The 114904-nt window shown below is 74.3% G+C and carries 97 protein-coding genes, 10 tRNA genes, 1 other RNA gene and 1 riboswitch (1 of these 109 cut by a window edge); of the genes, 57 read left to right on the top strand and 51 right to left on the bottom strand.

Features of this window, described 5'->3' with window-relative positions:
- Positions 1-284 carry the start of a hypothetical protein gene (locus IE106_RS15735; protein WP_189534355.1) on the bottom strand. The gene continues 430 nt to the left of window position 1, outside the view, so 284 of the gene's 714 nt are visible here — the first part of the coding sequence; it begins with the start codon at positions 282-284; its stop codon lies beyond the left edge, outside the window.
- Between the two features lie 154 nt (positions 285-438).
- Positions 439-2100: a protein kinase domain-containing protein gene (locus IE106_RS15730; protein ID WP_189534353.1), complete on the bottom strand. Its 1662-nt coding sequence runs from the start codon at positions 2098-2100 to the stop codon at positions 439-441.
- 312 nt (positions 2101-2412) lie between these two features.
- Here IE106_RS15730 and IE106_RS15725 point away from each other — a divergent pair, with 312 nt between their 5' ends.
- Entirely contained in the window at positions 2413-4152 is a 1740-nt protein-coding gene (locus IE106_RS15725) for a protein kinase domain-containing protein (RefSeq protein WP_189534350.1), read from the top strand.
- 17 nt (positions 4153-4169) lie between these two features.
- Here the strand turns inward: IE106_RS15725 and IE106_RS15720 are convergent, their stop codons facing one another.
- Complete coding sequence (locus tag IE106_RS15720) at positions 4170-5168, bottom strand: phosphotransferase (protein ID WP_229840539.1); 999 nt, start codon at positions 5166-5168, stop codon at positions 4170-4172.
- A gap of 591 nt (positions 5169-5759) precedes the next feature.
- Between IE106_RS15720 and pdhA the strand changes: the two genes are divergently transcribed.
- The 5 genes from pdhA to IE106_RS15695 all read left to right on the top strand — a co-directional run bounded on the left by pdhA (position 5760) and on the right by IE106_RS15695 (position 11499).
- A complete protein-coding gene (gene pdhA / locus IE106_RS15715) occupies positions 5760-6962 on the top strand; it encodes a pyruvate dehydrogenase (acetyl-transferring) E1 component subunit alpha (protein WP_189534347.1) in 1203 nt (400 codons plus the stop codon).
- A gap of 2 nt (positions 6963-6964) precedes the next feature.
- Positions 6965-7945 carry an alpha-ketoacid dehydrogenase subunit beta gene (locus tag IE106_RS15710; protein ID WP_189534345.1) on the top strand — a complete coding sequence of 327 codons (981 nt, stop codon included), beginning with the start codon at positions 6965-6967 and terminating at the stop codon, positions 7943-7945.
- Between the two features lie 29 nt (positions 7946-7974).
- Entirely contained in the window at positions 7975-9387 is a 1413-nt protein-coding gene (locus IE106_RS15705) for a dihydrolipoamide acetyltransferase family protein (protein ID WP_189535044.1), read from the top strand.
- 148 nt (positions 9388-9535) lie between these two features.
- The gene (locus IE106_RS15700) at positions 9536-10189 is read left to right on the top strand and encodes a GntR family transcriptional regulator (RefSeq protein ID WP_189534343.1); all 654 of its coding nucleotides are present in this window, start codon (positions 9536-9538) and stop codon (positions 10187-10189) included.
- Positions 10186-11499: an MFS transporter gene (locus IE106_RS15695; protein ID WP_189534340.1), complete on the top strand. Its 1314-nt coding sequence runs from the start codon at positions 10186-10188 to the stop codon at positions 11497-11499. Before IE106_RS15700 ends, IE106_RS15695 begins: the two co-directional genes overlap by 4 nt.
- A gap of 65 nt (positions 11500-11564) precedes the next feature.
- Here the strand turns inward: IE106_RS15695 and IE106_RS15690 are convergent, their stop codons facing one another.
- Positions 11565-12389, bottom strand: coding sequence for a maleylpyruvate isomerase family mycothiol-dependent enzyme (locus IE106_RS15690; protein ID WP_189534338.1), 825 nt, complete (start codon positions 12387-12389; stop codon positions 11565-11567).
- Positions 12390-12587: 198 nt separating this feature from the next.
- Between IE106_RS15690 and IE106_RS15685 the strand changes: the two genes are divergently transcribed.
- Positions 12588-13397: a carbon-nitrogen family hydrolase gene (locus tag IE106_RS15685; protein ID WP_189534336.1), complete on the top strand. Its 810-nt coding sequence runs from the start codon at positions 12588-12590 to the stop codon at positions 13395-13397.
- A 147-nt stretch (positions 13398-13544) separates the two neighbouring features.
- Entirely contained in the window at positions 13545-15371 is a 1827-nt protein-coding gene (locus tag IE106_RS15680) for an NHL domain-containing thioredoxin family protein (RefSeq protein WP_189534333.1), read from the top strand.
- 235 nt (positions 15372-15606) lie between these two features.
- On the opposite strand, the gene IE106_RS15675 is transcribed toward IE106_RS15680, so the two are convergent.
- Both IE106_RS15675 and IE106_RS15670 read right to left on the bottom strand, forming a co-directional pair.
- Positions 15607-15840 carry a hypothetical protein gene (locus IE106_RS15675; protein WP_189534331.1) on the bottom strand — a complete coding sequence of 78 codons (234 nt, stop codon included), beginning with the start codon at positions 15838-15840 and terminating at the stop codon, positions 15607-15609.
- Between the two features lie 80 nt (positions 15841-15920).
- On the bottom strand, positions 15921-17216 hold the full coding sequence (locus tag IE106_RS15670; RefSeq protein WP_189534329.1) for a M18 family aminopeptidase: 1296 nt from the start codon (positions 17214-17216) through the stop codon (positions 15921-15923).
- Between the two features lie 106 nt (positions 17217-17322).
- Here IE106_RS15670 and IE106_RS15665 point away from each other — a divergent pair, with 106 nt between their 5' ends.
- On the top strand, positions 17323-17832 hold the full coding sequence (locus IE106_RS15665) for a DUF6083 domain-containing protein (protein WP_229840483.1): 510 nt from the start codon (positions 17323-17325) through the stop codon (positions 17830-17832).
- A 97-nt stretch (positions 17833-17929) separates the two neighbouring features.
- Here IE106_RS15665 and IE106_RS15660 read toward each other — a convergent pair whose 3' ends face one another.
- Both IE106_RS15660 and IE106_RS15655 read right to left on the bottom strand, forming a co-directional pair.
- Positions 17930-19759: an acyl-CoA dehydrogenase gene (locus IE106_RS15660; RefSeq protein ID WP_189534327.1), complete on the bottom strand. Its 1830-nt coding sequence runs from the start codon at positions 19757-19759 to the stop codon at positions 17930-17932.
- 125 nt (positions 19760-19884) lie between these two features.
- Positions 19885-20079 carry a hypothetical protein gene (locus tag IE106_RS15655; protein ID WP_189534326.1) on the bottom strand — a complete coding sequence of 65 codons (195 nt, stop codon included), beginning with the start codon at positions 20077-20079 and terminating at the stop codon, positions 19885-19887.
- A 114-nt stretch (positions 20080-20193) separates the two neighbouring features.
- Between IE106_RS15655 and IE106_RS15650 the strand changes: the two genes are divergently transcribed.
- Complete coding sequence (locus tag IE106_RS15650) at positions 20194-21051, top strand: helix-turn-helix domain-containing protein (protein WP_189534324.1); 858 nt, start codon at positions 20194-20196, stop codon at positions 21049-21051.
- A gap of 1 nt (position 21052) precedes the next feature.
- A complete protein-coding gene (locus tag IE106_RS15645; RefSeq protein ID WP_373295946.1) occupies positions 21053-21232 on the top strand; it encodes a DUF397 domain-containing protein in 180 nt (59 codons plus the stop codon).
- Positions 21233-21235: 3 nt separating this feature from the next.
- On the opposite strand, the gene IE106_RS15640 is transcribed toward IE106_RS15645, so the two are convergent.
- Complete coding sequence (locus IE106_RS15640) at positions 21236-21898, bottom strand: SMI1/KNR4 family protein (RefSeq protein WP_189534319.1); 663 nt, start codon at positions 21896-21898, stop codon at positions 21236-21238.
- A gap of 39 nt (positions 21899-21937) precedes the next feature.
- On the opposite strand from IE106_RS15640, the gene IE106_RS15635 reads away from it, so the two are divergent.
- The 6 genes from IE106_RS15635 (at position 21938) to IE106_RS15610 (ending at position 25612) form a co-directional block, all read left to right on the top strand.
- Positions 21938-22264 carry a hypothetical protein gene (locus tag IE106_RS15635; RefSeq protein WP_189534317.1) on the top strand — a complete coding sequence of 109 codons (327 nt, stop codon included), beginning with the start codon at positions 21938-21940 and terminating at the stop codon, positions 22262-22264.
- A 70-nt stretch (positions 22265-22334) separates the two neighbouring features.
- Positions 22335-22787, top strand: coding sequence for an SseB family protein (locus IE106_RS15630; protein ID WP_189534315.1), 453 nt, complete (start codon positions 22335-22337; stop codon positions 22785-22787).
- 87 nt (positions 22788-22874) lie between these two features.
- Positions 22875-23090: a hypothetical protein gene (locus IE106_RS15625; protein ID WP_189534313.1), complete on the top strand. Its 216-nt coding sequence runs from the start codon at positions 22875-22877 to the stop codon at positions 23088-23090.
- A 71-nt stretch (positions 23091-23161) separates the two neighbouring features.
- The gene (locus IE106_RS15620; protein ID WP_189534311.1) at positions 23162-23566 is read left to right on the top strand and encodes a hypothetical protein; all 405 of its coding nucleotides are present in this window, start codon (positions 23162-23164) and stop codon (positions 23564-23566) included.
- A 110-nt stretch (positions 23567-23676) separates the two neighbouring features.
- Positions 23677-24477, top strand: a complete 801-nt coding sequence (locus tag IE106_RS15615; RefSeq protein WP_189534309.1) for a pirin family protein — start codon at positions 23677-23679, stop codon at positions 24475-24477.
- A gap of 76 nt (positions 24478-24553) precedes the next feature.
- Positions 24554-25612: an AI-2E family transporter gene (locus tag IE106_RS15610; RefSeq protein WP_189534307.1), complete on the top strand. Its 1059-nt coding sequence runs from the start codon at positions 24554-24556 to the stop codon at positions 25610-25612.
- Here IE106_RS15610 and IE106_RS15605 read toward each other — a convergent pair.
- A complete protein-coding gene (locus tag IE106_RS15605; RefSeq protein WP_189534305.1) occupies positions 25582-27678 on the bottom strand; it encodes a SpoIIE family protein phosphatase in 2097 nt (698 codons plus the stop codon). The two genes, IE106_RS15610 and IE106_RS15605, sit on opposite strands and share 31 nt — an antisense overlap.
- 128 nt (positions 27679-27806) lie before the next feature.
- On the opposite strand from IE106_RS15605, the gene aspS reads away from it, so the two are divergent.
- Positions 27807-29573, top strand: coding sequence for an aspartate--tRNA ligase (gene aspS, locus IE106_RS15600; protein WP_189534303.1), 1767 nt, complete (start codon positions 27807-27809; stop codon positions 29571-29573).
- Positions 29574-29911: 338 nt separating this feature from the next.
- Positions 29912-30691, top strand: coding sequence for a L,D-transpeptidase family protein (locus tag IE106_RS15595; protein WP_189534301.1), 780 nt, complete (start codon positions 29912-29914; stop codon positions 30689-30691).
- Here the strand turns inward: IE106_RS15595 and IE106_RS15590 are convergent, their stop codons facing one another.
- From IE106_RS15590 to IE106_RS15580, 3 genes are all read right to left on the bottom strand, one after another.
- Positions 30692-31693, bottom strand: a complete 1002-nt coding sequence (locus tag IE106_RS15590; protein WP_229840481.1) for a DMT family transporter — start codon at positions 31691-31693, stop codon at positions 30692-30694. It abuts the gene before it with no gap.
- Positions 31694-31951: 258 nt separating this feature from the next.
- Complete coding sequence (metG, locus tag IE106_RS15585; protein ID WP_189534298.1) at positions 31952-33571, bottom strand: methionine--tRNA ligase; 1620 nt, start codon at positions 33569-33571, stop codon at positions 31952-31954.
- Positions 33572-33831: 260 nt separating this feature from the next.
- Positions 33832-35601, bottom strand: a complete 1770-nt coding sequence (locus tag IE106_RS15580) for a VWA domain-containing protein (RefSeq protein WP_189534296.1) — start codon at positions 35599-35601, stop codon at positions 33832-33834.
- Positions 35602-35870: 269 nt separating this feature from the next.
- On the opposite strand from IE106_RS15580, the gene IE106_RS15575 reads away from it, so the two are divergent.
- Positions 35871-37931, top strand: a complete 2061-nt coding sequence (locus IE106_RS15575; RefSeq protein ID WP_189534294.1) for a PhoX family protein — start codon at positions 35871-35873, stop codon at positions 37929-37931.
- Between the two features lie 128 nt (positions 37932-38059).
- Here IE106_RS15575 and IE106_RS15570 read toward each other — a convergent pair whose 3' ends face one another.
- Both IE106_RS15570 and IE106_RS15565 read right to left on the bottom strand, forming a co-directional pair.
- On the bottom strand, positions 38060-39061 hold the full coding sequence (locus IE106_RS15570; RefSeq protein WP_189535038.1) for a hypothetical protein: 1002 nt from the start codon (positions 39059-39061) through the stop codon (positions 38060-38062).
- 134 nt (positions 39062-39195) lie between these two features.
- Entirely contained in the window at positions 39196-40680 is a 1485-nt protein-coding gene (locus tag IE106_RS15565) for an APC family permease (protein WP_189534292.1), read from the bottom strand.
- Between the two features lie 203 nt (positions 40681-40883).
- Between IE106_RS15565 and IE106_RS15560 the strand changes: the two genes are divergently transcribed.
- From IE106_RS15560 to IE106_RS15535, 6 genes are all read left to right on the top strand, one after another.
- Complete coding sequence (locus tag IE106_RS15560) at positions 40884-41300, top strand: hypothetical protein (RefSeq protein WP_189534290.1); 417 nt, start codon at positions 40884-40886, stop codon at positions 41298-41300.
- A gap of 193 nt (positions 41301-41493) precedes the next feature.
- Positions 41494-42585 (top strand): MerR family transcriptional regulator, encoded by a 1092-nt coding sequence (locus tag IE106_RS15555; RefSeq protein ID WP_189534288.1) that lies wholly within the window; start codon positions 41494-41496, stop codon positions 42583-42585.
- Positions 42586-42679: 94 nt separating this feature from the next.
- Positions 42680-43987 carry a precorrin-6y C5,15-methyltransferase (decarboxylating) subunit CbiE gene (gene cbiE / locus IE106_RS15550; protein ID WP_268255302.1) on the top strand — a complete coding sequence of 436 codons (1308 nt, stop codon included), beginning with the start codon at positions 42680-42682 and terminating at the stop codon, positions 43985-43987.
- The gene (cobM, locus tag IE106_RS15545; RefSeq protein ID WP_189534286.1) at positions 43984-44736 is read left to right on the top strand and encodes a precorrin-4 C(11)-methyltransferase; all 753 of its coding nucleotides are present in this window, start codon (positions 43984-43986) and stop codon (positions 44734-44736) included. Before cbiE ends, cobM begins: the two co-directional genes overlap by 4 nt.
- Before the next feature lie 208 nt (positions 44737-44944).
- On the top strand, positions 44945-46246 hold the full coding sequence (locus IE106_RS15540; protein WP_189534284.1) for an LPXTG cell wall anchor domain-containing protein: 1302 nt from the start codon (positions 44945-44947) through the stop codon (positions 46244-46246).
- Positions 46247-46506: 260 nt separating this feature from the next.
- Complete coding sequence (locus IE106_RS15535; RefSeq protein ID WP_189534282.1) at positions 46507-46995, top strand: TIR domain-containing protein; 489 nt, start codon at positions 46507-46509, stop codon at positions 46993-46995.
- 129 nt (positions 46996-47124) lie between these two features.
- On the opposite strand, the gene IE106_RS15530 is transcribed toward IE106_RS15535, so the two are convergent.
- From IE106_RS15530 to IE106_RS15510, 5 genes are all read right to left on the bottom strand, one after another.
- On the bottom strand, positions 47125-47766 hold the full coding sequence (locus IE106_RS15530; protein WP_189534280.1) for a response regulator: 642 nt from the start codon (positions 47764-47766) through the stop codon (positions 47125-47127).
- The gene (locus IE106_RS15525) at positions 47759-49069 is read right to left on the bottom strand and encodes a sensor histidine kinase (RefSeq protein ID WP_189534278.1); all 1311 of its coding nucleotides are present in this window, start codon (positions 49067-49069) and stop codon (positions 47759-47761) included. Before IE106_RS15525 ends, IE106_RS15530 begins: the two co-directional genes overlap by 8 nt.
- A gap of 7 nt (positions 49070-49076) precedes the next feature.
- Positions 49077-49874, bottom strand: coding sequence for an ABC transporter permease (locus IE106_RS15520; RefSeq protein WP_189534276.1), 798 nt, complete (start codon positions 49872-49874; stop codon positions 49077-49079).
- Positions 49871-50773, bottom strand: coding sequence for an ABC transporter ATP-binding protein (locus IE106_RS15515; protein ID WP_189534274.1), 903 nt, complete (start codon positions 50771-50773; stop codon positions 49871-49873). The genes IE106_RS15520 and IE106_RS15515 overlap by 4 nt, the downstream gene beginning before the upstream one ends.
- 102 nt (positions 50774-50875) lie before the next feature.
- Positions 50876-51304, bottom strand: a complete 429-nt coding sequence (locus IE106_RS15510) for a hypothetical protein (RefSeq protein ID WP_189534272.1) — start codon at positions 51302-51304, stop codon at positions 50876-50878.
- A 241-nt stretch (positions 51305-51545) separates the two neighbouring features.
- On the opposite strand from IE106_RS15510, the gene IE106_RS15505 reads away from it, so the two are divergent.
- Positions 51546-52028, top strand: coding sequence for an MSMEG_6728 family protein (locus IE106_RS15505; RefSeq protein ID WP_189534271.1), 483 nt, complete (start codon positions 51546-51548; stop codon positions 52026-52028).
- A gap of 161 nt (positions 52029-52189) precedes the next feature.
- Here IE106_RS15505 and IE106_RS15500 read toward each other — a convergent pair.
- A tRNA-Ser gene (locus IE106_RS15500) sits at positions 52190-52277 on the bottom strand.
- Positions 52278-52349: 72 nt separating this feature from the next.
- Here IE106_RS15500 and ffs point away from each other — a divergent pair.
- The 6 genes from ffs to IE106_RS15470 all read left to right on the top strand — a co-directional run bounded on the left by ffs (position 52350) and on the right by IE106_RS15470 (position 60947).
- Positions 52350-52448, top strand: an RNA gene (gene ffs / locus IE106_RS15495) — signal recognition particle sRNA small type.
- 56 nt (positions 52449-52504) lie between these two features.
- A complete protein-coding gene (locus tag IE106_RS15490) occupies positions 52505-54778 on the top strand; it encodes a DNA polymerase III subunit gamma and tau (RefSeq protein WP_189534268.1) in 2274 nt (757 codons plus the stop codon).
- Between the two features lie 61 nt (positions 54779-54839).
- A complete protein-coding gene (gene purD / locus IE106_RS15485; RefSeq protein WP_189534266.1) occupies positions 54840-56093 on the top strand; it encodes a phosphoribosylamine--glycine ligase in 1254 nt (417 codons plus the stop codon).
- 311 nt (positions 56094-56404) lie between these two features.
- On the top strand, positions 56405-58297 hold the full coding sequence (locus IE106_RS15480; RefSeq protein ID WP_189535035.1) for a M48 family metalloprotease: 1893 nt from the start codon (positions 56405-56407) through the stop codon (positions 58295-58297).
- 199 nt (positions 58298-58496) lie between these two features.
- On the top strand, positions 58497-59960 hold the full coding sequence (locus IE106_RS15475; protein WP_189534263.1) for a N,N-dimethylformamidase beta subunit family domain-containing protein: 1464 nt from the start codon (positions 58497-58499) through the stop codon (positions 59958-59960).
- A gap of 84 nt (positions 59961-60044) precedes the next feature.
- On the top strand, positions 60045-60947 hold the full coding sequence (locus IE106_RS15470; RefSeq protein WP_189534261.1) for a phosphoribosylaminoimidazolesuccinocarboxamide synthase: 903 nt from the start codon (positions 60045-60047) through the stop codon (positions 60945-60947).
- Positions 60948-61061: 114 nt separating this feature from the next.
- Here IE106_RS15470 and IE106_RS15465 read toward each other — a convergent pair.
- The 8 genes from IE106_RS15465 to IE106_RS15430 all read right to left on the bottom strand — a co-directional run bounded on the left by IE106_RS15465 (position 61062) and on the right by IE106_RS15430 (position 66031).
- Positions 61062-61137, bottom strand: a tRNA-Gly gene (locus IE106_RS15465).
- 22 nt (positions 61138-61159) lie between these two features.
- Entirely contained in the window at positions 61160-61768 is a 609-nt protein-coding gene (locus IE106_RS15460; RefSeq protein WP_189534259.1) for a response regulator transcription factor, read from the bottom strand.
- The gene (locus tag IE106_RS30715) at positions 61765-63087 is read right to left on the bottom strand and encodes a sensor histidine kinase (protein WP_189534256.1); all 1323 of its coding nucleotides are present in this window, start codon (positions 63085-63087) and stop codon (positions 61765-61767) included. Before IE106_RS30715 ends, IE106_RS15460 begins: the two co-directional genes overlap by 4 nt.
- 21 nt (positions 63088-63108) lie before the next feature.
- A complete protein-coding gene (locus IE106_RS15450) occupies positions 63109-63909 on the bottom strand; it encodes an ABC transporter permease (RefSeq protein ID WP_189534254.1) in 801 nt (266 codons plus the stop codon).
- A gap of 1 nt (position 63910) precedes the next feature.
- A complete protein-coding gene (locus tag IE106_RS15445) occupies positions 63911-64876 on the bottom strand; it encodes an ABC transporter ATP-binding protein (protein ID WP_189534252.1) in 966 nt (321 codons plus the stop codon).
- A gap of 137 nt (positions 64877-65013) precedes the next feature.
- A tRNA-Gly gene (locus tag IE106_RS15440) sits at positions 65014-65086 on the bottom strand.
- Positions 65087-65162: 76 nt separating this feature from the next.
- Positions 65163-65237: transfer RNA gene (locus IE106_RS15435), tRNA-Gly, on the bottom strand.
- 467 nt (positions 65238-65704) lie between these two features.
- Positions 65705-66031, bottom strand: coding sequence for a histone-like nucleoid-structuring protein Lsr2 (locus IE106_RS15430; protein ID WP_189534250.1), 327 nt, complete (start codon positions 66029-66031; stop codon positions 65705-65707).
- Between the two features lie 393 nt (positions 66032-66424).
- Between IE106_RS15430 and purS the strand changes: the two genes are divergently transcribed.
- The 7 genes from purS (at position 66425) to purM (ending at position 74323) form a co-directional block, all read left to right on the top strand.
- A complete protein-coding gene (gene purS, locus IE106_RS15425; protein WP_023587565.1) occupies positions 66425-66673 on the top strand; it encodes a phosphoribosylformylglycinamidine synthase subunit PurS in 249 nt (82 codons plus the stop codon).
- A complete protein-coding gene (gene purQ, locus IE106_RS15420; protein ID WP_189534248.1) occupies positions 66670-67350 on the top strand; it encodes a phosphoribosylformylglycinamidine synthase subunit PurQ in 681 nt (226 codons plus the stop codon). Before purS ends, purQ begins: the two co-directional genes overlap by 4 nt.
- Positions 67350-69599, top strand: a complete 2250-nt coding sequence (purL, locus tag IE106_RS15415) for a phosphoribosylformylglycinamidine synthase subunit PurL (RefSeq protein WP_189534246.1) — start codon at positions 67350-67352, stop codon at positions 69597-69599. The genes purQ and purL overlap by 1 nt, the downstream gene beginning before the upstream one ends.
- 251 nt (positions 69600-69850) lie before the next feature.
- Entirely contained in the window at positions 69851-70651 is an 801-nt protein-coding gene (locus tag IE106_RS15410) for a maleylpyruvate isomerase family mycothiol-dependent enzyme (RefSeq protein WP_189534244.1), read from the top strand.
- 71 nt (positions 70652-70722) lie between these two features.
- Positions 70723-71520 carry an META domain-containing protein gene (locus IE106_RS15405; protein WP_189534242.1) on the top strand — a complete coding sequence of 266 codons (798 nt, stop codon included), beginning with the start codon at positions 70723-70725 and terminating at the stop codon, positions 71518-71520.
- Between the two features lie 153 nt (positions 71521-71673).
- A complete protein-coding gene (gene purF / locus IE106_RS15400; RefSeq protein WP_189534240.1) occupies positions 71674-73200 on the top strand; it encodes an amidophosphoribosyltransferase in 1527 nt (508 codons plus the stop codon).
- Positions 73201-73243: 43 nt separating this feature from the next.
- On the top strand, positions 73244-74323 hold the full coding sequence (gene purM, locus IE106_RS15395; protein WP_189534238.1) for a phosphoribosylformylglycinamidine cyclo-ligase: 1080 nt from the start codon (positions 73244-73246) through the stop codon (positions 74321-74323).
- A 57-nt stretch (positions 74324-74380) separates the two neighbouring features.
- Here the strand turns inward: purM and IE106_RS15390 are convergent, their stop codons facing one another.
- On the bottom strand, positions 74381-74632 hold the full coding sequence (locus tag IE106_RS15390) for a DUF3073 domain-containing protein (RefSeq protein ID WP_189534236.1): 252 nt from the start codon (positions 74630-74632) through the stop codon (positions 74381-74383).
- 400 nt (positions 74633-75032) lie between these two features.
- On the bottom strand, positions 75033-76115 hold the full coding sequence (locus IE106_RS15385) for a Leu/Phe/Val dehydrogenase (RefSeq protein WP_189534234.1): 1083 nt from the start codon (positions 76113-76115) through the stop codon (positions 75033-75035).
- 154 nt (positions 76116-76269) lie between these two features.
- Here IE106_RS15385 and IE106_RS15380 point away from each other — a divergent pair, with 154 nt between their 5' ends.
- Together IE106_RS15380 and bldC are read left to right on the top strand one after the other, a co-directional pair.
- Positions 76270-77127, top strand: coding sequence for a DUF8083 family protein (locus IE106_RS15380; protein ID WP_189534232.1), 858 nt, complete (start codon positions 76270-76272; stop codon positions 77125-77127).
- 519 nt (positions 77128-77646) lie between these two features.
- Entirely contained in the window at positions 77647-77853 is a 207-nt protein-coding gene (gene bldC, locus IE106_RS15375) for a developmental transcriptional regulator BldC (RefSeq protein ID WP_003949541.1), read from the top strand.
- Between the two features lie 274 nt (positions 77854-78127).
- On the opposite strand, the gene IE106_RS15370 is transcribed toward bldC, so the two are convergent.
- The 3 genes from IE106_RS15370 to hrpA all read right to left on the bottom strand — a co-directional run bounded on the left by IE106_RS15370 (position 78128) and on the right by hrpA (position 82673).
- Positions 78128-78352, bottom strand: a complete 225-nt coding sequence (locus IE106_RS15370) for a DUF6274 family protein (RefSeq protein ID WP_189534229.1) — start codon at positions 78350-78352, stop codon at positions 78128-78130.
- Between the two features lie 178 nt (positions 78353-78530).
- Positions 78531-78605 (bottom strand) — tRNA-Asp (locus IE106_RS15365).
- A gap of 108 nt (positions 78606-78713) precedes the next feature.
- Positions 78714-82673 (bottom strand): ATP-dependent RNA helicase HrpA, encoded by a 3960-nt coding sequence (hrpA, locus tag IE106_RS15360; RefSeq protein WP_189534227.1) that lies wholly within the window; start codon positions 82671-82673, stop codon positions 78714-78716.
- Between the two features lie 107 nt (positions 82674-82780).
- Between hrpA and IE106_RS15355 the strand changes: the two genes are divergently transcribed.
- The 3 genes from IE106_RS15355 to IE106_RS15345 are packed head-to-tail and all read left to right on the top strand — an operon-like array spanning position 82781 to position 84891.
- Entirely contained in the window at positions 82781-83278 is a 498-nt protein-coding gene (locus tag IE106_RS15355; RefSeq protein ID WP_189534225.1) for a hypothetical protein, read from the top strand.
- 60 nt (positions 83279-83338) lie between these two features.
- Positions 83339-84070, top strand: coding sequence for a DsbA family protein (locus tag IE106_RS15350; RefSeq protein WP_189534223.1), 732 nt, complete (start codon positions 83339-83341; stop codon positions 84068-84070).
- Positions 84067-84891 (top strand): cytochrome c biogenesis CcdA family protein, encoded by an 825-nt coding sequence (locus IE106_RS15345; protein ID WP_189534221.1) that lies wholly within the window; start codon positions 84067-84069, stop codon positions 84889-84891. Before IE106_RS15350 ends, IE106_RS15345 begins: the two co-directional genes overlap by 4 nt.
- A 4-nt stretch (positions 84892-84895) precedes the next feature.
- On the opposite strand, the gene IE106_RS15340 is transcribed toward IE106_RS15345, so the two are convergent.
- From IE106_RS15340 to IE106_RS15305, 8 genes are all read right to left on the bottom strand, one after another.
- Entirely contained in the window at positions 84896-85060 is a 165-nt protein-coding gene (locus tag IE106_RS15340; RefSeq protein WP_189534219.1) for a hypothetical protein, read from the bottom strand.
- Positions 85061-85168: 108 nt separating this feature from the next.
- The gene (locus IE106_RS15335; protein ID WP_229840479.1) at positions 85169-85498 is read right to left on the bottom strand and encodes a WGxxGxxG family protein; all 330 of its coding nucleotides are present in this window, start codon (positions 85496-85498) and stop codon (positions 85169-85171) included.
- Complete coding sequence (locus IE106_RS15330) at positions 85495-86397, bottom strand: PRC and DUF2382 domain-containing protein (RefSeq protein WP_189534217.1); 903 nt, start codon at positions 86395-86397, stop codon at positions 85495-85497. The genes IE106_RS15335 and IE106_RS15330 overlap by 4 nt, the downstream gene beginning before the upstream one ends.
- 263 nt (positions 86398-86660) lie before the next feature.
- Positions 86661-87236 carry an RICIN domain-containing protein gene (locus IE106_RS15325; RefSeq protein ID WP_189534215.1) on the bottom strand — a complete coding sequence of 192 codons (576 nt, stop codon included), beginning with the start codon at positions 87234-87236 and terminating at the stop codon, positions 86661-86663.
- A 366-nt stretch (positions 87237-87602) separates the two neighbouring features.
- Positions 87603-87676, bottom strand: a tRNA-Phe gene (locus IE106_RS15320).
- A 22-nt stretch (positions 87677-87698) separates the two neighbouring features.
- A tRNA-Asp gene (locus IE106_RS15315) sits at positions 87699-87773 on the bottom strand.
- A gap of 39 nt (positions 87774-87812) precedes the next feature.
- Positions 87813-87885, bottom strand: a tRNA-Glu gene (locus IE106_RS15310).
- 81 nt (positions 87886-87966) lie between these two features.
- The gene (locus tag IE106_RS15305) at positions 87967-89703 is read right to left on the bottom strand and encodes a metallophosphoesterase family protein (protein WP_189534213.1); all 1737 of its coding nucleotides are present in this window, start codon (positions 89701-89703) and stop codon (positions 87967-87969) included.
- Positions 89704-89781: 78 nt separating this feature from the next.
- On the opposite strand from IE106_RS15305, the gene IE106_RS15300 reads away from it, so the two are divergent.
- The 6 genes from IE106_RS15300 to IE106_RS15275 all read left to right on the top strand — a co-directional run bounded on the left by IE106_RS15300 (position 89782) and on the right by IE106_RS15275 (position 94414).
- Positions 89782-90132 carry a metallopeptidase family protein gene (locus IE106_RS15300; protein WP_189534212.1) on the top strand — a complete coding sequence of 117 codons (351 nt, stop codon included), beginning with the start codon at positions 89782-89784 and terminating at the stop codon, positions 90130-90132.
- Positions 90133-90293: 161 nt separating this feature from the next.
- Positions 90294-90962 carry a hypothetical protein gene (locus tag IE106_RS15295; RefSeq protein ID WP_189535112.1) on the top strand — a complete coding sequence of 223 codons (669 nt, stop codon included), beginning with the start codon at positions 90294-90296 and terminating at the stop codon, positions 90960-90962.
- A 206-nt stretch (positions 90963-91168) separates the two neighbouring features.
- The gene (locus tag IE106_RS15290) at positions 91169-93346 is read left to right on the top strand and encodes a DEAD/DEAH box helicase (RefSeq protein ID WP_189534210.1); all 2178 of its coding nucleotides are present in this window, start codon (positions 91169-91171) and stop codon (positions 93344-93346) included.
- A gap of 154 nt (positions 93347-93500) precedes the next feature.
- Positions 93501-93573: transfer RNA gene (locus tag IE106_RS15285), tRNA-Lys, on the top strand.
- A gap of 282 nt (positions 93574-93855) precedes the next feature.
- On the top strand, positions 93856-94212 hold the full coding sequence (locus IE106_RS15280) for a PRC-barrel domain-containing protein (RefSeq protein WP_189534207.1): 357 nt from the start codon (positions 93856-93858) through the stop codon (positions 94210-94212).
- Positions 94213-94243: 31 nt separating this feature from the next.
- Complete coding sequence (locus tag IE106_RS15275) at positions 94244-94414, top strand: hypothetical protein (RefSeq protein WP_189534206.1); 171 nt, start codon at positions 94244-94246, stop codon at positions 94412-94414.
- Positions 94415-94509: 95 nt separating this feature from the next.
- On the opposite strand, the gene IE106_RS15270 is transcribed toward IE106_RS15275, so the two are convergent.
- On the bottom strand, positions 94510-94986 hold the full coding sequence (locus tag IE106_RS15270; protein ID WP_189535031.1) for a DUF5994 family protein: 477 nt from the start codon (positions 94984-94986) through the stop codon (positions 94510-94512).
- Positions 94987-95257: 271 nt separating this feature from the next.
- Here IE106_RS15270 and IE106_RS15265 point away from each other — a divergent pair.
- Both IE106_RS15265 and IE106_RS15260 read left to right on the top strand, forming a co-directional pair.
- Positions 95258-95331 (top strand) — tRNA-Met (locus IE106_RS15265).
- A 368-nt stretch (positions 95332-95699) separates the two neighbouring features.
- Positions 95700-95835, top strand: a riboswitch (cyclic di-AMP (ydaO/yuaA leader).
- A gap of 12 nt (positions 95836-95847) precedes the next feature.
- Positions 95848-96939: a M23 family metallopeptidase gene (locus IE106_RS15260; RefSeq protein ID WP_189534204.1), complete on the top strand. Its 1092-nt coding sequence runs from the start codon at positions 95848-95850 to the stop codon at positions 96937-96939.
- A gap of 274 nt (positions 96940-97213) precedes the next feature.
- Here IE106_RS15260 and IE106_RS15255 read toward each other — a convergent pair whose 3' ends face one another.
- From IE106_RS15255 to IE106_RS15240, 4 genes are all read right to left on the bottom strand, one after another.
- Entirely contained in the window at positions 97214-98566 is a 1353-nt protein-coding gene (locus IE106_RS15255) for a PrsW family intramembrane metalloprotease (protein ID WP_189534202.1), read from the bottom strand.
- Positions 98567-98632: 66 nt separating this feature from the next.
- A complete protein-coding gene (trmB, locus tag IE106_RS15250) occupies positions 98633-99478 on the bottom strand; it encodes a tRNA (guanosine(46)-N7)-methyltransferase TrmB (RefSeq protein WP_189535028.1) in 846 nt (281 codons plus the stop codon).
- 104 nt (positions 99479-99582) lie between these two features.
- Positions 99583-100794, bottom strand: coding sequence for an L-2-hydroxyglutarate dehydrogenase (lhgD, locus tag IE106_RS15245; protein ID WP_229840478.1), 1212 nt, complete (start codon positions 100792-100794; stop codon positions 99583-99585).
- Positions 100795-100942: 148 nt separating this feature from the next.
- A complete protein-coding gene (locus IE106_RS15240) occupies positions 100943-102487 on the bottom strand; it encodes an NsdA family TPR-like regulatory protein (protein WP_189534200.1) in 1545 nt (514 codons plus the stop codon).
- Positions 102488-103204: 717 nt separating this feature from the next.
- Here IE106_RS15240 and IE106_RS15235 point away from each other — a divergent pair.
- A complete protein-coding gene (locus IE106_RS15235) occupies positions 103205-105319 on the top strand; it encodes an asparagine synthase-related protein (protein ID WP_189534198.1) in 2115 nt (704 codons plus the stop codon).
- Between the two features lie 55 nt (positions 105320-105374).
- On the opposite strand, the gene IE106_RS15230 is transcribed toward IE106_RS15235, so the two are convergent.
- The 3 genes from IE106_RS15230 to IE106_RS15220 form a co-directional block, all read right to left on the bottom strand.
- Positions 105375-105911: a hypothetical protein gene (locus IE106_RS15230; protein WP_229840477.1), complete on the bottom strand. Its 537-nt coding sequence runs from the start codon at positions 105909-105911 to the stop codon at positions 105375-105377.
- 8 nt (positions 105912-105919) lie between these two features.
- On the bottom strand, positions 105920-107980 hold the full coding sequence (locus IE106_RS15225; protein ID WP_373295945.1) for a sigma-70 family RNA polymerase sigma factor: 2061 nt from the start codon (positions 107978-107980) through the stop codon (positions 105920-105922).
- A gap of 156 nt (positions 107981-108136) precedes the next feature.
- A complete protein-coding gene (locus IE106_RS15220) occupies positions 108137-108913 on the bottom strand; it encodes a TetR/AcrR family transcriptional regulator (RefSeq protein ID WP_189534196.1) in 777 nt (258 codons plus the stop codon).
- Between the two features lie 347 nt (positions 108914-109260).
- Between IE106_RS15220 and IE106_RS15215 the strand changes: the two genes are divergently transcribed.
- Both IE106_RS15215 and IE106_RS15210 read left to right on the top strand, forming a co-directional pair.
- A complete protein-coding gene (locus IE106_RS15215; RefSeq protein ID WP_189534194.1) occupies positions 109261-110796 on the top strand; it encodes an NAD(P)/FAD-dependent oxidoreductase in 1536 nt (511 codons plus the stop codon).
- Positions 110797-110903: 107 nt separating this feature from the next.
- Positions 110904-112637 (top strand): ATP-binding SpoIIE family protein phosphatase, encoded by a 1734-nt coding sequence (locus tag IE106_RS15210; protein WP_189534192.1) that lies wholly within the window; start codon positions 110904-110906, stop codon positions 112635-112637.
- Positions 112638-112647: 10 nt separating this feature from the next.
- Here the strand turns inward: IE106_RS15210 and IE106_RS15205 are convergent, their stop codons facing one another.
- A complete protein-coding gene (locus IE106_RS15205; RefSeq protein ID WP_189534190.1) occupies positions 112648-113925 on the bottom strand; it encodes an MFS transporter in 1278 nt (425 codons plus the stop codon).
- 141 nt (positions 113926-114066) lie between these two features.
- On the opposite strand from IE106_RS15205, the gene IE106_RS15200 reads away from it, so the two are divergent.
- Positions 114067-114621, top strand: a complete 555-nt coding sequence (locus IE106_RS15200) for a MarR family winged helix-turn-helix transcriptional regulator (RefSeq protein WP_189534188.1) — start codon at positions 114067-114069, stop codon at positions 114619-114621.
- The last annotated feature ends 283 nt before the right edge of the window (positions 114622-114904 follow it).

Genomic DNA, 114904 nt, shown 5'->3' with positions numbered 1-114904 from the left:
GGGGGCGTGGAGCCGGGCGGCGAGCCCGGCGTGGAGCCGGGCGGGGTGTCCGGCGGCGTGGGGGTCCCCGGGCCGGGCGGGTCACCCGGGCCGGGAGCGGTGGGCCCCGGAGCCGTCCCCGTGGCGGGGCCGGGGGAGGTCGGCCCGGTCGGCCCGTCCGTCGCGCTCGCCCGCGGTGGCGACGCGCCGCCGTCCGCGTGGGCGACGGGGGTCAGCCCGCCCGCGGCGCACAGGAGGAGGGAGCCCAGCGCGACCGCCCATCCGGTGTGAGGACGTGGAGTCATCGGGCGACTCCCTTTCGCGCGGCGTTGCTCGTTCCCGCCCACGATCACACACGGCGTCGTGGCGGGGCCTCCCGAAACGGCCGAATGGCCCAGTGCGCGCGGGCGAACACCGGGTGAACGGCGGGAAGACGCCACGGCGGCTCCCCGCCGCCGGCTACTGCTGGCCGCGTCCTGTGGAGACCTCCAGGGTGAAGGTGGCCTCGTCCGTGCTGATCTCGGTGTCCTTCGGCGGGTACTGGGTGAGGACGGTGCCGTCGCCGTAGACGTTCTCGTTGACCGCGACCTCCTTGGTGATCTTCCAGCCGGCCGCCTGGATGCACTCCTTGACCGAGGTGATGTTCTTGTACCGGAAGTCCGGGACCTTGAACTTCTCCGGGTCGTCGCCCTCGCCGGGCTCCGTGCAGTCCTTGGTGTCGACGCGCTTGCTGAGGTCGGGGCCCTTGTAGTCGCCGCCCTCGGTGCCGGAGCCGGTGCCCGCGCTCGACTGCGTGGTGCCCGTCACCGTCGTGTTCGGGGTGTCCTCCTTGTCGAGGGCGACCGCGGTGATCACACCGCCGACGGCTATCAGCGCGACCAGGACCGCGCCCACGAGCAGCGGCGTGTTCCGCCGGCCGCCCCCGCCGCCCCCGCCACCGGCCGGCGCCGGCTGGTACGGGGCCGGCGTCTGGTAGACGGGCGGCGGGGTCGGGGCCGGGTGCTGGTGCGGGTAGCCGTACGCCGCCGGGGCCGGGGTCGGCGCGGGAGCCGGCGTCGGCGGGCCGTACGGGCTCGGCGTCGGCGCCTGGTACGGCGTCCGGACGCCCTGCGGCGGCGGGCCCGCGTGCGACTGGTCCAGCGGCGGGAACACCGCCGAGCCGACGCCCGAACCGCTGTTCGCCGGGGCGCCCGGGACGATCATCGGCGCGCCGGTCTGACCGGCGGACAGCACGCGCAGGCACTCGTCGCGCATGGCGGCGGCGCTGGGGAACCGCTCGTTCGGGTTCTTCTTCAGGGCCCGCGCGACCAGCGCGTCCATCGCCGGCGTGATCGACCGGTTGAAGGAGGACGGCGGGACCGGCTCCTCCTGCACGTGCGCGTACGCGATGGCGAGCGGCGAGTCCGCGTCGAACGGCAGCCGCCCGGTCAGCAGCTGGAACAGCATGATGCCGACCGAGTACAGGTCGGAGCGGGCGTCGACGCCGCGGCCGAGGGCCTGCTCGGGCGACAGGTACTGGGGCGTGCCGACGACCATGCCGGTCTGCGTCATCGACGTGACGCCCGACTGCATGGCGCGGGCGATGCCGAAGTCCATGACCTTGACCACACCGCGCTTGGTCGTCATCACGTTGCCCGGCTTGATGTCGCGGTGGACCAGGCCCATCTCGTGGCTGGTCTCCAGCGCGGCGAGCACGTCCGCGGTCACCTTCAGGGCCTTGTCGGCGGGCATCGCGCCGTACTGTCGGACGTCCTCCGCCAGCACCGATCCGAGCGGCTGGCCCTCCACGTACTCCATGACGATGTACGGCATGACGCCGCCGTCGCCCATCGAGGGGTCGCTGAAGGTGACCGTGTCCTCACCGGTGTCGAAGACCGACACGATGTTGGTGTGCTGGAGCTTCGCGACGGCCTGCGCCTCGCGCCGGAACCGCTCGCGGAACGACTGCTCCCGGCCGAGTTCCGTGTGGAGGGTCTTGATCGCGACCTGCCGGTCCAGGGCGCTGTCGTACGCCAGGTACACCGAGGCCATGCCGCCTTCGCCGAGCAGGTCGCGCAGCTGGTACCGGCCGTTCGCCACCGACCCGCCCGCATAGCGGCCGTGTGCGCCGTCCTGGCTCATCGTGCTTCCCCCTACGCGCGCGCGTGCCCGCGGTGATCCCGGATTTACGGGCCAAGTCTGCCCCAGGCCACCGACACGTCAAGCCGGGTGCCCGTTCCGTGACCGTACGCACGGGAAGCGTCTCGTAAGCGTTACGTGAACCGCATCGAATTTGCACAGGTGTACGCGGAACCGATTGGATGGCCGGTCCATCCCGAACCGGCGCGTCGCGTGGAGGCTGTAGCGTGACGTGGCGAAGTACCCCTGGAAAGACGGCGGCACACCGCTCGCGGGCACAGCGCGCGGACAGCAACGGAAATGACGGCGAGGACGATGGCACCCGGATCCGAAGCAGGTGGCGGCGGAGTGTCGGATGACGGAGCGTCGGGGCGCGCGGACGCCGTCGAGTTCGGTGCCGGCGGCCTGGTGGGCGACGGCCGTTACCGACTGACCCACCGCCTGGGACGTGGCGGCATGGCCGAGGTGTTCGCGGCGGAGGACGTACGGCTGGGCCGGACCGTCGCCGTGAAGCTCCTGCGGGCCGACCTGGCGGAGGACCCGGTCTCCAAGGCCCGCTTCACGCGCGAGGCGCAGTCCGTCGCGGGTCTGAACCACCACGCGATCGTGGCGGTGTACGACTCCGGCGAGGACGAGGTGAACGGCCAGGCCGTGCCGTACATCGTCATGGAGCTGGTCGAGGGCCGCACCATCCGGGAGCTGCTGGTCAGCGCGGAGGCCCCGCCGCCCGAGCAGGCCCTGATCATCGTGTCGGGCGTGCTGGAGGCGCTGGCCTACTCGCACCAGCACGGCATCGTGCACCGCGACATCAAGCCGGCGAACGTCATCATCACCCACGGCGGCGCCGTCAAGGTCATGGACTTCGGCATCGCCCGCGCCCTGCACGGGGCGTCCACGACGATGACGCAGACCGGCATGGTCATGGGCACGCCCCAGTACCTGTCGCCGGAGCAGGCGCTCGGCAAGGCCGTCGACCACCGCTCCGACCTGTACGCCACGGGCTGCCTGCTGTACGAACTGCTCGCGCTGCGGCCCCCCTTCGTCGGCGAGACGCCGCTGTCCGTCGTGTACCAGCACGTCCAGGACACGCCGGTGCCGCCCTCCCAGGTGTCCGACGTGGCCCCTCCGGAGCTGGACGGGCTGGCGATGCGGGCGCTGGCGAAGGACCCGGACGACCGGTTCCAGAGCGCCGAGGAGATGCGGGGGCTGATCCAGTACGGGCTGCGCATGCTCCAGGAGCAGGGCGGCCACACCGGCACGTGGAACACCGGCCTGGTCGGCCCGCACGACGGCGGCCACACCCCGCACGGCGGCGTCGCGGCGACCGCCGTGATGGGCGTGCCGGCGGGGCTGGGCACGGGGCCGTCGACGCCGGCCCGCCCCGGCCGGCCGGTGCCGGTGCACGGCGACACCTCGCAGGGCCCGATCCTGCCGCCGCGGAACCCCGACGACGGCGCCTACGCGGCCGCCTACGACAACGGGCGCGGCGGGGGCGGCCGCGGCAAGGTGCTGCTGTTCGTGGCGTTCGCGCTGATCGCGATCGTCGCGGGCGTCGTGTACGCGGTGAGGGCGAGCGAGACGCCGACCGGCACGGACGTCAAGCCGTCCGTCAGCCCGACGCCGTCCGTCTCGCGCAGCGCCACCCCCTCGCCGTCCGCCTCGGAGTCCCAGGAGGAGACGCGGCAGCCCGGCACGTCGACCGGCGGGGGCGGTGACTGGAACCCCCCGTCGCGGCCCCAGTGGACGCCGTCGTACAGCCAGGACCCGGTGCCGTCCACGAGCGGCGACACCGGCGACACGGGGGCGACGGACGGCTCCACCGACCAGGGCACGACCGGCGACACGACGGGCGGCGGCACGACCGAGGGCACCGACGAGGGCACCAGCGAGGGCGGCACCACCGACGGCACGACCAACCAGGGCACGACCGACGGGACGACCGGTTCGACCGACACCGGCGGCGGGGGCGACAGCACCGGGACGACCACCTCCGGCCAGCAGGGCGGCACGTCGGCGGGCACCACGACGACCGGCGGCACCACCCCCGGGAACTGAGGCGCCCGCCACCGCCCTCAGTCCGCGAACGCGTCGCACACCGCGTCGTACTCGCGGGTCCACCACACCGCCAGGGCCGACACCGCGGGGAACTGCGGGTCGGCCCTGCTGTCGTGCAGCTGGTAGCGCCACCGCAGTATCCAGAAGTCGTTGAGCCGCTCCCACCACACGCGGTGCACCGCGGCGGCCAGTTCCGCCGCGTCGACCCCGGCGGCCCGCCGGTACGCGCGCGCGTAGGCCCGGACCTTCGCCAGGTCCAGGCGGCCCGCCGGCTGGACGTAGAAGATCATCGCGGCCCGGACCGCCTCCTCGGCGCGTGGCTGGACGCCCAGCCGGTCCCAGTCGACGATCGCGGCCGGCTCGGCACCCCGGTACAGCAGGTTCAGGGGGTGGAAGTCCCCGTGCACCCAGCCGCCCGCCGCGGGCGCCGCCGCGGCCGGGCGCCGGTGCGCGTGCGCGGCCAGCAGGCGGCGGCGCTCCACCAGCCGGTGCTCGGCCAGCTCGTCGAAGGCGGCCCGGCGCCGCCGCGCCCTGGCCAGCGCCAGCAGCTCGTCGATCAGCCGGAACGTGTCCTCCGGGTCGGCGCTGCCGTACTCGCGCGCCGCCGGGTGCACCCCGGCCACGCCCAGGACGCGCTCCAGGCACGTGTGGACGAAGCCGAGCAGGGTGCCCAGCCGCCGGGAGCCGGCGGCCGTGAGCTGGGCGCCGTCGCGGTGGCGCCCGTCGACCCAGGGGTGCAGGGCGTAGCAGTGGCCGCCGAGCTGGGCGACCGTGAGGCCCTCGGCGTCCGGCAGCGCGGGCGCGACCGGGACGCCCAGGGCGTGCAGCCGCTCGGTCGCGCGGTGCTGGCGGGTGATGGTGGCGTGGCCGGAGGTGGGGGCGTCCAGGTGCTGTTTGAGGAAGAACGTGCCGCGTGTGGTGGTGAGGCGGTAGCCGCGGTTGAGGAGGCCCTGGGTGACCGGTACGCACGAGAGCGGCTCGCCGCACCGGGGGTGGCGGCGCAGCAGCGCGGACACCGGCGGGAGCGGCGGGGCGGACGGCGCCGGCGAGGCGTCGCGGGCGGCCGCGGCGGAGGGGGCCGTCGAGCCCGGGCGGGCCTGCGGGGCGGTGCGGCCGGGGCGCGGCCGGGGGACGTGCGGGACGTCGGGGGCGGCGAGCGGAGCCGTTACAGATGAGCGCGGCACTTGTCAGATGTTAGATCACTATGAGATGACCCGCGTCACATCACGCCCCGGTGAACTCTTCCCGAGGCCGGGGTGCGCGGGATAACGTGCCGGTGTTCCGGCGGCCTGCGAGGCTGTTACCAGTGTGTTATCCGAGCCGTGTCAGCGGTGTGACCAGGCGTTGTCCCCGTGTTTCTCGATTTACTTGGAAATCCAAGCAAAATCGCAGGTCAGAGGGGTTTCGCAGGAGTGCTGCGCACTGGGTAACGTGCCTATCACAGGGCACTCGCCGGGACACCTGTCACGCCTGTATCCGGCCGAGGGCACCCACCCCGTGCATCGCGTACGGACCAGGCGAGCCGCTTCCCCGAGCTCCACAGGAGCCGGGGGACCCCAGGCCACCCGGCGGACCCCGGGAGCCCGGACAGACGGAGGAGCACGCACGTGACCGTGGACAGCACTGCCGCGCGCCAGCCGCGACGCAGCAGCGGCACCAGCACCAGCGGCACCAAAGCCGCTGCAGGCGGTGCCGCCAAGCGCGCCGCGCGCGCGAAGAAGCCGCGGAGTTCCGACTCCGAGCCGCCGCTCGTACAGCTGCTGACGCCCGAGGGTGAGCGCGTCCAGCACCCCGACTACGACGTCGACCTGACCCCCGAGGAGCTGCGCGGCCTGTACCGCGACATGGTGATGACCCGCCGTTTCGACGGTGAGGCCACCGCGCTCCAGCGCCAGGGCGAGCTGGGCCTGTGGGCCTCGCTGCTCGGCCAGGAGGCGGCGCAGATCGGTTCGGGCCGGGCCCTGCGCGACGACGACTACGTCTTCCCGACCTACCGCGAGCACGCCGTCGCCTGGTGCCGCGGGGTCGACCCGACGAACCTGCTCGGCATGTTCCGCGGGGTGAACAACGGCGGCTGGGACCCCAACAGCAACAATTTCCACCTGTACACGATCGTCCTCGGCTCGCAGACCCTGCACGCCACCGGCTACGCCATGGGCGTCGCCAAGGACGGCGCGGACTCCGCCGTGATCGCCTACTTCGGCGACGGCGCCTCCAGCCAGGGCGACGTCAACGAGTCGTTCGTCTTCTCCGCGGTCTACAACGCCCCGGTCGTGTTCTTCTGCCAGAACAACCAGTGGGCGATCTCCGAGCCCACCGAGAAGCAGACCCGCGTCCCGCTCTACCAGCGCGCGCAGGGCTTCGGCTTCCCCGGCGTCCGCGTGGACGGCAACGACGTCCTCGCCTGCCTGGCCGTGACCCGCTGGGCGCTGGAGCGTGCCCGCCGCGGCGAGGGCCCGACGCTCATCGAGGCGTTCACCTACCGCATGGCCGCCCACACGACCTCCGACGACCCGACCCGCTACCGCCACGACGAGGAGCGGGCCGCCTGGGAGGCGAAGGACCCGATCCTGCGCCTGCGCCGCCACCTGGAGGCTCAGGGCCACGCCGACGCGGCCTGGTTCGAGGAGCTGGAGGCGGAGAGCGAGGCCCTCGGCAAGCACGTCCGCGAGGTCGTCCGCGCCATGCCCGTGCCGGAGCACATGGCGATGTTCGACAACGTGTACGCGGACGGGCACGCGCTCGTCGACGAGGAGCGCGCGGAGTTCGCCGCCTACCAGGCGTCCTTCGCGAACGGAGAGGGCGAGTGACCATGGCTGTACAGAAGATCCCCCTCGCGAAGGCGCTCAACGAGTCGCTGCGCAAGGCCCTGGAGACCGACCCCAAGGTCGTCGTCATGGGCCTGGACGTCGGCAAGCTCGGCGGCGTCTTCCGGATCACCGACGGTCTGCAGAAGGACTTCGGCGAGGAGCGGGTCATCGACACCCCGCTCGCCGAGTCCGGCATCGTGGGCACCGCGATCGGCCTCGCGCTGCGCGGCTACCGGCCGGTGGTGGAGATCCAGTTCGACGGCTTCGTCTTCCCGGCGTACGACCAGATCGTCACGCAGCTCGCGAAGATGCGGGCCCGCTCGCTCGGCGCGGTGAAGGTGCCGGTGGTCATCCGCATCCCGTACGGCGGCGGCATCGGTGCCGTCGAGCACCACTCCGAGTCGCCCGAGTCGCTCTTCGCGCACGTCGCGGGCCTCAAGGTCGTCACCCCGGCGACCCCGTCGGACGGCTACTGGATGCTCCAGCAGGCGATCCAGAGCGACGACCCGGTGATCTTCTTCGAGCCGAAGCGGCGCTACTGGGACAAGGGCGAGGTCGACACCGAGGCCATCCCCGGCGAGCTGCACCAGGCCCGCGTCGCCCGGGAGGGCACGGACCTCACCCTCGTCGCCTACGGCCCGATGGTGAAGACCTGCCTGGAGGCGGCTGCGGCCGCCGCCGAGGAGGGCCGGTCGATCGAGGTCGTGGACCTGCGCTCGATCTCCCCGATCGACTTCGACACCCTCCAGGCGTCGGTCGAGAAGACCCGCCGCCTGGTCGTCGTGCACGAGGCGCCGGTGTTCTTCGGTTCGGGCGCGGAGATCGCCGCCCGGATCACCGAGCGGTGCTTCTACCACCTGGAGGCCCCGGTGCTGCGGGTGGGCGGGTACCACGCGCCGTACCCGCCGGCCAGGCTGGAGGAGGAGTACCTGCCGGGTCTGGACCGGGTGCTCGACGCCGTCGACCGCGCGCTCGCGTACTAGGAGGAACACCCGTGATCCGCGAGTTCAAGATGCCGGACGTCGGTGAGGGTCTCACCGAGGCCGAGATCCTCAAGTGGTACGTCCAGCCCGGCGACACCGTCACGGACGGCCAGGTCGTCTGCGAGGTCGAGACGGCGAAGGCGGCCGTGGAGCTGCCCTGCCCGTTCGACGGGGTGGTGCACGAGCTGCGCTTCCCCGAGGGCACGACGGTCGACGTCGGCGAGGTCATCATCTCGGTGAACGTGGGCGGCGACGAGCCGGCCGCCGCCGAGACCCCCGCCGCCGCGCCCGCACCGGCCGCCGCGCCGGAGCCCGAGGCCGAGCCCGAGCCGCAGGGCCGCCAGCCGGTCCTCGTCGGGTACGGCGTGGCCGCGTCGTCCACGAAGCGGCGCCCGCGCAAGCAGGCGACGGCCACCGCCGCCGCCCCGGCCGCCCTCGCGGCGGTCCAGGGCGAGCTGAACGGCCGGGCCCCCGCCCCGGTGGCCCCCGTGCCGCAGGCCCGCCCGCTGGCCAAGCCGCCCGTGCGGAAGCTGGCCAAGGACTTGGGCGTGGACTTGGCGACGGTGGTCCCGACCGGTCCGGACGGGATCGTCACGCGCGAGGACGTGCACAAGGCGGCCGCCCCCGCGCAGGCCCCCGCGGCCGTACCCGCGCAGCCCCGGCCGCAGGCCCCCGCGGCGGCCCCGCAGCAGCAGCCCGCGCCGGCCGCCGCCCCGGTGGCCGAGCCGGTCGCCGCCGGCGTGCGGGAGACCCGCGTCCCGATCAAGGGCGTGCGCAAGGCCACGGCGCAGGCCATGGTCGGGTCGGCGTTCACCGCGCCGCACGTCACCGAGTTCGTCACGGTCGACGTGACCCGCACCATGCGGCTCGTCGAGGAGCTGAAGACGGACCGGGACATGGCGGGGCTGCGGGTGAACCCGCTGCTGCTGGTCGCCAGGGCCCTGCTCGTCGCGATCCGGCGCCACCCGGAGATCAACGCCTCCTGGGACGAGGCGGCCCAGGAGATCGTGGTCAAGCACTACGTCAACCTGGGCATCGCCGCCGCCACCCCGCGCGGCCTGATCGTGCCGAACATCAAGGACGCCCACGCCAAGACCCTCCCGGAGCTGGCGACGGCGCTCGGCGAGCTGGTCGCCACCGCCCGCGAGGGCAGGACGACCCCGGCGGCCATGCAGGGCGGCACGGTGACGATCACCAACGTCGGCGTCTTCGGCGTCGACACCGGCACGCCGATCCTCAACCCCGGCGAGTCGGCGATCCTCGCGGTCGGCGCGATCAAGCTCCAGCCGTGGGTGCACAAGGGCAAGGTCAAGCCGCGGCACGTCACGACGCTGGCGCTCTCCTTCGACCACCGGCTCGTCGACGGCGAGCTGGGCTCGAAGGTGCTGGCCGACGTGGCGGCCGTCCTGGAGCAGCCCAAGCGCCTGATCACCTGGGCGTGACGACCACCCGGCGGGAGCGGACCCGGGTCCGCTCCCGCCGCACGAAGGGCCCGGACGCCGGTCGCGTCCGGGCCCTTCGGCCCGCCGGGGCCCGTCCACATGCTGGACAAGCCCCTTGATGTAGCCTACTTGTATCTATCCTGTGCGCATGCCATCCGCCGCGCCCCCCTCCCCGCCTGCCGCCGAACGGGTCTACGCCCACGTCAAGGAGGCGGTGCTCGACCGCCGCTTCGAGGGCGGAACCCTGCTCACCGAAGGGGAGTTGGCGGAAGCCGTCGGAGTCTCCCGCACCCCGGTGCGCGAGGCGCTGCTGAAACTGGAGATGGAAGGGCTGCTCAAGCTCTACCCCAAGAAGGGCGCCCTGGTCCTGGCCGTCTCCGCGCAGGAGATCTCGGACGTCGTGGAGACCCGGCTGCTGGTCGAGGAGTTCGCGGTCCGCAGGGCCGTACCGCTGCCCGCCCCGCTCCTGGCACGCCTGGAGGAACTGCTCGACGAACAGCGCCGGCGCGCCGACGAGGGCGACCTCCGCGCGGTCGCCGTGTCGGACCGCTGCTTCCACGCGGAGATCGTCCGCCACGCCGGCAACCAGATCCTGTCGAAGCTGTACGACCAGCTGAGGGACCGTCAACTGCGCATGGGGGTCGCCGTCATGGAGGCGCACCCCGACCGCGTCGCGAAGAACATCGCCGAGCACGCCGAGATCCTGGCGGCACTGCGCGACGGCGACGCGGAGGGCGCGGCGCGCTGCGTCCGCTCCCACGTCAGCCGGGTGAAGGTGCTGGTCCGGGGTGAGGACCGGTGACCTCGCCCACCTCCTCGTCCGCCTTCTCCCTCCCCGCCGATCCGCCCGGTGGCCGCCGGGCGGCCCTCGTGTGGGGCGTCGGTGTCTGCGTGTACCTCGTCGCGGTCGTCTTCCGCACCTCGCTGGGCGTGGCCGGACTCGACGCGGCCGACCGCTTCCACGTCAACGCCTCGGCGCTGTCGGCGTTCTCCATCCTCCAACTGCTGGTCTACGCCGGCATGCAGATACCCGTCGGCCTGCTGGTCGACCGGCTGGGCACGCGGAAGGTCCTGACGCTGGGCATCGTGCTGTTCACCGCCGGCCAGCTGGGCTTCGCGCTGTCCCCGTCGTACGGGACGGCACTGGCGGCCCGGGCGCTGCTGGGGTGCGGCGACGCGATGACGTTCATCTCCGTGCTGCGACTGGGCAGCCGCTGGTTCCCGGCGCGGCGCGGACCGCTGATCGTGCAGGTCGCCGGGTTGTTCGGGGTCGTCGGCAACCTCCTGTCGACGATGGTGCTGGCGCGGACGCTGGACGAACTGGGCTGGACGGCGACCTTCGCGGGCAGCTCGGTGGCCGGACTGGTCGTACTGGTGCTGGTCCTCGCGTTCCTGAAGGACCATCCGGAGGGCTTCGAACCGGAGCCGGTGCCGCACGCGGGGGTCGCGTACGTACGGCACCAGACAGCCCGCGCCTGGCGGGAACCGGGCACGCGCCTCGGGATGTGGGTGCACTTCACGACGCAGTTCCCCGCCATGGTGTTCCTGCTGCTGTGGGGCATGCCGTTCCTGGTGGAGGCGCAGGGCCTGTCGCGGGGGCGGGCCGGCGAACTGCTGACGGTGGTGGTGCTCTCCAACATGGTGGTGGGCCTGGTGTACGGCCAGCTGATCGCCCGTCACCACGCGGCCCGCGCGCCCCTGGCACTGGGCACCATAGGCGCGACGGCCCTCGTGTGGGCGGCCGTCGTGACGTACCCCGGCGACCGGGCGCCGATGTGGCTGCTGGTCTCGCTGTGCGCCGTCCTGGGCGCGTGCGGACCCGCCTCGATGATCGGCTTCGACTTCGCGCGGCCCGCCAACCCGCCGGAGCGGCAGGGCACGGCCTCGGGGATCGTCAACATCGGCGGGTTCACCGCGTCGATGACGACGCTGCTGGCGGTCGGCGTCCTCCTGGACGCGACCGGGGGCAGCTACCGGGTGGCGTTCTCGTCGGTGTTCGTCCTCCAGGCGCTGGGCATCACCCAGATCCTCCGCCTCCGGGCCCGCACCGCCCGGCTGGAACGCGAACGGCTGGTCGCCAGCCGCGTGGAGGCGGTCCACGTCCCGGTGTGACCGCACGGCGCACGCGGGCGCCCGCCCCACGGCGGCGCCCCGGCGCGACCGCGCCCGGGGAAGCGCTACGGCGTGACGGCGAAGTGGGCGAGGATGGCGCCGGCCAGGTCCTCGTCGCCCTCCACCTTCACCCGGTCGGCGACCGCGGCGGGCCGCACCCGGCCGCAGGCCAGGCGCACGTACGTCTCCCAGTCCATCGCGAGCGTCACGGCCGGCCCCAGCGACGGGGCCCCGTCGATCGTGCCGCGCCCCTCGGCGTCCACGCGGACCGTCCGCAGGAACTCCACGGGACCGCTCACGTCGAAGACGACCGCCGTGTTCGGCGGGGCGCCCGCGTCCTTCGCGACCACCTTCGGCAGCACGGTGAGCAGGTTGTCCCGCGTGACGTACGCGCCGGGGGAGTCGAGGTTGCCGGGCTTGTCGAGCGCCGTGCGCAGGTCCTGCTCGTGCACCCACACGTCGAAGGCGCGCATCCGGTACGCCGTCTCGAGGCTCTGCTCGGCGCCCAGCGGGGCACGCACCAGCGTGTCGGGGGAGCGGCTCTCGTTGCGCAGCATGCGGGCGCGGCGGATGAGGACGTACTCCAGCTCGGCCGTCATCTCCGGCGCCGTGTGGTGCCGCCGCACGTCGACCTGCATCTCCATGTAGCGCGCGAAGTCACTGCGCACGTGGTACAGGTCGCGGGGCAGGGAGTGAATCGGCCGCGGGTCGCCCAGCATCTCGCACTCCAGGCCGATGACGTGGGAGACGATGTCCCGGACCGACCAGCCGGGGCACGGGGTGGCGCGGTTCCACTCGCCCTCGACGAGCGGCTGCACCAGCTCGGCTATGGCTTCGACGGAGTGGGTCCAGGCGTCGGCGTAGTTCTGGAGGCTGGGATGGACGGTCACGGGACCCCTCGTGCGGCTTGGTACGCGGGCTGGGTGCAGTGGCATCTGCCGGGGAGCCCCGGGGGGTCCCCCTGGACGCAGTCCTCGGGGGAGAACCCCCAGGAAGAAACAGTACGCTCCCCGCGAGCCCCTCGGCAGTGCTTTCGTGTGACGATCGTAGGCCCGTATTGACGGCTTCAACGCCAGGACGGTGGTAGTGTGCGCGCCTCTCTGATCCAGATTGCGGTCAACCCGGACGAAACGGTGGACGCGCGCCGACGGCGCGCCGCCGCGCTCGTGCGCGACGAATCGGCGTCGGACCTGGTGGTCCTGCCCGAGCTGTGGCCGGTCGGCGCCTTCGCCTACGAGGCGTTCGCGACGGACGCGGAGCCGCTGCGCGGGCCGACGTACGAGGCGATGGCGGCCGCGGCGGCGGACGCCCGGGTGTGGCTGCACGCCGGTTCCTTCGTCGAACGCGACGGGGACGCCCTGTACAACACGGCGCTGATCTTCTCCCCCGACGGGGAGCTCGCCCGGACCTACCGCAAGATCCACCGGTTCGGCTTCGACCAGGGCGAGGCGGTGCTGATGTCGGCGGGCGGCGAACTGGCCGTCGCGCCGTGCCCGGAGCTGCCGTTCGGGCTGGCGACCTGTTACGACCTGCGGTTCCCCGAGCTGTTCCGGGGGCTGGTGGACGCGGGCGCGGCGGCGTTCGTCGTCCCGGCGGGGTGGCCCGCCCGGCGCCGCGAGCACTGGTCGCTGCTGGCGCGGGCGCGGGCGGTGGAGAACCAGGCGTACGTGCTGGCGTGCGGGACGGCCGGGACGCACGCGGGGGTCGAGCAGGCAGGGCACAGCGTGGTCGTCGACCCGTGGGGCGAGGTGCTCGGCGAGGCGGGGCGCGGGGAGGAGGTCCTGGTGGTGGACCTCGACCCGGCCCGCGTCGCGACGACCCGGGAGCAGTTCCCCGCCCTGAAGGACCGCGTGCTGGGGATCACGGCCCCGGTCCGCCCGGGGACCGGCGGCCGGTAGGGGGCGCCGCGGCGCGCGGGGCGCGGGAGGGCCGGGCCCCGCGCCCGGCCCCTCCCCGCCCGGCCCCTCTCCGCCCCCCTTTCCCGCCCCTCCCGGCGGAACGGCTCCCGCGGCGGCGGGGCGCGGCGGGGATGGCACCCTTGAAGGATGAACGAAAGCGTTTCCGCGTCTCGGCGCGTTCGGGTACGGGCTCCTGAATTGGTGGGCGAGGGGGGCTGGCTCAATACGGGCGGAGTCTCGTACAGCCTCGCTGACCTGCGGGGACGTATCGTCATTCTCGATTTTTGGACCTTCTGCTGTGTGAACTGCCTGCACGTCCTCGACGAGCTGCGGGAGCTGGAGGAGAAGCACCGGGACACCGTCGTGATCGTCGGCGTGCACTCGCCGAAGTTCGTGCACGAGGCCGACCACCAGGCCGTCGTCGACGCCGTCGAGCGGTACGGGGTCGAGCACCCCGTGCTGGACGACCCGAAGCTGGTGACCTGGAAGCAGTACGCCGTGCGGGCCTGGCCGACGCTGGTCGTGATCGACCCGGAGGGGTACGTCGTCGCCCAGCACGCGGGCGAGGGCCACGCCAAGGCCATCGAGACCCTGGTCGAGGAGCTGGAGGCCGAGCACGAGGCGAAGGGCACGCTGCGGCGCGGCGACGGGCCGTACGTGCCGCCGGAGCCGGTCGCCACGCACCTGCGCTTCCCCGGCAAGGCCCTCCTCCTGGACTCCGGCGGCTTCCTGGTCTCCGACACGACCCGCCACCGGCTGGTCGAGCTGGCCGCGGACGGCGAGACCGTGGTGCGCCGGTACGGGGACGGGACGCGCGGCCTGGCCGACGGGCCGGCCCGGGCGGCGCGGTTCAGCGAGCCGCAGGGGATGTGCGCGCTGCCGGACGGGCGGATCGTCGTCGCGGACACGGTGAACCACGCGCTGCGCGCCCTGGACCCGGTGACCGGCGAGGTGTCGACGCTCGCGGGGACCGGCGCCCAGTGGATGCAGGGCTCCCCGACCTCGGGTCCGGCCCGTGAGGTCGCCCTGTCGTCGCCGTGGGACGTGGCGTGGTGGCGGGGCCGCGTGTGGATCGCGATGGCCGGTGTCCACCAGCTGTGGGCGTACGACCCGGAGGCGGGGACCGTGGAGGTCGCCGCCGGCACGACCAACGAGGGGCTCGTCGACGGGCCGGCCGGCGAGGCGTGGTTCGCGCAGCCGTCCGGGCTCGCCGCGACCGAGGACCGGCTGTGGGTCGCGGACTCCGAGACGAGCGCCGTGCGTTGGGTCGATCCCGAGGGCGTGGTCCACACGGCCGTCGGCACCGGCCTGTTCGACTTCGGGCACCGGGACGGCGCCGCGGACCAGGCGCTGCTCCAGCACCCGCTGGGCGTCACCGCGCTGCCGGACGGCTCGGTCGCGGTCTGCGACACGTACAACCACGCGCTGCGCCGCTACGACCCGGTGTCCGGTGAGGTGACGACCCTCGCGACGGACCTGCGCGAGCCGAGCGACGCGGTCCTGGTCGGCGACGACCTGGTGGTGGTGGAGTCGGCGCGGCACCGGCTGACCCGGCTGCGGCTTCCGGAGGAGGCCGTGCAGGTCGCGGCGGTGGCGCACCGCACGCAGCGGGAGGCGACGGCGATCGCGCCGGGCACGCTGCGGCTGGACGTGGTGTTCCGCGCGCCGACCGGGCAGAAGCTGGACGAGCGGTACGGGCCGTCGACGCGGCTGCTGGTCTCGTCGACGCCGCCGGAGCTGCTGGCGGACGGGGCGGGCAGCGGCACCGACCTGTTCCGCGAGCTGAAGCTGGACCCGTCGGTGACCGGGGGCGTCCTGCACGTCTCGGCGATGGCCGCGTCCTGCGACGACGACCCGGAGAACGAGTACCCGGCCTGCCACGTCCACCAGCAGGACTGGGGCGTCCCGGTGCGGGTCGAGGAGGGCGGCGCGGCGCGTCTCCCCCTCATCCTGGCGGGTCTCGACGAGGCGTAGTCCCAGTGGTCCCGGGTTCCCGGCGCGGCCCGCGCGGCCGTGCCGGGGGCGTTCGGCGGGCCGGGTTCCGGTGGCGGGAGGGGCGGCCCGCCCCCACCGTGCCGATCGCCGTCAGGGCCCGTCACTACGGGCCCTGACGGCGATCGGCGCGGTGGGTCGTCCTCCGGCGGGACCGTGCTGACACGGTGTCACCCCGCCTCTTTCGCGGAGGTATCCGCCGGCTTCACGGGGCCGCTCAGAGGGTGCGGCCGTCGTCGCGGAGCGGGTCGGGCTCCACGACCGGGGCCACGGGTGACACCACCGCCCTGCGCCGGCGCGCGATGCTGGTGTACGCGGCGATGCCGATCAGGCCGACCGCCATCATGATCAGTCCGGCTACGTCCAGGTTGAATCCGCTGATCTCCCAGTCGGTCGCGAACGTGAGGATCGCGCCTCCCGCGATGAGCAGCAGGCATCCGCCCAGGCCCATGGTGTGCCTCCTCGGTGATAACTCGTACCGGAGTGTTGCGGGTACCCGCTGCGGGCCCCGCAACGCCTCCGGTCACGGGGTCACTTGAGGAAGGCGGCCAGGGAACCGGCCAGGAGGTACGGGTCGTCGGCGCCGCACAGCTCGCGCGCGCTGTGCATGGAGAGGCAGGCGACGCCGATGTCGACGGTGCGGATGCCGTGCCGGGCGGCGGTGATGGGGCCGATCGTCGTGCCGCAGGGCAGGTCGTTGTTGGAGACGAACGTCTGCCACGGCACGCCGGCCTCCTCGCACGCTGCGGCGAACACGGCGCGGCCGCCGCCGTCCGTGGCGTACCGCTGGTTGACGTTCACCTTGAGGATGGGGCCGCCGTTGGGGCGCGGGTGGTGCGTGGGGTCGTGCCGCTCCGCGTAGTTGGGGTGGACGGCGTGGCCCACGTCGGAGGAGAGGCAGATGGTGCCGGCGAAGGCGCGGGCGCGGTCCTCGTAGGTGCCGCCGCGCGCGTAGACGGATCGTTCCAGCACCGTGCCGAGGAGCGGGCCCTGCGCGCCGGTGTCGGACTCGGAGCCGTTCTCCTCGTGGTCGAACGCGGCCATGACGGGGAGGTGGGCGGGCGGGTCGCCGGCGGTGGCGACGGCGGCGAGCGCGGCGGTGGCGGCGTGCACGGACAGCAGGTTGTCCAGGCGCGGCGCGGCGAGCAGTTCCCGGTCGCGGCCCAGGTAGGCGGGGGCTTCCACGGAGTGGACCATCAGGTCCCAGCCGGCGACGTCCTCCGCGTCGAGGCCGGCCTCGTCGGCGAGGAAGCGGATCAGGTCACCTTCGCGGACGTCGTCGCCGAGGCCCCAGATGGGCTGCATGTGGCGCTGCCGGTCCAGCTTCAGGCCCTCGTTGGCCTGCCGGTCCAGGTGGATGGCCAGCTGGGGGACGCGCAGCAGCGGCCGGTCGACGTTGACCAGGCGGTGGCTGCCGTCGCGGAGGGAGAGCCGGCCGGCGAGGCCGAGGTCCCGGTCGAGCCACGAGTTCAGCAGGGGCCCGCCGTAGATCTCGACGGCGACCTGCCGCCAGCCGTGCGCGCCGCTGTCGGGCCGCGGCTTGACGCGCAGGTTCGGCGAGTCGGTGTGCGCGCCCACGATCCGGAACGGGGTGTGGGGGGCGGCGCCCTCCGGCACGTACCACGCGACGATCGCGCCGCCCCGGATCACGTACTTGCCGCCGGTCGTGCCGTCCCACGCGGCGGTCTCCTCGACCTGGCGAAAGCCGGCCTTCTCCAGCCGCTCGGCGGCGGTCGCCACGGCGTGGTACGGGGACGGCGAGGCCGTGAGGAACGTCATGAGGTCGTCGGTGTGGCCGCGGTCGAAGCGGGGCGGAGAGCTGCTCATGAGCACACCATACGGTCGGCCGCCCGGCCGGGCGCAGGGTTCGGGACGCGGCGTTGTCAGTGGTGGCTGCGAGTATCGACGGGGACGACACACCGTTGACCGACGCGTGACCGGAGGTGCACTGGTGGAGACGACGACGGCTTCGGCCGCTCCGTTCGGGGGCGTGCCCGCCCGCCCGGCGGCGGCGCCCTTCTGCGCGGCCTGCGAGGCGCCCGGCGCCCAGTGGAGCGTGCCGCTGATGATGCCGCTGTGCCCGGCCTGCACGAGGGCGGGCACGGGTTCGGCGGACCGCGATCCGGTACGGCTGGGGGACGTGCTGCCGGTGACCGAGGCGGCCCTGCGCGCGTCCGGGCGGGGGCCGGGGCGGGCCCCGTCGCCGCGCGCGGGTTCGCCCATGACGTGCCGGCACTGCGGGGGCCGGGCGCGCTGGCACCGCACGGCGGGCGACCGGTGGGTGGCGATCGAGCCGGGGGTGCGCCCGGTGGCGGTGGTGCCGCGCGGCAGGCGCTGGTACATAGCGGGGGACGGCACGGCGGTGCACCTGCACGGCGCCGCCCCGGTGGACACGTGCCGGGTGAGCCACTTCGACGTGTGTCCGGGGCGGCTGCGGGGCTGAGGCCCGGCGCCGGAGGGGGGCGGACACGCGGACGGCCCGCCTCCCCGGACCGGACCGTCCGGGGAGGCGGGCCGTCAGGCCACGCGGGGGGCGCCGGTCAGAAGGCGGCCTCGTCCAGCTCCATCAGGGAGTTGTCGACGCCTTCGGCGATCAGGCGCTCGGTGGTGACGCCCGGCAGGACGTTGGCCGCGAAGAACTTCGCCGCCGCGATCTTGCCCTGGTAGAAGGGGACGTCCTTGGCGGAGGCGCCGGCGGCCAGCTTCTCGGCGGCGACGGCGGCGCCGCGCAGCAGCAGGTAGCCGACGACGACGTCACCGGAGGCCATGAGCAGGCGGGTGGTGTTCAGGCCGACCTTGTAGATGTTCTTGACGTCCTCGCCGGTCGCGGTGAGGTCGGTGAGCATCTTGCCGACGATGCCCTCCAGGTCGACGGCCGCCTTGGCGAGCGACTCGCGGGCGCCGGCCAGGTCGTCGCCGCCGGTGCCCAGCGCGAGGAACTTCTTGATCTCCTCGGAGAGGGCGTTCAGCGAGGCGCCCTGGTCGCGGACGATCTTCCGGAAGAAGAAGTCCTGGCCCTGGATGGCCGTGGTGCCCTCGTAGAGGGTGTCGATCTTGGCGTCGCGGATGTACTGCTCGATCGGGTACTCCTGGAGGTACCCGGAGCCGCCGAAGGTCTGGAGCGACTGGGCGAGCTGCTCGTAGGACTTCTCGGAGCCGTAGCCCTTCACGATCGGCAGCAGCAGGTCGTTCAGGCCGTGCAGGGCCTTGGCGTCCTCGCCGGCCGCCTCCTTGGCCTGGATCTCGTCCTGGACCGCGGCGGTGTACATGACGAGGGCGCGCATGCCCTCCGCGTACGCCTTCTGCGTCATGAGCGAGCGGCGCACGTCGGGGTGGTGCGTGATGGTGACCTTCGGCGCGGTCTTGTCCATGAAGTTCGCCAGGTCGGGGCCCTGGACGCGCTCCTTGGCGTACTCCAGCGCGTTGAGGTAGCCCGTCGACAGGGTGGCGATGGCCTTCGTGCCGACCATCATGCGGGCGAACTCGATGATGCGGAACATCTGGCGGATGCCGTCGTGCTTGTCGCCGATCAGCCAGCCCTTGGCGGGGTGCCGGTCACCGAAGGTCATCTCGCACGTGTTGGACGCCTTGAGGCCCATCTTGTGCTCGACGTTCGTCGCGTAGACGCCGTTGCGCTCGCCCAGCTCGCCGGTCTCCCAGTCGAAGTGGTACTTCGGGACGAGGAACAGCGACAGGCCCTTGGTGCCCGGACCGGCACCCTCGGGGCGGGCGAGGACGTAGTGGAGGATGTTCTCCGACATGTCGTGCTCACCGGACGTGATGAAGCGCTTCACGCCCTCGATGTGCCACGAGCCGTCCTCCTGCTGGACCGCCTTGGTGCGGCCGGCGCCCACGTCCGAGCCCGCGTCCGGCTCGGTCAGCACCATGGTGGAGCCCCACTGGCGCTCGACCGCGATCTCGGCGATCTTCTTCTGGGCCTCGTTGCCCTCCTCGAAGAGGACGCCGGCGAAGGCCGGGCCCGAGGAGTACATCCAGACAGCCGGGTTCGAGCCGAGGATCAGCTCCGCGTAGGCCCAGATGAGCGAGCGGGGGGAGGTCGTGCCGCCGATCTCCTCCGGCAGGCCCAGCCGCCAGTACTCGGAGTCCATGAACGCCTTGTAGGACTTCTTGAACGACGCAGGGATCGGCGCGGTGTTCGTCTCCGGGTCGAAGACCGGCGGGTTGCGGTCCGCGTCGGCGAAGGACTCGGCGAACTCGTTCTCCGCGAGCCGGCACAGCTCGTCCAGGACGCTCTTGGCGGTCTCGACGTCCATCTCCTCGAACGGACCGGTGCCGTACACCTTGTCGCGGCCGAGGACCTCGAAGAGGTTGAACTCGATGTCGCGGAGATTCGACTTGTAGTGCCCCATGGCGACGGCTCCGTAAGGGATCGGGAGGCAGGTTCCTCGTGCATCTACCAGCTGGTAGCTACGATGATGCTACCCGTGGGTAATAAGGGCAACCCCTGCCGCCCGAACTGTGACGAGCTTCGCGCCTACACCCGGCGCAGGACGGCGACGAGCGCCCGCGCGGTGGCCAGGTTGCAGTTGCCCAGCGTGATGAGCGGCGGGCTGCCGTAGTCCCGTCCGAGCGACGGCAGCTTGATGTCGTGCGACCCGAGCAGGATCCGCAGCTCGTTCACGAGGCCGCGGGCCTCCTTGTCCTGCTCCAGGTCGTGGTCGATGGCCATGGGGCTCACCCTTTCCGTGCGTGGTGTGACGAACCGGTCACACGGTGCCGCGATCACCCCTACCGTCGGAAGGGGCCGGGGCACCACGGCGCGAGGTGTGAAAGGTGATCTTCGATGGCGCGAGGGCAGCGGAAGGACATCGACGGGTCGGAGAGCGTCCCGTGCTTCTACGGCAAGGAGCTGCGCTTCCAGCGCGAGCGGTCGGCGCTCACCCTGGAGCAGCTGGTCGAGGGCAGCTTCTACGGGGCGACGTACCTGAGCGAGATCGAACGCGGCCAGCGCCGCATGCCGGTGGACCTGGCCCGGCACGTGGACCGCGTCCTGAAGACGGACGGGTACTTCGAGCGGTGCTGCGAGGACGTGCGGCGGGCGAAGCAGGGCGCGCACGCGTCGTACTTCGCGCCGATCGTGGAGTCGGAGACACGTGCACGGGTGATCGAGGAGTGGGCCAACGCCCTGATCCCGGGACTGCTCCAGACCGAGGCATACGCGCGCTCGATCATGAGATGCACTCACTCGCTGGACCTTCGGGAAGAGGCCGAAGCGAAGGTGCGCGACCGATTGGCGCGGGCCCGGCTCTTCGACGACCCGAAGCGACCGGAGTACTGGGTGATCCTGCACGAGTCTCTGGTGCGTCACCCGTTGGTACCCCCGGCCGAGATGGTGGAACAGCTGGAGCACATCGCGGCCTTGGCTAGGCGCCAACGGATCGTTCCGCAGGTCCTCCAGTGGAACGCCGCGACGCAGCCTTACATGGAGCTACCGCTCATGTCCCTCGACTTCGATGACGAGCCTCCGCTCGTCTATACGGAAGGCCCCTATCACGGGCAGATCCTGGACGATCCGGCCCTCGTGAAGCTCTATCGCAGGGCATACGATCGCCTCAGGGCCGCCGCTCTGCCGCCAGAGGCGTCCCTCGCCTGGATCGAGGAAGCGGCTGAGGACTACCGAAATGGCAAGCGCGCCCATTGACTTGAGCGCCGCCGCTTGGCGGAGCAGCAGTTACAGCAACGGAGATGGCGGCAACTGCCTCGAAGTCGCCGACGACTTCCCCGGCCTCGTCCCCGTCCGGGACTCCAAGGTGCCGGACGGGGGCGTGGTCGTGGTGTCCGCGCGTGCCTGGGTGCCGTTCGTCGAGGCGCTGAAGGGCTGAGCCCTACGCCGCCTCCGCCTTGCGGGTCGCGTCCTCCAGCCAGTTCAGGTACCACTCGGCGAAGGTGACGCCCATCGGTTCCAGGTCGGCGTCGTCGCAGCGCGGGTCATCCCACATGGCGCCGCGCTCGGGGCCGGAGACGACGAGCCACTGCCGTTGCGCGCAGCCCGTGGTGGAGAGGCACACGGCGCCCACCGTGATCTCGTCCGTCCACAGGACGCCCTCCATGCGCTCCTCCCACGCGTCGTTCGCCGCCTCGAACGCGTCCTCGTCGTCGTACTCCTCCTCGTCCGGCTGGTCGTCCAGCAGGGCGTCGAGGACGGCGGGGTCCACCCGGTCCACCGGGAACGGCTCGGCGAGGCGCGTCGGCAGCGTCATGTCCGCGCCGTCGCCGTGCCACGCCCACGCGCCGTCCGGGCCCCGGCGCACCGGGTACACCCCGTACGCCGGGCCCGCGCCGCCCGCGCCCACGTGCAGCAGGAAGTCCCGGTACTCCTCCGGGAGCCGCACCCCGCAGTACCGCTCCAGGTCCGCCAGCTCCGCCTCGGTCAGCGGGTCCTCCAGCGGGCGGTCGCCGTGCGGGAAGCCGAACACCGCCGCCGCTCCCGGTGACTTCGCCAGCGCGAGGACCCGCTCGCGTACCCCTGCCCAGATGTGTGCGCTCATGCGGGTGAGGTTAGAGCGTGCCGCTGACAGACTGAGCCGATGCGGAAGTGGCTGGTGGTGGGGGCGGGGCTGAACCTGGTGCTCGGGGTGCCCGGGCTCGTGCCGGTGTGGATGGTCTGGTACCTGTTGTCGAACTGGCCGCTGGCGGAACTGGGTTGGACGCAGGGGGAGCCGACCGAGAACGACGGCGTGTGGCCGTGGTTCGTGGTGTTCGGGCCCTTCGTGCTGTTGTTCGCGCTGGTCTGGTGGTTCGCGAACCGGTCCGTGCGGCGGCGGGACGGGGGGAGCGGCGCGCTGTACTGGTCGGTGGCCGTGGCGGCGGTCTTCACGCCCACGGCGGCGCTGGTCGTGGCGGGCGCCCTGTAGTCCGCGGAGGCGTCCGCGTACCGCCGGGCACCCGTCACGGGCGCGGCCCGCACTCAGTACCCTTGCGTGCATGTACGGCTACGAGCAGAACCCGGGCGCCCAGCAGCAGTACGCCCCGCCCCAGCAGGGGTACGGGCAGCAGCCGCCGCTGTACCCGGAGCCGTCCCCGCCGTCCCTCGCCGACGCCGTGCGCGCGTTCACCACGGGCTCGCTGGCCGCCGAGGACTTCCAGCAGATCTTCGCCACGTCGAAGGTGTACTGCCCGCGCGGCGACAACCCGGGCTTCCTGGCGCTGCACAACACGCAGCAGCCGGTCATCCCGATGTTCACGTCGCTGAAGCAGCTGCGCCGGTACGCCGGCAAGGAGTCCAAGTACTTCGTGATCACCGGCGCCGAGGTGCTGGACCTCCTCCCGACCGGGTACGGCTTCGTCCTCGACATGGAGGGCGACCACCGGATCGTGTTCGACGCGAAGGCCGTCGAGGAGATGGTCGACTTCGCGATGCGCCGCATGTACGGGTAGGACGCCCCCTCCCCCTCCGGTCGGCGGGGGTCGTGATCCCCCTCAGGGTGGACGGAGCGTGCTCCTGCGGCTGCCTAGTGTTCCCCTGTGGAGCACCCGAGCGCATTCCTGACGGCGCAGGAGACCGACCCGGCGGTCGGCCGGTACGCCGTCGCCGGACCGGACGGCGGTGGGGCCGTCGCGCCCGCCGAACGGAAGCGGGGCCCGCGCGACCGGTGCGTCGTCCGGGCCCAGGGCCCCGGGCCCGACCGGCCGCCGGCCCTCCGCACGGCCGCCGGGCCCGACGCCCCGCAGAGCCGCTGACCCGCCCGCCGCCGGGCGGCCCGGCGGCGGGCGGGTACCCGAACCCGTCTTCCCGATCGAGGAGCGATCACATGCTGGTGCTCGAATTCGCCCTGCACGCCCTGATGGACCTGGTGCCGTGGCTGGGCGGCAAGGCGCTGGACCGGGCCCGGTCGGCGCGCCGGGCCGCCGCCCTCCGGCGGGGCGAGGCGGTCACGCTGCGCTGCCGCTACCGCGTACCGGCCCACGGGCCGGCGACGCACCCCGGGCGGCTCACCGTGAGCCGGACCGGCGTCACCCTGGACGCGCCCGGCGCGCGGGGCGTGACGCTGTCGGGCCCGGTCGGCGGGGTGAGCGGCGGCGGGCGCGGCGGGACGGTCCTCACCTGCACGGCGACCTCGGCGGACGGGGCCGGGGAGAAGGCCGAGCTGTCCCTGCTCACCTGGGACGAGGAGACGGTGCGCGCCGTCCGGGAGGCCCTCTCCGCGTCCCGCTGACGCGCGCCGGCCCGGGAATGGGGGAAGCCGGAGCGGTGTTCCGGTAGCAGGAAGTTCAAGCTTCAACTAAAGTGGGCGTACGCCGCCCCGCCGACAACCGGAGGTCCGCAATGCCTGCCGTCACCGTCGAGAACCCGCTCACCCTGCCCCGTGTCGCCGCTCCCACCGGAGCCCAGGCCCGCAAGGTCCTCACCGTGGTCACGTACCTGATCGACGGCACCTTCGTCCACCAGGACTCCAACGGCGGTGGCGGCACCATCACCAACGGCGACACCCAGTGGATGACCGCCGGGTCGGGGCTCCTGCACATCGAGGCGCCCCCGGAGTCGCTCGTCGCCTCCGGCGGCCTCTTCCACGGCCTCCAGCTGTGGGTGAACCTCCCCGCCAAGGACAAGATGAAGGACCCCCGCTACCAGGACATCCGCGGCGGCTCCGTCAAGCTCCTCACCTCCCCCGACGGCGGCGCGCTCCTGCGCGTCATCGCCGGCGAGCTGGACGGGCACGAGGGCCCGGGCATCACCCACACGCCCATCACCATGGTCCACGCCACGCTGCGCCCCGGCTCCGAGGTCACGCTGCCCTGGCGCGCCGACTTCAACGGCCTCGCGTACGTCCTCGCCGGGCGCGGCACGGTCGGCACCGAGCGGCGGCCCGTCCACGCCGGCCAGACCGCCGTCTTCGGCGACGGCGGATCGGTCACCGTGCGGGCCGACGAGAAGCAGGACGGCAACACGCCCGACCTGGAGGTCGTGCTCCTCGGCGGGCGGCCCATCCGGGAGCCCATGGCGCACTACGGACCGTTCGTCATGAACACCCGCGACGAACTGCTCCAGGCGTTCGAGGACTTCCAGGCCGGCCGCCTCGGCCGCGTCCCCGCCGTCCACGGCATGGGCGAGGGCCGGCCCCTCTGACCCCGGCCTGACGGAGCGTCACCCACGCGGGTCCCGCCGACGTGCGGGGCCCGCGCGCGCGTGGTGCGCTGGGGGCGTGCCGCCGCCCCTGCTGCCCGAACCCGTCCGCCGCCTCGCCGCCTGGTGCGCCGTCGTCCTCCTCGTCACGGGCGCCGCGGCCGTCGCCGTCTGGCTGTGCTTCACCTTCCGGACCGCCGTCACCCCGGTGCTCCTCGCCCTCCTCGGCACCGCCCTGCTCGGCCCCCTCCACCGCCGGCTCGTCGCGATGCACGTCAACCGCTCCCTCGCCGCCGCACTGACCTGCGCCGCCGTCGTCGCCGTCTTCGGTGGCGCCGCCTACGTCGTCGGCGCCGCGCTCGTCGACACCGGCGACCAGATCGTCGTCTCCCTGCGCCGCGCCGCACAGGACCTGACCGGCCCCCTCGGCGCCGCCGGCACCTCCCTCGACGACATCGCCGCCAACGCCCGGAACCTCCTCGGCCGGTTCGGCTCGACCGCCGCGTCCGGCCTGGTCAGCGGACTCAGCGTCGTCGGCGAGGTGATCGCCATGGCGCTCCTCGCCCTGTTCCTCGTCTTCTTCTTCCTGCGGGACTCCGGCCGCGCGGTCGGCGCGCTGCGCTCGCTCGCGCCCGCGTCCACCGGGGACATGGTGGAGGCCATGGCGCGGCGCGCGTTCGAGGCCGTCGAGGGGTTCATGCGCGGCACCACCCTGATCGCGCTGATCGACGCCGCGTTCATCACCACCGGACTGCTCGTGCTGCGCGTCCCGGGCGCGGTGGGGCTGGGGGCGCTCGTCTTCGTCGGCGCCTACATCCCCTACCTCGGCGCGTTCCTCTCCGGGGCCGTCGCCGTGCTCGTCGCCTTCGCCGACCGGGGCCTGGTCATCGCCCTGTGGGTGCTCGGGGTCGTCCTCGCCGTGCAGGTGCTGGAGGGCAACGTCCTCCAGCCGCTGATCCAGAGCCGCACCGTCCAGATGCACCCGGCCGTCGTCATGGTCACCCTCACTGCGGGCGCGTCCGTCGCCGGCGTCCTCGGCATGCTGCTCGCCGTGCCCCTGACCGCCGCCGCGTTCGGCGTGCTCGGCGAGGTACGGCGGCACTACGGTCACCCGGCGGCCGGCGTCCCGCCCTCGTAGAGCTCGAACCAGATGGACTTGCCCTCGCCCCGAGGGTCCACGCCCCACGCGTGCGCCAGCATCTCCATCAGCACCAGCCCGCGCCCCGACGAGGCCATCTCGCCGGGCCGGCGGCGGTGCGGCAGCTCGTCGCTCGCGTCCGCGACCTCCACCCGCAGCCGCCTCCCGCCGTGCTCCCCGCGCGCCTCCGCCACCAGCAGCGCGTCCCCGTCCGTGTGGACCAGCACGTTTGTGATCATCTCCGACACCATCAGCACCGCCGAGTCGCGCTGGTCCTCGTCCGCCCAGTCGTGCAGCAGCTCCCGCATCTGCCGCCGCGCCCCCGCGATCCGCTCCGGCTCCGCCTGCGCGATCGTCAGCACCACGCGCCGCGGCGGGGCCGCCCGCCCGGCCGGCTCACCCGCGCGGGACAGCAGGAGCACCGCGATGTCGTCCTCGCGGCGGTCCGCGAGCGGGCCCGTCGTGTGGTGCGAACCCGGCCCGTGCACCGCCTGCACCAGCGAGTCCGCGAGGACCTCCAGCGACTCGCGGTGCGGGTCGTACTCCTCCAGCAGCTTGCGGACCCGCAGCCAGCCCGTCTCCATGTCGTGCCCGCCGGTCTCCAGCAGGCCGTCCGTGCAGACCATCAGCGTCTCGCCCGGCTCCAGCGTCATCCGGGTCGTCGGGTAGTCCGTGTCCGGGACGATCCCCAGCGGCAGCCCGCCGTCCGTCGGCCGCAGCAGCACCGTGCCGTCCGCCATCAGCACCGCCGGGTCCGGGTGCCCGGCGCGGGCGATGTCCAGCGTGCCCGTCGCCGGGTCGACCTCCAGGTACAGGCAGGTCGCGAACCGCGCCCCGTCGGCGTCGGAGCCGCCACCGCCGCCCTCGGTGATCCCGTACAGGAACCGCGACGCCCGCGACAGCACCGCGTCCGGCCGGTGCCCCTCCGAGGCGTACGCGCGCAGGGCGATCCGCAGCTGGCCCATCAGCCCCGCCGCCCGCACGTCGTGCCCCTGCACGTCGCCGATCACGAACGCGGCCCGCCCGCCGGGCAGCTGGATCATGTCGTACCAGTCGCCGCCCACCTGGAGCCCGCCGCCCGTCGGCACGTACCGCGCGGCCACCTCCATGCCGGGGATCGCCGGGCCCAGCACCGGCAGCATCGTCCGCTGCAGGCCCAGCGACAGCTCCCGCTCCGACTCCGCGAGCCCCGCCCGGGCCAGCGCCTGCGCCAGCATCCGCGCCACCGTGGTCAGCACCGACCGCTCGTCCGGGGAGAACCCGACCCGGTGGGTGAAGGCCGCCAGCCACGCGCCCATCGTCCGGCCCGCGACGACCAGCGGCAGGAACGCCCACGACTCCCGGCCGAACCGCCGCGCCAGCGGCCACGTCGCCGGGAACCGCTTGCGGTACTCCTCCGGCGTCGACAGGTAGATCGCCCGCCCGGTGCGGACGACCTCCGCCGCCGGGTAGTCCGTGTCCAGCGGCATGTCCGCGAACGGGTCCTCGTCACCGGGGCGGTACCCGTGCTGGCCCATGATCGTCAACCGGTCGCCCGCGACCCCGAACACCGCGAGCCCGTCCGGCGAGAACCCGGGCATCGACAGCGACGCCGCGACCCGCAGTACCTCCGCCGTCGACCGCGCCTCCGCCAGCGCCCGGCCCGCGTCCAGCAGGAACGCCTCCCGTGACCGCCGCCAGTCGCCCGTCACCGGCGACCGCGCGGCCCTCCCCGGGTCCGGCTCCGCGACCTCCTGCAGGGTGCCGACCAGATGGAGGCCCGAGTCGTCGACCGTCGGCTTCGCCCGCGACCGCACGGTGCGGATCACCCGGCCGCCCTCGTCCATCACCCGCAGGCGCGACTCGGCGAGGGTGCCCTCCGCGAGCGCCAGGTTGACCACGCCGTCGATCTCGTTCCAGTCGACCGGGTGGAAACGGGAGCGCACGGCGCCCTCCGTCAGCTCCGTGGGCTCGGCGGGCAACCCGAGCAACCGGGCCGCCTCGGCGTCGAGCTCGACGATTCCGGTCGCGTTGTCCCAACGCCACAGACCGGTCAGGATCGCGGCCAGGACGTCCTCGGTGCGCATTGCCCCACTTTATGGAGCCGGGCCGAAGCGACGCCACTGTGCGAAGGCCCGGAACCGGTCGCCCGGTACCCTGGTCTGTGTTTCACGTGAAACACAGACCCCGATCCGCGAAGACTGGATGAACCACGATGCATCGGTACAGGTCCCACACCTGCGGCGAGCTCCGCGCTTCTGACGTCGGCACCGACGTCCGGCTGAGCGGCTGGCTGCACAATCGGCGCGACCTGGGCGGCATCCTCTTCATCGATCTGCGCGACCACTACGGGATCACGCAGCTCGTCGCCCGTCCCGGCACCGCCGCGTACGAGGCCCTCGACAAGCAGACCAAGGAGTCCGTCGTCCGCGTGGACGGCAAGGTCGTCTCGCGCGGCGCCGAGAACGTCAACGCGGACCTGCCGACCGGCGAGGTCGAGGTCGAGGTCTCCGCGGTCGAGGTGCTGGGCGCCGCCGGGCCGCTGCCGTTCACCATCAACACGGACGACGGCGTCAACGAGGAGCGCCGCCTGGAGTACCGCTTCCTCGACCTGCGCCGCGAGCGCATGCACCGCAACATCATGCTGCGCACGGCCGTGATCTCCGCGATCCGGCAGAAGATGGTCGCCCTCGGCTTCAACGAGATGGCCACGCCGATCCTCACCGCGACCTCCCCCGAGGGCGCCCGCGACTTCGTCGTGCCCTCCCGCCTCAACCCGGGCAAGTTCTACGCGCTGCCGCAGGCGCCGCAGCAGTTCAAGCAGCTGCTGATGGTCTCCGGCTTCGACCGCTACTTCCAGATCGCGCCCTGCTTCCGCGACGAGGACGCCCGCGCCGACCGCTCGCCGGGCGAGTTCTACCAGCTCGACGTGGAGATGTCCTTCGTCGAGCAGGAGGACGTCTTCCAGCCGATCGAGAAGCTCATGACCGAGCTGTTCGAGGAGTTCGGCGGCGGCCGCCACGTCACGTCGCCGTTCCCGCGGATCCCGTTCCGCGAGGCGATGCTGAAGTACGGCTCCGACAAGCCGGACCTGCGCGCCCGGCTGGAGCTCGTCGACCTCACGGACGTCTTCGCGGACTCCGGGTTCAAGGCGTTCGCCGGCAAGCACGTCCGCGCCCTGCCGGTCCCGGCCGTGCAGGACCAGCCGCGCAAGTTCTTCGACTCGATGGGCGACTTCGCCGTCGAGCACGGCGCGAAGGGCCTCGCCTGGATCCGCGTCGGCGAGGACATGGCGCTCAGCGGCCCGATCGCGAAGTTCCTCACCGAGGACGACGTCAAGACGCTCGTCGACCGCCTCGGCCTGAAGCCCGGCCACGCCGTGTTCTTCGGCGCCGGCGACTTCGACGAGGTCTCCAAGATCATGGGCGCCGTGCGCGTCGAGGCCGCCAAGCGCGCCGGCCACTTCGAGGAGAACGTCTTCCGCTTCTGCTGGATCGTCGACTTCCCGATGTACGAGAAGGACGAGGAGACCGGGAAGATCGACTTCTCGCACAACCCCTTCTCGATGCCGCAGGGCGGCATGAAGGACCTGGAGGAGAAGGACCCGCTCGACATCCTCGCCTGGCAGTACGACATCGTCTGCAACGGCGTCGAGCTGTCCTCCGGCGCGATCCGGAACCACGAGCCGGAGATCATGATCAAGGCGTTCGAGATCGCCGGGTACGACCGGGAGACCGTCGAGCAGGAGTTCGCGGGCATGCTCCGCGCGTTCCGCTTCGGCGCCCCTCCGCACGGCGGCATCGCCCCGGGCGTCGACCGCATCGTCATGCTGCTGGCCGACGAGCCGAACATCCGCGAGACCATCGCGTTCCCGCTCAACGGCAACGCCCAGGACCTGATGATGGGCGCCCCGACGGAGCTGGACGAGACGCGCCTGCGGGAGCTGAACATCGCGCTGCGCAAGCCGGTGTCCGACAAGTAGGCACGGCCCAGGCCGGCGAAGGCCCCGGGACCCCACGGTCCCGGGGCCTTTCCCGTACCCGCCGCGGGGTTGTCCGCCGCGGGGCGGGGTCGCCCGTGGGCCGGGGCCGCCGGGCGCGGGGCGGGACGACCCGGGCCAGGCGGGATGTCGGGCCGGGACAGGCGGGTGCCGGGCCGGGACAGGTGTCGGCCGGGGCGACCGGGGCAGGCGTCGGCCGGGTGGGGGCGTGCGTACGGGGGCGTCCTGCGGGTGGGGGCGTTCCGGGTGGGGCTCGCCGTGGGACCTGTGAAGGGGGAGACCCCCCGGACCCCCGAAGCCGCCCCGTCGAAAGGCCCGACATGCCCGTCCTGCGACGCTCCCGCCGCCTCCTCGCCGCGACGCTGCTGTTCGCGTTCCTGCCGCTGACCGCCTGCGCCGCCGGCGGGTCCGGCGGCGACCGCGACCGGGCGTCGGCCGGCGCGGCGGCCGCCCGGAGCCGAGCGGGCCACGCCGCCCCGCCCGCCGCGCCCGGGCCGCCCGCCGCGCCCGCCGAGATCCCCGGCCTCGGCCCCGCCACCCGCGCCGCGGTCCCGGACGACAGCCGCCAGGCCGTCGTCGTCCAGGGCCACGGCCGGGACGTGAACACCGGCACGGTCACCCTGTACGAACGCCGCCCCGGCACCGGCTGGACCGCCGCGTCCCAGCCGTGGCCCGTGCACAACGGCGTGCGGGGCTGGACCGACCACCACGTCCAGGGCGACCTGCGCTCCCCGATCGGCGTCTTCGGCCTCACCGACGCGGGCGGCCTCCTCCCGGACCCGGGCGCGAAGCTCCCCTACGACCAGGACACCGGCTTCACCGCCACCGGCAGCGGCTCCCTGGGCGAACCGCTGGAGGGGTCGTTCGACTACGTCGTCGCCATCAACTACAACCGCGTCCCCGGCACGACGCCCCTGGACTGGACCCGCCCGCTCGGCGAGGAGCGCGGCGGCGGCATCTGGATCCACGTCGACCACGACGGGCCCACCCAGGGCTGCGTGTCGCTGACCCGCGCCCACATGCGGGAGCTGCTGAGGTGGCTGGACCCGGCGCACCGGCCGGTGGTGGTGATGGGCGACGTGCGGAGCCTGGGCCGCTGATCAGGACACCGGCGCCCGGCCCGGTTCGCCGACCGGGCCACCGGACCCGGCACCCCCGCCGGCCGCCGCCCGCCCCGGGACCCGGTCCGCGACCCGCTCCTGGTCCCGGTCGGCGGCGGCACGCCCCCACGCCGTACCGCACAGGACCAGCGCGACGCCCACGAGCCCCGGCCACCCCGGCCGGTCGCCCGCCAGCACGATGCCCAGCACGGCCGCCCACACCGGCTCCGTACCGAGCAGGAGGCTCACCCGCGACGGGGAGGTGCGCCGTACGGCCCACATCTGGACGAAGAACGCGAACAGCGTGCAGAACACCGACAGGTACAGCAGACCCAGCCACTCGCCCGCCCCGAAGCCGGAGGCCACCGCCCACGGCGTACCGTCCCCGCCGGCCCCCGCCGCCGCCAGCGCCGCGAACACCAGGACCGCCCCGCCCAGCTGGACGGTCGTCAGCGACAGGGAGTCCGCGCCCCGCACCGACTCCATCCGCGCCATCGCCAGCACGTGCACCGTGCGGGCCACGGCGGCGGCCAGCATCAGCAGGTCCCCGCCGGACGGGGCGCTGAAGCCGGTGCCCTGCGTCAGCAGCACCACCCCCAGCACCGACATCCCGGCCGCCGCCGTGAACGCCCCGGACAGCCGGGTCCGGCGCAGCCGGCTCTCCGCGACCGGGGTGAGGATCATGGTGAGGCTGATGATCAGCCCGGCGTTGGTCGCGGAGGTGTGGACCAGGCCGTACGTCTCCAGGAGGAAGATCCCCGCGAGGATCGCCCCCAGGACCCCGGCGCCCCGCACCTGCGCCCGGTTCATCGCCCGCAGCCTCCGCCACCCGGCGACGACCAGCACGGGCACCACGACCGCGAACCGCAGCACCAGCACGGCGACCACGGTCCCGGTGGTGGTGATCCCCTTGGCGGCCAGGTAACTGGACCCCCACACCACGGCGACCAGCAGTACGGGCAGATCGGTCAGCCAGGCCCGGCGGGCGACGGCAGCGGGCACGGGGGCTCCTCGGCGGCGGTACGGGCGCGCGGGCGCGCGGGGATCGGACCGGGACCTCGTCGTCACCGGGCAGGCACCGGACGGCCACGCCCGGACAGTACCGGGCGGACCCACCCCGGCCGGGAGCGGGCGGGGCCCGTCCGGACCGGCGCCGGGTGGTCCGCCGGGCGGTCACACGCGGGGCGGCCGGGGCCGGAGGGCCGCCGGACGCACGGGACCGCCGCCCCACGGCGGGGCGGCGGTCCTCGCGGGGTGCCGTCAGGCGTCCTTCTTGGGCTCCTCCAGGCGCGGGAACAGGACCGCGCCCTTCGTCACCGTCACGCCGGGCGTGAGCTGGCCCCACCGGCCGGCCTCGGTGAGCGGCTGGTCGGCGAGGGCGCCCAGGGCGGGCTCCGCGCCGAGGGAGTCCCACAGCTTCCGGGACGTCTCCGGCATGATCGGGTTCAGCAGGACTGCCACCGCGCGGAGCGACTCGGCCGCCGTGTACAGGATCGTCGCCAGGCGCGCGCGGCCCTCGTCCGAGGTGTCCTTCGCGACCTTCCAGGGCTCCTGCTCCGTGATGTAGCCGTTGACCTGCTTCACGAAGTCGAAGACCGCCAGGATGCCGCCCTGGAAGTCCAGCTCCTCGCCGATCTTCCGGTCGGCCTCCGCGACCGCCTCCGCCAGGCCGTCCCGGACCGCCTGCTCGGCGTCGCCGGCGGCCGTGGCCTCCGGCAGGGCGCCGTCGAAGTACTTGCCGACCATCGCCGCGACGCGCGAGGCGAGGTTGCCGTAGTCGTTGGCCAGCTCGGAGGTGTAGCGGGCGGTGAAGTCCTCCCACGAGAACGAGCCGTCGCTGCCGAACGCGATCGCCCGCAGGAAGTACCAGCGGTAGGCGTCCACGCCGAAGTGCGAGGTCAGGTCCTGCGGCTTGATGCCGGTCAGGTTCGACTTCGACATCTTCTCGCCGCCGACCATCAGCCAGCCGTTCGCGGCGACCTTCCCCGGCAGGGGCAGGCCCTGCGCCATCAGCATCGCGGGCCAGATCACCGCGTGGAAGCGCAGGATGTCCTTGCCGACCAGGTGCACGTTCGCGGGGAACGTCGACTCGAACTTGGCCTGGTCGGAGCCGTAGCCGACGGCCGTCGCGTAGTTCAGGAGGGCGTCGACCCACACGTAGATGACGTGCTTGTCGTCCCACGGGATCGGGATGCCCCAGTCGAACGTGGAACGGGAGATCGACAGGTCCTGGAGGCCCTGCTTGACGAAGTTCACGACCTCGTTGCGGGCCGACTCGGGCTGGATGAAGCCCGGGTTCGCCTCGTAGAACTCCAGGAGCTTCGGGCCGTACGCGGAGAGCTTGAAGAAGTAGTTCTCCTCCTTGAGGATCTCCACCGGCCTCTTGTGGACCGGGCAGAGCTTCGCGCCCTGCTCGTCCTCGATCAGGTCGCCGGGGAGCTTGTACTCCTCGCAGCCCACGCAGTACGGGCCCTCGTAGCCGCCCTTGTAGACCTCGCCCTTGTCGTACAGGTCCTGCACGAACTCCTGGACGCGGTCCGTGTGCCGCTTCTCCGTGGTGCGGATGAAGTCGTCGTTGGCGATGTCCAGGTGCTCCCAGAGGGGCTTCCACGCCTCCTCGACGAGCTTGTCGCACCACTCCTGCGGGGTGACCCCGTTCGCGTCGGCCGTGCGCATGATCTTCTGACCGTGCTCGTCCGTGCCGGTGAGGTACCACACCTTCTCGCCGCGCTGACGGTGCCAGCGCGTGAGCACGTCGCCTGCGACGGTCGTGTAGGCGTGGCCCAGGTGAGGAGCGTCGTTGACGTAGTAGATGGGGGTCGATACGTAGAAGGCCTTCACGCCTTCGTCCCCCTGCTTCTCGGATCCAGTGGCCGCCATGGTCGAAATCCTATCGGTCGGGCGAAGCGGTCCTCACCTCCGTTCACCGCCGCTCACCGCCCTGACCACGCCGGAGCCGGGGGCCGCCCGGAGAGGTCGCGGGAGCACGGCGGCGGGTGGACGGGTGCCGTGGGAAGCGGGGCCGGGGAGGCGGCGGTGCGCGTGGCCGTCGCGGAGGCGCACGGCGGGACGGTACGGGCCGGGCCCGGCGGGGGCCTGGTCGTGGCGGTCGACCCGGCCCCCGTACCGGCGGCGGTGCCTCAGGCCGGCCAGGAGGCGAGGAGCTCGCGGTAGAAGCGGGCGTGCGGGACTTCCCGGGGGGTGGGGCCGGCGTGGAAGAAGGCCGCGTTGTCGACGTCCAGCTTGCGCAGGTAGTCGAACGCCTTGCCGTCCTCCTCGCCGAACGCGACGAACTGCCAGAACACCGGCCGCCCGGTCGCCGCGGCCTGGGCGAGGGCCTCCGTGGCGGCGGTCCTCGACTCGGGGGCGCCGTCCGTCTGGAAGATCACCAGGGCCGGGCGGTCCGGGTCGGCCTTCCCGTGGTGGTCGAGGACCGCGTGGACGGCGCGGTCGTAGTTGGTGCGGCCCATGCGGCCCAGGCCCTCGTGCAGGGCGTCGATCCGGCCCTCGGCGTTGTCGAGGGTGAGGTCGCCGGTGCCGTCCACCTCGGTCGAGAAGAACACGACGGGCACGGTCGCGTCCTCGTCGAGGTGCGCGGCGAGCGCGAGCGCCTGCTCGCCGAGGTGCTGGGCGCTGCCGTCCTTGTAGTACGGGCGCATGGAACCGGACCGGTCGAGCACCAGGTACACCACGGCCCGCGTCCCGGCGATGCCCCGCTTGCGCAGCGCGGCACCGGCGGCCTTGTACGCCTCGACGACGCCCTCGGGCGCGGCGGCCTTGACCCGACGCAACGCCACGGCGGGCTCCCCGCTCCCGGCCGCCGGCTCCTCGCCGTCCGCGGCCTCCTGCGAGGCGGAGGCGGCGGGGGCGGAGGGCTCGGGTTCTGCCTCGGGCTCGGGTTCTGCCTCTGCCTCGGGTGCGGTGTCGGCCTTGGCCCCGGACTCTGCCTCTGCCTTGGCCTCGGTCTCGGGCTCCTGCGGCGCCTCGGTGGTGGCCTCGGACTCGGTGTCGGCCTTGGCCTCGGGCTCGGGCTCGGTGTCGGCCTCGTGCTCCTGCGGCGCGTCGGTGGCGGCGGGCTCGGTCGCCTCGGCGGTGGTCTCCGCCGGCTCGTCGACGGTGTCCGTACCGTCCGTGTCGGAGGAGGTCTCGGCTACGGGCTCGGTCTCGGCTACGGGCTCGGTCTCGGCCACGGGCTCGGTCTCGGCCACGGGCTCGGTGTCGGCCTCGGCTTCGAGCTCGGCCTTGTCCTCGGTCTCGACCTCGGGCTGGACCTCGGCCTCGGCCTTGACCTCGGTTTCGGCCTCGGGCTCGGCTTCGGCTTCCCGCGGCGCGGTGTCGGCGGCGGGTTCGGTCACCGTCACCTCATCCGCCGCCGCCTCGGTCGCCTCGGTCGTCTCGACGGCGTCCGCAGCGGGCTCGTCCGCCGGGGCCGTGGCCGCCGGCGCCACCTCGGCCTCGGGCTCGGCGGCGGTGTCCGTACCGGGCGTGTCGGAGCCGGTGGCCTCGGGCTCCTGCGGGGCCGGCTCCACGGCGGCGGCCGGCTCCGGGGCGTCGGCGGGCGGTTCGGAGGGCTCGGCGGCCGGCTCCGGGGCGTCGGCCGCCGGGGCCGCCGGGGCCTCAGCGGCGTCGTCTGCCGGGGAACCGGAAGCGGCCGGAGTCTCCGACGAGTCGGCCCGGGCCGCCGGGATCGTGGGCTTCGGGTTGTCGAAGGAGGCGGCCACCAGTTCCGCCGCGACCTCCTCCGGGGTCGGGTCCTGGCGTTCCGCCTGGGACGGGACCGCCGTCGGCGGTTCCTCCTGGGGCACCGTGCGTTCCGCCTGGGGCGGGACGGAGGGAGTGGCTGTCGACTCGTCGCGCTCCGCGTCGCGGTCGCGTCCGAACACCTTGCGCAGCAAGCTCCGAATGCCCATGGGCCATGGCCTTTCGCATATTGGGTGCCGTATATGTCCGTACTGCTGGGAATACCTAGGAATCATCCCTGGCCAGGGCGGACACGTAAGGTTAGCCGCCCGGAGTGGCGTGTACAGGTGCCGTCCATTGGCGTCAAGACCGCCCCCGACGCACCCCATTCACCGCACGTTCACTTCCACGCCGCCGCCCTGGTCAGGGACCCGCCTAACGTCGCCGCCGGACGAACACGACACCACGTCGGCGCGGTGCGCGCCGAAGGAGGAACACCGTGCGCAAGCTGCTGCCGCTGCTCACCGGAACCCCGCATGCCGGCGGCCGATCCGCCCTGACCTGCCGTTACCGCTGCGGCGACGCCTGCTTCCACGAGGTGCCCAACACCAGCGACAACGAGTACGCCGGCGACGTCATCGCCAGTGCCCTCTCCCGCCGTTCGGTGATGCGCGCCGCCGCCGTGGTGACCGTCGCCACCGCCGCGGGCGGCTCCGTCCTCGGCGCGGGCGCCCCGGAGGCCCAGGCCGCGACGGCCGCGCAGGCGGCGGCGCGCCGCCCCGGCGCGTCCTCGGGGGCGCGCGGCCTGCGCTTCACGCCCGTCGCGCCGAACACCGCCGACGAGGTCACCGTCCCGCGCGGCTACGCCCAGAACGTCGTCATCCGCTGGGGCGAGCCGATCCTGCGCGGCGCGCCCGCCTTCGACCCGGACCGGCAGTCCGCCAAGGCGCAGGCCGGGCAGTTCGGCTACAACAACGACTTCCTCTCCCTCCTGCCCCTGCGGGGCGAGCCGGGCCGCCAGATCCTCGTCGCGAACCACGAGTACACCGACGAGGTCCTGATGTTCCGCGGGTACGACCCGGAGAACCCGACCCGCGAGCAGGTCGAGATCGCCTGGGCCGCGCACGGCCTGTCCGTCGTCGTCGTGCAGGAGGAGCACCGCACCGGCCGGCTCACCCCGGTCACCCGGCACCCGCTCAACCGCCGCCTCACCGCGACCAGCGTGTTCGAGCTGACCGGCCCCGCCGCCGGCAGCGACCTGCTGAAGACCTCCGCCGACCCGTCGGGCCGCAAGGTCCTCGGCACGCTCAACAACTGCGCCGGCGGCACCACCCCGTGGGGCACCACCCTCCACGGCGAGGAGAACTTCAACCAGTACTTCGCGAACGGCTCCACCGCCACCGACAAGCGCTACGGCCTCGGCTCCGGCGCCACCGAGCGCAAGTGGGAGCGGTTCGACAAGCGCTTCGACGCCAAGCAGGAGCCCAACGAGTCGCACCGCTTCGGTTGGGTCGTCGAACTCGACCCGTACGACCCCGACTCCACGCCCCGCAAGCGCACCGCGCTCGGCCGGTTCAAGCACGAGGCCGCGCAGCCCCGGCTCACCGACGACGGCCGCCCGGTCGTGTACATGGGCGACGACGAGCGGTTCGACTACTTCTACAAGTTCGTCTCCTCCAAGCGGATGATGAAGGGGAACTCGCGCGCCGCCCGCGAGCACAACCTGACCCTCCTCGACGAGGGCACCCTGTACGTCGCGAAGCTGACCGGCGACTCGCCCGCCGCCGAGTTCGACGGCACCGGCAGGCTCCCGGGCGACGGCGAGTTCGACGGTTCCGGCGTGTGGATCCCGCTGGCCACGGGCGACGTGTCGCACGTCCCCGGCATGACCGCCGACGAGGTGTACGTCTTCACGCGCCTCGCCGCGGACAAGGTGGGGGCCACCAAGATGGACCGCCCCGAGGACGTCGAGCCGTCGCCCCGCACGGGCCGCGTGTACGTCGCCCTGACGAACAACTCGCAGCGCGGCACGACCGGCAAGCCCGGCGTCGACGAGGCGAACCCGCGCGCGAAGAACAAGCACGGCCAGATCCTGGAGCTGGCCGAGCACTGGGACGACCCGGCGGCGGACGGCTTCGCGTGGCGGCTGTTCCTCGTCGCGGGCGACCCGGACGACCCGTCCACGTACTACGCCGGGTACCCGAAGGAGAGCGTGTCGCCGATCTCCTGCCCGGACAACGTCGCCTTCGACGCGTACGGCAACCTGTGGATCTCCACGGACGGCAACGCGCTCGGCACCCACGACGGGCTGTTCGGCGTGGCCACCCACGGCGAGCGGCGCGGTGAGCTGAAGCAGTTCCTGACCGTCCCGGTGGGCGCCGAGACGTGCGGGCCGGTCATCCAGAACCGCCGGGTGCTCGTCGCCGTGCAGCACCCGGGCGAGGTCGACGGCGCGTCCGTCGAGAAGCCGGCCTCGTCGTGGCCCGACGGCCCGGGCAAGCTGGTCCGCCCGTCCGTCGTCGCCGTCTACCGCGAGGACGGCCGCCCGATCGGCGTCTGACCGCGACGCCCGGCCGCCGCCGACCGGCGGCGGCCGGGAGGGCGCCCCCGCGGAGCCGGGCGCCCTCCCCCGCGGCGAGACCCCGGGCCGGACCCGCACGGCAGCCGGACCGGCCCGGCAGCGGGGCTTCACGGGGTGGCGCGGGCCTGTGCGCGCCACCTCGTGAACTGCTCCGCGGGATCCCCCGTGTACGACCACGGCACCCGCGACACCCGCGCCCCCAGCAGCCGGAACAGGTCGTCCGCCACCTCCAGCCGCCCCGCGTAGCACGCCGCGTGGGTCAGGTAGTTCAGCAGCTCCACCTCCTCCGGCCGGACCGGCCCCGGGGCGCGGTCGCCGATCCAGCGGTCCCAGGTGCGCCGCACCTCCGTCACCGCCAGCTCGTGCTTCCAGTGCTGGTCGAAGCCCCGCACCGAGGCGGGCCCCCGGCCCCGCCCCAGCGCCCCGTCCACCACGTACCGGTACTCCTCGACGCGGGCGATCTGCACCAGCACCGGCAGCGGGCAGCCGGGCGGCGCCGCGCCGGCCGCGTCGCGTGCGAAGTCGTACATCGAGCCGTGCGTGCCGTGCCACCGCGCCGACCAGTAGCGCAGCAGCTGCACGTGGCCCTCCGTGTTGTGCGGGTCGCGCCGGCGCAGCTCGTCCCACCAGCGGCGCAGCTCCGCCCGGCTCACCCCGCCCTCGTACAGCCGGGCCACCGTCAGCAGCGACACCCACGGCATCGGGTCCGCGGGCCGGGCGTCCGCCGCGGACAGGCAGGCCAGGACCGTGGAGTCGAGCCGGGCCCGGTCCACGGCGCCGCCGCGGCCCGCCGCGATCGCCGCGTCGAAGACCCGCACCACCTCGGTCGCGGCCCGCAGCACCGCCGCGTCCGGGTTGTCGGGCTCGGCGGCCCGCCAGCTCTCGACGGCCGACGTGCCGGCCGCCGCGTGGGCGAGGATCCGGACGCGGTGGGTGCGCCGCGGCCAGTCGTCCCCGGTCTCCCGCAGCAGGTCCCGCACGCCCTGCCAGCGGCCGATGGCGATGTCGTGGCGTACGTCGCCGAGCGCCTCGTCCCCGAAGTACGGGTCCGGCTCGGGGGCGGAGCGGTCCTCGCGCGTGGAGCGGCCCGCGCGGCCCGCGCGGCCCATGAGCCCCCCGGCGCGTCTCGTGGTGCGCCCGTGCCGTGGCTTCCCGGCGCCGGTCCGGTCCGGGCGTTCCCCTCCGGTGGCGCGGTGGCGTGCGGCCATGCCTTCTCCCCCCGATCGCGTGGTCGGTCGCGTGGTCAGAAGTCGGTCGCCAGGGTCTCGTCGGCGGCCGGCCGGTGCTGCCGCGGTGCGTCGCCGTACGGCACGTCCGTCTCCACCGCCAGTGCCCGTACCGCGTCCAGCTTCGCCGGACGGTAGTACGAACTACCCCGCCGCCAGTACCAGATCATCGGAATGAGACCGGTCGCGAGCCCTCCGAGGCCGACGACGAGCGACGCGGTGGACAGTTCCGCCAGCGACTCGTAGAAGATCCACAACATGAACGCCGCCCCGGCCATCGGCCACACCCCGCCCAGCAGGAAGTCCCGCACCGACGACAGCAACAGGCGGCGGTAGGCGACGACGGCGGCGAGCCCGGCGAGGCCGTAGTAGAACGCGATCTGCAGGCCCATCGCGCCGACCGCGCCGGACAGGACGTCACCGACCGAGCCGAGCGCGTTCGACGCGACGAACAGCGCCAGCGCGACCCCGCCGACGACGGCGACGGCCACCCACGGGGTGTTCCAGCGGCGGTGCACCCGTCCGAACGCGGCCGGCACCGTACGGTCCCGGCCCATCGCGAACAGCGTCCGCGTCACCTGGATCAGCGTCGTCTCCAGCGTCGCAACGGTCGACAGCATCACCGCCACGACCAGCAGTTTCCCGCCGATTCCCGGCCAGACGGCGTCACCGAGCAGAGCGAGGGTGTCGGCGTCGCCCCGCGCGGTGATCTGCTCCGTCGTCAGGACGACGTTGACCGCGATGGTGAACGCCTCGAACAGCAGGAACACCACCCCCACCCCGACGAGCGCCGACAGCCCCGCCGTGCGCCGGCCGTCGCGCGTCTCCTCGCTGAGGTTGCCGGTGACGTCCCAGCCCCAGTAGTAGAACGCCGCGATCAGCGCGCCCGACGCGAAGCCCGACACCCCGTCGAAGTGGCCGAACCCCAGCCACGACCAGTCGAACGCGGCCGCCGCGCCGCCCCGCACCACCGCGCCCAGCACGAACAGCAGGAGGAGCACCAGCTCGACGCCGGAGACGACCAGCTGCGCCCGTACGGACAGCCGGACCCCGCCCAGCACCACCAGCAGCATCACCGTGAACCAGGCCGCCCCGACCGCCGTCGCCGGCCAGGTGCCCTCCGCCAGCTCCGGGTCGAACAGGGCCAGCGTCAGCGACCCCGCCGGCAGCGACCCCGCCACCATGAACAGCGTCGCCGACACGACCAGCGCCCACCCGCACAGGAAGCCGAGGAACGGGTGCAGGGTCCGCCCCACCCACGAGTACGCGGCGCCCGCGTTCACGTCGAGCCGCCCGAGCCTCCCGTAGGCCAGCACGATGCCCAGCATGGGCAGCGCGCAGTACAGCAGCGCGGCGGGGGCGGCGAACCCGACGGCCCCGACGAGCACGGCGGTCGTCGCGGCCAGCGAGTAGGCCGGGGCACTGCCCGCGACCGCCATGAGGACGGTGTCGAACGTGCCCAGCGCATCGGGTCGGAGCCCTCTGCCGGAAGTGTTGCGCATGCCGAACGTCCTTGACTGGCAGGGGAAATGGCGCAGGGACAGCCGCATCGTAATCCCGCCTCCGGAACGCGGCGGTCCGATGCGTGTTACGTGCATTGCGTTCACGGCGGCAATCGGCCACGGAGCTCATCCACTTGCCGGTTCACCCCGACGGGTGTGCCCTGGGAGGACGACCGCCGGCAGGCCCGTCGGAAGGAGCAGCCATGGGCGCCCACACAGCCCCGGCCCGGCACCGCCGCGGCACCCGCCCCCGCGCGGGCACCGCCGCCGCCCGCCGCGGCACCGCCCTCGGCCGGGCGCTCCCCGCGGCCCTCGCCCTCGTGTACGCCCTGTACGCGGGCTTCCTCGTCCGCGGCGACGGCCCGACCACGTGGGGCCACGTCGTCTTCGGGCTCGTCTCCGGCCTGGTCCTCGGCGCGCTCTGCCACACCCTGGTCCGGGCGCGGCACGCCCTGCCGAGGGAGGCGCGGGGCCCCGCGTACGGGGCGCTGGGCGGGATCGCGATCGGCTTCCTGCACAGCGTGTCCGGCGGCACCCTCCTCGGCAGCGCCGTCCTGGGCCTGATCGTCGGCGCGGCCGTCTTCTGCGCGGCGTTCCACGTCTTCTACCCGCACGAGTGAACCCCGCCGCCCCACCCGCGCCCCGCCCGGCGGACGCCGTCCGGGCACCGGGCCGGCCGGCGGCGCCCGCGGTGGCCTTCGGCGCGGCCGCACGACCGCGGGCGGCCCGGGGCGGCCGCTTGACCTTCCCCGTGCGGGAAGCCGGAACGTGGTGCGCGCCGGGCGGGGAGCCCGGCGGGGGAGGAGACGGATCGTGGGACTGCTGACCATCGGCGCGTTCGCGCGCGCCTCCCGGCTGTCCGCGAAGGCGCTGCGCCGCTACGACGAGCTGGGCCTGCTGCGGCCGGTCCGCGTCGACCCGTCCAACGGTTACCGCTACTACGCGCAGGACCAGCTGGAACGGGCGCGACTGGTGGCGTGGCTACGGCGGATCGGGATGCCGCTGGCGCGCATCGGCGCGGTGTGCGACCTGTACGACGCGTCGGACGCGGCCGGGGCGGCACGGGAGGTCCGCGCCCACTGGGCCCGCGTCGAAGCCGACACGGCGGCCCGCCGCGACCTGGCCTCCTTCCTCGTGGACCACTTGTCGGGGAACCCGGCGGAAACGGACACGACGATGACCACCGCAACGGAACTGACCATCCGGTACGCCGCCGTCACGGACCGCGGCCTGGTCCGGGAGACCAACCAGGACGCCGCGTACGCCGGTGAGCGGCTGCTCGCCGTCGCCGACGGGTACGGCACGTCCGGCGCCGGCGCCGGGGCCGCCGCTGTCGAAGCCCTGCGCCCCCTGGATGACCTGCCGGCCGGGCGGGCCGGGGACCTGCTGAACGCCCTGGAGGACGCCGTCGTCCGCGCGAACGAGGCGGTGCGCGGCCACGAGGAGTCCGGTACGACCCTGACCGCGATGCTGTGGACCGGTTCGCGCCTCGCGCTGGTCCACGTCGGGGACACGCGTGCGTACCTGCTCCGGGACGGCCGGCTGTTCCGCGTCACGCACGACCACACCGTGGTGCAGGCCATGGTCGACGAGGGGCGCCTCACCCCGGAGGAGGCCGCCTCCCACCCGCAGCGCGCCCTGCTGCTGCGCGCGCTGGACGGCGCGGAGGAGTCCGGACGGCACCCGGAGGTGCGGCTGCACGAGGCGCGGGCGGGCGACCGGTACCTGCTGTGCTCGGACGGCCTGACGGCGGTGGTCCCGGAGACGGAGATCCACGAGGTCCTGTCCGCGGCCCCCACCCCGCGGGCGGCCGCGACGGGGCTCCTGGCCCGCGCGCACGCCGCGGGGGCCCCCGACAACACCACCTGCGCCACGGCTCACGTGGTCCCCCGCACCACCCGCTGACCGGACCGCCGCACTGCCGGCCGCCGGGGGGCGGGGCCCCGCAAGGAGCCCCGCCCCCCACCCGCCCCCCGACCGGCCGGTAGGGTTCCGGCCCGTGAGCAGGCCCGAGAGCAGTCCAGCGCCCCGTCCGGCCGGTCGTCCCGCCGGCGGTCCGGCCGGCGGCCAAGACGGCCCCCGCCCCGTCACCGTCGTCGGCATCGGCGCCGACGGCTGGGCCGGGCTGCCCGAACCGTCCCGCGCGGCCCTGCGCGCCGCCGACGTGGTCATCGGCGGCGGCGCCCGCCAGCTGGACCTCCTCCCGGACGAGGTGCGGGCCCGCCGCGTCCCCTGGCCGACCCCCCTGCGCCCCGCCGTCCCCGCCCTCCTCGCGGCGCACGCCGACCGGAGCGTCGCGGTCCTGGCGAGCGGCGACCCCATGTTCCACGGCGTCGGCCGCGCCCTCGCCGAGGTCCTCGGCCCGGACCGGCTGCGCGTCCTGCCGCACCCGTCCTCCGTCGCGTACGCCTGCGCCCGCCTGGGCTGGCCGCAGGAGGACACCGAGACGGTCACCCTCGTCGGCCGCCCCCTCGACACCCTGTCCGCCGCCCTCCACGACGGGCGCCGCCTGATCGTGCTCAGCGCCGGCGCGGCGACCCCCGCCGAGGTGGCCGCCCTGCTGCGCGCCCACGGCTACGGCCCGAGCCGCCTGCGTGTGCTGGAGCAGCTGGGCCACCCGGACCGCGAGCGCGTCCTGCACGGCACCGCCGACGACTGGCCGCACCCGCCGGGCGACCCGCTGAACCTCGTCGCCGTCGAGTGCGCCCGCGCCCCCGGCGCCCCGCGCCTCGGCGCCGTACCGGGCCTCCCGGACGAGGCGTACGAGCACGACGGGCAGCTCACCAAGCGCCACGTCCGCGCCGCGACGCTCGCCGCGCTGGCGCCCGCGCCGGGCGAACTGCTGTGGGACGTCGGCGGCGGCTCCGGCTCCATCGGCGTCGAGTGGATGCGCGTCCACCGCACGTGCCGGGCGATCACCGTCGAGCGGGACCCGGTGCGGGCGGAGCGGATCGCCCGCAACGCCGCCGCCCTCGGCGTGCCCGGCCTGCGCGTGGTCACCGCCGCCGCGCCGGACGGCCTGGCGGGCCTCGACGCGCCGGACGCCGTCTTCGTCGGCGGCGGCCTCACCGCGCCCGGCCTGCTCGACGCGTGCTGGGCGGCGCTGCGCCCCGGCGGCCGGCTGGTCGCGAACACCGTGACGCTGGAGTCGGAGGCGCTCCTCGCCGAGCGGTACCGGCGGCACGGCGGCGAACTCGTCCGGCTGGCGGTCGCCCACGCCGTTCCGGTGGGCGGTTTCACCGGCTGGCGTCAGGCGATGCCGGTCACGCAGTGGTCCGTAACGAAGGCGGGAGCAGAGGAACAATGACGGTCTACTTCATCGGCGCGGGCCCGGGTGCCGCCGACCTGATCACCGTGCGGGGCGCCCGCACCCTCGCCTCCTGCCGGGTGTGCCTGTACGCCGGCTCGCTGGTCCCGGAGGAACTGCTCGCCGAGTGCCCGCCGGACGCGCGGCTCGTCGACACGGCCCGCATGGACCTGGACGCCATCACGCGGGAGCTGGTCGCCGCCCACGAGGCCGGTCACGACGTGGCGCGGCTGCACTCCGGCGACCCGTCCGTGTTCAGCGCGGTCGCGGAGCAGATGCGGCGCCTCGACGCGGCGGGCGTGCCGTACGAGGTGGTGCCGGGCGTCCCGGCGTTCGCGGCGGCCGCGGCGGCGCTGAAGCGGGAGTTGACCGTCCCGACCGTCGGTCAGACCGTCATCCTGACGCGGATCGCGCAGCAGGCCACCCCCATGCCCCCGGGCGAGGACCTGGCGACGCTGGGCCGCAGCGGCGCCCTGCTGGTGCTGCACCTGGCGGCCCGTTACGTCGACCTCGTCGTCGCCGAACTCGTCCCGCACTACGGCGAGGACTGCCCGGCCGCCGTCGTCGCGATGGCCAGCCGCCCCGACGAACTGGTGCTGCGCGGCACCCTCGCGGACATCGCCGGGCGGACGAAGGCCGCGGGCATCACGCGCACGGCGGTGATCCTCGTCGGACGCACCCTCGCGGCGACGCAGTTCCGCGACAGCCACCTGTACTCCCCGGAGCGGGACCGGCACGTCTGCGACTGATGAGAATCCCCACACGGGAAATCACGGCTGTGGGCACAACTGTGCCGGTTGCCCTGCTTCGCCCGGTGGTGGAACGACTTATTCCGCGATCGGTCGGGCCGGGCCGCGTCCCACCGCCTTCACCGTGACGGAGTTCGCTCCCTACGATCGTGCGATCACCGACGTGCTCCGTCGCGTTCACGACTTCCGCTCCCGAGAAAGAGCATCCGTGAAGACCAGACGTACTCTCGCAACGGCCGTCGCCGCTGCCGTCATCGCGCCCGTGGCCCTCCTCGCCGCGTCTCCCGCGTCCGCCGCGACCGTGACCCCGCCGCCCGCGCGGCCCGCCGTCTCCGCGTCGCCGTCGCCCGACACGTTCGGGAAGGGCCCGTCCGTCGCGGACCTGGAGAAGGCCGTCGCGGAGGCGCGCAAGGCGTACGACGCGGCCGTGGCCGCCAAGGAAGCCGCCTACAAGGAACTGGAGAAGGCCCTCGACGGTCCCACGGCGGAGTCCCTCGCGTACGACGCCGCCAAGAAGGAGGCCGACGCCGCCACCGCCGCGCACACCGCCGCGGTGAAGGCGCTCGACGAGGCGAAGGCGAAGCTCGCCGGCCTGGGCGGCACCGCGACGCCCGAGGAGCGCGCCGCCGCGGAGAAGGCCGTCAAGGACGCGCAGGCCGCGGCCGACGCCGCCGCGACGGCGAAGACCGCCGCCGACGGCAAGCTGGACGCCGCCGGCGACGCGTACGACGACATGCGCGTCGCCGCTGCGCGGGCCTACAGCCTGACCCAGCAGGCGGTCGAGAAGGCCCGCACCGACCTCGCCGCCGCCGAGAAGGCGCTCGCGGACGCGAAGAAGGACGAGGAGGACGACGGCATGTGCGAGGGCGACGACGCCCTCGTCGCCGAGCTGACCGGCCTGCCGGCGAAGGTCACCGCCGGCACCACCGTCGACCTCACCGTCCGCGTCACCAACGACACGGACGAGGCGGTGGACCGGGCCTACGGGCAGATCCTCCTGGCGCCCGGCGGCAAGGAGCTCGCCTCCCTGTTCGACCTCCAGTACGCGACGTCCGCCTCCGCCAAGTGGCGCGACGTGGACTCGTGGGGGGTCGCCGTGAACGTCGGCGCGCTGAAGTCCGGCGCCCACGCGGACTTCAGGCTGCGGCTGAAGCCGGCCGCCTCGCTCAAGGACTGGTCGGGCCGGATCGAGGTGAGCGGCTGGTACGAGCGCGGCGACGACTGCGGCGCCAACACCACCCTCAAGGCCCACAAGTTCCAGGTCGTCGCGGCCCCGGTCGCGAGCCCGTCACCGACCCCGTCGCCGACCCCGTCGTCGGGCCCGTCGCCCCAGGGCGGCACGACGACCACCCCGGTCGGGACGACCACGACCACCACCACGGCCGGGACGCTCGCCAAGACCGGTTCCTCCGACGCCCTGCACGGCCTCGCCCTCGCGAGCGGCACCGCCGTGCTGCTCGGCGCGGGCGCGGTGTTCGCCACCCGCCGCCGCCGCGCGACGGACGCCTGACGCACCACGGCACCACGAAGGCCCCGGCCGCTCCGCCCTCCCCGGGCCGGGGCGGCCGGGGCCTTCGGCGCGCCGCCCCGCGCACCCGCACCACCCCGGGCCGCCGCCCCGTGCCCGGCCCCGGAAGCACCGGCCCGCGGGCCCCCGGTCCCGCCGTACGCCCCCGACGCCCCCTTCCGCTCACCGGGCGACCTGTGTTCACTGGCGGACGCTCACCACGTACGAACGGGAGGCGCCATGGCCGGAAAACGAGCCGCGAGGTGATCGCGGTGGTCGGGCACGCCGACCTGACCCCGGAGACGCTGACCCTGGTCGAGGCGGAACTGCGGGCCCGCCTGGAACGCCAGGAGGACGGCACGAGGGGCGTCGTACGCGTCGGGGCGGGCTTGCCGCTGGCGTTCGGCCGCGCGGCCCGGGAGGCGGGCCGGCCCCTGGTGGTGCTGCTCCCGGCGCAGGGCTCGGTACCGGCGGTGCTCCCGCACCGGGACCGCCCCGCGGCGGGCGAACTGCTGCGGCTGGCCGAGCAGATGCGGCTCGTGCCGTACGACCCGGAGGGCCGCGACGCGTGCGTGGGCGCCGACGAGCGCATGATCACCACGAGCCGCCGCCTCCTGGCGGTCTGGGACGGCTCCCCGGCGGACGGCCGCGACGCGACGGCCCACCTGGTCGCCTTCGCCCGGGCCCGGGGCATCCCGGTGGAGGTCGTCTGGCCCCCCGGCGCCACCCGCCGGCCCCCGCCGGGCCGCTGACCCGCGGCCGTACGCCGCCCCGCGGCCGTACGCCGCCCGCGCCCGCACCCCGCCCCACGGTCCGAAGCCGCCGGTCCGAAGCCCCGCGTCCGGTCCGAAGCCCCCGCCCCGGGCCGTCCCGGCGCCGGCTCAGCCCAGGATGCCGCGGTCGTACCCGACCGCCACCGCGGCCGCGCGGTCCTTCACGCCGAGCTTGCCGTACAGGTGGGTCAGATGGGTCTTGACCGTCGCCTCGCTGATGAACAGCTCACGGGCGATCTCGCGGTTGGACGTGCCCCTCGCGACCAGTTCGAGCACCTCGCGCTCACGGGCCGACAGCGCCGAACCCGCGGGCGCGGCGGGCTTCCTGACGGCGCTGACCAGGCGGGAGGCGACGGCGGGCGACAGCACGGTGCGCCCCTCGGCGGCGGCCCGGACCGCCGCGAACAGGTCCTCGCGGGGCGCGTCCTTGAGCAGGTAGCCGGTGGCGCCCGCCTCGATCGCGGGGATCGTGTCGGAGTCCGTGTCGTACGTGGTGAGGACGAGGACCCTGGCACGGGCGCCGAGCCGGGTGAGTTCGGCGATGGCCTCCACCCCGCTGCCGGCCGGCATGCGCAGGTCCATGAGGACGACGTCCGGGTCGAGGCGCAGGGCGCGTTCGACGCCCTCGACGCCGCCCGCCGCCTCGCCGAGGACGTCGAAGCCCGGTTCGGAGGCGAACATGCCGCGCAGACCGTCCCGTACGACGGGGTGGTCGTCGACGATCAGCAGCGTGATGGCGCGGTCAGTCATGGCGCACCAACGGTACGCGGGCGCCGACCGCGGTGCCCTGGCCGGGTTCCGACTCGACGGTGACGGTGCCCGCGACGCGTTCGGCGCGGGCGCGCATGCCGTCCAGGCCGAAGCCGCCGGTGCCGGTGCGCGGCGGCACGGCGAGGGGGTCGAAGCCGCGCCCGTCGTCCCGTACGTCCAGGGTGACCTCGTCGCCCATGTAGGAGAGGGTGACGCCGGCGCGGGTGGCGCCGGCGTGCCGGGCCGCGTTGGCGAGGGCCTCCTGGGCGATCCGCAGGAGGGTCGCGGCGACCTCGTCGTGCAGCGGCTCCTCGGTGCCGGTGACGGTGAACCGGGTGTCGACGCCGGTGCGTCCGGCCCATTCGGCGACGGTCTTCTCCAGCGCCCGGGGGAGCGCGTCGTGCTCCAGGGCGGACGGGGAGAGGTTCTGCACGGAGCGCCGCGCCTCGCCCAGGGAGTGGCGGGCGAGCGCCTGGGCGCGGTCCAGGTGCTCGCGGGCCGGGCCGGGGCCGGTGGCGGTGGCGACCGCCTGGAGCTGGGTGATGATGCCGGCCAGGCCCTGGGCGATGGTGTCGTGGATCTCGGCGGCGAGGCGGCGGCGCTCGTCGGCGACGCCCGCCTCCCGTGCCTGGAGGACGAGTTGGGCCTGGAGGGCGGCGTTCTCGGCGAGGGCCTCCTCCAGGGCGGTGATGGTCGCGGCCCGTTCGGCGGCCTTCTCCCTCTCCTTGCCCTCCAGGTGCTCCATGACGACGGCGAGGACCGTGTTGAGCGCGAACAGCGCCCCGAAGGCGGCCCAGTTCATCGGTGACGCGGGCGGCAGGCCGCCGGACTGGGAGCCCGCCATGGTGACGGCGGTGACCACCAGCCCGGCCCGGCAGGCGCGCGGCGGCAGCAGGCGCCCGGCCTCGAAGTAGCCGAGGCAGGCGTAGATCGCGAAGAAGGGGTTGAGCCAGGTGAGGGCGAAGGCGAAGGCGGTGCGGAGCGTGAAGTAGACGCGCCCCGCGACGGTTCCCTCGGGCAGCACCGGGGGCCCGAGCCCCGTACCGCCGCCCGCCCTGGAGCGCCCCCCGCCGTCCGTGCGGGCCCCGCCCTCCGGTCCCCTCGCCAGCAGCCGGGGCACGGCCCGGCTCCACCACCCCTGGAGGGCCAGCGACGCGAGGAGCAGGACCACCGCGGCGTACACCTCCCGCCGGGTCATCACCAGGTCGGCGGTCGCGGCGGAGATGAGGGTGGCGAGGCCGAGCAGGGCGTACGGGCCGTACCGGAAGAACTGGGCCCACCGCTCCTCGAGCGTCGTCGTCATGCCTGTCCTACTCCCAGGTGAACCAGCGTCGGGCCGCGGCCGTCAGCAGGACCGCCCAGAGCGCCATGATCCCAAGGAGCGTCAGGTCGGGCCAGCCCCCGGCGGCGGCCTGGTCCAGGGCCCGCGAGGCGGCGCCCAGGGGCGTGAGGTGCACGATGCGCTGGAGGGCCTCCGGCATGGCCGAGACCGGCAGCCAGACCCCGGAGGTGAACATCGCCGGGAAGAACACCGCCGACCCCACCGCCTGGGTGATCTTGGTGGTGCGGCTGACGGCGGAGACGGTGCCGCCCAGGGCCAGGGTGGCCAGCGCGGCGAGCACGAAGGCCGTGAGGTAACCGGGCACGTGGCCGGGCAGGGCCACGCCGAAGACGATCCGGCCCACGGCGAGGGCGAGCAGCGCGGAGACCAGGACGGCGGCGCCGTGCAGGGCGACCTGCGCGCCGACGAGGGCGGCGGGCCGCAGGGGCGTGGTCGACATGCGGCGCAGGATGCCGCGCTCGCGGTAGCCGGTGAGGACGGGCGGCATGGACTGGACGCCGGCCGTGATCAGGGAGAGCAGGAGGGCGATGGGGACGTACAGGTCCACGACGCGCAGGCCGCCCAGGTCGGGCGACGGCTCGCGGAACGACGGGATCGCGCCCAGGACGCACAGCAGGGCCGTGGGGAAGACGAGGATCCAGAAGAGGGCGGCCGGCTCCCGCAGGAAGAGGCGCGCCTCGGCCTTGAGGACGGCGGTGGCGCTGCCCCGGACGGCGGGGGCGCCGCCCCGGTCGGGGGTGGGGCGGGCAGAGGTGGTGGCGGTCATGCGTCCGGTCCCGTCAGGTCGAGGTAGGCGTCGTCCAGGGTGGCTTCGGTGACGCGGAGCCGCAGGGCGGTGACGCCCCGCCCGGCGAGCAGCGCCAGCACGGCGCCCGCGGTCTCGTCGGTGCCGCGCACGAGGATCCGGCCGTCCCGCTCGGCCACGGAGGCGACGGAGGGCAGGTCCGCCAGGAGCCGGGTGTCCAGCGGGGCGGAGGGGCTGAAGGAGATCTCCGTGCCGCCCGCGCTGCGCCCGATGAGGCCGGCCGGAGTGTCCAGCGCGGTGACCCGGCCGCCGTCGATCAGGGCGATCCGGTCGCACAGGCGCTGGGCCTCCTCCATGAAGTGCGTGACCAGCAGCACGGTGACGCCGCTGTCGCGCACGTCCTCGATGAGCCGCCAGGTGTCGCGGCGGGCGCGCGGATCGAGCCCGGTGGTCAGCTCGTCGAGGACGACGACGCGGGGGTTGCCGATCAGGGCGAGCGCGATGAACAGGCGCTGCTTCCGCCCGCCGGACAGCTTCGCGAACCGCGTGCCGAGGTGGTCGGTGAGCCCGAGGCGCTCGGCGAGGGCGCGCCAGTCGGCGGGCTCCGGGTAGCAGGCGGCGTACAGTTCGAGCGCCTCCCGGACGGTGATCTTCGGCTGCAGCTCACTCTCCTGCAGCTGCGCGCCGAGGAGCCGGGTGAGGGGGCCGCGGTCGGCGGCGGGGTCGTACCCGGCGACGCGCACGGTGCCGGCGTCGGGCCGCCGCAGTCCCTCCACGCACTCGACGGTGGTGGTCTTGCCCGCGCCGTTGGGCCCGAGGATCCCGAAGACCTCCCCCTCCTCGACGGCGAAGGACACGCCGTCGACGACCGCCCTGCCCCCGTAGGCCTTGCGCAGGCCGCTGACTTCGATGATTGCCATGCCCCGAGCCTGCCGGGACGGGGCGGGCCCGGACATCGCCCGTCACGCTCGACCCGGCATCAACCGATCGGTTGATGCCGGGTACGACCCCGGGGCGCGCCGCTACGAGGCGGAGCCGGGGCGGTCGGTGCGGCGGGCCTGCTTCATCTCCGCCTCGTACAGGTGGGTGCGGCCCTCGGCCAGCTCGTCCACCGCGGCGCGTTCGAGGTCCTTGAACGGCTGGTAGTACGTGTCGTCGTAGGCCTCGACGATCTGGAAGGTCCAGTGGCCGGGGATGACGTCGCGGCCCAGGATCTCCTCGCGCACCCGCTCGGCCCACTCCGGGTGGCCGGCCTCGCGCAGCAGCTCCACGGCCCGGCCCAGCTCCAGGTCCGCCGAGCCGGTCAGCTGGTGGAAGCCGTAGAGGTGCCCGCGTGCCCGTTCCGTCGTCTCCAGCGCTTTCGACAGGGATCCCAGCGCCTCCACCAGGGTGTCGCTGACGCCGTCGGGGCGCCGGTGGTCGCGGTCGGGGCCGTCGTGGTGCGTGTTCATCGTCCTGCCGTCCAGCCGGTGGGGGGAGGCGTGCGGGTGCGCGCCCCCGGGAGGTGCGGGCCGGCCTCGCCGACCGCCGGCCCACCCCTGAGGGTGCCCCCGTCCCCGCGCGGGAACCACCCCGAACCCCCGGAGGGCGGACGGCCCCGTCCGGCGGGCGGGGAAGGTGCGGGCCGTGCCCCGCGTGGTACCCGGGCGGGGAACGACGCCGGGCTCTCGCACCCCGTACGGAGGGCGACCGATGCAGACCTTCCTGCCCTATCCCGACTTCCGCTCCTCCGCGCTGTCCCTGGACCGCCGCCGGCTCGGCAAGCAGCGGGTCGAGGCGCTCCAGGTCCTGCGGGGCCTCACGGTGCCCGGCTACGGCTGGCGCCGGCACCCGGCGGTGCGGATGTGGACCGGGTACGAGGAGGCGCTGGTCCGGTACGGCCTGGAGGTCTGCCGGGTGTGGCGCGAGATGGGCCACCAGGACAGCTGCGCGGCCTCCCTCGTCTCCGGCTTCGCCGCGCTCCACCCCCACGCGCCGGTACGCCACCAGGAGGTCCTGGCCGCCGCCGGGGACCTGCCGCCCTGGCTCGGCGACATCGCCTTCCACCGCAGCCACCGCTCGGCCCTCGTCCGCAAGGAACCGGACGCCTACACCGGCCTGTTCCCCGGGGTGCCCGACGACCTGCCGTACGTCTGGCCCTCCTCGGACCGCCGGAGCGACGTGCTCTCCGAGTGACCGCCGGGCCCGGTCACCGGCCGGGGCCGGAAGGCCGCGCAGCGGGCCGGGGAAGCCCTCGGGACCGGCCGGCGGACGACCGGGACCGGCGGGGACGGTCCAACGTCGAAGGGCCCCACCGCAAGCGGTGGGGCCCTTCGACATCGTGCCCGGTGAGGCACTGGCGGAGGATACGAGATTCGAACTCGTGAGGGGTTGCCCCCAACACGCTTTCCAAGCGTGCGCCCTAGGCCTCTAGGCGAATCCTCCGGCAGGAACATTACATGACGTCGAGCCGTGCTCGCGAACTCGTTCCCCGGGCTGAGGATCGGGTACCCTGGGCGCAGCCCCTCACGTGGCGCTATCTGACTGAACTCCCCCAGGGCCGGAAGGCAGCAAGGGTAGGTCGGCTCTGGCGGGTGCGTGGGGGGCGCTTGCGTTGGCGGGTGGATCTTGAGGCGGGCCGTTTGTCGGCGGGGCCCGATATCGTCGTAAGCGTGTCGTCCCTCGCGCTGTACCGCCGCTATCGCCCCGAGTCCTTCGCCGAGGTCATCGGGCAGGAGCATGTCACCGACCCACTGCAGCAGGCGCTGCGGAACAACCGGGTCAATCACGCGTACCTGTTCAGCGGGCCGCGCGGCTGTGGCAAGACGACCAGTGCCCGCATCCTCGCGCGCTGCCTGAACTGCGAGGAGGGCCCCACGCCGACGCCGTGCGGCGAGTGCCGGTCCTGCCGGGACCTCGCGCGCAACGGGCCGGGCTCCATCGACGTGATCGAGATCGACGCCGCGTCGCACGGTGGTGTGGACGACGCCCGTGACCTGCGCGAGAAGGCGTTCTTCGGCCCCGCGGGCAGCCGGTACAAGATCTACATCATCGACGAGGCGCACATGGTCACCTCGGCGGGGTTCAACGCCCTGCTGAAGGTGGTGGAGGAGCCGCCGGAGCACCTCAAGTTCATCTTCGCGACGACCGAGCCCGAGAAGGTCATCGGGACCATCCGGTCGCGCACTCACCACTACCCGTTCCGGCTGGTCCCGCCCGGGACGCTGCGGGAGTACCTCGCCGAGGTGTGCGGGCGGGAGCGGATCCCCGTCGAGGACGGCGTGCTGCCGCTCGTCGTGCGGGCCGGCGCCGGGTCCGTGCGCGACTCGATGTCCGTCATGGACCAGCTCCTCGCCGGCGCCGGCGAGGAGGGCGTGACGTACGCCATGGCCACCTCCCTCCTCGGGTACACCGACGGATCGCTGCTCGACGCGGTCGTCGAGGCGTTCGCGACCGGGGACGGCGCGGCCGCGTTCGAGGTGGTCGACCGGGTCGTCGAGGGCGGGAACGACCCCCGCCGGTTCGTCGCCGACCTGCTGGAGCGGCTGCGCGACCTGGTGATCCTCGCCGCCGTGCCCGACGCCACCGACAAGGGGCTCATCGACGGGCCCGCCGACGTCGTCGAGCGCATGCAGGCCCAGGCGTCCACGTTCGGCGCCGCCGAGCTCAGCCGCGCCGCCGACATCGTCAACACCGGTCTCACCGAGATGCGCGGCGCCACCTCGCCGCGCCTCCAGCTGGAGCTGATCTGCGCGCGGGTGCTGCTGCCCGCCGCGTTCGACGACGAGCGGTCGGTCCAGGCCCGCCTGGAGCGGCTGGAGCGCGGGATGCACGTCCAGCCCGCCGGCCCCGGGCCCGCCGTGGGGTACGTGCCGGGCCCCGGCGCCCACGCGCCCGCCGCGGTGCCGGGCGCCGCGTACGCGGGCGCGCCGGACGGCGGCGGGGCCGCCGCCGCGCGGGCCGCCGTGCGCGGCGGCGAGGCGGGGCCGGGCGGGGCCGGCGTTCCGGCCGCGCCGCCCGCCCCCGTACCGCCCTCCGCCCCCGTACCGCCGCCTGCCCCCGCACAGCCCGCCGCCCCCGCGCAGCCGGTGGCGGCCGCGGCCCAGGCGGCCCCCGTGGCGCCGCCCGCCGACGCCGCGCCCGCGTCCCGCGCCCCCGGCGCCTGGCCCACCGCCGCCGCGCCCGGTGCCGGAGGCGGCGCCGCCGGAGGCGTACGGCAGCCCGGCGCCTGGCCCTCGGCCGCCGCGCCCGGCCAGGGCCGCCCCGCCGCGCCCGCCCCGCAGCAGCAGCCCCAGGCGCCCGCCCCGGCCGCCCCGGCCGCTCCCGCCCCCGGCGTCTCCGCCGACATGGCGCAGGGCGCCGCCCAGGTGCGCGCCATGTGGCCCGGCGTCCTGGAGGCCGTCAAGAACCGACGCCGCTTCACGTGGATCCTGCTCAGCCAGAACGCCCAGGTGGCCGGGTTCGACGGCACCACCCTCCAGCTCGGCTTCCTCAACGCCGGCGCCCGCGACAACTTCGCGAGCAGCGGCAGCGAGGAGGTCCTGAGGCAGGCCCTCGCCGAGCAGTTCCACGTCGACTGGAAGATCGAGGCGATCGTCGACCCGTCCGGCGGCGCCGGGCAGGCCCCCTCCCCCCAGAGCGGTCACGGCCGCCCCGCCGGTCCGCCCGCGCCCGGACCCCAGTCCCCGCCGCCCCCGCAGGCCGCGCCCCGCCCCGTACGGCAGTCCCCGGCCGCCCCCGCGCCGCACCAGCCGCCGCAGGGCGGTCCCGGCGCCGGACCCGCCGGCCACGGGGGGCGGCACCCCGCCGCGCCCCCGCCGGTCGCGCCCGAGGACGACGTGCCGGAGGAGGACGACCCGGACCTCGTCGACTCCGCGCTCTCCGGCCACGACCTGATCGTCCGCGAGCTCGGCGCGACCGTGGTGGAGGAATACACGAACGAGTAGGGAGCGTCCGCTCGGCGGCCCGCACAAAGAGCGGCCCGCCCGCCGGGCTACCCTGGCTGGCGTGAAGGTCCTCGTCATCGGCGGCGGCGCCCGCGAACACGCCCTGTGCCGCTCCCTCTCCCTCGATCCCGACGTCACCGCTCTGCACTGCGCGCCCGGCAACGCCGGAATCGCGGAGGTCGCCGAGCTCCACCAGGTCGACGCCCTCGACGGCGCGGCCGTGGCCCGCCTGGCCGGTGACCTGGAAGCCGACCTGGTCGTCGTCGGCCCGGAGGCGCCGCTCGTCGCCGGCGTCGCCGACGCCGTCCGCGCGGCCGGCATCCCCTGCTTCGGCCCCTCCGGCCAGGCCGCGCGGCTGGAGGGCTCGAAGGCGTTCGCCAAGGACGTGATGGCGTCCGCGGGCGTGCCCACGGCCCGCAGCTACGTGTGCACCACGCCCGCCGAGATCGACGAGGCCCTCGACGCGTTCGGCGCCCCGTACGTCGTCAAGGACGACGGCCTCGCCGCCGGCAAGGGCGTCGTCGTCACCGACGACCTGGAGCAGGCCCGCGCCCACGCCCTGTCCTGCGAGCGCGTCGTCATCGAGGAGTACCTGGACGGCCCCGAGGTCTCCCTCTTCGCGATCACCGACGGCACCACCGTCCTCCCCCTCACGCCCGCCCAGGACTTCAAGCGCGCCCTCGACGGAGACGAAGGCCCCAACACGGGCGGCATGGGCGCCTACTCGCCGCTGCCGTGGGCCGACCCGAAGCTCGTCGACGAGGTCATGGCGACGGTCCTCCAGCCGACCGTCGACGAACTGCGCCGCCGCGGCACGCCGTTCTCCGGCCTGCTGTACGCGGGCCTCGCGATCACGTCGCGCGGTGTGCGGGTCATCGAGTTCAACGCCCGCTTCGGCGACCCCGAGACGCAGGTCGTCCTCGCCCGGCTGCGCACCCCGCTCGCCGGTGTCCTGCTGCACGCGGCGAACGGCACGCTCGACTCCGAGCCGCCGCTCACCTGGCGCGACGAGGCCGCCGTCACCGTGGTCGTCGCCGCGCACGCCTACCCCGGCACGCCGCGCACCGGCGACCCGATCACCGGCCTGGACGAGGTGGCGGAGCGGGACGCCCCGCACGCGTACGTCCTGCACGCCGGTACCAAGCGGGACGGCGACGCGGTCGTGAGCGCCGGCGGGCGGGTCCTGTCGGTCACCGCGACCGGCGAGGACCTGGCGCAGGCGCGGGAGCGGGCGTACGCGGCGGTCGGGCGCATCCGGCTGGACGGCTCCCAGTACCGCACGGACATCGCGCGCGCGGCCGCGGAGCAGCGGTAGGCGCGGGGCGGGCCCGGGGGCGTACGCCCGGGCCCGCCGTACACCCATGAGCGCCCCGAACCGTCCTCAGCCCTGCCCAAGCCATTCCATCGAGTGACGGCTCGCCCATCCGAATGACGCCTGCCGACACCCCAACTAGGGTGCCGCGCAGGCGTTCCGGCACTTGGCCCACCGGCATTGCGATGTCAGTGGCGAGTGTCACAGTGGGGGAGTGAGCAAAACCGTCGCAGGGGTGGAGGGGGTGACGTACGGCCGTGTTCGGTGCCGGATCCGACAGCGGCGGCAGGAGCGCGGTGCGCGCCCTGGGCGCCATGGGTGAGGAGCGGGGCGCGCGCGCCGCGCGCGCCCGGGCCCTGGCCGTGCTGCGCGTGCGCGGCAGGGCACTGGCCGTCGCCCTCCTGCCGGCGGCGCTGGCCGTCGTCCTGCTGGCCGGCGGGGTGACGGGGCGGCTGGAGGGACCCGGCTGGGACGCCGCCCGCTGGGCGGTGTCCGGTGCCGCGGTGGCCGTGCTGCTGGGCGCGGTGGGCGTCGGCGCGGTGATCGCGCGGGCCAGACCGGCGCTCACGCCGACGGTGGAGATCGCGGAGGCCGCCGCGCCCGACCTGTACCGGATGGTGCGGGACCTGGCGGCGCGGCTGGCGGTGCCGGCGCCGTCCGCGATAGCGCTCACGCCGGACTGCGACAGCTGGCTGGAGGACCGCACGCACCGGGCGCACCGCCTGCCCGGCGGGGCGCACGACCCGGCGGGCGCCGCTCCGGTCCTGGTCATAGGGTCGCCGTTCCTGTGGTGGATGAGGGTCGGCGAGCTGCGGGCGGTGCTGGCGCCGGTCGTGGCCGGCACGGGGCCGTCCGCCCACCCGGACATAGCCGCCGCGCGGCGGTTCGTGCGGGGACTGGACGCGGCGGTGGCGCTGCCCGCCCGGCCGGACCTCGGCCCGGTGCGGCGCCTGGGCGCGCGTGCCGCGGGCGCGGTGGCCCGGCTGATGCTGCGGGCCGCACGGGAGCACGCCGCCGAGATGGAGCGGGGTGTCGCGGCGGCCGCGTCGGAGCGGGCGCAGACGGTGGACTACGGGCTGCGGATCGTCGCCCAGGAGCAGGTCGGCCTCGCGTACGCGGGGTGGGACCGGCTGCTGAGCAGGGTGGCGCTGCCCGCGTGGCGCATGGGGAGGTGGCCGTCCCGGCTGGACGCGGGCGTCGTCTCGGCGCTCACGGAGCTGTCCCGGCGCGACCGGCTCGCCGAGGGGTTCACGTCGCGGCTCGGTGAGCGGCCGGCGTGCGACCTGCTGGAGGAGCCGGGACTCGTCGACGAGGCCACGTCCCTGCTGGCCGCGCGCCTCTTCCACGGCGGCCCCGCCGAACCGGGGCCCGACTGGGCGCCGGTGGATTGGCAGCAGTACCCGGAGGAGGTCGTCGACCGGAAGTGGCGCACCGAGGCCGCGCGCCTCCACCGCGTCCTGGACCGGCTGGGCATCCGCGCCACCCCGGAGGGGCCGACGCTGACCCGGGTCCTGGACCACTTCTCGACGGCCGACGACGGGGAGACGCTGGCGGCGGCGCTGAGCGCGGAGCTCTCCCGCGAGGAGCGCGCCCCCCACGGGGACGCCCCGGCGGAGGCACCGCCCACGGCACACGCCCCGCCCCCGGCACCCGCGCCCTCCGCCGCGCCCGCGCCGGTCGCGGGCACCGCCCCGGCCGCGGATGCCGGCAGGACCTCCGGCCCCGGCCACACGACGGGCACCGGCCGGCGCGGCGACGGCACCGTCCCGTACCCCGCCCCGATCCCGGGCACCGGCCGAGCAGCGGACACCGGCCACACGACGGGCACCGGCCGGCGCGGCGACGGCACCGCCGCGGCTCCCGGCGGAGGCACCGACGCCCCCGCGCCCGCCGCCCTCGCCCCCGCCATCCGGGGAGCCGACGACCTGCCCCTGCTGCCGCTCCAGCCGCCCCGCAGCGGACGGGAGCTGCTGGCGGACCACGTGCTGGCCATGGTGTGCTGCGCCGCCGTCGACACCGCCGGCGCGGCGCCCGGGCTGGACTGGCTGGACGGCCCCGTGCTGCTCGTCGGCGACGGCGGCGGGAGGCGGCGGGCCGACGTGGCGCCCGGGGTCCTCGCCCTGATCGAGGAGGCCGACCCCGAGCCGCTGCGGGGCTGGCTCGCCTCCGTCGGCGCGCGCCCCGAGAAGCCCGTGCGCCTCGTCTGACGGCCCCGGCGACGTCCCCGGCCCGGCCGCCCCGCGGGCCGTCCCCGCCGGCCCCCCGCGCACCGTGATCGGTACACCCCTTCCGTTTACGTCAATTCGCGACGACGGGTGACGGAGTGCGTGCGTAATGTGATGTGCTGGGGACCGGCGCTGAACGTGTCGGGACGGCCGGACGCGGGAGTCGAGGGAGGGGCGCAGCGTGGGGGCGGAGCAGCTTCGGCGGTGGGAGTCGGGGGCCCTGGCCCATGCCGCGGACGACCCGTTCGGCCAGGGCCCGCTGCCCTGGCTGCGCGGGACCGAGCAGTACGTGGACGAGGACGGCCGCATCACGCCCTGGTACGCGGAGCCCGCCCGGCGCCACCCCGCCCGGGGCAACGGCCCCCGCGCGGCCGACGACGTCCGCCTCCAGATCAAGGGCTTCACCTCGACCGGTGCCGTCGCCCCCGGCGAGGCGATCGATTTCCACGTCACCGTGAACCCGCCCCAGCAGTTCTCGGTCGACGTCTATCGCGTCGGTCACTACGGCGGGGACGGCGCCACCAAGATCACCACCAGTCCCCGCCTCTCCGGCATCGCCCAGCCCACCCCGCTCGCCGCCGACCGCACGGTCTCCTGCCACCACTGGTGGCTCTCCTGGCGGCTGCAGGTCCCGGCGTACTGGTCGACCGGCGCGTACGTCGCCGTCCTCACCACCGTCGACGGCTACCGCTCCCACATCCCCTTCACCGTCCGCGACGGCCACCCCGCCGACCTGCTGCTCGTCCTGCCCGACGTGACCTGGCAGGCGTACAACCTCTACCCGGAGGACGGCCGCACGGGCGCGAGCCTGTACCACGCGTGGGACGAGCAGGGCCGCCTCCTGGGCGAGTCGCACGCCGCGGTCACGGTCTCCTTCGACCGCCCGTACGCCGGCCAGGGCCTGCCCCTGCACGTCGGCCACGCGTACGACGTCATCCGCTGGGCCGAGCGCTACGGCTATGACCTCGCCTACGCCAACGCCACCGACCTCCACTCCGGCCGCGTCGACCCCACCCGTTACCGGGGCGTGGTCTTCCCCGGCCACGACGAGTACTGGTCGGTACCGCTGCGCCGCGCCGTCGAGGAGGCCCGCGACAGCGGCACGTCCCTGGTCTTCCTCTCCGCCAACACCCTGTACTGGCAGGTCGAGCTGGCCCCGTCGCCGTCCGGCGTGCCCGACCGCCTCCTGACGTGCCGGAAGCGCCGGGGCCCCGGCAGGCCGGCGCTGTGGCGGGAGGCGGACCGGCCGGAGCAGCAGCTGCTCGGCATCCAGTACGCGGGCCGCGTCCCCGAGCCGCACCCCCTCGTCGTGCGCAACGCCGGGCACTGGCTCTGGGAGGCGACCGGCGCCGGCGAGGGCGACGAGCTGCCGGGCCTCGTCGCGGGCGAGGCCGACCGGTACTTCCCGCGCACGGCGCTGCCCGCGCACCAGCGCCGCATCCTCCTCGCGCACTCCCCGTACCGGGACGCCGACGGGGCCCTGCGCCACCAGGAGACGTCCCTGTACCGGGCCCCGTCCGGGGCGCTGGTCTTCGCGTCCGGCACGTTCGGCTGGTCCCCCGCCCTGGACCGGCCGGGTCATGTCGACCCGAGGGTCCAGCGCGCCACGGCGAACCTGCTGGACCGCATCTGCAAACGCGACTAGAACGTCCCTGCACCCCTGGCCACGGCCCGCCTCCCCGCGTGCGGGAGAATCGGAGTCGATTGGACAGACCCACGGGGAGGAACCGTGTCCGGATTCGTAGAAAAGCCCGAGCCCCTTCAGGTGCCGGGCCTGGTACACCTGCACACCGGGAAGGTGCGCGAGCTGTACCGGAACGAGGCGGGCGACCTCGTGATGGTCGCCAGTGACCGCTTGTCCGCGTACGACTGGGTGCTCCCCACGGAGATCCCGGACAAGGGGCGGGTCCTCACCCAGCTCTCCCTGTGGTGGTTCGACCGGCTCGCCGACCTGATCCCGCACCACGTGATCTCCACCGAGCCGCCCGAGGGCGCCCCCGACGACTGGGCGGGCCGCACGCTGGTCTGCAAGTCGCTGCGGATGATCCCGGTCGAGTGCGTGGCCCGCGGCTACCTCACCGGCTCCGGCCTGGTCGAGTACCGGGAGAACCGCACGGTCTGCGGCCTCGCCCTGCCCGAGGGGCTCACCGACGGCTCGGAACTGCCCGCTCCGATCTTCACACCCGCGACGAAGGCCGCGGTCGGCGAGCACGACGAGAACGTCTCGTACGAGGAGGTCGCCCGCCAGGTCGGTGCGGAGACCGCCGCGCAGCTGCGCCAGTCGACGCTCGCCGTCTACAGCCGCGCGCGGGACGTGGCGCGGGATCGGGGGATCATCCTGGCGGACACGAAGTTCGAGTTCGGCCACGACGAGGACGGCGGGCTGGTCCTCGCGGACGAGGTGCTGACCCCGGACTCGTCGCGCTTCTGGCCGGCCTCCGAGTGGCAGCCGGGCCGCGCGCAGCCCTCGTACGACAAGCAGTACGTACGGAACTGGCTGACGTCCCCGGCGTCCGGCTGGGACCGGCACGGCGAGCAGCCGCCCCCGCCGCTGCCGCAGGAGGTCGTCGACGCGACGCGCGCGAAGTACATCGAGGCGTACGAGCTGCTGACGGGCACGGCCTGGTCGTAGGAGGCCGGCGAGACCGCTCCGGGCCCGCGCCGCGCCCGGAGCGGCCTCGCCGCGCGCGGCGCCCCGGCTCCGGGAACGCCGAAGGCCCCGGTCTGATGACCGGGGCCTTCGCTCTGGAGCGGACGACGAGATTCGAACTCGCGACCCTCACCTTGGCAAGGTGATGCTCTACCAACTGAGCCACGTCCGCATGCGCCGTAGCGCGACACCCACTATACCCAACCCCGCTCGCGCGCGAGACGCACCGCGGTGTGCCGGTTCTCGGCGCCGAGCTTGGAGACGGCGGAGGAGAGGTAGTTGCGGACCGTCCCGGGGGAGAGGGAGGCGCGCCGGGCGATCTCCGCCACGGGGGCGCCGTCGGCGGCGAGTTCCAGCACCTCGGCCTCGCGGGCGGTCAGCGGGGAGTCGCCCGCGGAGATGGCGTCGGCCGCCAACTCCGGGTCCACGTAACGGCTTCCGGCGTGGACGGCGCGGATGATCTCGGCGAGCCGCTGGGCGCTGACGGTCTTCGGCACGAAGCCGCGCACCCCGGCGGCGAGGGCCCGCTTGAGGTGCCCGGGACGACCGTGCCCGGTCACGATCATGGTCTGGCAGCCGGGGAGTTCGGCCCGCAGGGCTGTGGCGACCCTCACACCGTCGGCGCCCGGCATCTGGAGGTCGAGCACGGCCACGTCGGGGCGGTGGGCGCGGGCCATGGCGATCGCCTCGGGGCCGGACGCGGCCTCGGCGACGACCTCCAGGTCGTCCTCCAGCCCGAGGAGCGCGGCGAGCGCGCCCCGGATGAGGTGCTCGTCGTCGGCGAGCAGGACGCGTACGGTCACGACAACCCCTTTCCGGCCGGTTCGCCCACGGCGGGGCGACGGTCCTCGCCCCCGAGGGGCACCCGCGCGGTCACCCGGAAGCGCCCGCCGTCCACGGGCCCGGCCTCCAGCACCCCGCCCAGCACCACGAGCCGCTCCCGGAGCCCGGTCAGCCCGGACCCGGCCGTCCCCCCGCCGTCCGGCGCCCCCGGCCCGGACCCGTTCGGCCCCGCGCCGTCCGGCGCCCCGCCGTCCCGCGCCGCCGCGCCGTCGTTCTCGATGACCAGCACCGCCCCTCCCCCGGCCGACGGCGCCGAGACGGTCACCCGGCAGTGGCGGGCGTCGCTGTGGCGCAGGACGTTCGTGGTGGCCTCGCGGACGACCCAGGCCAGGACCGACTGCGCCGCGGCGGGCAGGTCGGTGCCCGTGTCGCGCCGGTCGATGCGGCAGCGTATGCCCGCCGCGGCCAGGACGCCGCGCGCGCCCTCCAGTTCGGTGTGCAGGTCGGCCTCGCGGTAGCCGCGCACCACGTCCCGCACCTCCCGCTGGGACTCGCGGGCGATCCGCTGGACCTCGGCCATCTCGTCGACGGCCCGGTCGGCCGACCCGCGCCGGGCCAGCTGCACGGCCAGTTCGCTCTTGAGGGCGATGACCGACAGGTTCCGCCCCATCACGTCGTGGAGGTCCCGCGCGAACCGCAGCCGCTCCTCGGTGACGGCCAGCCGCGCCTGGAGCCGGTGGGCGGCGTCCAGCTCCCACACGGCCCGCAGCAGCCACCCGGAGAAACCGCTGGTGGAGGTGAAGACGAACGTGCCGAACGCCGCCGAGAACGCGTACGGGACCGTGTCGGCGAGCGGCAGTCCCAGGGCCGTCGCGACCGCCACGAGCCCCGCCACCGTGCCCACCGCCAGGGCCAGCATGTGCCGTGCCCGCACCGTGCACAGGGCGAGCGCCCCGGCGCCCCAGCTGGCCAGCCCGGCCACCACGTACATCGACATCTGGAGTTCCGCGTCCGGCGTCGCCCGCCGCAGCACCAGCACGGCGACGCAGCCGCCCGCGGTGAGCGCGGCGGCGGCCGCGGCGAGCCGCTTGGGCCGCTCGCGCCGGCCGAGCTGCCAGCTGAGCGCCCGCGACGACAGCACGGCGACGACCACGGTGTGGAGGAGCACCCCGAGGAACAGCCACCCGCCGACCGGCCCCACCTCCCCGGTCGCGACCAGCGCGGGCAGCCCGCTGATCAGGACGGCCACGCAGGCGAGCCCGTGGTACGTCCACCGCGTGTAGAGCTCGACCTTCTCCGGGTTGCTCCTGCGGGTCCACCAGCCGGTCAGTCTGGCCATGCGCCCCGTACCCCCTCCCCGTCAGTGGCGCGGCTCCCACCGGAACCGACGCCGCACAGCAAACACCGCCACCGCGGCCCAGACCAGGGCGGTCGCCCCGGCCCGTACGAGCTCCCCGGCGTCGGCCCCGCCGAGCCACCCGCCCCGGACGAGCGTCACGACCCCGGTCACCGGCAGCAGCGCGCACACCGCCCCGACCTTCTCCGGGAACGCCTCCAGCGGGACGAACAGCCCGGAGCCGAGCGCCGACACCAGGAACAGCGGCATCGTCGTCAGCTGCGCGCTCTCCACCGTCCTGGTCAGGGTGGCGGTGAACGCGGCGAGCGCGCCCAGCAGCACGATGCCGGCGAGCACGCCCGCGACGAGCAGCTCGGGCCGCTGCGGCGCCCGTACGCCGAGGAACGCCACCGCGGCCACCACCATGATCACGCACTGGACGAGGGCGAGCGCCACCGAGGGCAGTGCCGTGCCGGTGAGGATCTCCGCGTCGGACGCCTCCCCGGTGCGCAGCCGCTTCAGCACCAGCTCCTCGCGCCGGGTGACGTAGGCGGGGACGAGGTTCAGGTAGACGACGATGACGAGGGCCATGCCGAGGCCGCCGGTCATGGCCGCCTCGACCAGGGTCAGCCCGGTCCCCTCCAGGCCGACCTGGTCGAGGCCGGCGCGGATGGAGCCGATCATCAGCAGCGGCATGAGGAGGGTGACGAAGAGGGCGGTCCGGTTGCGGACGAGGAGGACCAGTTCGGCGCGGGCGAGCGCGCCGAGCCGTCCGGCCGCCGTGGTGCCGGTGCGGGGCCGGTGCGGGGTGGCCGTGGCCGCCATGTCACACCCCCGCCGGTTCGGTGGCGGCACCGGAGCGGGCGATCTCCAGGAACGCCTCCTCCAGGGACGCGGACCGCGCGTCGAGCCCTTCGAGGCGTACGCCCTCCTCGTCCGCCCACCGGAGCAGCCCGGCCAGCGCGGACTGGAGGTCGTGGGTGCGGATCTCCACGCGCCGCCCGTCGTGCTGCGCGGCGCGCAGGGTCAGCGGCAGCCGCGCGGCGGGCACCCCGGCGGGCAGCTCGAAGCGGATGCGGGCGGGCCGGGAGGCGGTGACCTCGGCGGGGGTGCCGGAGGCGACGATCCGGCCGCCGTGCATGATCGCCAGCTGGTCGGCGAGGGCTTCGGCCTCCTCCAGGTAGTGCGTGGTGAGCAGCACGGTGGTGCCGGTGTCGCGGAGGTCCCGTACGAGGTTCCAGGTGTCGCGGCGGCCCTCGGCGTCGAGTCCGGTGGTCGGCTCGTCGAGGAACAGCACCTCGGGCCGCCCGAGCAGGGCGAGCGCCAGGTCGAGGCGGCGCCGTTCGCCGCCGGACAGCTGCTTGACGCGGACGCGGGCGCGGCCGGCGAGGCCGACCATGTCGAGGGCCTCGCCGGTGGGGCGGGCGCCGCTGGTGCAGCCCGCCCACATGCGGACGGTCTCGGTGACGGTCAGGTCGGAGGGGAAGCCGCCCTCCTGGAGCATCACGCCGATGCGCGGCCGGACGGCGGCGCGCTCCCGGTACGGGTCGTGGCCGAGGACGCGGACGCGGCCGCCGCTCGCGGGGGCGAGCCCTTCGAGGAGTTCGACGGTGGAGGTCTTGCCGGCGCCGTTGGTGCCGAGGAGGGCGAGGACCTCGCCGTACGGGACGGCGAAGGTGACGCCGCTCACGGCCTCGAAGCCCTCGCTGTACCGGCGCCGCAGGTCCTCGGCCTCGATCGCGTGGCCGTGCACGGGACGGACGCGGTCCGGGTGGTGGTGGTCGCTGGTCATGGCTCCAGCGTCGGGGCGCGTCGGGCCGCCCGGCAGTACGCGCTGTCAGCGGCCGGCGATGACAGATGTCATAGGGGGAGACGGGCCGGGGACAAACGAAGAAGACCCCGGTCGATGAACCGGGGTCTTCTTTCACGAGCGGACGACGAGATTCGAACTCGCGACCCTCACCTTGGCAAGGTGATGCTCTACCAACTGAGCCACGTCCGCATTGCTCCCGACCGGCTCTCACCGGGCGGTGCGAACACCACTGTACCTGATCCACCGGAGTGGTCGGTACGTGATGTGGAGCGGGTGACAGGAATTGCACACTGCGCCTTCCCCCTGGAAGGGGGATGTTCTGCTACTGAACTACACCCGCACGCTCCGTGAGGCGCTCGGCTTTTCGGCCTCGCCCCTCGGCGTGCTTCAGACTTTAGCCGATCAAGGGGGGTGTCGCGCAACTCGGTGATCCACGACCCCTCCGGGCCCGCCTCCCGGACCCGCCGGACCGCCCTCCGGACCCGCCGCCCCGGCCGCGCGGCCGGCGCCCGGGGGCGGGCCGGCCGGGTGGGGCGGCGCCGGGAGGGAGGGCCGACGCGGACCGCGGGTCAGTGCCCCCCGGTCCCGGCGCCATGAGGTCTCGCCACCCCGGCGTCCCGGCGTCCCGGCGTCCCGGCGTCCCGGTGCCGCGGCGGTCCGGCGACCCGACGGTCATCGCCCCGCCGAACCATCGCCCCGCCGAACCATCGCCCCGGCGACCCGCCGCCCCCGCGACCGCCCGGCCCGGCACCGCGTCCGAACCGGCACCGCGTCCGGCGCGGCACCGCGGTCCGGGTGGTCGCGGGGTCAGTTGGCCTCGTGGAAGGCGTCGTAGATCCGCTTCGGGATGCGGCCGCGCGCCGGCACCTCCATCTTGTTGGACTGCGCCCAGGCGCGTACGGCCGCCGGGTCGGGGTCGACGGCGGTGTGCTGGAACGCCTTGCGGGGCTTCTCGCCGCCGGACTTCTTTCGTCCGGCCTCCATGTACGGGGCGAGAGCCTTGCGCAGTTCCGCTGCATTGGTTTCATTGAGGTCGATCTCGTACCACTTACCGTCGAGGCCGAACCTGACCGTTTCCGCCGCTTCTCCGCCCTCGATGTCGTCGGTGAGCGTGACTACTACGCGCTGCGCCACGGATATCGGTCCTTTCCCGTGGTAAGCCGCCGTTCGGGGTGTGTTCTGTAACACGTTTGACGTGCGGCGATACCTGATTCTCATGGGTGTATTCCTTTGTACAGCCCCGAGTGCCGCACTGGGAAGACCCGGCAATTGTTTCCGCGTGTCCGTGCGCAATCGCCGTACCGTGATTCTTTTCCGGGATTTTTCCGGCCGCTTCTCGACGCGGGGCTTCCGGGATGCTCGTGCGCACTTCCCCGGCCCCGGGGGTGCCTTCCGGGCCGGCCCTCCGTCCCTTCTGCCCATGATCACTTCGTGCGTTTGTGGGATCCTCCGGAAATCTACTCGCGTAGAATTTGTAGGCAGGTACGCTGAGGGAACCGCCCACGCAACACACCACCGGGAGTGCCAGTGGCACGCGTCGTAGTCGACGTCATGCTCAAGCCGGAGATCCTCGACCCGCAGGGACAGGCGGTGCAGCGCGCACTGCCCCGTCTCGGCTTCGAGGGGATCGCGGACGTCCGCCAGGGGAAGCGCTTCGAGCTGGATGTGGAGGGCCCGGTCGACGACGCCGCCCTCGCCCGCATCCACGAGATGGCCGAAACCTTCCTCGCCAACACCGTCATCGAGGACTTCGTCGTCAAGGTGGAGGAGGCGTGACGTCCCGCATCGGAGTCGTCACCTTCCCCGGGACGCTCGACGACCAGGACGCCCTGCGCGCCGCCCGGCTCGCCGGCGCCGAGCCGGTCTCGCTCTGGCACCGTGACAAGGACCTCAAGCAGGTCGACGCGGTCGTCCTCGCCGGCGGCTTCAGCTACGGCGACTACCTGCGGGCCGGGGCGATCTCCCGGTTCTCGCCGGTCATGGAGACCGTCGTCGAGCAGGCCAGGGCCGGCATGCCGGTCCTCGGCATCTGCAACGGCTTCCAGATCCTGACCGAGGCGCACCTGCTGCCCGGCGCCATGCTGCGCAACGACCACCTGCACTTCGTCTGCCGCGACCAGAGGCTGCGGGTGGAGAACGCGGACACCGCCTGGACCGCCGACTACGAGCAGGGCCAGGAGATCTCCGTACCGCTGAAGAACATGGACGGCCGGTACGTCGCCGACGAGCGCACGCTCGACGAGCTGGAGGCCGAGGGCCGGGTCGCGTTCCGGTACCTCGACGTGAACCCCAACGGCTCGCTGCGCGACATCGCGGGCATCACCAACGCCGCGGGCAACGTCGTCGGCCTCATGCCGCACCCGGAGCACGCCGTGGAGCCGCTCGTCGGCACGGGCCGCACGGACGGGCTCGGTTTCTTCACCTCGATCCTCAAGAAGCTGGTCAACGCCTGATGAGCCTCGACACCGTCAAGCACGCCACCGAGACGCCCGACGTCGGGCAGCCGTGGGCCGAACTGGGACTGAAGAAGGACGAGTACGAGCGCATCCGCGAGATCCTCGGCCGCCGCCCGACCGGCGCCGAGCTGGCCATGTACTCGGTCATGTGGTCCGAGCACTGCTCGTACAAGAGCAGCAAGGTCCACCTGAAGCAGTTCAGCGAGAAGAAGCCCGACTCCGACGCGATGCTCGTCGGCATCGGCGAGAACGCGGGCGTCGTCGACGTCGGCCAGGGGTACGCGGTCACCTTCAAGGTGGAGTCGCACAACCACCCCTCGTACATCGAGCCCTACCAGGGCGCGGCCACCGGCGTCGGCGGCATCGTCCGCGACATCCTCGCGATGGGCGCCCGCCCGGTCGCCGTCGTCGACCCGCTGCGGTTCGGCGCGGCCGACCACCCCGACACCAAGCGCGTCCTGCCGGGCGTCGTCGCCGGCATCGGCGGCTACGGCAACTGCCTGGGCCTGCCCAACATCGGCGGCGAGGTCGTCTTCGACTCCTGCTACCAGGGCAACCCGCTGGTCAACGCCGGCTGCATCGGCGTGATGAAGCACGAGGACATCCACCTCGCCAAGGCGTCCGGCGCCGGCAACAAGGTCATCCTGTACGGCGCCCGGACCGGCGGCGACGGCATCGGCGGCGTCTCCGTCCTCGCGTCCGAGACCTTCGACGACACCAAGCCGACCAAGCGCCCGGCCGTCCAGGTCGGCGACCCGTTCCAGGAGAAGCTCCTCATCGAGTGCACGCTCGAGGTCTTCGCGGAGAAGCTCGTCGCGGGCATCCAGGACCTCGGCGGCGCCGGCCTGTCCTGCGCGACCTCCGAGCTGGCGTCCGCCGGCTCCGGCGGCATGCGCGTCGAACTGGACGCGGTCCCGCTGCGCGACGCGACGCTCTCGCCCGAGGAGATCCTCATGAGCGAGTCGCAGGAGCGCATGTGCGCGATCGTCGAGCCCGACAAGGTCGCCCGGTTCCTGGAGATCTGCGAGAAGTGGGACGTCATCGCCACCGTCATCGGCGAGGTGACGGACGGCGAGCGCCTGGAGATCTTCTGGCACGGCGAGCAGATCGTCGACGTGCCGCCGCGGTCCGTCGCCCACGAGGGCCCGACGTACCACCGGCCGTACGCCCGCCCGGAGTGGCAGGACGCCCTCCAGGCCGACGACGCCGCCAAGCTGCCCCGGCCGGCCTCGTCCCGGGAGCTGCGCGAGCAGGTCCTGAAGCTCGTCGCCTCCCCCAACCAGGCGTCCAAGGCGTGGGTGACGGACCAGTACGACCGGTTCGTGCAGGGCAACACGGTCCTCGCCCAGCCCGAGGACGCGGGCATGGTCCGCATCGACGAGGAGACCAACCTCGGCGTCGCCATCGCCACCGACGGCAACGGCCGGTACGCGAAGCTCGACCCGTACGCGGGCGCGCAGCTCGCGCTGGCGGAGGCGTACCGCAACGTCGCCGCGTCCGGTGCCAAGCCGCTGGCCGTCTCCGACTGCCTGAACTTCGGCTCGCCCGAGGACCCGGCGGTCATGTGGCAGTTCGCGGAGGCCACGCGCGGCCTCGCGGACGCCTGCCTGGAGCTGGGCACGCCCGTCACCGGCGGCAACGTCTCGCTGTACAACCAGACCGGTGACGTCGCCATCCACCCGACGCCGGTCGTCGCCGTCCTCGGCGTGATCGACGACGTGACGCGGCGCACGCCGATCGCCTTCGCGGAGGAGGGCCAGCTCCTCTACCTGCTGGGCGACACGCGCGAGGAGTTCGGCGGCTCGGCCTGGTCCCAGGTCGTCCACGACCACCTCGGCGGCCTGCCGCCCCGGGTCGACCTGGACCGGGAGCGGCTGCTCGGCGAGATCCTCATCGCCGCCTCCCGCGACGGCATGGTCGACGCGGCGCACGACCTGTCGGACGGCGGTCTCGTCCAGGCGGTCACCGAGTCCTGCCTGCGCGGCGGGAACGGCGCGCGGCTGATCGTCCCGGACGGTCTGGACGCGTTCACCTTCCTGTTCAGCGAGTCGGCGGGCCGCGCCGTCGTGGCCGTGCCGCGCAGCGAGGAGCTCCGCTTCACCGACATGTGCGGTGCGCGCGGACTGCCCGCGACGCGCATCGGCGTCGTGGACGGCGACGCGATCGACGTGCAGGGCGAGTTCAGCATCCCGCTGGCCGAGCTGCGCGAGGCGCACGAGGCGACGATCCCGGGCCTGCTGGCCTGAGGACCGGACGCCCGGACCGTACGGAGCACGGAGGGCCGGACCGCGGACGACGCCGCGGGCCGGCCCTCCGTGCCGCTGCGGCCGTCCGCCCGGCGCGGACCGGCCCGTACGCGCCGCTCGGCGTGCCCGGCGGCGGGACGGGCCGCGCGTACCCGACCCCGCCGCCCGGCCGCGGTGGACGGCGGCGCGGGCCCCGGGGCACGGGCGCCGCCGCGCTCCCCGGGCCGACGGGGCGGCGGTAGCCTCGGGGCATGCCACAGCCGAGGAAACGCGCCCGCCGGTACGACTCCGCGAAGGTCCGTGAGGCGGTGACCGCGCAGTTCGCGCACGTGAAGGACGGCGTCGCACGACTGACCCCGGAGCAGACGGCGCTGCCGACGCGCCTGGGGGAGTGGACGGTACGGGAACTGGCCGCGCACATCGCGATGGTGCTGCGGTCCGTCGTGCGGGGCGTGGCCGCGCCGGAGCCCGCGGCGCGGGACGTGGGGCTGCTCGACTGGCCCGTGGCGACGCGGCGGTTCGCGGCCGCGGTGGACGAGGACACCCGCGAGCTGGCCGAGTGGGCGGACGAGGAGGGCGGGCTGGCGGAGCTGTACGCGCGCACCGAGCGGGAGTTCGCCGAGGCGCTGGCGGCGCCGGACGAGCGGCTGATCGTGACGCGGTTCGGCGGGATGCCGCTGGGCGACTTCCTGGTGACGCGGACGGTGGAACTGACCGTGCACACCGACGACCTGAACGCGGCGACCGGACTGGCGGTGCCGCACGACCGGCAGGCGCTCGCGGCCTGCACGCGCGTGCTGACGGACGCGCTGGCGCTGAAGGCGCCGGGGGGTTCGGTGGAACTGCGGGTGCCGCCGTACGCGGTGGTGCAGTGCGTGGAGGGCCCCCGGCACACGCGCGGGACGCCGCCGAACGTCGTCGAGACCGACCCGCTGACGTGGATCCGCCTGGCGACGGGACGGACGCCCTGGCAGGAGGCGCTGTCGGAGGGCCGCCTCCACGCCGGCGGCGAGCGCGCCGACCTGACGCCGTGGCTCCCCGTGCTGGGCTGACCCCGGGACCCCCGGCCCCGTACCGGCGTGCGGGGGCGGAACCGGTCCGCCGCGCGGCCCGTCAGAGCGGCATGCGGATCAACAAGTGCCTGCTCCCCGTCCTCGCGGCGACCGCCACCGCCCTCGCCGGCTGCTCCGGAGGCTCCGGTCCGAGCTCCGCGGACCGGCCCGACATCCCCCTCGCCGGGACCCACTGGGCCATCGACTCCCTCACCGTCGACGGCGCGAAGAAGGCCGCCCCCACGCCCGCCCTGCACGTCGAGTTCACGCCGGACGGCAGGGCCCAGGGCAACGCCGGGTGCAACGGCTTCAACGGCGAGGCCGCCGTCGACGGCGACGCCGTCACCGTGGGCCCGCTCACCTCGACCGACATGGGCTGCGCCGACCAGGGCTTCGAGAGCACCTTCCGCGAGCTGTTCACCGGCAAGCTCGAAGCCCGCCTCGACGGCGGCGACCGCCTCACCCTCACCACCCCCGGCGGCGACACCATCAACCTGTCCGAACAGGCCGCGGCGCCCCTGAAGGGCACCAGGTGGAACGTCGAGACGCTCCTCGAAGGGCGGACCGCCGCCTCCCTGCCCGCCGGCACCCGGGGCAGGCCGCACCTCACGGTCGGCGCCGACGGCACCGCGCGCGGCAACCTCGGCTGCAACAACTTCACCGCCACCGTGAAGGTCGACGCCGACACCCTGACGTTCGGCTCCCTCGCCGTCACCCGCCGTATGTGCGCCCAGCCCCAGAACGAGCTGGAGCAGAAGCTGTACGGGACGCTGAGCAGCGGTCCGGTGACGTACCGGATCCAGCAGCGCACACTGACGGTCACCGCTCAGGACGGCTCCGGATTCGGAGCCCGCGCCACGACCCGGTGAGGGTGCGAGCTGCGTCACATCGGACATGGCCGAAAAGAGATCCCGCGGACGGGGAAAGGCCCCCTGGTCAGGGGGCCCTTCCCGCCGCGGGCCCCTCGGGGCGGCCCCGTCCCCAATTCGGACCAGTGGTCGATCTCGCCTACACTCGGTGGCGTGCCACGTGGTGACGGTCGACTCAATCACGATCTGCTTCCCGGCGAGAAGGGCCCCCAGGACGCTTGTGGCGTCTTCGGTGTCTGGGCGCCGGGTGAAGAGGTCGCAAAGCTCACGTACTTCGGGCTCTACGCCCTCCAACACCGGGGTCAGGAATCCGCTGGAATAGCGGTCAGCAACGGCTCCCAGATCCTCGTCTTCAAGGACATGGGCCTCGTTTCCCAGGTCTTCGACGAGACTTCCCTCAGCTCCCTCCAGGGTCACATCGCGGTCGGTCACGCCCGCTACTCGACCACCGGCGCGTCCGTCTGGGAGAACGCCCAGCCGACGTTCCGGGCCACGGCCGGCGGCTCCATCGCCCTCGGCCACAACGGCAACCTCGTCAACACGGCGCAGCTCGCCGAGATGGTCGCCGAACTCCCCAAGGAGAACGGCCGGGCCACCCAGGTCGCCGCCACCAACGACACCGACCTCGTCACGGCGCTCCTCGCGGGCCAGACCGACGAGGACGGCAAGCCGCTGACCGTCGAGCAGGCCGCCGCCAAGGTCCTGCCGCAGGTCCGGGGCGCCTTCTCCCTCGTCTTCATGGACGAGGGCACGCTGTACGCCGCCCGCGACCCGCAGGGCATCCGCCCGCTGGTCCTGGGCCGGCTGGAGCGCGGCTGGGTCGCCGCCTCGGAGAGCGCCGCCCTCGACATCGTCGGCGCCAGCTTCGTGCGCGAGATCGAGCCGGGCGAGCTCATCGCCATCGACGAGAACGGCCTGCGAACGTCGCGATTCGCGGAAGCGAAGCCCAAGGGCTGCGTCTTCGAGTACGTGTACCTGGCCCGTCCCGACACGGACATCGCCGGTCGGAACGTCTACCTCTCCCGCGTGGAGATGGGGCGGAAACTGGCCAAGGAAGCCCCTGCCGACGCCGACCTCGTCATAGCGACGCCCGAGTCCGGCACCCCCGCCGCGATCGGCTACGCGGAGGCGAGCGGCATCCCGTTCGGCGCGGGCCTCGTCAAGAACGCGTACGTCGGGCGGACCTTCATCCAGCCGTCCCAGACCATCCGCCAGCTGGGCATCCGCCTCAAGCTGAACCCGCTCAAGGAAGTCATCAAGGGCAAGCGCCTGGTCGTCGTCGACGACTCGATCGTCCGCGGCAACACGCAGCGCGCGCTCGTCCGGATGCTCCGCGAGGCCGGCGCGGCCGAGGTCCACATCCGGATCTCCTCCCCGCCCGTGAAGTGGCCGTGCTTCTTCGGCATCGACTTCGCCACCCGGGCCGAGCTGATCGCCAACGGCATGACGGTCGACGAGATCGGCAAGTCCCTCGGCGCCGATTCGCTCGCGTACATCTCCCTCGACGGCATGATCGAGGCGACCGCGATCGCCAAGCCGAACCTCTGCCGTGCCTGCTTCGACGGCGAGTACCCCATGGAGCTCCCCGACCCCGAGCTGCTCGGCAAGCAGCTGCTGGAGACGGAGCTGGCCGCGGGCCCCGCCGCCACGGCCGCCACCGACGCGCTCCGCCGTCCGTAGGCATCCCCAGACCCCCGCTGTACGACACGAAAGTTCTGTAGCCATGTCTCAGGCCACCAGTGCCACAGGCGGCGCCAGCTACGCCGCCGCGGGCGTCGACATCGAGGCGGGCGACCGCGCCGTCGAGCTGATGAAGGAGTGGGTGAAGAAGACCCAGCGCCCCGAGGTCCTCGGCGGCCTCGGCGGTTTCGCCGGACTCTTCGACGCCTCCGCCCTCAAGCGCTACGAGCGCCCGCTCCTCGCCTCCGCCACCGACGGCGTCGGTACGAAGGTCGACGTCGCCCGCCGCCTGGGCGTGTACGACACGATCGGACACGACCTGGTCGCCATGGTCATGGACGACATCGTGGTGTGCGGCGCCGAGCCGCTGTTCATGACCGACTACATCTGCGTCGGCAAGGTCCACCCCGAGCGGGTCGCCGGCATCGTCAAGGGCATCGCCGAGGGCTGCGTCCTCGCCGGCTGCGCCCTCGTCGGCGGCGAGACCGCCGAGCACCCCGGCCTGCTCGGCCCGGACGACTTCGACGTCGCCGGCGCCGGCACCGGCGTCGTGGAGGCGGACCGCCTGCTGGGCGCCGATCGCATCCGTACGGGCGACGTGGTCGTCGCGATGGCGTCGTCGGGTCTTCACTCCAACGGGTACTCGCTCGTCCGCCACGTGCTGTTCGACCGGGCCGGCATGGAGCTGGAGCAGCAGGTCGACGAGCTCGGCCGGACCCTCGGCGAGGAGCTGCTGGAGCCCACCAGGATCTACTCGCTGGACTGCCTGGCGCTCACCCGGACCACCGACGTGCACGCCTTCAGCCACATCACCGGCGGCGGCCTCGCCGCCAATCTGGCGCGGGTCGTCCCGGACCACCTGCACGCCGTGGTCGACCGGTCGACGTGGGCACCCGGCGCGATCTTCGACCTGGTCGGCAAGGCCGGCCGGGTGGAGCGGCTGGAGCTGGAGAAGACCCTGAACATGGGCGTCGGCATGATGGCCGTCGTCCCCGGCGAGTCGGTGGACGCCGCGCTGGCGACGCTCGCGGACCGGGGCGTCGACGCCTGGGTCGCGGGCGAGATCACCGAGCGCGGGGACCACGCGACCGGCGCCGCCCTCACGGGTGACTACGCGAGCTGAACAGCACAGAACCCGGTCCGGGGCGGGGCCCCGGACCGGGTCGGAAGAGCGCAGGCGTCAAGCGCCGCGACGCTGGGATGACGGACCGGACTCCTCGTCCCCGTCATCGTCGTCGTTGTACAGCTCCGCGTAGCGGGCGTACGGGTCGTCTTCTTCGTCGTCGTCCTCGAACGGCTCTCCGTTCGGAGGCTGACTCGAAGTCGATGCGCCCAGCTCGCTGGCCAGCCGTGCGAGGTCCGTCCCACCGCTGTTGTACTTCAGCTGGCGGGCGACCTTCGTCTGCTTGGCCTTGGCCCGGCCGCGCCCCATGGCTCGACCCCCTCGGTGACGGGGCTCGACGGCCCCAGAGTCTTGACACGCGTTCATGATGTGGAACGGACTCTCCGTGGAGAGACCGGCCCGTGGGCTTCAACGGTACCTGCTTCCGCGGCCATACGGTACGCCGACCGCATGACACGCCTCCCAGGCGAACCCGCGAGGCGCCCCGTCCTCGCTGGTCAGCTGCGATTTTAACCTCTTATCGAGGTCGACCCGCCGACCGGCGTGAGCCATCTCTCTCTGACAGCGAACGCGTCCTCGTACGAACACACCACTGCGGAGAGTGCCCGGAAGGAAGCTGTGCGCACACGGGGCGCCGTCCGCCGGGCGCCCTGTCAAGGGTGCCCGGCGGACACGTGCTCCGTGACCGGAAACAGCCTGTGCGCGCGCGTTACGCGCGGTGGGCGTCGGCCATCCGCTGCTCGGCGATCCGGTCGGCCGCCGCGGCCGGCGGGATGCCGTCCTCCTTCGCACGTGCGAAGATCGCCAGGGTGGTGTCGAAGATCTTCGTCGCCTTCGTCTTGCACCGGTCGAAGTCGAAGCCGTGGAGCTCGTCGGCGACCTGGATCACGCCGCCCGCGTTGACCACGTAGTCGGGCGCGTAGAGGATCCCGCGCTCGGCGAGGTCCTTCTCCACACCCGGGTGCGCGAGCTGGTTGTTGGCCGCGCCGCACACCACCTTCGCGGTCAGGACGGGGACGGTGTCGTCGTCGAGGGCGCCGCCGAGCGCGCACGGAGCGTAGACGTCCAGGCCCTCGGTGCGGATCAGGGCGTCCGTGTCCGCGGCCACTCTCACCTGCGGGAACTTGTCGGTGACACGGCGCACCGACTCCTCCCGCACGTCGGTGATGACGACCTCGGCGCCGTCCTGCACCAGGTGCTCGACCAGGTAGTGGCCGACCTTGCCGACGCCCGCGACGCCGACCGTGCGGCCGCGCAGGGTCGGGTCGCCCCACACGTGCTGGGCGGAGGCGCGCATGCCCTGGAAGACGCCGAACGCGGTGAGGACCGACGAGTCGCCGGCGCCGCCGTTCTCGGGGGAGCGGCCGGTCGTCCAGCGGCACTCGCGGGCGACGACGTCCATGTCCGCCACGTAGGTGCCGACGTCGCAGGCCGTGACGTACCGGCCGCCCAGGGAGGCCACCATCCGGCCGTAGGCCAGCAGCAGTTCCTCGGTCTTGACGAGCTCCGGGTCGCCGATGATCACGGCCTTGCCGCCGCCGTGCTCCAGGCCGGCCAGGGCGTTCTTGTACGACATCCCCCGCGACAGGTTCAGCGCGTCCAGGACGGCCTCCTCCTCGGAGGCGTACGGGTAGAAACGGGTGCCGCCGAGGGCCGGGCCCAGGGCGGTCGAGTGGATGGCGATGACGGCCTTCAGGCCGGTGGCGCGGTCCTGGCACAGCACGACTTGCTCGTGGCCCCCCTGCTCCGAACGGAACAGGGTGTGCAGGACGCCGTCGGTCACATCGGTCACGGTGGTGACTCCCAAGTACGAAGCGGCGATGGCGGGCCCTCCTGGGGGTGGGGAGGGACCTGTTCGGCAAGAGGGTAAGTCCTACCTGGCCGTAGGACCGACGCAGTGCGCAGGATCACCCCCCGGGGGGGTGTGCGCGTGGAAGGATTCCCGCATGCCGGCTGTCTCCTCGGTACTCGTCCCGTACGCCTCCTACCTGCGGGTGTACGAGCCCCTGACCGCCTTCCCGGAGCCCGAACGCGGCCACTGGGCCCGCTACGCGGAGCGCGTCCTGCGGGGCGGGGCGCCCACGGCGCAGGACGAGCTGCGCCGCGCCCTCGCCGGGCTGCTGTCCACGCCGCCCGCGCCCGTGCCGGTGCACGAGAGCGGCGACGCGTTCGTGGCCGAGGCCGACGGCGCGGTGTGCGTCTGCCCGTGGCGCACGCGGCTGCGTGCCTGGCTGGCCCTGGAGGAGCTGCCGGAACTGTTGCCGGAGGCCGTGCTGGACGCGGTGCTGCCGCCGGTGGTGCGGGGGCAGGCGGAGGCGGACCACGAGCGGTGGCGGGAGCGGAACCCGGACGCGCGGCCGTGGATCAGGAGCGCGGTGTGGCAGGTGCCGGTGCGGTGGTTCGTGCTCTTCGCGGACGAGGAGCGCGAGTACGTGCCGGGCGGCGGGGCCGGCGGGGAGGCGCCGCTGCTGCGGTACCGGACGCCGATGGTGGAGGCGCGGCGGCGGGTGGCGCGGTCGCTGCGGACGCTGCGCGAGTCGATCGGCGAGGGGCCGCTGGTCGAGGGCCTGGTCGACGTGGGGCGGTGGCTGGAGGAGTTCCACCCGCGTTCGCTGGTCGAACTGGACTACGGCGGCCTGGTGTACGCCCTGCCGGCGGGGACGCTCGCCGAGGACCGGTCCGTGGCGGACGTCACGGCGGGCATCACCGCTCTCCGGGACGGCGACGGGGAGGTCGCGGGGGTGGCCTACGAGCGGCTCGCGGAGCGGTGGCGCGCGGTACGGGACCGGCAGTTCGCCAACTGAACGGAAAATTCCCCAGTTGGGCCTGTTGCGCCGAAGGCTGTTGCACCTGAGTCTTGTGTGACGTCAGAGGACGAAGAGACCGGAGCGCGAACCGGGCCTTTGTCTCAAGGGTGATGGATCGCACTAACAGTGGCTCTTGCGCCCATCGCCCAACCTCATGCCAAAATAGGACAAGGAGTCCGGGGAGGGCTCCTTCCGTCCGACTATGGGCGGAAGGCTCAGCATTGCACGCTATGGGGGGTCTGGTGGCTCCTGATCGCTCTGTGACTGATCGTCACTGTGACGTGACTGTCCGCTATGGCATGGTCCATCGGCTTCCGCCGTTGATGGACACCTGAGAGGGCAATTCCATCGGTTTGGCCGAAGGTGGCTGGACAGATGGTGTAGTTGTAGTGCCGAGGACAAGCCGTTCGTCCTATAACCGACTCGGCCCGCGTCCGCCATTTCGGGCAACGCGGGTCAAGGTGCAGAATTTAGAGGAAAGAACCGAGAACGTCGGTTCTCCCGAGGAGGCCGCTCATGACCGCTCGCACCCCTGATGCTGAGCCGCTGCTGACCCCCGCTGAGGTTGCCACGATGTTCCGCGTGGACCCGAAGACGGTGACCCGCTGGGCGAAGGCCGGCAAGCTCACGTCCATCCGCACGCTGGGTGGACACCGCCGGTACCGCGAGGCAGAGGTCCGTGCGCTGCTCGCGGGTATCCCGCAGCAGCGTAGCGAGGCCTGAACACCCCTGTGAACCGGGCTTTTCCGGGTCCCCCAACCCGGGCCGCCCACCCCATGCTCCACCGACGGCCACCCGCCCCAACGGGCTGACGTCATCGATCGCGCTGGACTCCGCCGGGTCCGGCGCGATCTTTTTTTGTGCCGCCGCCCGGGCCCCGGGAGCGGTGCAATTGCACGTATTAAATGGGGCAGGTGTAGGGATGGGATAAGTGAAGCGGTTTCTCGAAAGAGTTTCGTGACTCGCGTCACACCGGAACGGCGGTTCCGACGGGCCGTCAGGACCCTGCGGAGCCCCCGGAGTCACCGCGCCCGACCCGCCCGCCGCGCGCTCTCCACCCGGCCGGCGGGGGCACCGGCGGGGGCTGCTCGCCGAGGACGGCGTCCTGGACGAGACGGTGGCGGACGGCGCGGCGCCGGGCGGGGTGGCGGTAGCCGGAGGCGGCCGCCAGGCGGGCGCGCAGGGGCGCGCGGGTCTCGTGCCTGGCCGTGGCTGCCGCCATGCGCGTCACCTCCGGGGAGGGGCGGCGGTGCCCCTCCTGCTTGGGTACTCGCCCCGGCCCGCCCGCGTCAACCCGGCGTCGGGCGCTTCCCGCACCCGGACGGGGGCCGTGGGGCGCGTGGGACACGGGAACACGACTGAGGCCCGCACCGAAGGGTGCGGGCCTCAGTCGACTCACGCGGTCCTGACGGGATTTGAACCCGCGGCCTCCACCTTGACAGGGTGGCGAGCACTCCAAACTGCTCCACAGGACCAGGTTTCGCAGCCGGTCGTTCCTTGGCTGCGAGAGAGACTCTACAGCAGGTCAGACCGTGCGGTCGAACTCACTCCAGGCGACCGCCCCGTCACTGCGCCGCGCCGCCTCACGGCGCGGCCGCGTCGATCGCCTTCACGATCCGCTTGTCCGACACCGGGTACGCCGTCCCCAGCGCGTGCGCGAAGTAGCTGACCCGCAGCTCCTCGATCATCCACCGGATGTCCAGGGCCTCCTGCGGCACCGGCCGCCCCTTCGGGAACTGCTCCAGCAGCCACGCGTACTCGTCCTGCATCTCGTGGACCTTCTCCATGCGCGTGGTGTCCCGCTGCACCGACGTCGGCATCTGCTGGAGGCGGCGGTCCACCGCCACCAGGTACCGCATCAGGTCCGGCAGGCGGCGCAGGCCCGTGGCGGTGACGAAGCCGGGCGGCACCAGCGCCGCCAGCTGCTCCCGGACGTCCTGGACGTTGTTCACCAGCGCCAGGCTGTTCGTGGCCTTCAGGCGCCGCTCACAGGCCTGCCAGGCGGCCAGGATCTGCTGGACCCGGTCCACGGTCCGCACGGTCAGGTCCACCAGGTCGGCGCGGACGTCGTCGTACAGCTTCCGGTACGACTCCTCGTCCCACGCCGGCCCGCCGTGGTCGGCGATCAACCGGTCCGCCGCCGCCGTCGCGCAGTCCTCGAACAGGGCCTGCACGGAGCCGTGCGGGTTGCGGGACAGGGCGAGCTTCTGCTGGTTCGTCAGCTTGTCGGACGCGAACTTCGCCGGGTTCACCGGGATGTTCAGCATGATCAACTTCCGGGTGCCCCGCCACATCGCCCGGGCCTGCTCGGCCTCGGTGTCGAAGAGGCGCACGGCGACCGTCTCGCCCTGGTCGACGAGCGCCGGGTACGCCTTCACGGGCTGGCCGGCCCGGCGGGTCTCGAAGACGCGCGTGAGGGTGCCGATCGTCCAGTCCGTCAGGCCCGTGCGCTCCAGCGACTGGCCCGAGCCCGAGGGGCCCGCCGTGGCGGCCGCCGCGGCCTTCGACAGGGCCTGGCGGGCCTTCGGGCGCAGCCTCAGCTTCAGCGCCTCCAGGTCCTTGTCCTCGGCCAGCTTCCGGCGCCGCTCGTCCACGATCCGGAACGTGATCTTCAGGTGGTCGGGGAGCCTGTCCCAGTCGAAGTCGTCCGGGCTCACCGGGACGCCCACCATGCGCTGGAGCTCCCGGGCCAGGACGGCCGTCAGTGGCTCGGCGCTCGGCGCGACCGTCTGGAGGAACCGCTTCGCGAAGTTCGGCGCCGGTACGTAGTTGCGGCGGACCGGCTTCGGGAGGGAGCGGATCAGCTCCGTCACGACCTCCTCCCGCAGCCCCGGGATCTGCCAGTCGAAGCCCTCGTCGGTGACCTGGTTCAGCACCTGGAGCGGGACGTGGACGGTGACGCCGTCCGCGTCCGCGCCCGGCTCGAACTGGTAGGTCACGCGGAACGTGAGGGGGCCCTGCCGCCACGAGTCCGGGTAGTCGGCCTTGGTGACCGCACCCGCCTTCTCGTTGATGAGCATCTCCCGCTCGAAGTCGAGCAGCTCCGGCTCGTCCCGGCGCTTGTGCTTCCACCACGAGTCGAAGTGCGCCCCCGACACGACGTGCTCCGGGATCCGCTGGTCGTAGAAGTCGAACAGCGTCTCGTCGTCGACGAGGATGCCGCGCCGCCGCGCCCGGTGCTCCAGCTCCTCGACCTCGGTGAGCAGCTTGCGGTTGTCCGAGAAGAACTTGTGGTGCGTGCGCCAGTCGCCCTCCACCAGGGCGTGGCGGATGAACAGCTCGCGCGACGCCTCGGGGTCGATGCGCCCGTAGTTGACCTTGCGCTGGGCGACGATCGGCACGCCGTACAGCGTCACCTTCTCGTACGCCATGACGGCCGCCTGGTCCTTCTCCCAGTGCGGCTCGGAGTACGTGCGCTTCAGCAGATGGCCGGCGAGCGGCTCGATCCACTCGGGCTCGATCCGCGCGTTGACCCGCGCCCAGAGCCGGGACGTCTCGACCAGCTCGGCCGACATCACGAACCGCGGCGGCTTCTTGAACAGCGCCGAGCCGGGGAAGATCGCGAACTTGGCGTTCCGCGCGCCCAGGTACTCGTTCTTCGCCGTGCCCTTCCCGGTCTCGCCGCCGGTGCTCTTCACGTCCTTCATCCCGACGTGGGAGAGCAGGCCCGCGAGGAGCGAGACGTGGACGCGCTGCTCGTCGGCGTCCTCCTCGTTGAGGTGTATCCCCATCTGCTTGGCGACCGTGCGCAGCTGGCTGTAGATGTCCTGCCACTCGCGGATGCGCAGGTAGTTGAGGTACTCCGACTTGCACATCCGGCGGAACGCCGACGAGGACAGGACCTTCTGCTGCTCGCGGACGTACCGCCAGAGGTTGAGGTAGGCCAGGAAGTCGGACGACTCGTCCTTGAACCGGGCGTGCTGCTGGTCGGCCTGGGCCTGCTTCTCGGCGGGCCGCTCGCGCGGGTCCTGGATGGACAGGGCCGCCGCGATGACCATGACCTCGCGGACGCAGCCGTTCTTGTCCGCCTCCAGCACCATGCGCGCCAGGCGCGGGTCGACGGGCAGCTGGGCGAGCTTCCGGCCGAGCGGGGTGAGGCGCTTCTTCGGGTCCTTCTGGGCCGGGTCGAGCGCGCCCAGCTCCTGGAGGAGCTGCACGCCGTCGCGGATGTTGCGGTGGTCCGGCGGGTCGATGAAGGGGAACTTCTCGATGTCGCCGAGGCCGGCCGCGGTCATCTGGAGGATGACGGACGCCAGGTTCGTCCGGAGGATCTCCGCGTCCGTGAACTCCGGGCGGGCCAGGAAGTCGTCCTCGGAGTACAGGCGGACGCAGATGCCGTCGCTGGTACGGCCGCAGCGGCCCTTCCGCTGGTTGGCGCTGGCCTGGCTGACGGGCTCGATCGGCAGCCGCTGCACCTTGGTGCGGTGGCTGTACCGGGAGATCCGCGCGGTGCCGGGGTCGATGACGTACTTGATGCCGGGGACCGTCAGGGACGTCTCCGCCACGTTCGTGGCGAGGACGACGCGGCGGCCGGCGTGCGCCTGGAACACGCGGTGCTGCTCGGCGTGCGACAGGCGCGCGTACAGCGGCAGGACCTCGGTGTTCCGCAGCTTCTTCTTCAGCAGCGCGTCGGCCGTGTCGCGGATCTCCCGCTCGCCGGAGAGGAAGACCAGGATGTCGCCGGGGCCCTCCGCCTGGAGCTCGTCGACGGCGTCGCAGATCGCGGTGACCTGGTCGCGGTCGGGCTCCTCGGAGTCCTCCTCCAGGAGCGGGCGGTAGCGCACCTCCACCGGGTACGTACGGCCGCTGACCTCGACGATCGGCGCGTCCCCGAAGTGCCGGGAGAACCGCTCCGGGTCGATGGTCGCGGAGGTGATCACGACCTTGAGGTCGGGGCGCTTGGGCAGCAGCTGGGCCAGGTAGCCGAGCAGGAAGTCGATGTTGAGGCTGCGCTCGTGGGCCTCGTCGATGATGATCGTGTCGTAGGCGCGCAGCTCGCGGTCGGTCTGGATCTCCGCGAGCAGGATGCCGTCCGTCATCAGCTTCACGAACGTGTCGGAGCCGACCTGGTCGGTGAACCGCACCTTCCAGCCGACCGCCTCGCCGAGCGGCGTCCGCAGCTCCTCCGCGACGCGCTCCGCGACCGTGCGGGCAGCGATCCGCCGGGGCTGCGTGTGGCCGATCATGCCGCGCACGCCCCGGCCGAGCTCCAGGCAGATCTTGGGGATCTGCGTCGTCTTCCCGGAGCCCGTCTCACCGGCGACGATCACGACCTGGTGGTCGCGTATCGCCTCCAGGATCGCGTCCTTCTTCTGGCTGACGGGCAGCTGCTCGGGGTACGTGACCTCGGGCACGCGGGCCGCCCGCTCGGCGGTACGGGACGCGGCCTTCGCCGCCTCGGCGGCGATCTCGTCCAGTACGGCCTGCCTGGCCTCGGGCTTGCGGATGCGGCGGACGCCTTCGAGACGGCGGCCGAGTCGTTGGGCGTCGCGCAGCGAGACCTCGGCCAGCAGGGTCTGGAGGTCGGCGAAGGAAGTAGACATACCGTGTCCCAGGATCTCACCCGCGGCTCGGGAGTGGCGAACCCATTTCCCCGTACCATTTCGAGCGAGCCGAACACCAGGCCACCGACCAGGAAGGCGCCCGCCCGATGTCCCGTACCGATGCCAGGCGGCGCGGCGCGGCGGCACGGGCCGTGTGGACGCTGGTCCTGGTGGGACTGCTGGCCTGCGCGGGGCCGGGAGCGGCGGGGGAGCGGCCCTCCGGGGACCGCACGCGGGCGGCGGAGGCCGCCGTGGACCGCGCCGCCCCGACGGCCCGCACGCACGCCGGGGCCCTTGCGCACGCCGGGCCCCGCACGCGGGTCGCGGACCGCGCCGCCGCCGTGGACGTCCCGGTGGTCGCGCCACCCGGGGACGGGCGGACGCCCGGCTGCCGGGACGACTCCGGGTCCGACGGCGGCCTGGCCCCCGCCGCCCCGCCGCGCGGCCTGTCCTCGGGCGAGCTGCTCCCCGCGCCGCACGACGCGCGCGGCGCCGCGGCCGGCGCCGGGTGGGGGGCGTGGGAACCGGCCGCGACCGGCCCGGGGCGGGCCCCGCCCGCGCTCGTGCCCCCGTCTCCGATGGACCTGTCGATCCTGCGGGTGTAGCGGGCGGCGGCCTCCCCTCACGCCGTCCTCCCACCCACGCCACACCGCAGGAGCACACCCATGCCCGTGAAGTCACCGTCCAGGAAGCCGTACGCCCTCGGAGCGGGGGTCGCGGCCGCCGCCGGACTGCTCGCGTTCGCCTCGTACACGGCCACCAAGCCCGCCGACCCGGAGGCGCCCGCGTCCTCCGCCGCCGCGTCGGCCCCCGCGTCCGCCGCGGAGGAGGGCGTCCACCCCGAGCTGGAGAAGCTGGCGCGCCGCGACGCCGGGGACGCCCTCGCGGCGGGCCGCGCCGACGCGCCGGTCGTGCTGATCGAGTACGCCGACTTCAAATGCGGGTACTGCGGGAAGTTCGCCCGCGACACCGAGCCCGCGCTGATGGAGAAGTACGTCGAGAAGGGCGTCCTGCGCATCGAGTGGCGGAACTTCCCGATCTTCGGCGAGGAGTCGGAGGGCGCCGCTCGCGCCGCGTGGGCGGCGGGGCGGCAGGGCCGGTTCTGGGAGTTCCACCGCGCGGCGTACGCCGAGGGGGCGAAGGAGAAGGGCTACGGCGCGGACCGGCTGGCGGCCCTCGCCCGGGAGGCCGGCGTGCCGGACCTCGCCCGGTTCACCCGCGACCTGGACGGCGCCGAGGCCCGGCAGGCGGTGAAGCGGGACCAGGAGGAGGCGTACGGGCTGGGCGCGACGTCCACGCCGTCCTTCCTCGTCAACGGGCGGCCCATCGCGGGCGCGCAGCCGCTGGAGACGTTCACGGCCGCGATCGACGCGGCGGCGGCGAAGGCCGGCCGGTGACGGACGTCGGGTACCTGGCCGCCTTCCTGGGCGGCCTGCTGGCGCTGGTCAGCCCGTGCAGCGCGCTGCTGCTGCCGGCCTTCTTCGCGTACTCGATCGACTCGACGGCCCGGCTGCTCGCCCGTACCGGCGTCTTCTACGCCGGCCTGGCGACGACGCTCGTGCCGCTGGGCGCGGCCGGGTCGCTGGCGGGGCGGTTCTTCCACGGCAACCGGGACCTGCTGGTCACCGCCGGCGGCTGGCTGATCATCGCGCTGGGCGCGGCGCAGGTGCTGGGGCTGGGCTTCGCGCCGCGCCGCATCGCGGAGGCGAGCGGCCGGATCCGCCCGACGACGGCGGTGTCGGTGTACGCGCTGGGCCTCGTGTACGGGCTGGCGGGGTTCTGCGCCGGGCCGATCCTGGGCGGTGTCCTGACGGTGGCGGCGCTGGGCGGCAGCCCCGTGTACGGCGGGCTGCTGCTGGCGGTGTACGCGCTGGGCATGGCGGTGCCGCTGTTCGCGCTGGCGCTGCTGTGGGAGCGGTACGACCTGGGGCGCCGCGTCTGGCTGCGCGGCCGGGTGGTGCGGCTGGGCCGGCTGGAGCTGCACACCACGTCGCTGCTGTCGGGCGCCTTCTTCGTGCTGCTGGGCACCCTGTTCCTGGTCTTCGACGGCACGACGGCCCTGTCGGGCCCGCTGTCCGTGGACGCCTCGTTCGAGGTGGAGCGGTGGGCGGCGCGGGTGGGCGGCGCGGTGCCGGACCGGGTGCTGCTGCCGGCCGTGGTCGCGGTCGTCGCGGTGGTCCTGGGCGTGCGCGGCCGGCGGCGCCGCGAGCGGGCCTGACGCCTCAGGCGCCGCCGCCGAGGACATCGCCGAAGATCTCCGTGACGCGGTGCTTCACCTTGTGCCAGCGGCCGCAGTACTGCCGCGGGAACCACCGGCGGTCCTGCACCACCGGCCTGTTGCACCACTTGCAGGGCACGGTCCGCCCCCGGTTCGCGAAATCCCCCATGGCGCCGACTCTAGCGGCCGCCGCCCGCGGTCGCGGAGGACGGCCCGACCGGCGCCCGGTCGGGCCGTCCTCCCCCGGGGGGACCGCGGTGGGGCGCGGGCCGCCGCCTCAGATCCGGTCCGTGGGGTGGGCGCCGCCGCCCGTCCCCGGGCTGGAGCCGCGGTGGTTCCCGGTGCCGTGCGTCTTGGAGCGGCGGGGGATCAGGCCGAGCAGACCCAGCAGCCCGGCGAGGCCCCACAGGCCCCAGCCGCCGTTGTCGTCGTCCTTGTCGCGGTCGACCTCGGCCGTCACCAGCACCGGGGCGGCCCGCACGGCGGACGTGTGCGCCGCCGCCGGTGCCTGTGCCGCCGCGGTGGCCGCGGCGGGGCCCGTGAGCAGTGCGGCGGCCAGCAGGGCGCCGGTGGCCGTGCGCCGCGCGGCCCCTCCTCGGCCGGTCACCGGTTCGGCCCGTGCTTGGGGCCGCGGCCGCGTTCGGTCCCGCGACCGCGTTCGGACCGGCCGTCGTCGTACTCGATCTTCTCCTTGCGCACCTGCTCGGTGACGTCCTGCTGCTCGGTGACCTTCTCGGTCTCCAGGCGGACGCGTTCGACGGGGACGGACTTCTTGCTCACCGTCGGGCGCTCCGCGTGCAGGGTCACCTCCTGCTCGGTGTCCTCGATGCGGCTCTCGCGCTCACCGGGCCGGACGGGCTCGCGCACCACGCGGACCTCCTCGTGGGACACCGGCACGCTGGTGGTCACTTCCTCCGTGACGACGTACTTGCGCAGGCGGGCGCGCCCCGACTCGTACTCCTCCATGCCGACCTGCACCTGCTCCTCGGAGCGGGTCATCCCCTCGTCGCCCCTGCCGGAGCGCATCGCGGCGGCCGGCTGGCGGCCCTCGTGGGCGTGGCGTCCGGTGGTGCCCTCCGTGGCCCTGCCGCCCGTGGCCATGCCACCGGCGGCCATGCCACCGGCGGCCATGCCCGTGGTGCCCGCGGTTCCGGTGGTCCCCGTGGTGCCGGTGGTGCCGCCGCCCGGGGCGAGCCGGTAGTGCCGGTAGAGGCGCTGCTCCTCGGTGGAGTCGAGGTGCTCGTCGGCGTCGAGCCGCGGGGCGTCCTTGACCATGTCCTTGGTGTACGGCACGTGGAGCTGCCCGTCCTGCCGGCGGGCGCCGGCCAGGGGGACGAAGGTCTCCTTGGTGCCGAACAGGCCGGTCTTGACGGTGACCCACTCCGGGGTGCCGAGCCGGTCGTCCACGTAGACCTGGCCGATCGTGCCGATCTTCTCGCCGCTCGAGTCGTAGGCCGTCGCGCCCTGCAGTCCTTCCACGGGGAACGCCTTCTCGTTCTGGGCCATGCTGGATCCTTCCTGGCTGCGGGCCCGTCCTCCGGAAGACAGCGAGTGTGGGCCGGGCCCTGGGTCCATTGCCCGTGACCCCGGGGCGCCCTGCAACTCGGACTACGCCGGGTGCACCGGCCGCGTGCGGCCGGTGCCCGCCTTCCGGTCGGGCGGCGCCTCCGCGCCCCTGGGCGAACGGGTGACCCCGGGTGTGGCGCGGGCTGCGGGTGCGGGGGGAGGGGGCGGGCGGCCTCCTCCCGGCCCGTGCGGGGGCCGCCCGGTTACCCGGCGGGCGTCCCGGCCAGGCGCAGGGTCCAGCGGCGCGAGGCGTCCGTGTCGCAGGAGAACTGGACGAGACCGACGTTGTTGTCGGTGGAGCGGCCGCCGGCGACGGTCGCGCACTTGCCCGTCTGGACGTTGACGAGCTGGTAGGAGTTGCCGTTCCAGTCGGTGACCCGCCAGCGGCGCGAGGGGTCCGTGTCGCAGGTGAACTGGACGAGGGGCACGTTGTTCTCGGTGGAGCGGCCGCCCGCGACGGTCGCGCACTTCCGCGTCTGGGCGTTGACGAGCTGGTAGGAGCGGCCGTCCCAGTTGACGACCCGCCAGCGGCGCGAGCGGTCCGTGTCGCAGGAGAACTGGAGCAGTTCGACGTTGTTGTCGGTGGACCGGCCGCCCGCGAGGGTCGCGCACTTCCCGGTCTGCAGGTTGCGGATCTGGAAGGAGCCCCCCGATATCAGCGGCGCGGCGGGGTCCACCGCCGCCCGGGCGACCGCGGGGGAGGGCAGGAGCATGACACCTCCGGCCAGGAAGGCGGTCGATGCGGTCAGGAGGCGGCGTGACCGGTTCTTCGTGCGCATGGGAGTGCTCCCTCTCTGGGGCGTGCGGGGGAAGCCGGAAGCACCTGTCGGGCAGGGAGGGCCCGGGACGGGTCACGGGTCACAGCGGGGGGAGGGCTCCTGCGGGCAGGGCCGGCGCGACAGCCGTGCCGTGGCCCCGGTGGCGGGCAGGGCCGCCGGTGGAGGCCGGCCGCCGCGGTGGTCGCCCGCGGTGCGGGCCGGTCGTGGGGCGCGGCTCCGCCGGCGGGGCTTCGGCCCCGGTACGGCTGCACCTCCCACTATCGGCGCCCCCGAAAGGGCCTGCAACCGGGGTGCCGGGCGGGACGGCCGACACGAAAGAACCCCCTCCGGAGACCCGGAGGGGGTTCACGCCCCGAGGGGCGGCGGTGGCTGGGGCCGGGGTCGAACCGGCGACCTTCCGCTTTTCAGGCGGACGCTCGTACCAACTGAGCTACCCAGCCACGCAGCTCTTTCGAGCTGCAGCGGTCCTGACGGGATTTGAACCCGCGGCCTCCACCTTGACAGGGTGGCGAGCACTCCAAACTGCTCCACAGGACCAAGCTTCGCGCGAGCACCAGTCTCGCACAAGGTAAAGCGTGCCCCCAACGGGATTCGAACCCGTGCTACCGCCTTGAAAGGGCGGCGTCCTGGGCCACTAGACGATGAGGGCTAAAGGCCCGCCTGGGCGCTTCCTCAGCGCGTCGGGGACGTGAGAAGCATATGGGATGGGGGGACCGTTCGCCAAAACGGTTTACGGGCGGGGTGCCGGGGCGGGGGACCGGCCGGGTGGCGAGGCTGCCGGAGGGGCCGGCCGGCCGGTCGGCCGCGAGGTCCCCGGCGGGGTGCCGGGCGCGGTGCCGGACGGGGCCGCCGACGGCGCTCCCGACGGCGTCCCCGACGAGGTTCCGGAAGGGGCGCCGGACGGGGTGCCCGACGGGGGCGGGGGCGTGCCCGGCAGCACCTCGTCCGGGACGTGCCGCGCCACCTCCGCCGTGGTCAGGCCGAGCCCGCCCAGGGTGATCTCGTCCCACGCCTGGAGCCGCCGCGTGTCCCGGTCCAGGTACAGCACCGACGCGTGGACCCTCTCCGGCTCCTCCTTCTCGACCGCCCGCAGCCCACCGCCCCCCGTCGAGCCCTCGATCTTCAGACGGGTGCCGTTCGGCAGCACCTCGTCGACGCGCCGGTGGACGTGCCCGGACAGGACCAGCGGCACCGCGCCGTCCGTCTGGTGGGCCGCCACCGGGTTGTGGACGACCGCGACGTCCACGGGGGTGCCCGCCCGCGTCTGCGCGCGCAGGGCGTCCGCCAGTTGCCGGCCCGCCACCCGCTCGGCGTCGTCCCCGGCCGCCACGACCGTCCGGTCCGGCGTGAACTGCGGGTCGCCGATGCCCGCCACCCGCACCCCGGCGACGGTGACGGCCCGCCCCCCGTCCAGGACGTGCACGTTCCGCAGGCCCTCCAGGTACTCCTGCGTGGCCGCCGAGTCGTGGTTGCCGCGCACCCACACGTACGGCGCGCCGAGGCTGCTGATCGGGTTCAGGAAGACGTTCTCGGCCGCGCTCCCGTGGTCCATGGTGTCGCCCGAGTCGATGATCAGGTCGATGTCGTACTGCTCCACGAGCGAGCCGACGATGTGCCACGACGCCGGGTTGAGGTGGATGTCGGAGACGTGCAGGACGCGGATCGTCGTCGGGTCGGGCTGGTACGTGGGGAGGGTCGACGTCGCGTCGTACAGCTTCGTCACGTTGGTGACGAGCCGGGCCAGTTCCCGCTGGTACACGTCGAACTCGGTGACGATCGACCGCGCGCTGCCGACGACCGACGGGGCGCTGCTGAGGAGCCCCGAGAAGCGGGGCTCCAGGACCGACTTGGGGTTCCACGTCGCGTACGCCGACGCGCCCGACACCGCGAGCAGCGCCAGCGCCAGCCCCCCGGCCGCCAGGGCGCGGCGCGGCCGGCGGTAGACGACGAGGCCGAGCGCGGTGGCGCCGGAGACGACGGCGACGCAGGAGCGGACGGCCAGTTCGCGGGTGCCGTCCAGGACGTCCGCGGCGATCTCCTCCTGGAGGCCGGAGATCCGCTCGGGGTGCTCGACGAGCGCCTGGGAGCGGACCGGGTCCAGCCGGTCGACGTCCACGTCGAGGCGGATGGGCGCCGTGTGGGAGTCCAGCGTGAGGGCGCCGAGCGGCGAGACGTTGATCTCCGTGCCGCCGGTGAGGGACGGGCGGAGCGCCATGCTCGTGTCCATCGGCCCGACCGGCGTGCGCATGCCGCCGACGACCAGCAGGCCCAGCCACGCCCCGGTGACGGCCACCGCGAACAGGCCCAGGGCGCGGGCCAGGGGGTGCGGGGCGGGGCCGAGTGCCGCGGGGCCGGTGCGGTCGCGGCCGCCGGGGCGGGCCGGTGCGCGGCTCCCCGCCCGGCTCCCCACGCGGCGCAGGGCTCGGGCGATACGGACGTACGAGGTACGGACGACTGCTCGGGCCATTGGGGCCGTATGCCCCCGGGGGTGTGCGGCTATGCCCGCGCGCACCCGGGGGCGCCCCTCATCCACGACAATGGCGGAGTGTTGGAGATGACGCGCGAGGAGTTCGAGGAACTGGTCGCCGAGGCGCTCGACCGGATCCCCCCGGAGCTCACCCGGCTGATGGACAACGTCGCCGTGTTCGTGGAGGACGAGCCGCCCGCGGACGACCCCGACCTGCTCGGGCTGTACGAGGGGACCCCGCTCACCGACCGCGGCGAGTGGTACGCGGGCGTGCTGCCCGACCGGATCACCGTCTACCGGGGCCCGACGCTGCGGATGTGCGAGTCCCGCGAGGACGTGGTCGCCGAGACGGAGATCACCGTCGTGCACGAGATCGCCCACCACTTCGGCATCGACGACGCGCGGCTGCACGAACTGGGATACGGCTGACCGGTGTGCCGCCCGGGCGTGTCCCCCGCGGGGCGAGGGGAGTTGGGCAGGGCGATCCCGTCCGTCCCCCGGGACTCCCGTCCCGGCTCCCGGGGCTCCCCTCCGGCCGCCGGACCCCGCGTCCCGGTCCGGGAGGCCCCGCCCGCCCTGGAGGTGCCCCCGTGCGCCAGCTGCCCGCACCCGTCCGATGGGCCGTCACCGCGGTGGCGGTCGTGGCCTCCGCCGGTTCCGCCGGCGGCTGCATGAGCGTGTCCGACGACCGGGCCAGGCCGCTGCCGAGCGGGGCGGTGGACCCGTCCGGGGCGGTGGTCGAGGGGGACGCCGGGGTGGCCGTGACCGGCGGCGGGCACGAGCCGCGCGGCGTGGGGGGCACGGGCGAGCCCGCGGGCGACGACGGCGCGGGCGGCGCCGGGCCCTCCCCGGCGCCTTCCGCGTCCGCCTCCCCGTCCTCGCCGCCCGGCCGGGACGGCGGTGGGGACGGCGGTGACAGCGGGGACGGCGGCGGTACGGGGCACGGCGGGCGGCCCTCGCCCGGCGCGGGCCCCGGCGGGGGGACGGGCGGTTCCACGGGCGGCCACGGCGGCGGGACGGGCGGCCAGGACGGCGGTACGGGGCCCGGCGAACCGACCGCGTCGCCCTCCTCGCCCGACACGCCGCCCGAGCCGACCCACTCGACCCCGCCGCAGCCGAGCGACCCGCCCACGACCGACCCGGCGGACCCGCCGGCCGAGTCGCCCTCCCCCGACACCCGCACCGAGGCGATGCGGGGCTACTACTCGCCCGCCGACTGGCTGGAGCCGACCGCGTCGCCGCAGGTCACACCCGCATGACGGGGGCCGGCTTGCGCTAAGCGGGGTGAGGTGCGTATGGTAGTAGATCGTTTGATCCCATTTGCCCGGCGCCGTGACCGAAGCGCGCCGCGTGGCGCGTACTCTCCCTTGCCGTGGCTGACCGCATCGAGGCGGTCGATTTGCTAAGCAGCGAAACACGGAGTTGACGGGCGCGTGCCGAGACTCCGGAAGGTTTCGCATTTCGCATGTCCATTTCCAGCACTGACGCAGTCCTGACCGCGACCGAGAACGACGAGGCGACCGCCGTCGCCGCCGCGGACGAGGCGATCGAGGAGATCGCCGAGACCGAGGCCGACACCGCCGACACCGTCACCTTCGGTGACCTCGGGCTCCCCGAGGGCGTCGTCCGCAAGCTCGCCCAGAACGGCGTCACCGTCCCGTTCCCGATCCAGGCCGCGACCATCCCGGACGCCCTGGCCGGCAAGGACATCCTCGGCCGGGGCCGCACCGGCTCCGGCAAGACCCTCTCCTTCGGCCTGCCGCTGCTCGCCACGCTGGCCGGCGGCCACACCGAGAAGAAGAAGCCCCGCGGCGTCATCCTCACCCCGACCCGCGAGCTCGCGATGCAGGTCGCGGACGCCCTCCAGCCGTACGGCGACGTGCTCGGCCTGAAGATGAAGGTCGTCTGCGGCGGTACGTCGATGGGCAACCAGATCTACGCCCTGGAGCGCGGCGTCGACATCCTCGTCGCCACGCCGGGCCGGCTGCGCGACGTCATCAACCGCGGCGCCTGCTCGCTGGAGCAGGTCCAGGTCGCCGTCCTCGACGAGGCCGACCAGATGGCCGACCTGGGCTTCCTGCCCGAGGTCACCGAGCTCCTCGACCAGGTGCCGGCCGGCGGCCAGCGCCTGCTCTTCTCCGCCACGATGGAGAACGAGATCGCGACGCTGGTCAAGCGCTACCTGACCGACCCGGTCGTCCACGAGGTCGACAGCGCCCAGGGCAACGTCACCACCATGACCCACCACGTCCTGGTCGTGAAGCCCAAGGACAAGGCGCCGGTCACCGCCGCGATCGCCGCCCGCAAGGGCCGCACCATCATCTTCGTCCGCACCCAGCTGGGCGCGGACCGCATCGCCGAGCAGCTGCAGGACACCGGCGTCAAGGCCGACGCGCTGCACGGCGGCATGACCCAGGGCGCCCGTACGCGGGTCCTGGAGGACTTCAAGAAGGGCTACGTCAACGCCCTCGTCGCCACCGACGTCGCCGCCCGCGGCATCCACGTCGACGGCATCGACCTGGTCCTGAACGTCGACCCGGCCGGTGACCACAAGGACTACCTGCACCGCTCGGGCCGTACCGCCCGCGCCGGCCGCTCCGGTGTCGTGGTCTCCCTGGCGCTGCCGCACCAGCGCCGCCAGATCTTCCGCCTCATGGAGGACGCGGGCGTCGACGCCTCCCGCCACATCATCGGGCAGGGCGGCGCCTTCGACCCGGAGGTCGCCGAGATCACCGGTGCCCGGTCGCTGACGGAGGTGCAGGCCGACTCGGCCGGCAACGCCGCCAAGCAGGCCGAGCGCGAGGTCGCCGAGCTGGCCAAGGAGCTGGAGCGCATGCAGCGCCGCGCCACGGAGCTCCGCGAGGAGGCCGACCGCCTGGTCGCCCGCGCGGCGCGCGAGCGGGGCGAGGACCCGGAGAAGGCCGTGGCGGAGGCGGCGGAGGCGGCCGCCTCCGAGCCGGCCCCGGCCGCCGCCGAGGTCTCCGTTCCCGTCCAGCGGGAGGACCGCCCGTCGTACGAGCGCCGCGACGACCGCCCGTCGTACAACCGCGACCGCCGGGACGACCGGGGTGGCGACCGCCGTGACGACCGCGGTGGTGACCGCGGTGGTTTCCGCCGTGACGACCGTCCGTCGTTCAACCGTGACCGCCGCGACGACCGGGGTGGTGACCGCGGTGGTTTCCGCCGTGACGACCGTCCGTCGTTCAACCGTGACCGCCGCGACGACCGGGGTGGCGACCGCCGTGACGACCGCGGTGGCTTCCGTCGGGACGACCGTCCGTCGTTCAACCGTGACCGCCGTGACGACCGCGGTGGTGACCGTCGTGACGACCGCGGTGGCGACCGTGGCGGCTTCCGTCGGGACGACCGCCCGTCGTCGTACGAGCGCCGTGACGACCGCCCGTCGTTCAACCGCGACCGCCGGGACGACCGGGGTGGCGACCGCGGCGGCGACCGTGGCGGGTTCCGCCGCGCGGACCGTCCGTTCAACCGCGACCGCCGCGACGACCGCCCCGCGGGCGGCCACCGCGCCGGCGGCCACGACCGCCCCTACGGCCGTCGTGACGACCGCCGCGACGACCACCGGGGCTCCGGCTCCCTCGGCCGCCGCGACGACAAGCCGCGCTGGAAGCGCAACGGCTGACGCCCCGTAGGACCCCTCGGACGGGCCCGTACGCGACACCCCGGTGCCGTGTGCGGGCCCGTCCGCCTGTGCGGGACGCGCCGGAAGGGGCGTTGTGCCGATACCCGATCGGCTCACGCCCCCGGGCGGGCTATGCTCGGGGATGTCCCGTCGAGGGCCCTTAGCTCAATTGGCAGAGCAGCGGACTTTTAATCCGTTGGTTGTGGGTTCGAGTCCCACAGGGCCTACCGGGTCGGCAGCCGCCACACGGCTCCGACCGACGGTGTGGTGCCCCGGCCGGTCTCCCCGGCCGGGGCACACGTGTATCGGCCCCGGCGCGCACGCCCTCAACCGCCGGGGGGCGTACGCGGGATCGGCTCGCGGACCGGCCGGCCCGGTCCCGTGTGGCGGCCGGAGGGGCGCCGGGGCAGGCTGGAGGGACAAGGGCAGGGGCGGGGCACGTCGTCGCGCCGCTGCCGGCCGGTGGGGCGGCTCTCCTCGGAGCGCCGCCCGGTCAGGGAGCGGACCGCATGATCCATCCAGCAGACATCCGGGAGTGGCGGAACCAGGACGTCGTGGACCCGAAGGGGCACAAGATCGGCGTGCTGGAGGCGGTCTACGTGAACACCGCGACGGACGAGCCGGCCATGGCCACCGTCCGCACGGGGCTGCCCACCCGGCAGCGCCTGGTGTTCGTCCCGCTCGACGACGCGACCGTCGGACCGGGTTACGTCCGGGTCCCGTACGACAAGGGCACGGTCCGCAAGGCCCCCGCCATCGGGACCGACGACGTGCTCGCCGCCGAGGACGAACAGGCCGTCTTCCACCACTACGGCATGGCCTACCAGCCCGGGGCCGCCGGCGAGCGGCAGCTCGCGCGCCGCTGAGCCGGCCCGTCACACGGAGGAGTTCCCGAACATGGCGATCTTCCTGTTCCTCGTCCTCGTGGCCGTCGTGCTCGGCCTCATCGGCGTCGCGGTCGAGGGGATGATGTACCTGCTGGTCATCGGGGCCGTCGTCCTCGTGGCGGACCTGATCTTCTTCGGCGCCCACCTGTCCCGGCGCACCCGCAGGCGCTCGGTGCGCTAGGCGCGCTGGGCGCCTCCCGCTGGGCGCCTCCCGCGGGGCGCCGGCCGTCCCCGGAGCGTCGGACGTCCCCGCGGTGGGCCGGGCGTCCCCGCGGGTCAGTCCCGTGCCCTCCGCCCGGTGTCGACGAGGATCTGCCCGGCCTGCGTGACGTTGTCGGCCCGGACGGCCTGCGCCATCGCGGCGCGCGCCGCGTCCTGGGGCGTGTCCGGCGGCACGACGAGCAGGGAGAAGTGGTCCCGGTCCCCGCGGGTGATCAGGACGGTGTCGTCCCCGACGGGGAACGAGTCGATGTGCACCACCCGGTCGTCGACGACCAGCCGCACCGGGAGCCCGTCCCAGGCGGAGGCGTCCAGACCGACGCGGGAGATCGGGCCGAGGTGCTCGGTCAGGGCGCTCACCAGGGCGGGCAGCTCCTCCCCGACGTCCCGGGAACGCGGCCACCAGGCTCCGTCGAGGAGGCCCTCGCGGGAGTGGGTCGTCTCCAGCCGCAGGAGCGCCGTCCCCGGCCGCACCGCCTCGTGGACGGTGTCCGGCAGGTGCCCGGAGGTGGGAGGCGTGTCGGAGTCGGCCATGCTGGTGTCCGCCTGTCTGCGGGATCCGGTTCCTTCGGCGAACCGGACGCTCACCCCTCCCACGGTACTCCGCCGGCCCTCCGCGCCGGCCGCCCGCGGCCCGCGCACGGGTGCGCGCGCCCGCCGTCCGCGGGGAGGCCCGGGGGCGAGGACGGGGACCCGCGGGACGTGCTTCCGGGCCCCGGGGGAGGGGCGGCCGGAAAATTTTCGGCCGGTGGGGGCGAAATGGTGAAGGGACCTCGCCGGGATGGCGTAAGGTTGTGTTCACCGACGCGGGGTGGAGCAGCTCGGTAGCTCGCTGGGCTCATAACCCAGAGGTCGCAGGTTCAAATCCTGTCCCCGCTACTGAAACCGAAGGCCCGGTGCACACAGCACCGGGCCTTCGGCGTTTTCGCGGACCGGTCGACCGAGGGTGTCGGCGAGAGGCGTCGGCAAGGGGGCCGACGGAGGGCTCGGGGCGGGCCGCACCGTCCGTGATCAGCGGGCTGCGCTGCGCCATAACATTTGACACACAGTCAGAAACTTGATTGAGGAGTTCTCGGCGCGCACCGACCTGATTCAGGGTCAATTCGACGTGGGTTGTCCTTTTATGGGGCCTTGGTTCGGTGCTGGTTGGGCGAAGTGTCCGGGGGGACGGCTTGGAATACGGACCCCGCTTCTATTAACGTTCGATAACGCAGCGCGGTCGTACCAGTCGTCGCAAGAGGCGGCACCGTGCGCATGCGCCGAATCCCGCGAGGGAACCGGGGAACCACCGCACTTGGGGTGAATCGGGCTTTCACCGGCCCGTAGGAGACCTTCCTGCTCCGAACCCGTCAGCTAACCCGGTAGGCGGAGAAGGAAGGAAAGGAGTACGCCTCCGTGGCGTCCAACAGGCCTGCCCCCGAAGCCCCCTTCGGCTCGTACGACACGATCGGCCACCCCACCGCTTCGGGATTCCCGGACGCCGCCCCCGCGGCCACCTCCGAGTGGAACCCCACCGAGGACACCATCCGCCCCGTCCGGGGGCGGCACCGCGTCGTCAAGCAGCGCGGCGGTCTCGCCCGCAGCTCCACCGTCCTCGGGGTCGGCGTCATCGCCGCCGTGGGCGCCGGTGGCATGGCCACCGCGCAGGACAAGCCCCGCGTCGCGATCTCCCTCCCGGACGCCTCCTCGCTCCCCGGTGTCGGCGCGCTCCTCGGCGGCGGCGCGGACGAGGCGCCCGACGAGACCCCGGCCCCCGCCAACCTCGCCGCGCTCACCCTGTCCGCCGAGAGCGGCCCCGCCGACGCCCAGGGCGCCGGTGCCGAGGCCGACGCGGGCGAGGCGCTGCGGGCGCGCATCCTCCAGCAGGCCGACCAGCAGCAGGCGTCCGCCGAGGCCGAGGCCCGCGCCGCCGCGGAGAAGGCGGCCGCGGAGAAGGCCGCGAAGGAGGCGGCCGCCCAGCAGGCCGCCGCCGAGGCCGATGCGAAGGCCGCGGCGGCGAAGGCGAGGGCCGCCGAGGAGGAGCGTGAGCGCGCCGAGGCGAAGGCCGCCGCGAAGGCCGAGGCCGAGCGCCTGGCCGAGCTCGCCGCGAGCTACGCCCTGCCGACCTCCTCGTACACGATCACCTCCACCTACGGCCAGGCCGGCTCCATGTGGTCCTCCGGCTACCACACCGGCCTCGACCTGGCCGCCCCCACCGGCACCCCGGCCAACGCCGTCCACAGCGGCACCGTCAAGTCGGCCGGCTGGTCCGGCGCGTACGGCTACCGCGTCGTGCTGGAGCTGGAGGACGGTACCGAGATCTGGTACTGCCACCTCTCCTCGATGACGGTCGGCGCCGGGCAGACCGTCGGCACCGGCGACACCATCGGCCGGGTCGGCGCCACCGGCAACGTCACCGGGCCGCACCTCCACCTGGAGGTCCACACGGCCTCCGGCGGCGGCATCGACCCGCTGGCCTGGCTGCGCGGCAAGGGCCTCACCGTCTGACACCCGCGCACCCTCCCGGCACGTCCCGTGCCGGGCCCCGATCCCGGCAGCCCCGGCGACACCCCCCCCGACGCCAGGGCTGCCGGTCGTCTTTCCCGGTTCCGCGCACCAACCCCCTCGCGGCGCCCGGCCCTCCGCCTCCGGCACCCGGGCACCGGACCGCAGCGCGGCCCGGCCGGGTCGGAACCCGGTCGGACCGGAGTCAGGCCGGGTCGGGGCGCGACCCGGACCGCAGCGCGGCCCGGGGCGGCTCCGACGCCGGTCCCGTGCGGCCTCAGCGCCGGTACGGGTTGTAGCCGGCGTAGTCGCGGTGCGGCGGGGGCGTCCACACCCGGCCCGTCGCGCGCGCGGCGAACGTCAGGGCCGGGGCGGCCACCTCCTTCCGCTGCCACATGTGGTGCAGCAGCTCCTGCTCCCGCGCCGTGAAGTCCCGGTCCGCCACGCCCCGCCGCGCCCGGTACCGCAGGAACGCCAGGGACGTCGCGAACGCCTCGTACTCACCCACCGACCGCGCCGCCGCCGGGCCGAACGCGCGCGCCGCGTAGGACCGCGCCAGGCTCCGGGCCCGCATCGACGACAGCGCGAGCGGCTCGTCCGCGGACAGCCAGCCGGCCGCCGCGTACGCCGGCAGCTCGCCGGACACCGTCCGCAGCTCCCGCTGGCGCGTCCATATCGCCAGCCACGTCAGCAGCCCCAGCGCCGGCAGCATGAACGCCCCGTACACGAGGATGAACCCCCACGGCCCGAACGTCGTCGAGCCGTTCCACAGCGCGTGCACCCCCATCGCCAGGACCAGTCCCAGCAGCGGCAGCAGGGTCCGCAGCACCCCGCGCCGGCGCGCCGTCATCGCGGCGACGCCGAAACCGATGCCCGTCAGCACCGTGAACAGCGGGTGCGCGAACGGCGACATCACCACCCGCACGAAGAACGTCGCCGCCGTCACCGACGCGAAACCGGACGTCCCGAACTCCTGGTCCTCACCGAAGGCGCTGCCCAGGTACAGGATGTTCTCGGTGAACGCGAAGCCCGTCGCCGTGAACCCGGCGACGACCACGCCGTCGACCAGCCCCGTGAAGTCCCGCCTCCGGAAGAGGAAGATCAGCAGGATCGCGGCGGCCTTCGCGCTCTCCTCCACCACGGGGGCGACGACGGTCGCGCCGAGCGTGTCCGCCGACGTCGGGTCCGCCGTCGCCGTGGCTATCCAGCGCGTCGCGAACGTGTTGGCGAGGATCGCGACGAGCGCCGCCGCGAAGGCCCCCCAGGCGAAGGCGAACAGCAGGTTCTTCCACGGCCCCGGCTCCACCCGGTCCAGCCAGCGGAACGCCGCCATCAGCAGCGGCACGGGCAGCAGCGCCAGCCCGAGGCCGACCAGGAAGCCCGTCGTGCCCGTCTGCTCCCGCACCAGCGCCAGGATCACCAGGGCGCACAGGGCCAGCACCAGGCTCACGGCCGAGGCGCGCACCACCTTGCTGCGCCAGAACGCGCCCCGCGGCTTGTACCGCCAACGGGCCCGGTCCGGCACGGCGTCGAACGACGGCCGCGGATCGTACGCCGGGATGGCCGGCTGGGCGGGGCCGGCCGGCGGAGGGGTCCGCGGAGCGAAGCGGGGCGCGTGCGAATCTGACACCTGATCGACCCTAGACGGCCGGACTGACACTCCGCGAGCGCGTTGTGGACGGTTGCGGCCGGGCTGTTACGCGCGGGCGAACAGCAGGTCGTGGACGACGTGCCCCTTCTCCAGGCCCTGCCCCTCGAAGCGGGTCAGCGGACGGAAGCCGGGCCGCGGCGCGTAGCCGCCGGGCACCGTGTTCTCGAAGTCCGGGTGCGCCGTCAGCACCTCCAGCATCTGCTCCGCGTACGGCTCCCAGTCCGTCGCGCAGTGCAGGAGCGCGCCCGGCTTCATCCGGGGCGCGACCAGGCTGAGGAACTCGGGCTGGATCAGCCGCCGTTTGTGGTGCCGCTTCTTCGGCCAGGGGTCCGGGAAGTACACGCGGACGCCGGCGAGCGAGGCGGGCGGCAGCATCTCGCGCAGCAGGATGATCGCGTCGCCGTTCGCGACGCGGACGTTCGTGAGGCCGTTCCGCTCGGCGAGACCCAGCAGGTTGCCCTGGCCCGGGGTGTGGACGTCCACGGCGAGGATGCCGGTCGACGGGTCGGCGGCGGCCATCCGCGCGGTGGCCTCGCCCATGCCGAAGCCGATCTCCAGGACGACCGGGAGCCCGTCGAACATCCCGTCCAGGTCGAGGACGCGCTGCCCGTCGATGTCCAGGCCCCACACGGGCCACAGGCGGCGCAGCGCGTCGGCCTGGCCGACGGTGACGCGGCTGCGGCGCGGCTGGAAGCTGCGGATGCGGCGCTCGAAGTGCGAGCCGGCGGGGTCGGGCGAGGGCCCGGTCCCGTCGGGGAACATCCGGCTGCCGCGGCGCGACGCGGGCACACCGGGGGCCGCGCCGGACGCCTCGGGGGCGGCGGGCCCGGACGCGGGGGGCGCGGGCGCGGCCGCCCCGGACGCGCGGGCCGCGGGCGCCGGGGCCTTCACGGCGCCGGGTCCGGCGGGGGCGGGGGCGGGGTTCGTGGGGTGCGTGCTCGACGCGGTCTTCTCGGACACAGTGCCATCGATTCTACGAACCCTCCCCGCGTTCCCTACCCGGCCAGGTGCGCCAGGGCCCGCCGGGCCACCTCCCGCCCGATCGGCAGGGACGCCGTCGCCGCGGGCGAGGGGGCGTTCAGCACGTGCACGGTGCGCGGCGCCTCCCGGATGAGGAAGTCGTCCACCAGCGTCCCGTCCCGCAGCACCGCCTGCGCCCGCACGCCCGCCGGGGCCGGCCGCAGGTCGGCGGCGGTCACCGCGGGCAGCAGCCGCCGCACCGCCTCCGTGAAGGCCGGCTTCGACAGCGACCTGCGCAGCTCGCCCGCCCCGTACCGCCAGTGCCGCCGGGCGATCGCCCACGTGCCGGGCCAGGCCAGCGTCCCGGCCAGCTCCCCGGGCCGCACGACGAGCCGGCCGTACCCCTCGCGGGCCAGCGCGGGCACCGCGTTCGGCCCCACGTGGACGCCGCCGTCGACGCCCCGCGTCAGGTGCACGCCGAGGAAGGGGAACGCCGGGTCCGGCACCGGGTAGACCAGGCCCCGCACCAGCTCGGGCCGGGCCAGCTCGTAGTACTCGCCCCGGAACGGCACGATCCGCATGCCCGGCTCGTCGCCCGCGAGCCGGGCCACCGCGTCGCAGTGCAGCCCCGCGCAGTTCACCAGCGCCCGCGCGCGCACCACGGCGCCGTCCGCCGTGCGCACCGCCACGCCCCAGGGGCGCCGGTCGACCGCGGTGACCCGCGCCCCGTACCGCACCTCCGCGCCGGACGCCCCGGCGAGCAGCCCCGCCACCGCGCCGTAGTCGCAGACCCCCGTCGTGCCGACGTGGATCGCGGCGATGCCCCGCACGTTCGGCTCGTACGCGCCGATCTGGGCCGGGCCCAGCTCGCGCACCGGGATGCCGTTCTCCCGGCCGCGCTGGGCCAGGGCGTGCAGCCGGGGCAGCTCGGAGCGGTCCGTGGCGACGATCAGCTTGCCGGTGACCTGGTGCGGCAGCCCGTACTCGGCGCAGAGCTTCACCATCTCGGCCGCGCCCCGCACCGCGAACCGCGCCTTCAGGGAGCCGGGGCGGTAGTAGACGCCGCTGTGGATGACACCGCTGTTGCGGCCCGTCTGGTGGCGGGCGGGGCCGGGCTCCTTCTCCAGGACCGTCACGCGCGTGCCGGGAGAGGCCCGCGACAGCGCGTACGCCGTCGACAGCCCGATGATCCCGCCGCCGACCACCAGGACGTCGCAGTCGAACACGCCGCTGCCGAACCCGGACACCTGTGCCACCTCCCACCCCGATAGTGCACTGGCCCGCTGACAACGCCGTTAAACCAGGCACGCGCCGCGGTGGGAGATGGATCACGCCAGGTGGTGCGCCCTTCCGCGCGCCCCTCCGCCGGCACCGGGAGGGGCCCCGCGCCGGACCCTACGCCGGGGCCGTCAGCAGCGGCCGGGCCCGTTCGCGCAGCTCCGCCACGCGCGGCTCGTCGCCGTACGGCTCCAGACGGTGCAGCAGGTCCCGCACGTACTCGGTGGTACGGGCCGAGGAGATGCGCCCGGCCACCTCCACCGCGAGCGTGCCGGCCGCGCAGGCGGCGTCGAGGTTCCCCGACTCCAGCTCCGCCACGGCGCTGACGACCAGCCGCAGCCCGTGGGACCGCACGTACTCCTCCGTCGGCCGCGACAGCGCCTGCTCCGTGAACCTGCGCACCTGGCGCGGCGCCTTCAGGTCGCGGTAGCACTCGGCGGCGTCGGCGGCGAACCGGTCGTACGAGTAGAAGCCCAGCCACGAGGGGTCGGCGTCACCCTCCCGCGACCGCTCCAGCCACCCCTCGGCGGCCTTCAGCGCCGTCCCGGCCGCCACCGCGTCCCCGGCCTTGGCGTGGGCGCGGGCCTCGACGAGGCGGAAGAACGACATCGTGCGCGCCGTGGCCAGGCCGCGGTTGCGCTCCACGGCCGCCTGCGCCAGGTCCACGCCCTCGTCGGCGAAGCCCCGGTACGTGGCCTGCAGCGACATCGACGCCAGGACGTACCCGCCGAGCGGCACGTCCGCCGCCGCGCGCGCGAGGCGCAGGGCCTGGATGTAGTACCGCTGGGCGGCCTCCTGCTGACCCGTGTCGAAGGCCATCCAGCCGGCCAGCCGGGTCAGCTCGGCGGTCGCGCCGAACAGGGCCCGGCCGACCTCGTCGGAGTACGAGCCGAGCAGCAGCGGCGCCGCGTCCACGCGCAGGCACTCGGGCACCATCGAGGAACGCCAGTCCCCGCCGCCGTACTTGGAGTCCCAGCGGCGGGCGTCCTCGGCGGCCTCCCGGAGCTTCGCCACGTCGCTGTGGCCCACGCGCGCGGGGGTGCCCTCCACGGGGGGCGGCTCCTCGACCGTCACGAGGGGCACCGCGGCCACCTGCGCGGCGCCGCCCGGAGCGGCGCCGTCCGCCACCCTGCCGCCCGCGCCGGGACCGCCGCCCGTGCCGGCGCCGCCCGCCGTGCGCGGGGCCCTGCGCTCCACGGACGGGTCGGCCGGCGCGATCAGCCACCGCGAGGCGGGCACCGCGTACGCGCTCACCGCGAACGAGCCGGCCAGCGACTGCCAGATGCCGCCCCCGCCGGCGCGGCGCCCGGCCAGGTCCAGCCGGTACAGCTCCGTCGCCGACCGCACCGCCTCGCCCACGTCGCGCGGGAACGCCAGCCCCACCTCGGGCGCCGGGTCCGCGTCGGCCAGGCCGATCTCGTGCAGCGGCACCGGACGGCCGAGCTTCTGCCCGATCGCGGCGGCGATGAGGTGCGGTGCGGCGCCCTGCGGGATCATGCCCTTCGACACCCAGCGGGCCACCGACGTCTTGTCGTAGCGCAGGGTCAGACCGCGCTGCGCCCCCAGGTCGTTGACGCGCCGGGCCAGCCCGGCGTTGCTGATCCCGGCGAGGGCGAGAACGGTGCCGAGCTTCTCGTTCGGTCCGCGTAGCTCCCTGGACATGCGCCACCCCTCGACACCAAGACGGCCGCCGCGCTGCCAGGCATAGGCGCGCGGCATTCGTAAACCCAGCGTAGTTCGCTGCATCCCCACCGTTAAGGGGTGGTGTTCCCTATGGCGGGATTGTTGTGCGTACGGGAGGTTGGCGTGCACCCGGCCCCGTGCCGCCGTGCTCCCGGTGTGTGGCCGTGCGCCCGCCCGTGCGCTCTGGCCGGTGCCTCGCGGCGGGGGCTTCCATGGTGCCGCGTGGGTCGGCCCGCTGGCGGGAACCAGCGGGCTGGGGGACACCGCCGCCCCATTCCCCGCGGGCGGCGGACCGGTCCGGGGGGCGAGCAGCGCCCCCCGGTACCGCGCGCGTGGATCACGGTCGAGAGCGGAGTGACCGACAAACGTTTCGGTTGAGTGGGGTACGGAGAATGGCTGAATGATGCCCATGGTTCGACCGGTCGAACCCCCGTTTCGCCGCCGGGAGTTGATCGATTCGCCGGGTCGGGGAGGGAGTTGACCGCCCGGGCGGACCCGCCACCCCCACACCGTCACCACATCGCCGATTGCCAGGGGCGCGTTCCCGTTTGCGTACGCGCCGCCCGGAGGGCCTCCCGTGCGCCTGTTGTCGTGGCAGCATGTCCCCGTCGGCACCCCCGTCGCACCAGCCGCCCCGCGGCGCGCGCCGGACGGGCCGCGAGTGGCTGAAGATGTCCACAGGCTGTGGAGGCGGCGATGCGCTGGCTGGTGGGGTGGAGCAGTATCGCCGCGAGCTTCGGCACGGTGGGCGCGGTCGACCCCGCCGACGACGGCGCCACCATGCAGCCGGTCGGCGGACAGCTCCTGTGGGGCGACCCGGACCCCCTGTGGGCCGTCGGCGACTGGCGCCCCGACGAGGTGCGCGTCGTCAGCGTCGCCCCCGACATCCGCCTCGCCGTCCTCGGCTGCTGCGCCGCCTCCGACGAGGAGCTGAGGGTCGGCCTGTTCGCCGCGCGCGGCGGCGCGCTGCGCCACCTCACCGCCTGGCACGGCAGCTACACCGCCGTCGTGCAGACCGGCCGCCGCGTCACCGTCATCTCCGACCTCGCCGGCGCCCGCCCCGTCTTCCACACCCCCTGGGCCAACGGCACCGCCTACGCGACCGCCGCGCTGCCCCTCGCCGACCTCATCGAGGCGCAGCTCGACATCGGGCACCTCGCCGCGCTCCTCGCCTGCCCCGAGACCCCCGAGGCGCTGCGCGACTCCACCCCGTACGCCGGCGTCAAGCGCGTCCCGCCCGGCCACGCCCTCGTCCTGCGGGAGGGCTCCCGCGAGATCACCGGGTACGAACCCGTCGCCTCCCTCGCCGTCGCCGCGCCCCAGCTCGACCCGGACCGCGCCGTCGAAGGCGTCCGGGACGCCCTCGTCGAAGCCGTACGCGCCCGCCTCACCGCGCCCCGCCACGCGCCCGCCGCCCTGCCGCCCGACCCCGGGCCCGTCCCCGGCATGGGCCCCGCCGACCGCCGCGCCGCCCGCGGCGAGGCGCCCGCGCCCGGGATCGGCGCCGACCTGTCCGGCGGCAGCGCCTCCAGCACCCTCGCCCTCCTCGCCGCCGGCCTCCCCGGCGTGCCCGGCACCCTCGCCGGGCACGGCGGCGCGGGAGCCGGCGAACGCCTCCTCGCCGTCACCTTCAACGACCTCAGCGCGAGCGCCCGCGAACCCGCCCACACCGCCGAGCTGGAACGGGCCCGCGACCTCGCGCAGGACCCCCGCCTCCACCACGTCGTCGTCGCCGCGGCCGAGGAGGCCCTCCCGTACGCCGACCTGGACGTGCCGCTCACCGACGAACCGGGCCCCGCCCTGGTCACCGCCGTCCGCCACCGGCGCCGCCTCGCCGCGGGCAGCGCCGACCACTTCACCGGCCACGGCGCCCGCCAGGTCCTCGACGCCCACCCGGCCCGCCTCGCGGACCTGCTGATGGACCGCAGACGGCGTCACCTGCTCCGCCCCGTCACCGCCCTCGCCCGCGCGACCGGGCCGTCGGCCGGCTCCCTCCTCGTCCCCCTCACCGTCTACCGGGCCGCCCGCCGCCTCGCCCGCACCCCCTACCGCGCCGGACTGGAGGCCGCCGCCGGCCGCCTCCTCGACGCCAACCGCGTCCTCGCCACCGGCACCGCCCCCGGCCCGCTCGACGCGTCCCTGGCCGCCCTCGCCTGGTCGCGGCCCGGCCCCGCCGCCCGCTGGCTCACCGGGGAGGCGCTCGCGGAAGTATCGGTTCGCCTCCACCAGGCCGCGACCCGCCCCACCTCCGTCCAGCGCCCCGGCGAGGCCCGCGCCCGCGCCGCCCTCGCCCGCCACGCCGCCGATCACCGCGTCCTCGAACAGGCCGCGGAGGTCCGCAGCCAGCGCCTGCACGCCCCGTTCCTCGACAACCAGGTCGTCCGGGCCTGCCGCGACCTCCCCGAAGCACTGCGGGTACGCCCCGGCGCCCGCGCCGACATCCTGCGCGCCGTGCTCGCCGCCACCGGCATCCACGACCTGCCGCCCGGCTGGGGCGCCACCACCCGCACCCCCTCCCCGGCCGCCGTCCGGGCCGGGCTGCGCCTCGCCCTGCCGCGGCTGCTCGCCCTGTTCGAGGCGCCGCTCCTCGCGGACGCCGGGCTCGTCGAGGCGGGCGTCGTCCGCACGGCCCTGCGCGCCGCCGCCGACGGCGAGCCCGTCCCCCTGGACGGCATCGCCGACCTGGTCTCCACCGAGCTGTGGCTCCAGCGGCTCGTGGCCCGCCGCGGCACCTGTTGGTCCGGCACGGCCGCGCCCCGCCGCCGCGCCGTCGCCGCGGGCGTGCCGTCCCGGCCGACCCTCCGCTCCTGACGGCCGACCCTCCGCTCCTGACGGCCGGCCCTCCGCTCCCGGCCGGCGGGCCCGGTCAGTTCGGGAGCAGGTCCCCGAGCGCCTCCAGGGCGAGCATCCACATCGGCTGGGCCCCGGTGCCGAACGCCGCCGCCAGGGCGTACCCGAGCGCCGCCTCCACCGCCCGTACGCGCACGCCGTCCCGCCACTCGGCGGACACGGCCCCGTCGCCGTCCGACGAGAGCCGCCCGATCGGCTCCCCGCCCCGCAGCAGCCGGCTGCCCGCCAGGGAATCGGGCACCAGCCGGTACACGACCCCCTCGCAGGAGACGTCCACACGGAAGGAACGCCTGGTCAGCCGCCCCTTGCCGGGGCGGATGGGCACGGCCCGGCCGTCGACGGACAGCGACAGCAGCGCCCCGTCGCGCGTGCCGACGGGTACGTGGTCGTCGACGTCGGTGACGCCCTCCGCACGGCGGACGACGACCCGGGGGACCGTGTCGCCGCGGACGTCCACCACTCCGGCGGCGACGTCCAGTACGACCGAGACGGATCCGAACAGGGGGTCGTCGGTCCGCCGCACCGGCGTCGCCGCGTCGTGCACCGGTTCCACGGGGCGCGTCACCCACCCGCGCAGCTGATCCGGGCCTGCGCCCAGTCCGCCGGGAGCAGCGCGCCGGACGGCCGGGACGGCTCCGTCACCAGGCGGATCGTGGCGCGGCCCGCGATGCCGACGCGGACCGGCACCGCCGGGTCGCCGCCGTCGACGACGGGCGACCGCCACAGCCGCACCCCGTCCGCCCACACCGAGAAGCGCACCGAGCCGAGCCCCTTCGCCATGTCGTCGACCCCGGCGAGCGCCTGGTACGTGGAGCACTCCCGGTTCAGGTCGATGACCACCGACGACCTGGAGTGCACGGTGATGCCGTCCTCGTACGCCGTGCCGCCGACGGACAGCCCGTACCGCTGCCACACCCAGCCCGACCCGCCGAGCCGCAGCTCGGGACGGGTGTGGTCGCCGAACACGTCGAACTTCAGCCGCCCCACCCGGTACGTGACCGGCTCGGGCGCCGGGGCCGGCGCGGGGGCCGTCGTGGGCGTGGGCGCGGGCGCGGGTGTCGTCGGCGTCCTCGCCGGGGACGGCGACGCCTTCCCGGGGGCCGGCGCGGGCGCGGGCCCCGGAGCCGGCGCCGAAGTCCGCGCCGAGGTGGGCGCGGGCTCGGGGGCGGGCGCGGAGGTGGACGGGTGCGGCGCAGGCGGTTTCCGGGCGGGCTCCGGACGCGCTTCCGACCCCGGCCCCAGCCCCGGCACCGTCGCGGGCGCCGCCCGGGACAGCGGCGGCGCCGGGGACGCGGACGGCGGCGACGGGGCCACCGGGGGCGACACGACGGACCGCGCGACCGGCGGACGCGCCTGCGGCCGCGGTACGGCGTCGGGTCCGCCCGCCAGCACCCACACCAGGCCGGCGGTCGCCGCGATGGCCAGCGTCGCCGCGGCGCCCGCCTTCGCGGACACGCCCAGCCCCTCCGCGGCGGTCCCACCCGCCGCGCCCGCCGCACCCGCCGCGCTCCCGGCGGCGACCCCCGCCGCCTTGAGGGAGTACCCGGCGGCGAACCAGCCGACGACCGCGACCGGCACCAGCGCCGGGATGCCGGCGTTGACCTGCGCCAGCTCCCCGGCCGCGAGGCGGCACTTCACGCACTCCTCCAGGTGCCCGCGCAGCCCCCGCTCGGCCCGTGTCCGCAGCCCGCCGCGCGCGTACGCGCCGAGCCGGTCGGCGTACCGGGCGCAGTCACCGCCCGCCATCAGGGACTGGTTGACGTGCGCCTGGAGGTACGCCTGCTTCAACCCCTCGCGGGCCCGGCTCGCCAGGACCGCCGTGGCGTTGGCGGTCAGCCCGAACAGCGGCGCGACCTCGCGCGGCGACTCCTCCTCGACGGTCGTGTGCCACAGGACCGCCTGCCACCGCTCCGGCAGCGACCGGAATGCCCGCACGGCCAGCGACTGCTCGGCCTCCTGCATGGCCCGTACGTCCGCGCCCAGCTCGACGGCGCCCCCGCCGGCCGGCCCGGACGCCCGCGCGGCCTCGGTGGCGAACACCCCGAAGTCTTCGACGAGCTGCTCCCGCTTGACGGTCTTCGCCCAGGCCGCGGCCACGTGCCGGACGGTCGTCAGCAGGTACGCCCGCACGGCCTGCTCCGGGCCCGCGCCGCGGCGGACCGCCTGCAGGGTCCGCGCGAACACCTCGGCCGTCAGGTCGTCGGCCGTGTGCCGGTCCCGGCAGCACGTGCGCGCGTACCGCCGCACCGCCTCCGCGTGGCGCCGGAACAGCTCCTCGTACGCCGAGTCGTCGCCCCCGCGCATCCGCTGGACCAGCTCCGCGTCGGACGGCGGCAGTTCCACCGGCGGCACCGGGCCCGGACCCGCGCCGGCGCCCAGGCCCGCGCCCGGACCAGCGCCGGCGTCCGGGCCCGCACCGGCGCCCGAAGCCGCATCGCCGTCCGGGCCCGCGACCGGCCGGAGCCACCGGACGCGACCGCGCTGCGGCGGGACGCTCGCCCCGTCCGCGCGGGACGCGCCCCGGCGCGACCGCCGGCCACCCTGGGCCGGGACCCGCGCCGCGGGCCGTCCACCGGCCGCGTCGGTGCCGCCGAGCGGCTCGCCGCCCCCGTCATCGTTCAACGTGACCGCCCCCGTACCCCACCTCAGACCGGAACACCGGCCAAGGGTGCCACAGCGCTCCGCACGGCCGTCACCACGGGACCGCCGGCCACCCGTCCGGGGCGGAACTTCCCCAGGGACCCGCCCAGGAGCGGGGGTTGGGAGTAAGGTCCCCCGTCACGGGCGCGAGCGGAGCCCCTCCAGCAGGATCTCCAGCAGCCTCGCCGAGGCCGCGCTCTGCTGCGCCGCGTCCGGCAGGGACGGCGCCCCCGTCGCGATGACCAGCAGCACGTCCGCGACCGTCACGTCCCGCCGCAGCTCGCCGGCCTCCCGCGCGCGGTTGACCAGCTGGCCCACCACGTCCAGCAGCTCCGACACGCCCGCGTCGTCCAGCTCGGCCGCCGGCACCGCCCGCGGCGTCACCACCCGCAGCGCCGCCGGCGCGGCCACGCCCCGCTGGTGCGGCACCCGCGCGTCGTCCACCGCGGGCACCTCCTCCACGTCCACGCCCACCCGCAGCACCTGCGGCGGCAGCAGCCGGCCCGCGCCCGACGCCACGGACGTGCGCAGGAAGCGGGCGAGCGCCGACCAGGGCTCGTCCTCCTGCCCCAGGGCGGCCCGCGCCTGGTCGGTGAGCCGGGCCGTCTCCTCCTGGGCTATGCGCCGTACCAGCACGTCCTTGCTCGGGAACCGCCGGTAGACCGTGCCCACACCGACGCGGGCCCGGCGCGCCACGTCCTCCATCGGCGCCCCGTACCCCAGCTCCCCGAACACCTCGCGCGCGGCGCGCAGGACGTGCTCGAGATTGCGCTGGGCGTCCACGCGCAGCGGCGCCGGGCGCGCGGTACCGGCCACGCCGGCCCCCGTCATCCCGCCGACCGCGACCGCCCCCGCGGGCACGCCGCCGACGGCCTGAGCGGTCCGTGCCTGCCCATGCGAATCCTGAATGTGCATGCGTTCCCCCGGTTGTTCGACGTCTCCCCCCGGAGACTCCCCGCCTGGCATCCGGGGACCGGCCCGACAACGCTCAGGTCATGCGTGACGACCGACACCCCGATGAGATACGAACATAGTTGAGACGCAGTCAATTCAGAAGGGGTAGTTCCGTCCGGTGCGCCCCCCGATCGGAGCAAGGCCCGGAAGACTCCTGTTTCCCTTCCCGCCCGGCCCCCGTCACACCCCCTCCGACCTGCGAAATCACCCCGTACGCCGGTCCGACCCCCGCCCCGCGCCGCCGTACTCCTCCGGTCACACAATCCGCCGGGCCTGTGGACAAACCCCCGCGCCCGTTGCGTCATGGGATGGTGACGGCTGCAATCCCGAGGGGATCCGACGAATCCCCGGCTCGCGCGCGCGTTCTCGTCGTCGGCGGCGGCTACGTCGGCATGTACACCGCCCTGCACCTCCAGCGGCAGCTGAAGGCCGAGATGAGGAGCGGCGCGGTCGAAGTCGTGGTGGTCGCCCCCGACCCCTACATGACATATCAGCCATTCCTCCCGGAGGCGGCCGCCGGGAACATCTCCCCCCGCCACGTCGTCGTGCCGCTCAGACGCGTCCTGGACCACTGCCGGATCGTCATCGGCGAGGTGATCACCCTCGACCACGCCAAGCGCACCGCGACCGTCGAGACCCTCGCCAGCGAGGAGGAGGACGCCGGCCCGCTGGAGCTCACGTACGACGAGCTGGTCCTCGCGCCGGGCTCCATCTCGCGCGCCCTGCCCATCCCCGGCCTCGTCGACTACGGCATCGGCTTCAAGACGGTCGAGGAGGCCATCGGCCTGCGCAACCACGTCATCGAGCAGATGGACATCGCCTCCTCCACCCGCGACCCGGCCATCCGGGACGCCGCGCTGACCTTCGTCTTCGTCGGCGGCGGGTACGCCGGCGTCGAGGCGCTCGGCGAGCTGGAGGACATGGCCCGCTACACCGCGCGGTACTACCACAACATCAAGCCCGAGGACCTGAAGTGGGTCCTGGTCGAGGCCAGCGACCGCATCCTGCCCGAGGTCGGCGAGGAGCTGGGCCGGTACACGGTGCGGGAGCTGCGCGCGCGGAACATCGACGTACGCCTGGAGACCCGACTCGAGTCCTGCGTGGATCGGGTCGCCGTCCTCAGCGACGGCAGCCGCTTCCCCACCCGCACGGTCGTGTGGACGGCCGGCGTCAAGCCGGCGCCCGTCCTCGCCGCGACCGACCTGCCGCTCAACGCCCGCGGCCGCCTCACCTGCACCCCCCACCTCACCGTGGAGGGCGTCGAACACGCCTGGGCCGCCGGGGACGCGGCCGCCGTCCCGGACGTCACCGCGTCCGAACCGGGCAGGGAGTGCGCGCCCAACGCCCAGCACGCCGTACGCCAGGCGAAGGTCCTCGCCGACAACCTCGTCGCGTCCCTGCGCGGCCGGCCGCTCCGGCCCTACGCCCACAAGTACGCCGGCTCCGTCGCGTCGCTCGGCCTCCACAAGGGCGTCGCCCACGTCTACGGCCGCAAGCTCAAGGGCTACCCGGCCTGGTTCATGCACCGCGCCTACCACCTCAGCCGCGTCCCCACCTTCAACCGCAAGGCGCGGGTGATGGCCGAGTGGACGCTCGCCGGGCTGTTCAAGAGGGAGATCGTCTCCCTCGGCTCCCTGGAGCACCCGCGCGCCGAGTTCGAACTCGCCGCCGGCCCGCCGCCGCCCCCGCCCGACACGGCCGTCACCGCCGACTCGTCGCCCGACGCCCATGACACCGACGACGAGAGCGGTACCAGAGACGCGAGGGACACAAGGGACACAAAGGGCCCCGGTGGCCAAGGGGGCGCACACGGCCCCCACGCGAGCGGGCCCGCAACCGATTGACACCCTTTGTCAGTGCGCTCCGTCACACTGGACGTGTGACCATAGGTGGGCCCACACCTGCACAGAGTGACTCGCCACGGCAACGACACCACGAGGCATAGAGATCCGTGAACTTCACGCGTTGGAGCGCCCGCTTCCCCGGCACGCAGCGCCGCGCCGCCGCGCGCGGCACCGACCCCGGGGCTGCGCCGGCGTCGCGCGGTGAAGGCTCCGTGCCCGCGGCGCGCGGCGAGTACGGGCAGCAGCCGGCCCCCGGAGCCGACGACGACCCGTCGGCGCCCCCCGGCGCGCCCGGCGGACCACCCGCGCCCGGCGCACGCCCCGCGCCCCCGGCGCTGGAGGACTTCTCCGTACGGGAGATCCTCGGCCACCTCCCCGGCCTCGTCGCCCTCACCTACGGCCCCGACCACCGCGTCGCCTACGTGAACGAGGCCTACGCGGCCGCCTTCGGGCACCGCGCCCCGGGCAGCGCCGCGACCGACGGCTGCCCCGAGTTCGCCGAGCTGGGCCTCCTCCCGCTCATGGACCAGGTCCTGCGCAGCGGCAAGCCCCGCACGGTCAAGTCCCGCCGGACGAAGAGCGGCGGTTCGTACACGGTCTCCTGCCTCCCCGTCGACGTCCCCGCCCACCACGGGCAGCCCGGCCGGCCGGGCGGCGGGGTCCTCGTGCACGCCGCCGACGTGACCGACCACGCCGAGGCGGCCGAGCGGCTCCGCGCCAGCGAGCGCCGCCACCGCGAGACCGCCGTCACGCTCCAGAGGTCCCTCCTCCCGCAGGAGCTGGAGCAGCCCGACGACCTGAGGGTCGCCGCCACGTACCAGCCGGGCGGCGCGGACGCGGCGGTCGGCGGCGACTGGTACGACGTGATCACCCTCGGCGCCGGCCGCACGGCCCTGGTCATCGGCGACGTCATGGGGCGCGGCGTGCGCGCCGCCGCCGTCATGGGCCAGCTCCGCACCGCCGTCCGCGCCTACGCGCGCCTGGACCTGCCGCCGCACGAGGTGCTCCAGCTGCTGGACGGCCTGGCCGCCGAGATCGACGCCAGCCAGATCGCCACCTGCGTGTACGCGGTCCACGACCCCAACGAGGGCCGCCTCGTCTACGCCTCCGCCGGGCACCTGCCGATCCTCGTGCGCGACGAGGACGGCTCCGTCCGCCGCGCCGAGGACCCGACGGGCCCGCCGCTCGGCACGGGCGGCTGGCTGCACACGTCCGGGACGATCGCCCTCCCGCCCGGCTCCACCGCCGTCCTCTACACGGACGGCCTGGTCGAGCGGCGCGGCGAGGACATCGACGAGGGCGTCGCCGCCCTGGAGCGCGCCCTGTCCGGCGCGACGGGCGCCCCGCAGGTCGTCTGCGACCGACTCCTGCGCTCCCTGGGCGTGACCGCCGAGCACGACGACGACGTCGCGGTCCTCGTCCTCCAGCACCCCTCCCGCACGGGCTCCGACGCGGAGCTGTTCCACAACGCCGCGCTGGACCTGCTGGGCGGGGTGGAGGCGGCCCCCCGGGCGCGGGCCTTCGCCTCCGGGGTGCTGTCCAGCTGGCGGTTCCCGGTGGAGCTGCGCGACCTGGGCGTCCTCGCCACCAGCGAGCTCGTCGCCAACTCCCTCCAGCACGGCACCCCGCCGATGCGGCTGCGCCTGCGCCGCACCGACCGGCGCCTGATCATCGAGGTGACGGACGGCGACGACCACCTGCCGCGCCGCCGCCGCGCGGAGACGGAGGACGAGGCGGGCCGCGGCATCTCGATCATCGCCACGATCGCCTCGTCCTGGGGCAGCCGCCGCACGCCCGGCGGCGGCAAGGCCGTCTGGTGCGAGTTCGCCCTGCCGGGCTGACCCGCTCGGGTCAGACGGCCGTCCCGACCGTCCGCTCCTCGGGCGCGTGCCGGGCGACGACCCGCGACCGGGCCGCCGCGTACGGGTGGTCCTGCGCCGGCGTGAGCTCCCGGCCCAGCCGCAGCGCGAGCACGCTGATCCCCAGCGAGAAGAGCACGAACGTCACGATGTACGGCCCGTGCAGCGCCGCTCCCATGGGCCCGCCCACCGCCGGACCGACCGCCAGCGCCAGCTGCTTCACCAGGGCGAACGCCGAGTTGTACTGGCCGACCCTCTCCTCCGGCGCCAGGTCGGCGACCAGCGGCGCCACGGTCGGCGACAGCATCGCCTCCCCCAGGCCGAACAGCCCGTACGTGGTGACGAACGCCGCCGTCGCCACGGCCTGGCTGCCGTGCCCGAGCCCCGCGTACCCGGCGATGAGCCACGCCACGGCCCAGATCAGGCCGACGGCCGCGACGACCCGCGTACGGCGCCCGCGCTCCACGAACCGCAGCACCAGGAACTGGGCGACGACGATGACGGCCGTGTTGGCGGCCAGCGCCATGCCGAGCGTCGACGGCTCGATCCCGGCGGCCTCCGTGCCGTACGCGGCGAGCCCCGACTCGAACTGCCCGTAGCAGGCGAAGAACAGCACGAAGCCCAGGACGCACAGCTGCACCATCGCCCGGTGCCCGAGCAGCGCCCGCATCCCGCCCGCGCCCTTGGCGGCCCCGTCTCCGGGCCGGGTGCCCGCGAGGGCGGGGGTGCGGGGCATGCGCACGGTCGCGGCGATGGCCGCGAGCACCAGGAACATGGCCGCCTCGATGGAGAACAGCAGGAGGAAGCTGCCGGGGCGGCTCTCGTCGACGAGCTGGCCGCCGATGAGACCGCCGATGCCGAGCCCCAGGTTCTGCAGGAAGAACTGCAGGGCGAAAGCGCGCGTGCAGGCGTCGGGCGCCGAGCTCCAGACGATCATCGTGGCGAGCGCGGGCTGCATCACGGCCGTACCGGCTCCGAGCAGCGCCGCGGCCCCGACGACGGCGGCCACGCTGCCGGCGACGCCCATGGCGAGCGCGCCGAGCGCGGCCAGCAGCGCCGCGCCGACGAGCACGGGAAGGGGACCGCGGCGGTCGATGGCCCTGCCGGTGAAGGGCAGCACGGCGAGAGCGGCCATGGCGAAGACGGCCAGCACGGCACCCGCCGCGCCGGCGCCCAGCTCCCGCACCTGGGCCACGTACACATACAGATACGGAACGGTGAACCCGAGCCCGAACGCGCTCAGCGCGTTGCCCGCCTGGATCCGGCGCATCGCTGCGCCCCTCGCCTTGGTCACACTCACCCACTTCGAACTCGTAAGGATGAAGCCTCAAGACTTCAACGCTAAATTTCGAAGGTTAACTGTACACGTCGAAGGACTTCAATCCAAACGAAGCGTGGAATACTCCCTGGCATGCCCGAACCCCAGGAGCCGAGCGTCGAGCCGAGCCTCGACGAGCAGATCGCCGCCTACCAGCGCGAGTACCGCGACCTTGACCCGCAGGTCGAGCAGGTGGTCTCCGCGCTCGGCCGGCTGAACCGCCGGATGAACGTGGCGTACGGACGCCAGCTCGCCGAGCTCGGCATCGGCAACACCGAGTGGGAGGTCCTGAAGACCCTCGTCCTCGCGGGCGCCCCGTACCGGATGGGGCCGAGCGAGCTGGCGAAGCGCCTGGGCCTGACGCCGGCGGCGATGACGCACCGCATCGACCGGATGGCCGGCGAGGGCCTGGTGACCCGGGACCGGGACGAGACCAACCGGGTGAGGGTCATCGTCGAGCTGACGGACGAGGGCCGCGCCAAGTGGCTGGAGGCCATGCGGATGGCGACCGCGTTCGAGGAGGACCTGCTCCAGGACCTCTCCGGCGACGAGCAGGGCGTCCTCGGCGAACTGCTCGTCCGGCTGCTGCGCCGGGTCGAGCACGCACAGCCGGACGCGGGCGGACGGCTCACGGACCTGGACGGCTGAACGCCCGTCGGCGGGTGTTGGCGAGGGCTTGACACGCCCTTCGCCAGTCCGTAAGGTTCTTCGGGTTGTCACGGGACCGGAACGGTTCTGCGGCAGCCACTCGGTCGCGAAAAGCGGCACCCAAACCCAAGCGCGATCTCCTCACGGGGTGGATTCCGGCATGCCGTAATTCATTCCAGCGGCTCGATTATGAGCGGCCGGGGAAATCCGCTAGAGTTTGAAACGTCGGAACGGCCGAGAGGCCGCGAGGACAACCCCCTCCGACGGGGAATCGGGCCCGAAA

It is taken from the genome of Streptomyces roseolilacinus (assembly GCF_014649335.1).
GTDB classification, from domain to species: Bacteria; Actinomycetota; Actinomycetes; order Streptomycetales; family Streptomycetaceae; genus Streptomyces; species Streptomyces roseolilacinus.
The sequence above is the reverse complement of the archived record's forward strand: the minus strand, read 5'-3'. Positions and strand labels throughout refer to the sequence as shown.

Bases quoted from the DNA above. Each gene is read 5' to 3' on its own strand.
- IE106_RS15730 (WP_189534353.1), bottom strand. From the start codon at position 2,100: ATGAGCCAGGACGGCGCACACGGCCGCTATGCGGGCGGGTCGGTGGCG.
- IE106_RS15220 (WP_189534196.1), bottom strand. From the start codon at position 108,913: ATGCACATTCAGGATTCGCATGGGCAGGCACGGACCGCTCAGGCCGTC.
- IE106_RS15705 (WP_189535044.1), top strand. From the start codon at position 7,975: ATGCCGGACGTCGGTGAGGGTCTCACCGAGGCCGAGATCCTCAAGTGG.
- IE106_RS15530 (WP_189534280.1), bottom strand. From the start codon at position 47,766: ATGACTGACCGCGCCATCACGCTGCTGATCGTCGACGACCACCCCGTC.
- IE106_RS15290 (WP_189534210.1), top strand. From the start codon at position 91,169: ATGTCCATTTCCAGCACTGACGCAGTCCTGACCGCGACCGAGAACGAC.
- IE106_RS15615 (WP_189534309.1), top strand. From the start codon at position 23,677: ATGCCTGCCGTCACCGTCGAGAACCCGCTCACCCTGCCCCGTGTCGCC.
- hrpA (WP_189534227.1), bottom strand. From the start codon at position 82,673: ATGTCTACTTCCTTCGCCGACCTCCAGACCCTGCTGGCCGAGGTCTCG.
- IE106_RS15325 (WP_189534215.1), bottom strand. From the start codon at position 87,236: ATGCGCACGAAGAACCGGTCACGCCGCCTCCTGACCGCATCGACCGCC.
- IE106_RS15580 (WP_189534296.1), bottom strand. From the start codon at position 35,601: ATGGGCATTCGGAGCTTGCTGCGCAAGGTGTTCGGACGCGACCGCGAC.
- IE106_RS15520 (WP_189534276.1), bottom strand. From the start codon at position 49,874: ATGACCGCCACCACCTCTGCCCGCCCCACCCCCGACCGGGGCGGCGCC.
- IE106_RS15270 (WP_189535031.1), bottom strand. From the start codon at position 94,986: ATGGCCGACTCCGACACGCCTCCCACCTCCGGGCACCTGCCGGACACC.
- IE106_RS15235 (WP_189534198.1), top strand. From the start codon at position 103,205: ATGCGCTGGCTGGTGGGGTGGAGCAGTATCGCCGCGAGCTTCGGCACG.
- IE106_RS15725 (WP_189534350.1), top strand. From the start codon at position 2,413: ATGGCACCCGGATCCGAAGCAGGTGGCGGCGGAGTGTCGGATGACGGA.
- IE106_RS15330 (WP_189534217.1), bottom strand. From the start codon at position 86,397: ATGGCCCAGAACGAGAAGGCGTTCCCCGTGGAAGGACTGCAGGGCGCG.
- IE106_RS15710 (WP_189534345.1), top strand. From the start codon at position 6,965: ATGGCTGTACAGAAGATCCCCCTCGCGAAGGCGCTCAACGAGTCGCTG.
- IE106_RS15605 (WP_189534305.1), bottom strand. From the start codon at position 27,678: ATGCGCACCGAGGACGTCCTGGCCGCGATCCTGACCGGTCTGTGGCGT.
- IE106_RS15560 (WP_189534290.1), top strand. From the start codon at position 40,884: ATGGGCGCCCACACAGCCCCGGCCCGGCACCGCCGCGGCACCCGCCCC.
- IE106_RS15700 (WP_189534343.1), top strand. From the start codon at position 9,536: ATGCCATCCGCCGCGCCCCCCTCCCCGCCTGCCGCCGAACGGGTCTAC.
- IE106_RS15510 (WP_189534272.1), bottom strand. From the start codon at position 51,304: ATGAACACGCACCACGACGGCCCCGACCGCGACCACCGGCGCCCCGAC.
- purM (WP_189534238.1), top strand. From the start codon at position 73,244: ATGTCTCAGGCCACCAGTGCCACAGGCGGCGCCAGCTACGCCGCCGCG.
- IE106_RS15655 (WP_189534326.1), bottom strand. From the start codon at position 20,079: ATGGCCATCGACCACGACCTGGAGCAGGACAAGGAGGCCCGCGGCCTC.
- IE106_RS15675 (WP_189534331.1), bottom strand. From the start codon at position 15,840: ATGGGCCTGGGCGGATGCCTGCTGCTCATCGCGGGAGGCGCGATCCTC.
- IE106_RS30715 (WP_189534256.1), bottom strand. From the start codon at position 63,087: ATGGCCAGACTGACCGGCTGGTGGACCCGCAGGAGCAACCCGGAGAAG.
- IE106_RS15280 (WP_189534207.1), top strand. From the start codon at position 93,856: ATGATCCATCCAGCAGACATCCGGGAGTGGCGGAACCAGGACGTCGTG.
- IE106_RS15340 (WP_189534219.1), bottom strand. From the start codon at position 85,060: ATGGGGGATTTCGCGAACCGGGGGCGGACCGTGCCCTGCAAGTGGTGC.
- aspS (WP_189534303.1), top strand. From the start codon at position 27,807: ATGCATCGGTACAGGTCCCACACCTGCGGCGAGCTCCGCGCTTCTGAC.
- IE106_RS15410 (WP_189534244.1), top strand. From the start codon at position 69,851: ATGCCACAGCCGAGGAAACGCGCCCGCCGGTACGACTCCGCGAAGGTC.
- IE106_RS15505 (WP_189534271.1), top strand. From the start codon at position 51,546: ATGCAGACCTTCCTGCCCTATCCCGACTTCCGCTCCTCCGCGCTGTCC.
- IE106_RS15570 (WP_189535038.1), bottom strand. From the start codon at position 39,061: ATGGGCCGCGCGGGCCGCGCGGGCCGCTCCACGCGCGAGGACCGCTCC.
- IE106_RS15660 (WP_189534327.1), bottom strand. From the start codon at position 19,759: ATGGGGCACTACAAGTCGAATCTCCGCGACATCGAGTTCAACCTCTTC.
- IE106_RS15275 (WP_189534206.1), top strand. From the start codon at position 94,244: ATGGCGATCTTCCTGTTCCTCGTCCTCGTGGCCGTCGTGCTCGGCCTC.
- IE106_RS15355 (WP_189534225.1), top strand. From the start codon at position 82,781: ATGTCCCGTACCGATGCCAGGCGGCGCGGCGCGGCGGCACGGGCCGTG.
- IE106_RS15680 (WP_189534333.1), top strand. From the start codon at position 13,545: ATGAACGAAAGCGTTTCCGCGTCTCGGCGCGTTCGGGTACGGGCTCCT.
- IE106_RS15215 (WP_189534194.1), top strand. From the start codon at position 109,261: ATGGTGACGGCTGCAATCCCGAGGGGATCCGACGAATCCCCGGCTCGC.
- bldC (WP_003949541.1), top strand. From the start codon at position 77,647: ATGACCGCTCGCACCCCTGATGCTGAGCCGCTGCTGACCCCCGCTGAG.
- IE106_RS15650 (WP_189534324.1), top strand. From the start codon at position 20,194: ATGGCGCGAGGGCAGCGGAAGGACATCGACGGGTCGGAGAGCGTCCCG.
- IE106_RS15450 (WP_189534254.1), bottom strand. From the start codon at position 63,909: ATGGCGGCCACGGCCACCCCGCACCGGCCCCGCACCGGCACCACGGCG.
- IE106_RS15305 (WP_189534213.1), bottom strand. From the start codon at position 89,703: ATGGCCCGAGCAGTCGTCCGTACCTCGTACGTCCGTATCGCCCGAGCC.
- IE106_RS15370 (WP_189534229.1), bottom strand. From the start codon at position 78,352: ATGGCGGCAGCCACGGCCAGGCACGAGACCCGCGCGCCCCTGCGCGCC.
- IE106_RS15635 (WP_189534317.1), top strand. From the start codon at position 21,938: ATGCGGAAGTGGCTGGTGGTGGGGGCGGGGCTGAACCTGGTGCTCGGG.
- IE106_RS15390 (WP_189534236.1), bottom strand. From the start codon at position 74,632: ATGGGGCGCGGCCGGGCCAAGGCCAAGCAGACGAAGGTCGCCCGCCAG.
- IE106_RS15240 (WP_189534200.1), bottom strand. From the start codon at position 102,487: ATGTCCAGGGAGCTACGCGGACCGAACGAGAAGCTCGGCACCGTTCTC.
- IE106_RS15380 (WP_189534232.1), top strand. From the start codon at position 76,270: ATGCCGGCTGTCTCCTCGGTACTCGTCCCGTACGCCTCCTACCTGCGG.
- cobM (WP_189534286.1), top strand. From the start codon at position 43,984: ATGACGGTCTACTTCATCGGCGCGGGCCCGGGTGCCGCCGACCTGATC.
- IE106_RS15405 (WP_189534242.1), top strand. From the start codon at position 70,723: ATGCGGATCAACAAGTGCCTGCTCCCCGTCCTCGCGGCGACCGCCACC.
- IE106_RS15620 (WP_189534311.1), top strand. From the start codon at position 23,162: ATGCTGGTGCTCGAATTCGCCCTGCACGCCCTGATGGACCTGGTGCCG.
- metG (WP_189534298.1), bottom strand. From the start codon at position 33,571: ATGGCGGCCACTGGATCCGAGAAGCAGGGGGACGAAGGCGTGAAGGCC.
- purL (WP_189534246.1), top strand. From the start codon at position 67,350: ATGAGCCTCGACACCGTCAAGCACGCCACCGAGACGCCCGACGTCGGG.
- IE106_RS15480 (WP_189535035.1), top strand. From the start codon at position 56,405: ATGGGTGAGGAGCGGGGCGCGCGCGCCGCGCGCGCCCGGGCCCTGGCC.
- IE106_RS15350 (WP_189534223.1), top strand. From the start codon at position 83,339: ATGCCCGTGAAGTCACCGTCCAGGAAGCCGTACGCCCTCGGAGCGGGG.
- IE106_RS15445 (WP_189534252.1), bottom strand. From the start codon at position 64,876: ATGACCAGCGACCACCACCACCCGGACCGCGTCCGTCCCGTGCACGGC.
- IE106_RS15200 (WP_189534188.1), top strand. From the start codon at position 114,067: ATGCCCGAACCCCAGGAGCCGAGCGTCGAGCCGAGCCTCGACGAGCAG.
- IE106_RS15640 (WP_189534319.1), bottom strand. From the start codon at position 21,898: ATGAGCGCACACATCTGGGCAGGGGTACGCGAGCGGGTCCTCGCGCTG.
- IE106_RS15525 (WP_189534278.1), bottom strand. From the start codon at position 49,069: ATGACGACGACGCTCGAGGAGCGGTGGGCCCAGTTCTTCCGGTACGGC.
- IE106_RS15630 (WP_189534315.1), top strand. From the start codon at position 22,335: ATGTACGGCTACGAGCAGAACCCGGGCGCCCAGCAGCAGTACGCCCCG.
- IE106_RS15595 (WP_189534301.1), top strand. From the start codon at position 29,912: ATGCCCGTCCTGCGACGCTCCCGCCGCCTCCTCGCCGCGACGCTGCTG.
- IE106_RS15515 (WP_189534274.1), bottom strand. From the start codon at position 50,773: ATGGCAATCATCGAAGTCAGCGGCCTGCGCAAGGCCTACGGGGGCAGG.
- IE106_RS15670 (WP_189534329.1), bottom strand. From the start codon at position 17,216: ATGAGCAGCTCTCCGCCCCGCTTCGACCGCGGCCACACCGACGACCTC.
- IE106_RS15565 (WP_189534292.1), bottom strand. From the start codon at position 40,680: ATGCGCAACACTTCCGGCAGAGGGCTCCGACCCGATGCGCTGGGCACG.
- IE106_RS15205 (WP_189534190.1), bottom strand. From the start codon at position 113,925: ATGCGCCGGATCCAGGCGGGCAACGCGCTGAGCGCGTTCGGGCTCGGG.